90 protein-coding genes, 1 other RNA gene and 2 pseudogenes are annotated in these 93,474 nt (G+C 64.3%); 62 read left to right on the top strand and 31 right to left on the bottom strand.

The genetic code is table 11. The features are described 5' to 3' along the window. Window positions 1-101 precede the first annotated feature (101 nt). Window positions 102-686: pseudogene (locus tag ACYVD0_RS00940) on the top strand (group II intron maturase-specific domain-containing protein); the annotation flags it as partial. Window positions 687-786: 100 nt separating this feature from the next. Continuing rightward, window positions 787-1,893, top strand: a complete 1,107-nt coding sequence (locus tag ACYVD0_RS00935) for an alpha-hydroxy acid oxidase (protein ID WP_460425033.1) — start codon at window positions 787-789, stop codon at window positions 1,891-1,893. On the opposite strand, the gene ACYVD0_RS00930 is transcribed toward ACYVD0_RS00935, so the two are convergent. Together ACYVD0_RS00930 and ACYVD0_RS00925 are read right to left on the bottom strand one after the other, a co-directional pair. Continuing rightward, on the bottom strand, window positions 1,890-2,669 hold the full coding sequence (locus ACYVD0_RS00930; RefSeq protein WP_460425032.1) for a tetratricopeptide repeat protein: 780 nt from the start codon (window positions 2,667-2,669) through the stop codon (window positions 1,890-1,892). The two genes, ACYVD0_RS00935 and ACYVD0_RS00930, sit on opposite strands and share 4 nt — an antisense overlap. A gap of 10 nt (window positions 2,670-2,679) precedes the next feature. Further along, window positions 2,680-3,360: a PKHD-type hydroxylase gene (locus tag ACYVD0_RS00925; RefSeq protein WP_460425031.1), complete on the bottom strand. Its 681-nt coding sequence runs from the start codon at window positions 3,358-3,360 to the stop codon at window positions 2,680-2,682. Between the two features lie 179 nt (window positions 3,361-3,539). Here ACYVD0_RS00925 and ACYVD0_RS00920 point away from each other — a divergent pair, with 179 nt between their 5' ends. From ACYVD0_RS00920 to ACYVD0_RS00900, 5 genes are all read left to right on the top strand, one after another. Then, the gene (locus ACYVD0_RS00920) at window positions 3,540-5,828 is read left to right on the top strand and encodes a TonB-dependent receptor (RefSeq protein ID WP_460425030.1); all 2,289 of its coding nucleotides are present in this window, start codon (window positions 3,540-3,542) and stop codon (window positions 5,826-5,828) included. A 206-nt stretch (window positions 5,829-6,034) separates the two neighbouring features. Then, window positions 6,035-8,398 (top strand): PepSY domain-containing protein, encoded by a 2,364-nt coding sequence (locus tag ACYVD0_RS00915; protein WP_460425029.1) that lies wholly within the window; start codon window positions 6,035-6,037, stop codon window positions 8,396-8,398. Between the two features lie 69 nt (window positions 8,399-8,467). Continuing rightward, complete coding sequence (locus ACYVD0_RS00910; protein ID WP_460425028.1) at window positions 8,468-9,220, top strand: 5-oxoprolinase subunit PxpA; 753 nt, start codon at window positions 8,468-8,470, stop codon at window positions 9,218-9,220. Further along, the gene (gene pxpB / locus ACYVD0_RS00905) at window positions 9,217-9,894 is read left to right on the top strand and encodes a 5-oxoprolinase subunit PxpB (RefSeq protein ID WP_460425038.1); all 678 of its coding nucleotides are present in this window, start codon (window positions 9,217-9,219) and stop codon (window positions 9,892-9,894) included. Before ACYVD0_RS00910 ends, pxpB begins: the two co-directional genes overlap by 4 nt. Next, window positions 9,891-10,811 carry a 5-oxoprolinase subunit C family protein gene (locus ACYVD0_RS00900; RefSeq protein WP_460425027.1) on the top strand — a complete coding sequence of 307 codons (921 nt, stop codon included), beginning with the start codon at window positions 9,891-9,893 and terminating at the stop codon, window positions 10,809-10,811. Before pxpB ends, ACYVD0_RS00900 begins: the two co-directional genes overlap by 4 nt. Before the next feature lie 664 nt (window positions 10,812-11,475). Here the strand turns inward: ACYVD0_RS00900 and ACYVD0_RS00895 are convergent. The 6 genes from ACYVD0_RS00895 to ACYVD0_RS00870 all read right to left on the bottom strand — a co-directional run bounded on the left by ACYVD0_RS00895 (window position 11,476) and on the right by ACYVD0_RS00870 (window position 17,811). After that, the gene (locus ACYVD0_RS00895; protein ID WP_460425026.1) at window positions 11,476-12,444 is read right to left on the bottom strand and encodes a peptide ABC transporter ATP-binding protein; all 969 of its coding nucleotides are present in this window, start codon (window positions 12,442-12,444) and stop codon (window positions 11,476-11,478) included. Continuing rightward, window positions 12,441-13,412, bottom strand: coding sequence for an ABC transporter ATP-binding protein (locus tag ACYVD0_RS00890; protein ID WP_460425025.1), 972 nt, complete (start codon window positions 13,410-13,412; stop codon window positions 12,441-12,443). The genes ACYVD0_RS00895 and ACYVD0_RS00890 overlap by 4 nt, the downstream gene beginning before the upstream one ends. Before the next feature lie 10 nt (window positions 13,413-13,422). After that, window positions 13,423-14,325 carry an ABC transporter permease family protein gene (locus tag ACYVD0_RS00885; RefSeq protein WP_460425024.1) on the bottom strand — a complete coding sequence of 301 codons (903 nt, stop codon included), beginning with the start codon at window positions 14,323-14,325 and terminating at the stop codon, window positions 13,423-13,425. A gap of 98 nt (window positions 14,326-14,423) precedes the next feature. Next, the gene (locus ACYVD0_RS00880; RefSeq protein WP_460425023.1) at window positions 14,424-15,434 is read right to left on the bottom strand and encodes an ABC transporter permease; all 1,011 of its coding nucleotides are present in this window, start codon (window positions 15,432-15,434) and stop codon (window positions 14,424-14,426) included. 9 nt (window positions 15,435-15,443) lie between these two features. Next, on the bottom strand, window positions 15,444-17,054 hold the full coding sequence (locus tag ACYVD0_RS00875; RefSeq protein WP_460425022.1) for an ABC transporter substrate-binding protein: 1,611 nt from the start codon (window positions 17,052-17,054) through the stop codon (window positions 15,444-15,446). Window positions 17,055-17,109: 55 nt separating this feature from the next. Further along, a complete protein-coding gene (locus ACYVD0_RS00870; RefSeq protein ID WP_460425021.1) occupies window positions 17,110-17,811 on the bottom strand; it encodes an SIMPL domain-containing protein in 702 nt (233 codons plus the stop codon). 171 nt (window positions 17,812-17,982) lie between these two features. Between ACYVD0_RS00870 and ACYVD0_RS00865 the strand changes: the two genes are divergently transcribed. The 3 genes from ACYVD0_RS00865 (at window position 17,983) to ACYVD0_RS00855 (ending at window position 20,881) form a co-directional block, all read left to right on the top strand. Next, complete coding sequence (locus ACYVD0_RS00865; protein ID WP_460425020.1) at window positions 17,983-19,245, top strand: ActS/PrrB/RegB family redox-sensitive histidine kinase; 1,263 nt, start codon at window positions 17,983-17,985, stop codon at window positions 19,243-19,245. Next, on the top strand, window positions 19,238-19,795 hold the full coding sequence (locus ACYVD0_RS00860) for a response regulator transcription factor (RefSeq protein WP_460425019.1): 558 nt from the start codon (window positions 19,238-19,240) through the stop codon (window positions 19,793-19,795). Before ACYVD0_RS00865 ends, ACYVD0_RS00860 begins: the two co-directional genes overlap by 8 nt. 144 nt (window positions 19,796-19,939) lie before the next feature. After that, window positions 19,940-20,881, top strand: a complete 942-nt coding sequence (locus ACYVD0_RS00855; RefSeq protein WP_460425018.1) for an AEC family transporter — start codon at window positions 19,940-19,942, stop codon at window positions 20,879-20,881. Between the two features lie 16 nt (window positions 20,882-20,897). Here the strand turns inward: ACYVD0_RS00855 and ACYVD0_RS00850 are convergent, their stop codons facing one another. From ACYVD0_RS00850 to gatC, 5 genes are read right to left on the bottom strand one after another with little or no spacing between them, the layout of a single operon-like run. Further along, entirely contained in the window at window positions 20,898-21,980 is a 1,083-nt protein-coding gene (locus tag ACYVD0_RS00850) for a sodium:calcium antiporter (RefSeq protein WP_460425017.1), read from the bottom strand. A 40-nt stretch (window positions 21,981-22,020) separates the two neighbouring features. Continuing rightward, a complete protein-coding gene (locus tag ACYVD0_RS00845) occupies window positions 22,021-22,428 on the bottom strand; it encodes a septal ring lytic transglycosylase RlpA family protein (protein WP_460425016.1) in 408 nt (135 codons plus the stop codon). Window positions 22,429-22,481: 53 nt separating this feature from the next. After that, entirely contained in the window at window positions 22,482-23,930 is a 1,449-nt protein-coding gene (gatB, locus tag ACYVD0_RS00840) for an Asp-tRNA(Asn)/Glu-tRNA(Gln) amidotransferase subunit GatB (RefSeq protein ID WP_460425015.1), read from the bottom strand. Window positions 23,931-23,940: 10 nt separating this feature from the next. Continuing rightward, window positions 23,941-25,395, bottom strand: coding sequence for an Asp-tRNA(Asn)/Glu-tRNA(Gln) amidotransferase subunit GatA (gene gatA, locus ACYVD0_RS00835; protein WP_460425014.1), 1,455 nt, complete (start codon window positions 25,393-25,395; stop codon window positions 23,941-23,943). Beyond that, the gene (gene gatC, locus ACYVD0_RS00830) at window positions 25,392-25,679 is read right to left on the bottom strand and encodes an Asp-tRNA(Asn)/Glu-tRNA(Gln) amidotransferase subunit GatC (protein WP_460425013.1); all 288 of its coding nucleotides are present in this window, start codon (window positions 25,677-25,679) and stop codon (window positions 25,392-25,394) included. The genes gatA and gatC overlap by 4 nt, the downstream gene beginning before the upstream one ends. 209 nt (window positions 25,680-25,888) lie before the next feature. On the opposite strand from gatC, the gene ACYVD0_RS00825 reads away from it, so the two are divergent. The 8 genes from ACYVD0_RS00825 to tldD all read left to right on the top strand — a co-directional run bounded on the left by ACYVD0_RS00825 (window position 25,889) and on the right by tldD (window position 36,846). Further along, the gene (locus ACYVD0_RS00825) at window positions 25,889-26,926 is read left to right on the top strand and encodes a rod shape-determining protein (RefSeq protein ID WP_460425012.1); all 1,038 of its coding nucleotides are present in this window, start codon (window positions 25,889-25,891) and stop codon (window positions 26,924-26,926) included. A 150-nt stretch (window positions 26,927-27,076) separates the two neighbouring features. Continuing rightward, window positions 27,077-28,024 carry a rod shape-determining protein MreC gene (mreC, locus tag ACYVD0_RS00820; protein WP_460425037.1) on the top strand — a complete coding sequence of 316 codons (948 nt, stop codon included), beginning with the start codon at window positions 27,077-27,079 and terminating at the stop codon, window positions 28,022-28,024. Continuing rightward, window positions 28,024-28,503 (top strand): rod shape-determining protein MreD, encoded by a 480-nt coding sequence (gene mreD, locus ACYVD0_RS00815; RefSeq protein ID WP_460425011.1) that lies wholly within the window; start codon window positions 28,024-28,026, stop codon window positions 28,501-28,503. The genes mreC and mreD overlap by 1 nt, the downstream gene beginning before the upstream one ends. 51 nt (window positions 28,504-28,554) lie before the next feature. Then, window positions 28,555-29,145: a Maf family protein gene (locus ACYVD0_RS00810; protein ID WP_460425010.1), complete on the top strand. Its 591-nt coding sequence runs from the start codon at window positions 28,555-28,557 to the stop codon at window positions 29,143-29,145. A 46-nt stretch (window positions 29,146-29,191) separates the two neighbouring features. Then, window positions 29,192-30,649 carry an Rne/Rng family ribonuclease gene (gene rng / locus ACYVD0_RS00805; protein ID WP_460425009.1) on the top strand — a complete coding sequence of 486 codons (1,458 nt, stop codon included), beginning with the start codon at window positions 29,192-29,194 and terminating at the stop codon, window positions 30,647-30,649. A gap of 9 nt (window positions 30,650-30,658) precedes the next feature. Next, entirely contained in the window at window positions 30,659-34,477 is a 3,819-nt protein-coding gene (locus ACYVD0_RS00800; RefSeq protein ID WP_460425008.1) for a YhdP family phospholipid transporter, read from the top strand. Window positions 34,478-34,552: 75 nt separating this feature from the next. Next, entirely contained in the window at window positions 34,553-35,401 is an 849-nt protein-coding gene (locus ACYVD0_RS00795) for a carbon-nitrogen hydrolase family protein (RefSeq protein ID WP_460425007.1), read from the top strand. Window positions 35,402-35,403: 2 nt separating this feature from the next. Next, a complete protein-coding gene (tldD, locus tag ACYVD0_RS00790; protein ID WP_460425006.1) occupies window positions 35,404-36,846 on the top strand; it encodes a metalloprotease PmbA/TldD family protein in 1,443 nt (480 codons plus the stop codon). Between the two features lie 64 nt (window positions 36,847-36,910). Here tldD and yjgA read toward each other — a convergent pair whose 3' ends face one another. Beyond that, window positions 36,911-37,429: a DarP family protein gene (yjgA, locus tag ACYVD0_RS00785; RefSeq protein WP_460425005.1), complete on the bottom strand. Its 519-nt coding sequence runs from the start codon at window positions 37,427-37,429 to the stop codon at window positions 36,911-36,913. Window positions 37,430-37,506: 77 nt separating this feature from the next. Between yjgA and pmbA the strand changes: the two genes are divergently transcribed. Next, a complete protein-coding gene (gene pmbA, locus ACYVD0_RS00780; protein ID WP_460425004.1) occupies window positions 37,507-38,853 on the top strand; it encodes a metalloprotease PmbA/TldD family protein in 1,347 nt (448 codons plus the stop codon). Window positions 38,854-38,905: 52 nt separating this feature from the next. On the opposite strand, the gene ACYVD0_RS00775 is transcribed toward pmbA, so the two are convergent. The 10 genes from ACYVD0_RS00775 to ACYVD0_RS00730 form a co-directional block, all read right to left on the bottom strand. After that, the gene (locus ACYVD0_RS00775) at window positions 38,906-39,178 is read right to left on the bottom strand and encodes an HPr family phosphocarrier protein (protein WP_460425003.1); all 273 of its coding nucleotides are present in this window, start codon (window positions 39,176-39,178) and stop codon (window positions 38,906-38,908) included. Between the two features lie 15 nt (window positions 39,179-39,193). After that, complete coding sequence (rapZ, locus tag ACYVD0_RS00770; protein ID WP_460425002.1) at window positions 39,194-40,051, bottom strand: RapZ family nucleotide-binding protein; 858 nt, start codon at window positions 40,049-40,051, stop codon at window positions 39,194-39,196. Window positions 40,052-40,146: 95 nt separating this feature from the next. Further along, window positions 40,147-40,611 carry a PTS IIA-like nitrogen regulatory protein PtsN gene (ptsN, locus tag ACYVD0_RS00765; RefSeq protein ID WP_460425001.1) on the bottom strand — a complete coding sequence of 155 codons (465 nt, stop codon included), beginning with the start codon at window positions 40,609-40,611 and terminating at the stop codon, window positions 40,147-40,149. 12 nt (window positions 40,612-40,623) lie between these two features. Beyond that, a complete protein-coding gene (gene hpf, locus ACYVD0_RS00760) occupies window positions 40,624-40,932 on the bottom strand; it encodes a ribosome-associated translation inhibitor RaiA (RefSeq protein ID WP_460425000.1) in 309 nt (102 codons plus the stop codon). 115 nt (window positions 40,933-41,047) lie between these two features. Further along, entirely contained in the window at window positions 41,048-42,556 is a 1,509-nt protein-coding gene (locus ACYVD0_RS00755; RefSeq protein WP_460424999.1) for an RNA polymerase factor sigma-54, read from the bottom strand. Window positions 42,557-42,687: 131 nt separating this feature from the next. After that, window positions 42,688-43,413, bottom strand: a complete 726-nt coding sequence (gene lptB, locus ACYVD0_RS00750) for an LPS export ABC transporter ATP-binding protein (RefSeq protein WP_460424998.1) — start codon at window positions 43,411-43,413, stop codon at window positions 42,688-42,690. Further along, complete coding sequence (lptA, locus tag ACYVD0_RS00745) at window positions 43,413-43,970, bottom strand: lipopolysaccharide transport periplasmic protein LptA (RefSeq protein WP_460424997.1); 558 nt, start codon at window positions 43,968-43,970, stop codon at window positions 43,413-43,415. The genes lptB and lptA overlap by 1 nt, the downstream gene beginning before the upstream one ends. Then, a complete protein-coding gene (lptC, locus tag ACYVD0_RS00740; RefSeq protein ID WP_460424996.1) occupies window positions 43,957-44,526 on the bottom strand; it encodes an LPS export ABC transporter periplasmic protein LptC in 570 nt (189 codons plus the stop codon). Before lptC ends, lptA begins: the two co-directional genes overlap by 14 nt. Before the next feature lie 8 nt (window positions 44,527-44,534). Beyond that, entirely contained in the window at window positions 44,535-45,059 is a 525-nt protein-coding gene (locus tag ACYVD0_RS00735) for a KdsC family phosphatase (RefSeq protein ID WP_460424995.1), read from the bottom strand. 1 nt (window position 45,060) lies between these two features. Then, on the bottom strand, window positions 45,061-46,035 hold the full coding sequence (locus ACYVD0_RS00730; RefSeq protein WP_460424994.1) for a KpsF/GutQ family sugar-phosphate isomerase: 975 nt from the start codon (window positions 46,033-46,035) through the stop codon (window positions 45,061-45,063). Window positions 46,036-46,254: 219 nt separating this feature from the next. Here ACYVD0_RS00730 and ACYVD0_RS00725 point away from each other — a divergent pair, with 219 nt between their 5' ends. The 10 genes from ACYVD0_RS00725 to hisC all read left to right on the top strand — a co-directional run bounded on the left by ACYVD0_RS00725 (window position 46,255) and on the right by hisC (window position 54,276). Then, entirely contained in the window at window positions 46,255-47,064 is an 810-nt protein-coding gene (locus tag ACYVD0_RS00725) for an ATP-binding cassette domain-containing protein (protein ID WP_460424993.1), read from the top strand. Beyond that, the gene (gene mlaE, locus ACYVD0_RS00720; RefSeq protein ID WP_460424992.1) at window positions 47,064-47,861 is read left to right on the top strand and encodes a lipid asymmetry maintenance ABC transporter permease subunit MlaE; all 798 of its coding nucleotides are present in this window, start codon (window positions 47,064-47,066) and stop codon (window positions 47,859-47,861) included. Before ACYVD0_RS00725 ends, mlaE begins: the two co-directional genes overlap by 1 nt. Next, entirely contained in the window at window positions 47,861-48,331 is a 471-nt protein-coding gene (gene mlaD, locus ACYVD0_RS00715; protein WP_460424991.1) for an outer membrane lipid asymmetry maintenance protein MlaD, read from the top strand. The genes mlaE and mlaD overlap by 1 nt, the downstream gene beginning before the upstream one ends. A 17-nt stretch (window positions 48,332-48,348) precedes the next feature. Next, the gene (locus ACYVD0_RS00710) at window positions 48,349-48,996 is read left to right on the top strand and encodes an MlaC/ttg2D family ABC transporter substrate-binding protein (protein WP_460424990.1); all 648 of its coding nucleotides are present in this window, start codon (window positions 48,349-48,351) and stop codon (window positions 48,994-48,996) included. Next, complete coding sequence (locus ACYVD0_RS00705; protein ID WP_460424989.1) at window positions 48,993-49,301, top strand: STAS domain-containing protein; 309 nt, start codon at window positions 48,993-48,995, stop codon at window positions 49,299-49,301. The genes ACYVD0_RS00710 and ACYVD0_RS00705 overlap by 4 nt, the downstream gene beginning before the upstream one ends. Window positions 49,302-49,482: 181 nt before the next feature. Next, window positions 49,483-49,722 carry a BolA family protein gene (locus tag ACYVD0_RS00700; RefSeq protein WP_460425036.1) on the top strand — a complete coding sequence of 80 codons (240 nt, stop codon included), beginning with the start codon at window positions 49,483-49,485 and terminating at the stop codon, window positions 49,720-49,722. 20 nt (window positions 49,723-49,742) lie between these two features. Beyond that, complete coding sequence (gene murA, locus ACYVD0_RS00695) at window positions 49,743-51,008, top strand: UDP-N-acetylglucosamine 1-carboxyvinyltransferase (RefSeq protein WP_460424988.1); 1,266 nt, start codon at window positions 49,743-49,745, stop codon at window positions 51,006-51,008. A gap of 66 nt (window positions 51,009-51,074) precedes the next feature. Next, window positions 51,075-51,710, top strand: a complete 636-nt coding sequence (gene hisG, locus ACYVD0_RS00690) for an ATP phosphoribosyltransferase (RefSeq protein ID WP_460424987.1) — start codon at window positions 51,075-51,077, stop codon at window positions 51,708-51,710. Between the two features lie 106 nt (window positions 51,711-51,816). Next, the gene (hisD, locus tag ACYVD0_RS00685) at window positions 51,817-53,127 is read left to right on the top strand and encodes a histidinol dehydrogenase (protein WP_460424986.1); all 1,311 of its coding nucleotides are present in this window, start codon (window positions 51,817-51,819) and stop codon (window positions 53,125-53,127) included. A gap of 93 nt (window positions 53,128-53,220) precedes the next feature. Further along, on the top strand, window positions 53,221-54,276 hold the full coding sequence (hisC, locus tag ACYVD0_RS00680) for a pyridoxal phosphate-dependent aminotransferase (RefSeq protein ID WP_460424985.1): 1,056 nt from the start codon (window positions 53,221-53,223) through the stop codon (window positions 54,274-54,276). A 42-nt stretch (window positions 54,277-54,318) separates the two neighbouring features. On the opposite strand, the gene algW is transcribed toward hisC, so the two are convergent. Then, window positions 54,319-55,467 (bottom strand): S1C family serine protease, encoded by a 1,149-nt coding sequence (algW, locus tag ACYVD0_RS00675; protein WP_460424984.1) that lies wholly within the window; start codon window positions 55,465-55,467, stop codon window positions 54,319-54,321. 114 nt (window positions 55,468-55,581) lie between these two features. Between algW and ACYVD0_RS00670 the strand changes: the two genes are divergently transcribed. From ACYVD0_RS00670 to ACYVD0_RS00655, 4 genes and pseudogenes are all read left to right on the top strand, one after another. Beyond that, window positions 55,582-56,340 carry a Nif3-like dinuclear metal center hexameric protein gene (locus ACYVD0_RS00670; protein WP_460424983.1) on the top strand — a complete coding sequence of 253 codons (759 nt, stop codon included), beginning with the start codon at window positions 55,582-55,584 and terminating at the stop codon, window positions 56,338-56,340. Window positions 56,341-56,486: 146 nt separating this feature from the next. Next, complete coding sequence (gene cysD / locus ACYVD0_RS00665) at window positions 56,487-57,404, top strand: sulfate adenylyltransferase subunit CysD (RefSeq protein WP_460424982.1); 918 nt, start codon at window positions 56,487-56,489, stop codon at window positions 57,402-57,404. A 12-nt stretch (window positions 57,405-57,416) separates the two neighbouring features. Further along, complete coding sequence (gene cysN / locus ACYVD0_RS00660; RefSeq protein WP_460424981.1) at window positions 57,417-59,318, top strand: bifunctional sulfate adenylyltransferase subunit 1/adenylyl-sulfate kinase; 1,902 nt, start codon at window positions 57,417-57,419, stop codon at window positions 59,316-59,318. Between the two features lie 129 nt (window positions 59,319-59,447). Then, window positions 59,448-59,561: pseudogene (locus ACYVD0_RS00655) on the top strand (IS110 family transposase); the annotation flags it as partial. A gap of 358 nt (window positions 59,562-59,919) precedes the next feature. On the opposite strand, the gene ACYVD0_RS00650 reads toward ACYVD0_RS00655, so the two are convergent. Next, window positions 59,920-60,360 (bottom strand): Z-ring associated ZapG family protein, encoded by a 441-nt coding sequence (locus ACYVD0_RS00650; protein ID WP_460424980.1) that lies wholly within the window; start codon window positions 60,358-60,360, stop codon window positions 59,920-59,922. Between the two features lie 268 nt (window positions 60,361-60,628). On the opposite strand from ACYVD0_RS00650, the gene ACYVD0_RS00645 reads away from it, so the two are divergent. From ACYVD0_RS00645 to ACYVD0_RS00595, 11 genes are all read left to right on the top strand, one after another. After that, on the top strand, window positions 60,629-61,261 hold the full coding sequence (locus tag ACYVD0_RS00645; RefSeq protein ID WP_460424979.1) for an alpha/beta hydrolase: 633 nt from the start codon (window positions 60,629-60,631) through the stop codon (window positions 61,259-61,261). 19 nt (window positions 61,262-61,280) lie between these two features. After that, a complete protein-coding gene (locus ACYVD0_RS00640; RefSeq protein ID WP_460424978.1) occupies window positions 61,281-62,642 on the top strand; it encodes a tryptophan--tRNA ligase in 1,362 nt (453 codons plus the stop codon). 161 nt (window positions 62,643-62,803) lie between these two features. Then, entirely contained in the window at window positions 62,804-63,928 is a 1,125-nt protein-coding gene (gene zapE, locus ACYVD0_RS00635) for a cell division protein ZapE (protein ID WP_460424977.1), read from the top strand. 99 nt (window positions 63,929-64,027) lie between these two features. Then, window positions 64,028-64,732, top strand: coding sequence for an endonuclease V (gene nfi, locus ACYVD0_RS00630; RefSeq protein ID WP_460424976.1), 705 nt, complete (start codon window positions 64,028-64,030; stop codon window positions 64,730-64,732). A 318-nt stretch (window positions 64,733-65,050) separates the two neighbouring features. Beyond that, complete coding sequence (gene rplM / locus ACYVD0_RS00625; protein ID WP_460424975.1) at window positions 65,051-65,479, top strand: large ribosomal subunit protein uL13; 429 nt, start codon at window positions 65,051-65,053, stop codon at window positions 65,477-65,479. 14 nt (window positions 65,480-65,493) lie between these two features. After that, window positions 65,494-65,886 (top strand): 30S ribosomal protein S9, encoded by a 393-nt coding sequence (gene rpsI / locus ACYVD0_RS00620; RefSeq protein WP_460424974.1) that lies wholly within the window; start codon window positions 65,494-65,496, stop codon window positions 65,884-65,886. A 247-nt stretch (window positions 65,887-66,133) separates the two neighbouring features. Then, window positions 66,134-66,727, top strand: a complete 594-nt coding sequence (gene petA, locus ACYVD0_RS00615; RefSeq protein WP_460424973.1) for a ubiquinol-cytochrome c reductase iron-sulfur subunit — start codon at window positions 66,134-66,136, stop codon at window positions 66,725-66,727. Next, window positions 66,727-67,938 carry a cytochrome b gene (locus ACYVD0_RS00610; protein WP_460424972.1) on the top strand — a complete coding sequence of 404 codons (1,212 nt, stop codon included), beginning with the start codon at window positions 66,727-66,729 and terminating at the stop codon, window positions 67,936-67,938. The genes petA and ACYVD0_RS00610 overlap by 1 nt, the downstream gene beginning before the upstream one ends. Then, on the top strand, window positions 67,938-68,717 hold the full coding sequence (locus tag ACYVD0_RS00605) for a cytochrome c1 (protein WP_460424971.1): 780 nt from the start codon (window positions 67,938-67,940) through the stop codon (window positions 68,715-68,717). Before ACYVD0_RS00610 ends, ACYVD0_RS00605 begins: the two co-directional genes overlap by 1 nt. A 91-nt stretch (window positions 68,718-68,808) precedes the next feature. Then, window positions 68,809-69,432: a glutathione S-transferase N-terminal domain-containing protein gene (locus ACYVD0_RS00600; RefSeq protein WP_460424970.1), complete on the top strand. Its 624-nt coding sequence runs from the start codon at window positions 68,809-68,811 to the stop codon at window positions 69,430-69,432. Window positions 69,433-69,443: 11 nt separating this feature from the next. Then, on the top strand, window positions 69,444-69,851 hold the full coding sequence (locus ACYVD0_RS00595; RefSeq protein WP_460424969.1) for a stringent starvation protein B: 408 nt from the start codon (window positions 69,444-69,446) through the stop codon (window positions 69,849-69,851). 52 nt (window positions 69,852-69,903) lie between these two features. Here ACYVD0_RS00595 and ACYVD0_RS00590 read toward each other — a convergent pair whose 3' ends face one another. From ACYVD0_RS00590 to ACYVD0_RS00575, 4 genes are all read right to left on the bottom strand, one after another. Continuing rightward, complete coding sequence (locus ACYVD0_RS00590) at window positions 69,904-70,437, bottom strand: BON domain-containing protein (protein WP_460424968.1); 534 nt, start codon at window positions 70,435-70,437, stop codon at window positions 69,904-69,906. After that, window positions 70,434-71,027 carry a D-sedoheptulose 7-phosphate isomerase gene (locus tag ACYVD0_RS00585; RefSeq protein WP_460424967.1) on the bottom strand — a complete coding sequence of 198 codons (594 nt, stop codon included), beginning with the start codon at window positions 71,025-71,027 and terminating at the stop codon, window positions 70,434-70,436. Before ACYVD0_RS00585 ends, ACYVD0_RS00590 begins: the two co-directional genes overlap by 4 nt. Before the next feature lie 123 nt (window positions 71,028-71,150). Next, the gene (locus tag ACYVD0_RS00580; protein ID WP_460424966.1) at window positions 71,151-71,513 is read right to left on the bottom strand and encodes a YraN family protein; all 363 of its coding nucleotides are present in this window, start codon (window positions 71,511-71,513) and stop codon (window positions 71,151-71,153) included. A gap of 1 nt (window position 71,514) precedes the next feature. Further along, window positions 71,515-73,338, bottom strand: coding sequence for a penicillin-binding protein activator (locus tag ACYVD0_RS00575; RefSeq protein WP_460424965.1), 1,824 nt, complete (start codon window positions 73,336-73,338; stop codon window positions 71,515-71,517). A gap of 144 nt (window positions 73,339-73,482) precedes the next feature. On the opposite strand from ACYVD0_RS00575, the gene rsmI reads away from it, so the two are divergent. The 18 genes from rsmI (at window position 73,483) to lpxC (ending at window position 92,781) form a co-directional block, all read left to right on the top strand. Further along, window positions 73,483-74,319, top strand: a complete 837-nt coding sequence (gene rsmI / locus ACYVD0_RS00570) for an SAM-dependent methyltransferase (protein ID WP_460425035.1) — start codon at window positions 73,483-73,485, stop codon at window positions 74,317-74,319. Window positions 74,320-74,388: 69 nt separating this feature from the next. Continuing rightward, window positions 74,389-74,747: RNase P RNA component class A (gene rnpB, locus ACYVD0_RS00565), an RNA gene on the top strand. Window positions 74,748-75,040: 293 nt separating this feature from the next. After that, complete coding sequence (gene mraZ, locus ACYVD0_RS00560) at window positions 75,041-75,499, top strand: division/cell wall cluster transcriptional repressor MraZ (RefSeq protein WP_460424964.1); 459 nt, start codon at window positions 75,041-75,043, stop codon at window positions 75,497-75,499. A gap of 2 nt (window positions 75,500-75,501) precedes the next feature. After that, a complete protein-coding gene (gene rsmH, locus ACYVD0_RS00555) occupies window positions 75,502-76,443 on the top strand; it encodes a 16S rRNA (cytosine(1402)-N(4))-methyltransferase (RefSeq protein ID WP_460425034.1) in 942 nt (313 codons plus the stop codon). After that, complete coding sequence (ftsL, locus tag ACYVD0_RS00550; protein ID WP_460424963.1) at window positions 76,440-76,733, top strand: cell division protein FtsL; 294 nt, start codon at window positions 76,440-76,442, stop codon at window positions 76,731-76,733. The genes rsmH and ftsL overlap by 4 nt, the downstream gene beginning before the upstream one ends. After that, window positions 76,730-78,469, top strand: coding sequence for a peptidoglycan D,D-transpeptidase FtsI family protein (locus tag ACYVD0_RS00545; RefSeq protein ID WP_460424962.1), 1,740 nt, complete (start codon window positions 76,730-76,732; stop codon window positions 78,467-78,469). The genes ftsL and ACYVD0_RS00545 overlap by 4 nt, the downstream gene beginning before the upstream one ends. Further along, entirely contained in the window at window positions 78,469-79,932 is a 1,464-nt protein-coding gene (gene murE, locus ACYVD0_RS00540) for a Mur ligase family protein (RefSeq protein WP_460424961.1), read from the top strand. Before ACYVD0_RS00545 ends, murE begins: the two co-directional genes overlap by 1 nt. Continuing rightward, window positions 79,925-81,292 carry a UDP-N-acetylmuramoyl-tripeptide--D-alanyl-D-alanine ligase gene (locus tag ACYVD0_RS00535; protein WP_460424960.1) on the top strand — a complete coding sequence of 456 codons (1,368 nt, stop codon included), beginning with the start codon at window positions 79,925-79,927 and terminating at the stop codon, window positions 81,290-81,292. The genes murE and ACYVD0_RS00535 overlap by 8 nt, the downstream gene beginning before the upstream one ends. Beyond that, window positions 81,293-82,375, top strand: a complete 1,083-nt coding sequence (gene mraY / locus ACYVD0_RS00530; protein ID WP_460424959.1) for a phospho-N-acetylmuramoyl-pentapeptide-transferase — start codon at window positions 81,293-81,295, stop codon at window positions 82,373-82,375. Between the two features lie 10 nt (window positions 82,376-82,385). Further along, complete coding sequence (gene murD / locus ACYVD0_RS00525) at window positions 82,386-83,732, top strand: Mur ligase family protein (protein ID WP_460424958.1); 1,347 nt, start codon at window positions 82,386-82,388, stop codon at window positions 83,730-83,732. Beyond that, the gene (gene ftsW, locus ACYVD0_RS00520; protein ID WP_460424957.1) at window positions 83,732-84,952 is read left to right on the top strand and encodes a peptidoglycan glycosyltransferase FtsW; all 1,221 of its coding nucleotides are present in this window, start codon (window positions 83,732-83,734) and stop codon (window positions 84,950-84,952) included. Before murD ends, ftsW begins: the two co-directional genes overlap by 1 nt. After that, window positions 84,942-86,012, top strand: coding sequence for a UDP-N-acetylglucosamine--N-acetylmuramyl-(pentapeptide) pyrophosphoryl-undecaprenol N-acetylglucosamine transferase (murG, locus tag ACYVD0_RS00515; protein WP_460424956.1), 1,071 nt, complete (start codon window positions 84,942-84,944; stop codon window positions 86,010-86,012). Before ftsW ends, murG begins: the two co-directional genes overlap by 11 nt. Further along, complete coding sequence (murC, locus tag ACYVD0_RS00510) at window positions 86,005-87,471, top strand: UDP-N-acetylmuramate--L-alanine ligase (protein WP_460424955.1); 1,467 nt, start codon at window positions 86,005-86,007, stop codon at window positions 87,469-87,471. The genes murG and murC overlap by 8 nt, the downstream gene beginning before the upstream one ends. Next, on the top strand, window positions 87,468-88,415 hold the full coding sequence (locus ACYVD0_RS00505; RefSeq protein WP_460424954.1) for a D-alanine--D-alanine ligase: 948 nt from the start codon (window positions 87,468-87,470) through the stop codon (window positions 88,413-88,415). Before murC ends, ACYVD0_RS00505 begins: the two co-directional genes overlap by 4 nt. Window positions 88,416-88,418: 3 nt before the next feature. Next, the gene (locus tag ACYVD0_RS00500) at window positions 88,419-89,267 is read left to right on the top strand and encodes a cell division protein FtsQ/DivIB (protein ID WP_460424953.1); all 849 of its coding nucleotides are present in this window, start codon (window positions 88,419-88,421) and stop codon (window positions 89,265-89,267) included. A gap of 21 nt (window positions 89,268-89,288) precedes the next feature. Next, window positions 89,289-90,536: a cell division protein FtsA gene (gene ftsA, locus ACYVD0_RS00495; RefSeq protein ID WP_460424952.1), complete on the top strand. Its 1,248-nt coding sequence runs from the start codon at window positions 89,289-89,291 to the stop codon at window positions 90,534-90,536. Between the two features lie 44 nt (window positions 90,537-90,580). Continuing rightward, window positions 90,581-91,759, top strand: a complete 1,179-nt coding sequence (ftsZ, locus tag ACYVD0_RS00490; RefSeq protein WP_460424951.1) for a cell division protein FtsZ — start codon at window positions 90,581-90,583, stop codon at window positions 91,757-91,759. Between the two features lie 110 nt (window positions 91,760-91,869). After that, entirely contained in the window at window positions 91,870-92,781 is a 912-nt protein-coding gene (lpxC, locus tag ACYVD0_RS00485) for a UDP-3-O-acyl-N-acetylglucosamine deacetylase (RefSeq protein ID WP_460424950.1), read from the top strand. Window positions 92,782-92,843: 62 nt separating this feature from the next. On the opposite strand, the gene ACYVD0_RS00480 is transcribed toward lpxC, so the two are convergent. After that, entirely contained in the window at window positions 92,844-93,296 is a 453-nt protein-coding gene (locus ACYVD0_RS00480; protein WP_460424949.1) for a DciA family protein, read from the bottom strand. Window positions 93,297-93,474: the final 178 nt, after the last annotated feature.

Raw genomic sequence — 93,474 nt, 5'->3', positions numbered from 1 at the left:
CGCTGCGCAGAATCCAGAAGTTGCCGGAGCTGGTGAGATCGTTTTTCCGCCACCCGGACTGCCGATATACAGCAGCATGACATTACTTTTTAAAAGATTAGTATGTGCGCAGTCCTCGTGCAGGTGAGCGGGTGCTGATCGGTGTTGAGCACTTCCTGAACCAACGTCTGAAACTGGCGTTGAATCGGGACAAGAGCCGAGCGGCAGAGGCATGGAAGTGCGACTACCTGGGGTATGGAATGAGCTGGCATCAGCAGCCACGGCTGCGAGTGGCAACGATGAGCCTACGTCGCTTGCGCGACCGGCTCGGTGAGCTGCTGCGCGGAGTGCGGGGCCACAAGCTGGCTAGCGTCATCAAGCGGATCAACCCTGTGCTGCGTGGCTGGGCTGGCTATTTCAAGCTAAGTCAGAGCAAGCGACCGCTTGAGGATCTGGACGGGTGGGTCAGGCACAAACTTCGCTGTGCGATCTGGCGCCAATGGAAGCGGCCCTCTACGAGGGCTCGCAACCTGATGCGACTGGGCCTGAGCGAGGCGCGTGCCTGCAAGTCAGCCTTCAACGGACGAGGCCCCTGGTGGAACTCGGGGGCATCGCACATGAACCAGGCGTTACCCAAGAAGCTCTGGGATGGGCTTGGACTGGTCTCGATACTGGATACGATAAACCGGCTTAACCGCATAACCTGAACCGCCGTATACGGAACCGTACGTACGGTGGTGTGGGAGGACGGCGGGTGCGAACCCGCCTCCTACTCGATCGAATCCCGATAGCCTAGGAGCGGACGCCATGCACCGACCCCTGCCCAAGCTGCAGCAGATCCCCGCAAGCATCGCCGCGGTCGCCGACTACGAGCCCTTCGCTCGCGAGCGGATGAGCGAACTGGCCTGGGCCTACATGGCCGGCGGCGCGGCGGACGAACTGACCCTGCGCGACAACTGCACGGCGTTCCAGCGCCTGCGCTTGCGCAGCCGGGCGCTGCAGGATCTGACCGACGGCCATACCCGCCTGGAGCTGTTCGGCCAGCGCTTCGAGCAGCCGATCCTGCTGGCGCCGGTGGCCTACCAGAAGCTCGCCCATCCCGAGGGCGAGCTGGCCACGGTGCTGGCGGCCTCGGCGGTGCGCGCCGGGATGGTGGTCAGCACCCAGGCCAGCGCGGCGCTGGAGGACATTGCCCGGCAGGCGCAGGCGCCGCTGTGGTTCCAGCTCTACGTGCAGCCCGACCGCGAGTTCACCCGCGAACTGGTACAGCGCGCCGAGGCGGCCGGCTACCAAGCGCTGGTGGTGACCGTGGATGCGCCAGTCAACGGCCTGCGCAACCGCGAGCAGCGCGCCGGCTTCGTGCTGCCCGAGGGGGTGGAGGCAGTCAACCTGCACGGCATGCGCACGCTGCCGCCGGCCATCAGCCGGATCGGCGACAGCGTGCTGTTCGGCGGCCCGCTGCTGGCCGCCGCGCCGACCTGGCGGGATCTCGCCTGGCTGCGCTCGCTGACTCACCTGCCGGTGCTGGTCAAGGGCGTGATGCACCCCGAGGACGCCCGCCGCGCAGTGGCCGAGGGCATCGACGGGATCATCGTCTCCAACCACGGTGGGCGCACCCTGGACACCCAGCCGGCGACCATCGAGGTACTGGAGGAGATCGCCCGTGCCGTAGAGGGGCAGCTGCCGCTGCTGCTGGATGGCGGCATCCGCCGCGGCACCGACGTGTTCAAGGCCCTGGCCCTGGGCGCCAGCGCAGTACTGGTGGGGCGGCCCTATGTCTTCGGCCTGGCCGCGGCGGGCGCGCCGGGCGTCTGCCATGTCGTGCAGCTGCTGCGGGCCGAGTTGGAGGTGGCGATGGCCCTGACCGGCTGCCGGACACTGGCTGACATCGGCCCGTCGCTGGTCGATCGCTAGAAGGCTTGCTCAGCCGGCGAGGTGCCGGCTTCCAACTCGGCGCAGCGCCGGGCGTAGGCTGCGGCGATGTCGGCGAGTTCCACGCTGGCAGCCCGCTGCAGTTCGTCGCAGGCCTTGCGCAGGAACTTCAGATGACCGAGGGCGAGGGCTTCGCGCAGCCAGTGGCGGGCCTCGTCCCAGCGGCCAAGGCCCATCAGCACCGTGGCATAGCTGAACTGGCCGCGGAAGTCGCCGGCCTCGGCGGAGCGCCGGTAGCAGGCGAAGGCGGCCGGCGGATCGGCGCGGACCCCCCGACCTTCCTCGTAGTAGCGGCCGACCAGGTTCATCGACTTGGCGTGCCCCAGCCCGGCGGCGCGCTGGTACCAGGCGAAGGCCTGCGCTTCGTCGCATGCAACCCCGCGGCCGGTGGCGAGCAGGTTGGCGTAGTTGTACATGCCCCAGTCGAGGCCGCGCTCGGCCGCCGTGCGGTAATGCCGGGCGGCGGCTGCCTCGTCGATGGGGCCGCCCCAGCCCAGCTCGCAGCAGCGGCCCAGCATGTTGCTGGCCATGGTGTGACCGCTCTGGGCGGCGATCTCGAACCAGTCGCGGGCCAGCGCCGCGTCGCGCTGGATGCCGAGGCCATCGAGCAGCAGCTGGCCGAGCAGGGCCTGGGCCTCCAGCTCGCCGGCGCTCGCCGTGGCGAGAATCCAGCGGGCCGCCTGGCGCGGATCCTCGGCCAGACTCCGGCCCAGTTGTGCGAGATCGGGCGTTTCGGTGCGATGCAGGATGAAGCTCATGGTCGTCCGCTCACACCTCGCCCCAGCGGCGCAGCAGGTTGTGGTAGTTGCCGGTCAGTTGAACCAGCGCTGGGTGGTCTTCCATGTCGCGCGACAGGCTCTGGATGGCTTGGTCCATCTCGTACAGCAGGCTGCGCTGGGAGTCCTCGCGGACCAGGCTCTGCGTCCAGAAGAAGGAGGCGTAGCGCGCCCCGCGGGTGACCGGGGTGACCTGGTGGATGCTGGTGGCCGGGTAGAGCACCAGATCGCCGGCCGGCAGCTTGACCCGCTGCATGCCGTAGGTGTCCTGGATGACCAGTTCGCCGCCGTCGTACTCGTCCGGGTCGCTGAAGAACAGCGTGGAGGAGAGGTCGGTGCGCACCCGCTCGGCGGAGCCGCGCACCTGGCGCACGGCGTTGTCGATGTGAAAGCCGAAGGTGCCGCCGTCGGTGTAGCAGTTGAACAGCGGCGGATAGACCTTGTGCGGCAGCGCGGCGGACATGAACTGCGGGTTCTGCCACAGGCGTTCGAGCATGGCGCTGGCGACTTCCTGCGCCAGCGGATCGTCCTCGGCCAACTGCAGGTTGTGCTTGGTCCGGGCCGACTGATAGCCCGCGCTCACCTTGCCATCGATCCAGTGTGCCTGCTCCAGCGCCTGGCGGATGTGCCGGACCTCGTCACGGGAAAAGACCCCCGGTATGTGTAGCAGCATGGTGGCTGGCTCCGATCAATCGAGAATATGTCTCATATGTTATTTGTTTTTATTTGACAGGTAAATGACCAGGAAATAAGGATTGTCACGTGTAAATTATGTAAATCTGTATCGTTTGGTTATGAGAATTGTTATCTATTGTGGCGCACGACATTCGTTTCGTTAGGAGACAAACCATTATGTTGTGCATTCGCATTAATGAGCGGTCGGCTGCCACGCCGTGCATGCTGGCTTCTGCAGTGGGAGTCATGGCCGCATTTTCCGCAGTCAGCGGGGTACGTGCCGAGGAGGCGGCACAGAAGGAAACCGCACGGAAGGGCGCGGAGAGGAAGGGAGTCTTGTCGCTGGAGTCGGATACCGTCGTCGGGGAGAGAGAGGATGATTACAAGGTCGAGTCGGCCTCGAAGAAGTTCACCGCACCGCTGCGCGAGACGCCCAAGTCGGTCACCATCATTTCCCGGCAGGTCATCGAGGACACCGGCTCGCTGAGCCTGGTCGATGCCCTGCGCACCACCTCCGGCATCACCTTCGGCGCCGGCGAAGGCGGCAACCCGGCGGGCGACCGGCCGATCATCCGCGGCTTCGACGCCGAGAGCGACACCTTCATCGACGGCCTGCGCGACGTCGCCTCGCAGACCCGCGAGGTCTTCAACATCGAGCAGATCGAGGTGAGCAAAGGCCCGGGCTCGGCCTACACCGGCGCCGGCTCCACCGGCGGCAGCATCAACATGATCACCAAGACCGCCAAGCGCAACAATTTCCTCGATCTCAGCCAGACCTTCGGTTCGGACCAGACCCGCCGCTCCACCATGGACCTCAATCGGATGCTGACCGACCAGATCGGCTTCCGCCTGAACCTGATGAAGCACGACGCCAACGTCGCCGGCCGCGACGGGGTGGACGTCAGCCGCTGGGGTGTGGCGCCGACCATCACCTTCGGCTTCGACACCCCGACCCGTGCGACCTTTTCCTACTACCACCTGGAAGCCGACGACATGCCGGACTACGGCATTCCAGTGAAGCCGGCAACCGCCAGCAACCCGGTGCGCAAGCCGGTGAACGGCGACAAGGACCATTTCTACGGCCTGACCGGCCGTGACTTCCGGGAAAGCAGCACCGACTCCGGCACCTTCAAGATCGAGCACGATCTCAACGAGAACGTGACGATTTCCAATACCTTCCGCCAGGTGCGCACCACCCTCGACTACATCGCCACCAACCCGAACGACTCGGTCGCCGGCAATATCGAGAGGGGATTAGTGTGGCGCTCGCCGAAAAGCCGCAACTCCACCTCGGAAGGCTGGGTCAACCAGACCGACATCCAGGCGAAATTCACCACCGGCAGCATCGAGCACAGCCTGGTGGGCGGCATCGAGATCACCGACCAGGACGTGCACAACCGTCCCTATGCCTTTTACACCGCGGACGGCAAGCCCATCTCCACCACCAGTAGCTGCAACAGCGCCAGCCTGGCCTCGGGCAACTGCACCACCCTGAACAACCCGACCTACAAGGACGACTGGGCCGGCTACTACACCGATGGGCTGTCTTACACCGACACCGATACCCAGACCAAGTCCGCCTACCTGTTCGACACCCTCAAGTTCAACGAGAAGTGGTCGTTGAACCTCGGCCTGCGCTACGACGATTTCGAAACCAAGTCCTCGGGGTACAGCACCGGGACTCGTATCCAAGCCCCGGGCAGTTTCAAGTTCGAGAACAACAACAACTTCTGGAGCCACCAGTTGGGCGTGGTCTACAACCCGCTGCCCAACGGTAGCGTCTACGCGGCCTGGTCGACCTCGCGCAACCCGGTCGGCGAGACCGCCGGCGAAGGCAACAACAGCATCGCAGGTGCCACCCAGGACCTGGAACCGGAACGCAACCGCAACATCGAGCTGGGCACCAAGTGGGAGCTCCTCGACGGCCGCCTGGCGCTGGATTCGGCGATCTTCAAGACCAAGAAGTCCAACGCGCGGGTCACCGACCAGGACGGCAGGACGCAGAACATGGGCGAGGTCGAGATCAAGGGCTTCGAGCTGGGCATCAACGGCCGCCTCACCCGCGAGTGGCAGATCTTCGCCAACTACACCTACCTCGACAGCGAGATCGTCGATGGTGGCATAGTCAACGGCATTGACGGTGCCAACGACGGCAACGAAAACCCCAGCACCCCGGAGAACAGCTTCAGCCTCTGGAGCACCTACCAGTTGTTCCCCTTCCTCACCGTCGGTGGTGGCGCCAACTATGTGGATTCGCGCTACGGCGATGCCGCCAACACGATCCAGGTATCCAGCTACTGGCGCTACGACGCCATGGCCAACCTGAAGGTGAGCAAGAACCTCGACCTGCTGCTGAACATCCAGAACCTGACCGACAAGCGCTACTTCGATCAGGTCTTCACGACCCACATGGCCCACGTGGCGGCGGGGCGTACTGTGCTGCTAGCCACCAACTTCCATTTCTGAGGAGGTTGCAAAGCCGTCAAGGGCCGCCTGCGGGTGGCCTTTGCGTGTCTGCCGGTGACGAGGTAAAGGTTGGGTAAAGCCGATTTGTTGCAAATTGTTCCCGAATAGAATTTTTCGCACTGCCGCGCTGGTGGTGCACTGTGGCGGGCGACCGTGTTTCGATTTCAACCGTGCTGCCAAAGGCGATACCGATCAGGTGATATCAGGTGATGAAGAAGATCCTCTTCCAGCTGCACTGGCTGCTCGGCATCAGCGCCGGGCTGGTGCTGGCGGTCATGGGTGTGACCGGCGCGACCCTGTCCTACCAGGATGAGCTGCTGCGCTTTCTCAATCCCGGGGTGATGACCGTCGAGGTGCCGCCGGGAGTGCAGGCGCTGAGCCCGGACGAGCTGCTCGCCGGCCTGCGCGGACAGGTGGGGCAGCGTCAGGTACTGGGCCTGACCCTGTCGAGCACGCCGGACGATGCGGCCCAACTGATCGTCAGCGGCGGCGGCCCGCGCGGCGAGACCCTCTATGTCGATCCCTACAGCGGCGACCTGCTCGGCGCGGCGCGGGGCCTGGGGTTCTTCCGCTTCATGATGCAGGTGCACCGCTGGCTGGCCATCGGCGATACCGGCAAGGCGATCACCGGCGCCTCGACCCTGATCCTGGTGTTCCTCTGCCTGTCCGGTCTCTACCTGCGCTGGCCGCGCCGGGCCGGCGACTGGCGTGCCTGGCTGGTCCTCGACTGGTCGCGCCGGGGCCGCGGCTTTCTCTGGAACCTGCATGCGGTGGCCGGCACCTGGGCGCTGCTGCTCTACTTGCTGGCCGCGCTGACCGGCCTGAGCTGGTCCTACGACTGGTACCGCCAGGGCCTTTTCGCCCTCGCCGGCGAAACCGCCCCGCAGCACGGCGGCCCTGGCGGCGGGCGCCGTGGTCCGCCGCCGGGCGGCGAGCAGGGCAGGGCTCCAGCTCCGGCGATCGGCCTCAATCCCCTGTTCCAGGCCTTCCGCCGCGAGGTGGGGGATCCCTACCGGCAGGTCAATCTGACGCTGCCCGAGCGTCCTGGCCAGCCGCTGCAGATCATGTATGTCGCGACCGATGCCGAGCATGCCCGGGCGATCAGCCGGTTGAGCCTCGACACCGGCAGCGGTGTGCCGCTCAAGCACGAGCGCTACGCGGACAAGAGCCTGCCCCAGCGCCTGCTCGCCAGCCTCTATCCGCTGCATACCGGCGAATATTTCGGTCAGCCCGGTCGTGTGCTGATGCTGCTCGCCAGCTTGGGCATGCCGCTGTTCTTCATTACCGGCTGGCAGCTCTACCTCGACCGCCGGCGCACCCGCCGCGCCGCCCGCAAGGCGCAGCAGGCATTGGCGATATCGACCGACGGCCAGCCGTGGCTGGTTGGCTTCGCCAGCCAGAACGGTTTCGCCGAACGGCTGGCCTGGCAGGCCGCCAGTCAGTTGCAGGCGGGCGGCGCCGCGGTGCAGGTGCGCTCGCTGGCGCAGCTCGACGAGAGCGACCTGCGCGGCACCGAACGCGCGCTATTCGTGGTCAGCACCTTCGGCGACGGCGAGGCGCCGGACAGTGCGCGCGGCTTCGTGCGCCGGGTGCTCGGCGGCGAGTGCCAGCTGGGCCACCTCCGGTACGCCCTGCTCGGTCTCGGCGACAGCCAGTACCAGCGCTTCTGCGCCTTCGCCCGGCAGCTCGACCAGTGGTTGCAGAAGCAGGGCGCGCGGGCGCTGTTCGCCCCGGTGGAGGTGAATAGCGGCGATGCCGCAGCCCTGCAGGTCTGGCGCGAGCAGCTCGGCCGGCTATTCGGCAGCGAGCCGTCGGCGCCGGTCGAAAAGGGCTTCGCCGAATGGACGCTGCTGGCCCGCGAATGCCTCAACCCCGGCAGCGCGGCCGAGTCGGTCTGGCGCCTGATCTTCCAGATCCCGGACGGGCAGCGCTGGGAGGCCGGCGATCTGGCGGAGATCCGTCCGCCGCACGCCGCTGCGCTGCGCTGCTATTCGATTGCCTCGCTGAGCGAAGATGGCGTGCTGGAGCTGCTGGTGCGCCGCTATCGGCGCCCCGACGGCACGCCGGGGCTGTGCTCCGGCTGGCTGTGCGAGCTGGCGCCGGGCTCCCGCGTGCCGCTGCGCCTGCGCCCCAACAGCGGCTTCCGCCTGCCGGCGGACGACCGGCCGCTGCTGCTGATAGGCAACGGCGCCGGCCTCGCTGGTCTGCGCGGCCTGCTGCGCGAGCGCATCCGACGTGGCCAAGTCAGCAATTGGCTGATCTTCGGCGAGCGCAGCGAGGCCCACGACTTCCTCTGTCGCGAGGAGCTGCTGTCCTGGCAGGCAGCAGGCCGGCTGGCCTGTCTCGACCTGGCCTTCTCTACCGAAGGGGAACGCAAGGTCTACGTGCAGGACTGCCTGCGCGAGTCCGCCGATGCCCTGCGCGACTGGTTGGCCGAGGGTGCTGTCATCTACCTGTGCGGCAGCCAGGGCATGGCTTTCGGGGTCGAGGCGGTGCTGATCGAGCTGCTCGGCAGCGCCGAAGTCGAGCGCTTGCGCGACAAGGGGCGCTTCCGGCGCGATCTCTTCTGAGGGCGATTGCGGGGGGCCGCGTTTCCCCGCAGGCTTGCGACAGGCCGGTGGAAGCTCCAAGCTAGTTCCATGAAGACCAACACAGCCATCCTTCTCAACTGCGACATGGGCGAGAGCTTCGGCGCCTGGACAATGGGCAACGACGTGCTGGCCATGCCGCTGATCGACCAGGCTAACCTGGCCTGCGGCTTCCACGCCGCCGATCCCCTGACCATGCAGCACAGCGTGGCCCTGGCGGTGCGCCATGGGGCGAGCATCGGCGCGCACCCGGCCTACCCGGACCTGGCCGGCTTCGGTCGCCGCCATCTGGACTGCTCGCCCGAAGAGGTGCGCGCCCTGGTGCTCTACCAGCTCGGCGCGCTGGACGCCTTCTGCCGCGCCGCCGGCACCCGCATCGACTACGTCAAGCCGCATGGCGCGCTGTACAACGACCTGGTGCGCGACGACAGGCTGCTCGCCGCCGTGCTGGAGGCCTGCGCGGCATTCCGCCCGGGCCTGCCGCTGATGGTCCTGGCGCTGGCCGACAACGCCCGCGAGGCGCGCCTGGCCGAGGCCGCCGGGGTGCCGCTGTTGTTCGAGGCCTTCGCCGACCGCGCCTACCTGTCCGACGGCCAGCTGGCGCCGCGCCGCCTGAGCGGGGCGGTGCACCAGGACTCTGAGCGCATCCTCGCCCAGGCCTTGGCCATCGCCCGCGGCGAGCCCTTCCCGGACCTCGACGGCAAGCCGCTGCGCCTGTGGGCCGACAGCCTCTGCGTGCACGGCGACAACGCCGAGTCGCTGGCCGTGCTGCGCCGCCTGCGTGCGGCCCTCGACACCCTCTGATGCGCCTCGAACCGGCCGGCGCCGAAGCCCTGCTGCTGGTCCTGGCCGAGCAGCCGGACGCCGGGCTGCCGCTGCGCATCGCCACCCTGGCCGATCGAATCCATCTCGAACTGGGGCCCTTGCTCGTCGACCTGGTACCCGGCTGGACCACCCTGCTGCTGCATTACGACCTGCTGCGCACTGACCACCTGCAGCTCGGCAAGCGCCTGCTGCCCCTGCTCGAAGACTGGTACGCCCAGCCACAGTCCCCCCGAGTTGGACGCCTGCATGAAATCCCCATCTGGTATGCCGGCGAGGACCTGGCCGAGGTGGCCCGCGCCTGCGCCCTGAGCGAGGCCGAGGTGATCGCTCTGCACAGCGGTACGGAGTACCGCGTCGGCGCCATCGGCTTCGCCCCGGGCTTCGCCTATCTGGGCGAGCTGGACGCGCGCTTGGCCCTGCCGCGCCGGCGCACGCCGCGCACCCGGGTGCCGGCCGGCTCTCTGGCCATCGCTGAGCGGCAGACGGCGGTCTATCCCCAGGCCTCGCCGGGCGGCTGGCACCTGCTCGGGCGCTGTCCGCGGCGCCTGTTCGACGCCCAAGCCGAGCCGCCCTGTCCGCTGGCGGTGGGCGACCGGGTGCGCTTCTTCGCCATCGACGAAGCGGCCTTCTGCGCTGAGGGCGGCGCGCTGTGAAGGGCCTTGCGGTGATCCGCCCCGGCCCGCTCAGCCTGGTGCAGGATGCCGGCCGTCTGGGCTGGCAACACCTTGGCGTCTCCCCCGCGGGCCCGCTGGATGTCCACGCGGCGGCCTGGGCCAACCGCCTGCTGGACAATCCCTGGGGCACGCCACTGCTGGAGATCGCCCTCGGCGGCGTGGAGCTGGAAAGCACGCTCGACACCTGGGTAGCGCTCTGCGGCGCCGAGCTGGCCATCACGGTGGACGGGGCGCCGCGGCCGAACTGGTCGCGTTTCGCCCTGCGCGCCGGGCAGCGCCTGAGCCTCGGCTTCGCGCGCAGCGGCCAGCGCGCCTACCTGGCGGTGGCGGGGGGCTTTCGTGCCGGGGCAGTGCTGGGCAGCGTGGCGACTCAGGGCCGCGAAGGTCTCGGCGGGCTGCACGAAGACGGCCAGCCCCTGCGTGCCGGGGATCTCTTACCCTGCGCGCCGGCCAGCCGATCCGGCGCAGCCAGCGTGCCCTGGCGCTTCGTGCCGGACTACCGGGCCGAAGTCTGCCTGCGGGTGATGCTCGGTGGGGATGCCGGGGACTTTTCCGTGGCCGGGCGCCAGCACTTCTTCGCCCGCGTCTGGCGACTGAGCCCGCAGTCTGACCGCATGGGTGCGCGCCTCTTGGGCGAGCCTTTGCAGGCGCCAACACGACAGTGGTCGCTGGGGGTTGTCACGGGCGCCATCCAGGTGCCGCCGGACGGCCAGCCGATCGTCCTCTTGGCCGACCGGCAGACCATGGGTGGCTATCCCATCCTCGGCTGGGTGCATCCGCTGGATCTGGGGTTGCTGGCGCAGTGTCCGGCACACCGGACGGTGCGCTTCAAGCGGGTGAAGCTGAAGGTGGTGCAGGAGGAGTTACGGGGGTTTTATCGGTTCTTCGGACGTTGACCGCTTACTGGTTCTCTATGGCCTAACTTCTGCGAGCAATCACAGCGCTTTCCTCGGCCCGGCCGACAGGTTTCGCCCTGCACGGCGAGTCACTTTCTTCTTGCTTGCCCAAGAAGAAAGTGACCAAAGAAGAAGGGTACCCGACATCCGGCCCTTCACTGCGCTGCGCTTCGTTACGGGTTCCCTCGCTCCGGCGCTGCTCCGGGGGCCGTCGCGAAGGGACGTCCCTGTCCCTTCGCGACTCGCTCGGCCTCCTGCGCAGCGCCTGCACTCGGCCTTCTGTACGGGACTGGGAGGTTGACTGACAGTTGGGAGGAAAAGTTGGAAAGCTCCGCTTTGCTTTTGGCGCCAGAACCATCAGGCAGCGCCGAACGCCCCTTTCAGAAGGCCGAGCGGAGTCGTCGAGGAAGGGGTTGAGTCGCATGGATGCGGCGAAAGGCCCGTTGGCCATGGATGGCCCTTCGGGCCGGGCCCCTGGAGCGACGACGGAGGGAGGGAACCCCGCCGTAGGCGGGGCCGGATGATAGGGGCAAGCGTTTTTGCTTACTTTTTTCGCGACTGAAAAAAGTGAGTCGCCGTGCAAGGCGAAACCTGTAGGCCGCGCCGAGGAAAGCGCGTCGTTATTGCCCCTTGGGTTAGGCCCAAGCCAACAAATGCGTAAGCCTCAAACAAACCGCTCCGCATAATGACAAGCCACCTCCCGCCCATCCACCTCCCTCAGTAGCGGCACTTCCCCCCGACAGCGCTCCGTCGCATACGGACAGCGCGGATGAAACACGCAGCCGGCCGGCGGCTCGAGCGGGTTGGGCGGTTCACCGGCGAGGCGGATGCGCTGCCGGCCCGGCTCGGGATGCAGGCTCGGCGTGGCGGCGAGCAGTGCCTGGGTGTAGGGATGCAGCGGCCGGCGGTAGATGAGTTCGGCGGGGCCGAGCTCCATGGGGCGGCCGAGGTACATCACCAGCAGGCGGTCGGCGATGTGGCGCACCACCGCCAGGTTGTGAGAGATGAACAGGTAGGCGGTGCCGAACGCCTGCTGCAGCTCCAGGAACAGGTTGAGCACCTGGGCCTGCACCGACACGTCCAGTGCCGATGTCGGCTCATCGGCGACCAGCACTTTCGGACACAGGATCATCGCCCGGGCAATGGCGATGCGCTGGCGCTGGCCGCCGGAGAACATGTGCGGGTAGCGCGAATAATGCTCGGCGCGCAGGCCGACCTGCTCGAGCATCGCCAGCACCCGCTTGTGGCATTCGGCGCCGGAACTGTCGGTGTTGATGGCCAGCGGCTCGGCCAACTGGTCGCCGATCCGCCGGCGCGGGTTGAGCGAGGCGTAGGGGTTCTGGAAGACCATCTGCACATCGCGACGCAGCTGCCGGCGGGTGCTGCGGTCGGCGGCAGCGATTTCCTGCCCGGCGATCTGCAGTGAGCCGGAGGTCGGCTCCTCGATCAGGGTCAGGGCGCGGGCCAGGGTCGACTTGCCGCAGCCGGATTCGCCGACCACCGCCAGGGTCTGCCCGGCCTGCAGTTCGAAGGACAGGCCGTTCAGCGCCTGGACGGTGGCGGCGGGCCGGAACAGGCCGCGGGAGACGCGGTAGTGGCGGGTCAGTTCGCGGGCGATCAGTACCGGGCTCATGCCGGGCCCTCCTGGTTGCGCGGGTGGAAGCAGCGCGCCTGGCCCTGCCGTTTGGCCTCCAGCGGCGGGCAGCGGGTGCGGCAGTCGTCCTGCACGTAGGCGCAGCGCGGCGCCAGCAGGCACCCCGCAGGGCGATCGTAGCGGCCGGGGACGGCTCCCGGCAAGCCACGCAGGGGGCGGCGCGCCTCGCCGGCCTCGGGCAGTGCCGCCAGCAGCGCTTCGGTATAGGGATGCGCCGGGGCATCGAACAGGCCGGGCAGGAGGCCGACCTCCACCGCCTGGCCGGCGTACATCACGCAGACCCGGGTGGCGCATTCGGCGACCACCGCCAAGTCGTGGCTGATCAGCAGCAGGGCCATGCCGCGCTCGCGCTGCAGCCCCAGCAGCAGCTCGAGGATTTGCGCCTGGATGGTCACATCGAGGGCGGTGGTCGGCTCGTCGGCGATCAACAGACGCGGCTCGGCGGCGATCGCCAGGGCGATGGCCACGCGCTGGGCCATTCCGCCGGAGAGCTGGTGCGGGTAGGCGTCAAGACGGCTGGCGGCGGCCGGGATCTCCACCTGATCGAGCAGCTCCAGGGCGCGCCGGCGGGCGCTCGCGCCGCGCAGGCCGAGGTGCTGGCGCAGCACTTCCTCGATCTGGAAGCCCACCCTGTAGCTGGGATCGAGGGCGGCTAGCGGGTCCTGGAAGACCATTGCCAGTTCCTTGCCGAGGAGTTTGCGCCGCTGGCGCTCCTTGAGGGCGAGCAGGTCGTGGCCGGCGAAGTGCAGGCGATCGGCGGCGACCCGTCCGGGCGGGTCGATCAGTCCGAGCAGGGCGAGCATGGCCTGCGACTTGCCGGAGCCGGACTCGCCGACGATGGCCAGCACCTCGCCCGCCTCCAGGCGCAGGTCGAGGCCGTCCACCACTGGCGGGGTGTTGGCGGACCCATAGCGCACACTGAGGTTGTCGATTTCCAGCAGGCTCATGTGGGATTCCTCAGACCGCATTTTTCAGTTTCGGGTCCAGCGCGTCGCGCAGGCCGTCACCCAGCAGGTTGATCGCCAGCACGCTGCAGAGGATGGCCAGGCCGGGCAGGGTCACCACCCACCAGGCACGCTCGATGTAGTCCCGCGCCGAGGCTAGCATGGTGCCCCATTCCGGGGTCGGCGGCTGCACGCCGAGGCCGAGAAAGCCCAGCGCGGCGGCATCCAGGATGGCCGCGGAAAAGCCCAGGGTGGCCTGGACGATCAGGGGCGCCAGGCAGTTCGGCAGCACCGCGACGAACATCAGGCGCAGCCGCCCGGCGCCGGCCAGCCTCGCGGCGGTGACATAGTCGCGGTGGATCTCGCCGAGCACCGCGGCGCGGGTCAGGCGCACGTAGGCGGGCAGCGAGACGATGGCGATGGCCAGCACGGTGTTGAGCAGGCCGGGGCCGAGTACGGCGACCACGGCCACCGCCAGCAGCAGCGCCGGCAGCGCCAGCATGACGTCCATCAGGCGCATGATCGCGGGGCCCAACAGGCGCGGGAAGAAGCCGGCGCAGAGGCCGAGCAGCACGCCGGGCAGCAGCGACAGCGCCACCGAGGCCAGGCCGATCAGGAGCGACAGGCGTGCGCCATGGATCAGCCGCGAAAGCAGGTCGCGGCCCAACTCGTCGGTGCCGAGCAGAAACCGGGCTTGTCCGCCCTCCAGCCAGGCCGGCGGGGTGAGCAGGAAGTCGCGATGCTGGGCAGCGGGATCGAAGGGCGCGAGCCACGGGGCCAGCAGCGCGCAGGCGGCGAGCAGTGCGAGAAAAAGTAGGGCGCCGAGGGCGCCGCGGTTGCGCGCGAAGGCCTGGCAGAGCTCGCGGAAGGGCGAGGGCCAGGCTGGTTCGGCGGCAAGGGGGGCGGGTGCGCTCATCGGTCAGCCTTGAGGATATTCATGAATAGGTGGGGGCAGCGGGGGTGCCGTGTCCTTGGCCGCGATGCTCCCTTCAGTGTCATAGCCATCATGTGCGCTCACGGCTGGTGCCGGATGCGCGGATTGGCCAGGCCATAGAGGATGTCCACGATGAAGTTGACCAGAATGACCAGCATGGCGATCAGCAGGATGCCATTCTGCACCACCGGATAGTCGCGGGCGCCGATTGCCTCGATCAGCCACTTGCCGATGCCCGGCCAGGAGAACAGGGTCTCGGTGAGCACCGCGCCGGAGAGCAGGGAGCCGACCTGCAGGCCGAACACCGTGAGCACCGGGACCAGGGCGTTGCGCAGAGCATGCACGAACACCAGCCGCACCGGCGACAGGCCGCGGGCGCGAGCGGCACGCAGGTAGTCTTCGCGCAGCACCTCGAGCATCGCCGAGCGGGTCATGCGGGCGATCACCGCCAGCGGGATGGTGCCGAGCACGATGGCCGGCAGGATCAGGTGGCGCAGGGCATCGAGGAAGGCGCCTTGTTCGTCGCTCAGAAGCGTATCGATGAGCATGAAACCGGTCACCGACGGCACATCATAAAGCAGGTCGAGGCGCCCGGAGACCGGTGTCCAGCCGAGCTGCACGGAGAAGAACATGATCAGGATCAGTCCCCACCAGAAGATCGGCATGGAATAGCCGGTTAGCGCCAGGCCCATGGTGCCGTGGTCGAGCACCGAGCCGTGCTTCAGGGCCGCGAGGGTGCCAGCGAGCAGGCCGAGGACGCCGGCGAACAGGAGGGCGGCACAGGCCAGCTCGACGGTCGCCGGAAACAGGCTGGCGAACTCCGACCAGACGCTCTCGCGGGTGCGCAGCGACTGGCCAAGATCGCCCCGGGCCAGTTGGCCGAGGTAGGCCAGGTACTGCTCGGGCAGCGGCCGGTCGAGGCCGAGGCGCTGCATGGCCTCGGCATGCATCTGCGGGTCGAGGCGGCGCTCTCCCATCATCACCTCCACCGGGTCGCCGGGAATCAGGCGGATCAGCGCGAAGGTCAGCAGGGTCACGCCAAGGAAGGTGGGGATCAAGAGCCCGAGGCGGCGGGCGAGAAAGGACAGCATATGGGAGGCTCACTCCGGGGCGCTGGCCGAAGTGCGGCGCACCCCGGCGAAGTTGTTGGTGCTCAGCGGGCTGATCACGAAGCCCTGGACGTCGCGGCGCACGGCGGCGAACTCGCGGGGATGGGCCAGGGGAATCCAAGGCGCCTGTTCGTGGAAGATCGCCAAGGCCTGGCGGTAGAGCGCGGCGCGCTGCTCCCGGTCGGGGTTGCGGCGCGCCTCGCGCAAGAGGGCGTCGAAGGCTTCGTTGCACCAGCCGGCCTGGTTCTCCCCGGACGTGGCGGCGGCGCAGGACAGGTTGGGGGTGAGGAAGTTGTCCGGATCGCCGTTGTCGCCGCCCCAGCCCATGAACACCAGGTCGTGCTCGCCGTTCTTCGCCCGCCTGATCAGCTCGCCCCATTCCAGCACGCGGATCTCGGCCTTGATGCCGACGGCGGCCAGGTCGGCCTGCAGCAGCTGGGCGCCGATGCCGGGGTTGGGGTTGGTCGGTCCGCCGCCGGGGCGGGTCCAGATGTTCAGCCTGAGCCCTTCGGCATGCCCGGCCTCGGCCAGCAGCGCCCGCGCCCGCGCCGGATCGTGGGGCCAGCCGGCGAGTGCCGGGTCGGAGCCCCACAGGCTCGGCGGATAGGGCGCCACCGCCGGGCTGGCGCCGCCCTCGCCGTACTGGGCGCGCAGGTAGGCCGCCTTGTCGAAGGCGAGGTTGAGCGCCTGGCGCACCCGTACGTCGTCCAGCGGCGGGTGGCGGGTGTTGATGCCGATGTAGGCGGTCAGCAGCGGCTCGTCTTCCAGTACCCGCAGGCGCGTGTCCTTGCGCAGTACGGGGATGTCGATGGGGCGCGGGTAGAGGGCGATCTGGCAGTCGCCGGCCTTGAGCTTCTGCACCCGCACGTTGGGTTCGGGGGTGATGGCGAAGACCAGCCGTTCGATGGCCGGAGCGCCGTCCCAGTAGTCCGGGTTGTGCCGGAAGCGCACCTGGGCGTCCTTCTCGTAGCGCTCGAAGATGAAGGGGCCGCTGCCTACCGGCTGGCTGTTGAGGCGCTCCGGGGTGCCGGCCGCCAGCAGCCGCTCGGCGTATTCGGCCGGATAGATGGAGGCGAAGCCCATCGCCAGGTTGGCCAGGAAGGGCGCCTCAGGGTGGTGCAGGACAAAGCGCACGCGGTAGTCGTCGAGCCTGTCGATGCGCGCGATCAGCTCGCCCACGGCCATCGCCTCGGCATAGGGAAAGCCGCGCGGCGAGAGGCTGTGCCAGGGGTGCCTGGGGTCGATCTGGCGCTGGAAGCTCCACAGCACGTCATCGGCGTTGAACGGCCGGCTCGGGGTGAACCAGGGGGTGCGCTGGAACTGCACGCCGCGGCGCAGGTGGAAGGTGTATTCGAGGCCATCGGCGGACACCTCCCAGCGCTCGGCGAGGGCGGGGCGCAGCTCGGTGCCGCCTGGGGCGAAGCGCAGCAGGCGGTCGAACAGCGTTTCCGCCGAGGCGTCGGCGCTGGTCGCGGCGGTGTACTGGACGATGTCGAAGCCTTCCGGGCTGCCCTCGGTACAGACCACCAGGCTGTTCGGCGCAGCCTGGACGCTACCGGCGAGGAGGAGGGCGAGGAGGAGGGCGGTCGGGCGTCGGGGCATGGGGCGTTCCGGTCGGCGGGCTCTGGCGCCACTCTAGCACCGGGAGCCCGTACATTCAGGGCATCTGCACCTCGATCACACCATCGGCGCTGATGCTCACCTGGCTGCTGCCGGCCTCGATCTCCTGCGCCGGTACGCCCTCGCTCTTCATCATTGCGGCGCCACGCAGGACGATCGGGGCGATCGGTCCGGCGCTGTTCAGGTTCAGGCTGACCAGCTTGTAGCTGCTGCCGCCGAGCGCCTGGGTGGCGAGCCGGGCGCGTTCGCCGAAGGCCTTCACGGCGTCCTGCAGCAGTGCGTCCTCGCCTTTCTTGCGCGTCGCGTCGGCGATGGCAAAACGCATGCCGCCAGTCTTCAGTTCGCCGAGCAGATCGGCGCTCAGCTGGGAGAGGGCGGCGAAATCGGTGCTCTCCAGGCGCAGCTCGGCGCGCTCGCGCCAGGCGACGATCCTGCGCTGTTGGTCGTCGTAGACCGGATAGCTGTTGCGGCTGCCGAGGCTGACCTTCACCCCTGCGACCTGGCGCGCCCGTTCCACTGCGGCATTGAGGCTGCGGGTAATGTCACTGGCCAACTGGCTCGGGTCCTTGTGCTGGGCTTCGCTGTAGAGGGTGACCAGCATCAGGTCGTGGGGAATCTCCCGGCTCGCTTCGGCGTGCAGGGCGATCTGGTTGTAGCGGGGCCCCTCCTCGGCCAGTGCCGGCAGACTGGCCAGGGCGGCGAAGACGAAGGGCGTGGCGAGATGAAAAAGGCGGGGCATGGGGAATCCTTGTGGGAGCATGGTCATGTCCGTTGGACGGTCGGAGCCGAACTCTAACGGTGTAGTCCGGTTTTTGCAGCCCTACTCTGCGTCCCGTTGCCGCATTCGGGCCGGTCGCCGGCAGGGTTTTGGGTATACTGGCGCCGAGCCCCAGAGCCAGAATGATTAGCCATGCTCGCACCCGTTCAAATGCTGTCGGCCAGCCGCCAGAATCTCCGCCGGCTCATCCTGATCCGTGTCCTCGTGCTGGCCGCCCAGGCCGGCTCGGTCGGGCTCGCCTATCTTACCGATCTGATGCCTCTGCCCTGGCTGGCGCTCTCCTTCACCCTCAGCCTGTCCGCCATGCTCTGCCTGGGCACCGCCCTGCGTCTGCAGATGCAGTGGCCGGTGACCGATCTGGAATACGCCGGGCATCTGTCCTGCGACCTGATCATCCACAGTCTGCTGCTGTATTTCACCGGTGGCCCGACCAACCCCTTCGTTTCCTATTACCTGGTGCCGCTGACCATTGCCGCAGCGACCCTGCCCAGGTTGCATACGGTGATGCTCGCCGGCCTGGCGCTGGCCGCCTACACCCTGCTGGTCGGCTGGTACGATCCGACCGATCTGCCGCCGGAGCACCGCGCCACCCTGCTGATCTACGGCATGTGGCTGAGTTTCGCCCTGGCGGCGGCGCTGATCACCTTTTTTGTCGGCCGCATGGCCGGCGAGCTGCGCCGCCAGGAGCTCTTCCAGGCCACGCGCCGCGAGGAGAGCCTGCGCGACCAGCAGCTGCTGGCGGTGGCCACCCAGGCGGCCGGCGCGGCCCACGAGCTGGGCACGCCGCTGGCGACCATGAGCGTGCTGATCACCGAGCTGCGCCAGGAGCACGACGATCCGCTGCTGCAGGAGGATCTGGCGGTGCTGCAGGAGCAGGTGAGGCTGTGCAAGGACACCCTGCAGCAACTGGTGCGAGCTGCCGAGGCCGACCGCCTGCAGGCGGTCAAGGAGCAGAGCGCGGCGGCCTGGCTGGAGGCCGCGCTCAATCGCTGGCACCTGATGCGTCCCGAGGCGAGCTACCGCTACGAGCGCCTAGGTAGCGGTTCCATGCCGCAGCTGGCGCCGCCTCCTGATCTGACCCAGTCGCTGCTCAATCTGCTCAACAACGCCGCCGACGCCTGTCCGGACGATCTGGACATCTGCCTCGACTGGGACGCCGAGGCGCTGTGCATCAGCATCCGCAACCATGGCGAAGGCGTGCCGCTGGCGATCGCCGAGCAGTTGGGCAAGCCTTTCTTTACCACCAAGGGCAAGGGCTTTGGCCTTGGCCTGTTCCTGAGCCAGGCCAGCGTGACTCGCGCCGGCGGCTCGGTGAAACTCTACAACCACGAGGAGGGCGGCACGCTGACCGAGTTGCGTCTGCCGCGCCTGGCTTCAGGAGACTACTATGAGTGAGCATCCGATCGAGGGAGAAGAGCAGCCGCATCTGCTGCTGGTGGACGACGACACGACTTTCACCCGGGTGATGGCGCGGGCCATGACCCGCCGCGGCTTTAACGTGAGCTGCGCCAGTTCGGCGGAAGAGGGGCTGGAGCTAGCGGTCCAGTCCGTCCCGGACTATGCCGTACTGGACCTCAAGATGGAGGGCGACTCGGGGCTGGTGCTGCTACCCAGGCTGCTCGAGCTGGACGCGGAGATGCGCGTGCTGATCCTCACCGGCTATTCGAGCATCGCCACTGCGGTGGAGGCGATCAAGCGCGGCGCTTGCAACTATATGTGCAAGCCTGCCGACGCTGACGACGTGCTCACCGCGCTGCTCTCCGAACATGTCGACCTGAACAGCCTGGTGCCGGACAATCCCATGTCGGTGGACCGTCTGCAGTGGGAGCATATCCAGCGCGTGCTCTCCGAGAACGACGGCAACATCTCCGCCACCGCCCGCGCCCTGGGCATGCACCGGCGCACCCTGCAGCGCAAGCTGCAAAAGCGCCCAGTCCGTCGCTAAGGCAACGGATACCCCCCAGCCTGCCCACGGCACCCCGGCAGGCTGCATCGCGGCGGCATCCCGGAGCGTGGGATGCCGGCCCCTTGTCTGCAGGCGGGAGACATGCCGTTATGATAGGCGCCTATCGTTTTCCGGACTCTCCCCATGCTCGTGCTGTTCTCGCAAACCCTGGGCATCACCGCACCGGTGTTCGCCATGCTGTTTCTCGGCGTTCTGCTGCGGCGCCTCGGTTGGATCGACGTCGCCTTCATCAACACGGCCTCGGAGCTGGTGTTCAAGGGCACCATGCCGACCATGCTGTTCCTCTCGATTCTCCAGGCGGATCTGGAGACGGCACTGCAGCCGGCGGTGCTCGGCTATTTCGCCCTCGCTTCCCTGGGCGGTTTTCTGCTCGCCTGGGCCTGGTCGCTGTGGCGCTGCCCACGGGCCGATCGCGGTGTCTATGTCCAGGGAGCGTTTCGCGGCAACAACGGCATCGTTGGTCTGGCCCTGGCCACCAGCATGTACGGCGACTATGGCCTGTCCCTCGGCGGGGTGCTGGCCGGCGCGGTGATCCTGGTCTACAACACACTCGCCTCGGTGGTGCTGGCGTTCTACAGCCCACATGCCAAGACCGACCCCTGGAGCCTTGCCAAGAGCGTTCTCGGCAATCCGCTGATCATCGGCGTGCTGGCGGCGCTCCCGTTCGCCTATTGGCATGTCGGCCTGCCGGCCTGGCTGCTCACCTCCGGCGACTATTTCGCGCAGATGACCCTGCCGCTGGCGCTGATCTGCATCGGCGGCACCATTTCCCTCGCGGCCCTGCGCGAGAGTGGCAATGTGGCATTCAGCGCTAGTCTGCTGAAGATGGTCTGGCTGCCGCTGCTGTTGACCCTTGGCGCCTGGCTGTGCGGCTTTCGTGGCGCCGAGCTGGGCATCCTCTACCTGTATTTCGCCAGCCCGACCGCCGCAGCCAGCTTTGTCATGGCCAAGGCAGTGGGCGGCAATCACCAGCTGGCAGGGGGGATCGTGGTGATCACCACGCTGCTGGCGGCGATTACCATCAATATCGGCATCTTTCTTCTGCAATGGCTCGGTTGGATCTGAGCGCACCGGGATGCCTTCAGGAATTCCGATGCCAGGAGCGGGCAGCCACCACCAGCAGGGTCACCGCGGTCAGTGGCAGGGCATACCAGACCAGCGCATTGTGCAGCAGGGCGACAGCGGAGGCGCCGGTGGCGAACAGCACCTGGTAGGCGCCGTAGGCCAGGTAATAGCAGAAGAAAAGCAGCCCCTCCCAGCGGTTGATGCGGTAGCCGGTGAAGAAGATCGGCAGGCAGGCCACGGCCACCGCGACCATCACCGGGTAGTCGAAGGCCAGGGCGTTGGGCGACACACCGACCGGGCTGGGCGAGACCAGCGCGGCCAGGCCGAGGACAGCGAACACGTTAAAAATGTTACTGCCGACAATGTTGCCCACGGCAATGTCGCGCTCGCCCTTGAAGGCGGCCATCACCGAGGTGGCCAGCTCCGGCAGTGAGGTGCCGACGGCGACGATGGTCAGGCCGATCACCAGTTCCGACAGGCCGAGGGCGCGGGCCAGGGTCACCGCGGCGTCGACCAGCAGGTTGGAGCCCCAGACCAGCAGGGCCAGGCCCAGAAGGACGAACGCCAGGTGGATGAAGATAGCTGACCGGCCTTCCATCTTCTCGCCGTACTCCAGGTCGAATTCGTTGCTCTCGTCGGTGGCTTGGGAACGTAGGGCGCTGCGCACCTGGAAGGCGATATAGCTCAGGATGCCGCCGAACAGCAGCACGCCGTCCAGGCGGCCGTAGCTCTGGTCGATGGCCAGCAGCCATGCCAGCAGGCTGGCGCCGATCATGATCGGTACGTCGAGGCGGATCAGCTGGCGCGAAACCCGCAGAGGAATGACCAGCGCTGACAGGCCGAGGATCATCAGCACGTTGAAGATATTGCTGCCGAGGGCGTTGCCCACCGCGATATCGCCCTGCCCGCCACTGGCCGACTGCACGCTGACCGCCATTTCCGGGGCGCTGGTGCCGAAGGCGACCACGGTCAGGCCGATGACCAGTGGCGGGATGCCGAAGCGCGCGGCCAGGCGGGCGGCGCCGCGCACCAGCGCCTCGGCACCGGCGACCAGCAGAGCCAGGCCGGCGATCAGGTAGGCGAATGTCATCAGGGTCATCCAAAGCTCCTTGGGCGCCGTTCCCCGGCACCGATCCTCTTCAATTGTCGAGACGTTCCAGGCGCACGGGAACCACGCCGTCGGGCAGTATGCCCAGCCGCTGGGCGGCTTCGTGGGACAGATCGATGATCCGCCCGCGGACCGCGGGGCCGCGATCGTTGATGCGCACCACCACGCTGCGCTGGTTTTCCAGATTGGTCACCCGTACCCGAGTGCCGAACGGCAGGCTGCGGTGGGCGGCGGTGAGGGCGTTGCGGTTGAAGCGTTCGCCGCTGGCGGTGAGTTCGCCGTGTTCCTGGTAGTAGGAGGCTTTGCCCTCGGCCATGTAGCTAGCGGGCTTGACGACCCCTAGGCTGGGCGGAGGTTTTGAGCCGTTGCGTTCGGGCGGCTGCTCGGGGCAGCCGGCGAGCAGGGCAAGAAGGGGGGCGAGCAGCAGTATGCGTCGCATGGTCGAGGCTCCAGAAAGCGTAACGCCGGGCGGACCCGGCGTCGTCGTGTGGCTTACTGTTCGAGCTTCTTCTTCAGCAGGTCGTTCACCTGGCCGGGGTTGGCTTTGCCCTTGGAGGCCTTCATCGCCTGGCCGACGAAAAAGCCGAACATCTTGGCGCGCTTGGCTTCGTCGGAGGCGCGGTACTGCTCGACCTGGGCGGCGTTGGCAGCCAGCACTTCATCCAGCATAGCCTCGATGGCGCCGGAGTCAGTGACCTGCTTCAGGCCCTTCTGCTCGATGATCGCGTCGGCGCTGGCGCCTTCGCCGGTGGCCAGGGCCTCGAACACCATCTTGGCGATCTTGCCGGAGATGGTGTTGTCCTGGAGGCGCTGGATCAGGCCGCCGAGCTGCGCGGCGGACACCGGCGACTGCTCGATCTCCAGGCCCTCCTTGTTGAGCAGGCTGGACAGCTCACCCATCACCCAGTTGGCCGCCAGCTTGGCATCGCCGCAGACCTTCTGCACTTCCTCGAAGTAGTCGGCCAACTCGCGGCTGGCGGACAGCACGCTGGCGTCGTAGGTGGACAGGCCGAATTCACGCTCGAAGCGTTCGCGCTTCTGCACTGGCAGTTCCGGCAGGCCGGCACGCACTTCATCGAGGAAGCTTTGCTCGATCACCACCGGCAGCAGGTCGGGACAGGGGAAGTAGCGGTAATCGTTGGCTTCTTCCTTGCTGCGCATGGCGCGGGTCTCGTCCTTGTTCGGGTCGTACAGGCGGGTTTCCTGGACCACCTTGCCACCGTCCTCGATCAACTCGATCTGCCGCTGGACCTCGTGGTTGATCGCCTTCTCGATGAAGCGGAAGGAGTTGACGTTCTTGATCTCGGCGCGGGTGCCAAAGGCTTCCTGACCCTTGGGGCGCACCGAGACGTTGCAGTCGCAGCGCAGCGAGCCCTCGGCCATGTTGCCGTCACAGATCCCGAGATAACGGACCAGTGCGTGGATGGCTTTGACGTAGGCCACCGCTTCCTTGGCGCTGCGGATGTCCGGCTCGGAGACGATCTCCAGGAGCGGCGTGCCGGCCCGGTTTAGGTCGATGCCCGTCATGCCGTGGAAGTCTTCGTGCAGGCTCTTGCCGGCGTCCTCCTCCAGGTGCGCGCGGGTGATGCCGATGCGCTTGACCGTGCCGTCCTCCAGGGTGATGTCCAGGTGGCCCTTACCGACGATGGGCTTGTCCATCTGGCTGGTCTGGTAGCCCTTGGGCAGGTCCGGATAGAAGTAGTTCTTGCGGGCGAAGACGTTGGTGTGGCCGATCTGCGCCTCGATGGCCAGACCGAACCTGACCGCCATGCGCACGGCCTCCTCGTTGAGCACCGGCAGAGTGCCGGGCATGCCGAGGTCGACCAGGCTGGCCTGGGTGTTGGGCTCGGCGCCGAAGGTGGTGGCGCTGCCGGAGAAGATCTTCGAGCGGGTGGCGAGCTGTGCGTGGATTTCCAGCCCGATCACGGTTTCCCATTGCATGTGCGTATCCTCAGAAGCCTTCCGGAGCCTTTTGGTGCCAGTCGGTCGCCTGCTGGTACTGGTGGGCGACGTTGAGCAGGCGGCCTTCCTGGAAGTAGGGCGCGAGCAGTTGCACGCCCACCGGCAGGCCGTCGACGAAGCCGGCCGGCATGGAGAGGCCGGGAATGCCGGCGAGGTTGGCGGTGATGGTGTAGATATCCTCCAGGTAGGCGGCGACCGGGTCGTTGCTTTTCTCGCCGAGCTTCCAGGCCGGGTTCGGGGTGGTCGGGCCGAGGATCACGTCCACCTCCTGGAAGGCGCCGATGAAGTCGCTGCGGATCAGCCGGCGGATCTTCTGCGCCTTGAGGTAGTAGGCGTCGTAATAGCCGGCGGAGAGGGCATAGGTACCGACCATGATGCGTCGCTTGACCTCTGCGCCGAAGCCTTCGCCGCGCGAACGCTTGTACAGGTCCTCGAGGTTCTGCGGGTTTTCGCAGCGGTAGCCGAAGCGCACGCCGTCGAAGCGCGACAGATTGGAAGAAGCCTCGGCCGGGGCGATCACGTAATAGGCGGGAATCGCATGCTGCATGTTGGGCAGGCCGATTTCCCTGACCGTGGCGCCGAGCTTCTTCAGTTCCTCGACGCAAGCCATGACCGCATCGGACAGGCGCGGGTCGAGGCCGGCGCCGAAGTATTCCCGCGGTAGGCCGATGCGCAGGCCGGTCAGCGGCTGGTTCAGCGCGGCCAGGTAGTCATCGACCGGCGCATCGACGCAGGTGGAGTCCTTCGGGTCGAAGCCGGCCATGGCGCCGAGCAGCAGGGCGCAGTCCTCGGCGGTGCGCGCCAGCGGGCCGCCCTGGTCGAGGCTGGAGGCGTAGGCGATCATGCCCCAGCGCGAGACGCGGCCGTAGGTGGGCTTGATCCCGGTGAGGTTGGTCAGCGCGGCCGGCTGACGGATCGAGCCACCGGTGTCGGTGCCGGTGGCGGCCGGCAGCAAGCGCGCGGCCACGGCGGCGGCGGAGCCGCCGGAGGAACCGCCGGGCACGCATTCCGGGTTCCAGGGGTTCTTCACTGCTCCGTAATGGCTGGATTCGCTGGACGAGCCCATGGCGAACTCGTCCATGTTCAGCTTGCCGAGGCTCACGCAACCCGCCGCGGCGAGCCTCTCCACCACGGTGGCGTCATAGGGCGCGACGAAGTTGTCGAGGATCTTCGAGGCGCAGCTGGTGCGCACACCGCGGGTGCAGAACAGGTCCTTGTGGGCGATCGGCGCGCCGAGCAGGGCGCCGCTCTCACCGGCGGAGCGGCGGGCGTCGGCGGCCTGGGCCTGGGCGCGGGCCTGGTCGGCGGTGACTGTGATGAAGCTGTTGAGCTGCGGGTCGAGCTCGCTGATGCGGGTCAGCAGGGCCTCGGTCAGCTCGACGGAGGAGAAGTCCTTGGCGGCCAGGCCGCGGGCGATTTGTGCCAGAGTCAGTCGATGCATCACTCGATCACCTTGGGAACCAGATACAGGCCGTTCTCCACGGCCGGGGCGATGGCCTGGTAGGCGTCGCGGTGGTTGCTTTCGGTGACCTCGTCCAGTCGCAGGCGCTGGGTGGCCTCCAGGGGGTGGGCCAGGGGCTCGATACCATGGGTGTCGACCGCTTGCATCCGGTCGATCAGGCCGAGGATGTCATTCAGGGTCTCGGTGGTACGTGGGATCTCGGTCTCATCCAGCCCCAGGCGGGCCAGATGGGCGATTTTTTCCACGTCGGAGCGTTCAAGCGCCATCGGGGTTCTCCAGGAAAAACAGGCAGCCGGCCGCTGATGGAGGGCCCGGGAACCGGGTCCCCGGGCGGGTGGTCAATAGACCGTGTTTGTTGGCCTTGCGAGCTGCTGAAAACGGGGAATTTAGCACAGTAGGCGCCTTGCCCAAAATCCCTGCCATTGTTAGAGTTTGCGCTCTTTTTTACCCATGCTTCGCCTCAGGGTTCCTGTCAATGTTCAAGAAACTCCGTGGCATGTTTTCCAGCGATCTGTCGATCGATCTGGGGACTGCCAACACCCTCATCTATGTGCGTGAGCGAGGCATCGTCCTGAACGAGCCGTCCGTGGTCGCCATCCGCACGCACGGCAACCAGAAGAGCGTCGTGGCGGTTGGGACCGAAGCCAAGCGCATGTTGGGACGAACCCCGGGTAACATTACCGCGATCCGCCCGATGAAGGACGGCGTGATCGCCGACTTCAGCGTTTGCGAGAAGATGCTGCAGTATTTCATCAACAAGGTGCATGAAAGCAGCTTCCTGCAACCCAGCCCGCGCGTGCTGATCTGCGTGCCCTGCAAGTCGACCCAGGTCGAGCGTCGCGCCATCCGCGAATCGGCACTGGGCGCCGGTGCCCGTGAAGTATTCCTTATCGAGGAGCCGATGGCGGCGGCCATCGGCGCCGGCCTGCCGGTGGATGAGGCGCATGGCTCGATGGTGGTGGACATTGGCGGCGGCACCACCGAGATCGCCCTGATCTCTCTGAACGGCGTGGTCTATGCCGAGTCGGTACGGGTCGGCGGCGACCGCTTTGACGAATCCATCGTCACCTATGTACGGCGCAACTACGGCAGCCTGATCGGCGAAGCCACCGCCGAGCGCATCAAGCAGGAAATCGGCAGCGCCTGGCCGGGCAGCGAGGTGCGCGAGATCGACGTGCGTGGTCGCAACCTGGCCGAAGGCGTGCCGCGCAGCTTCACCCTCAACTCCAATGAGGTGCTGGATGCGATCCAGGAGTCCCTGACGGCCATCGTCCAGTCGGTGAGGAGTGCCTTGGAGCAGTCCCCGCCGGAGCTGGCTGCGGACATTGCCGAACGCGGCTTGGTGCTGACCGGCGGTGGCGCCCTGTTGCGCGACCTGGACAAGCTGCTGGCCCAGGAAACCGGACTGCCGGTGATCGTCGCCGAGGATCCGCTGACCTGTGTGGCGCGCGGCTGCGGCCGGGCGCTGGAAATGATCGACAGCCACCGTATGGATCTGCTCTCCACCGAGTGAGCCACAGGGGCGCAGGCTTCGGGCTGCACGCCGAACGCGACGCCTGGCGCCGTTTTGGGCGCGTGGCTGACGATTGAGGCTTGTAGTCGCGAGGAACCCGCTATCAAACTGCTCTTCAGCAAAGGGCCTTCGCTCGTGGCGCGCCTGCTGGTGCTGGCGGTGCTTGCCGCCACGCTGATGGTGGTGGATGCCCGTTTCGACACCCTCAGGCCGGTACGCAGCCAACTGGGGCTGGTGCTGACCCCCTTCTACTGGCTAGCCGATCTGCCGGTGCGCATCTGGGGTGGCATCAACCAGCAGTTCAGCAGCCGCAGCGAACTGCTGGCGGAAAACGAGAAGCTCAAGGCAGAGGCCCTGCTGATGCAGCGCCGTCTGCAGAAGCTGGCGGCGCTGACCGAGCAGAACGTGCGCCTGCGCGAACTGCTCAACTCCGCGGCGCTGGTGGACGAGAAGGTGCTGGTCGGCGAGCTGATCGGCATCGACCCCAATCCTTTTACCCATCGCATCCTGATCGACAAGGGCGAGCGGGACGGTGTATTTCTCGGCCAGCCGGTGCTTGATGCCCGCGGCCTGATGGGGCAGGTGGTGGAGGTCATGCCCTACACTGCGCGGGTGCTGCTGCTCACCGATACTACCCACAGCATCCCGGTGCAGGTCAACCGTAACGGCCTGCGCGCCATTGCCGTCGGTACTGGCAATCCGGAGCGTCTGGAGCTGCGCCATGTCGCCGATACCGCCGATATCAAGGAGGGTGACCTGCTGGTCAGCTCCGGCATGGGGCAGCGCTTTCCCGCCGGCTACCCGGTGGCCGTGGTGAACGAGGTGATCCACGACTCCGGGCAGCCGTTCGCCATTGTCCGCGCCGTGCCCACGGCGGCCCTCAACCGTACCCGCTACATGCTGATGGTGTTCAGCGATCTGCGCTCGCCGGAGCAGCGTGCCAGCGAGGCGGCCCAGGCTCAGGAGGCGCACGACCGTCAGCTTGCCGAGCAGGCGAAGAGTCAGGCGCCGCAACCCGCTGCGGAAGCCACGCCGTCTCCCGCCCCCCCGGCGGCACAATCGCGGCCGGCTCCGGCGGGCGCAGGCGGGACGCGCTGATGGGCGAGCACAATGGTTGGCTGATCTGGGCCAGCTACCTGGCGGGCTTGCTGCTTAGCGTGGCGCCCATGCCGGGCTTCATGGAGATCGGCCGGCCGCTGTGGCTGGCGATGTTCATCACCTACTGGATTCTGGCCTTGCCGCAGCGGGTCAGCATGACCCTGACCTGGCTGCTGGGGCTGGCGATGGACGTACTCTACGGCGTTCTGCTCGGGCAGCATGCGCTGACCCTGACGCTGATTGCCTTTCTGATGATGACGTTGCAACAGCGTGTCCGCATGTTTCCGCTGTGGCAACAGAGTCTGGTCCTGCTGGTAGTCTTCGGTCTGGCCCAACTGGTGCAGCTCTGGCTCAATGCGCTGGCCGGCAACCGCCCGCCGACTCTGGCCTTCCTGCTGCCGGCACTGGTCAGTGCCTTGCTCTGGCCCTGGGTATTCACTGCCCTGCGCAGCCTCCGATTGCGCTTCAATGTCAATTAACCCCTGTCCCCGGCGAGACGGTGGGCAGGTCTTCAGACAGAGGGAAATCGCATGGTCGCCACGCTCTACCTGGCTTCAGGCTCGCCCCGCCGGCGCGAGCTGCTGACGCAGATCGGCGTGCCTTTCGTTCCGCTCGCCATGGTCATCGACGAGACTCCCGCGCCGGACGAGACGCCGGCAGCCTATGTCGAGCGCTTGGCGCGCGACAAGGCGGCGGCCGGCCTGGCCAGCCTCGCCGCCGATCGGCAGGCGGTGGTGCTCGGCGCGGATACCACGGTGGTGCTGGACGGGCGCATCCTCGGCAAGCCAGGGGATCGCGCCGAGGCGCTGGCCATGCTGCAGGCCCTCGGCGGACGCGAGCACGAGGTGCTGACCGCGGTGGCCCTGGCCGCTGCCGGGCGCTGCGCGGCGCGGGTGGTCCGCAGCCGGGTGGCCTTCCGGCCGCTCGACGCCGCGGAGGCCGAGGCCTACTGGGCAACCGGGGAGCCGCTGGACAAGGCCGGCGGCTACGCCATCCAGGGCTTTGCCGCGGTGCTCGTCAGCCATCTCGAGGGCAGCTATTCGGCGGTGGTCGGCCTGCCGCTCTGTGAAACTGCGCAACTGCTGGCCGAGTTCGGCATTCCGTGCTGGCAACCACAATGACAAGGCGCTTGAGCAGGCAAGCTGCGCCCAGCTTCGGGAATATGCAATGAGCGAAGAAATTCTGATCAATATCACGCCGATGGAGTCACGCGTGGCGGTGGTGGAGAACGGCGTGCTGCAGGAGGTGCACGTCGAGCGCACCCAGCGCCGCGGCATCGTCGGCAACATCTACAAGGGCAGGGTGGTGCGGGTGCTGCCGGGCATGCAGGCGGCCTTCGTCGACATCGGCCTGGAGCGTGCCGCGTTCATCCATGCCGCGGAGATTTCGACCCGCGAGGGCAGCGCGGTGGAGAACATCGCGGCCCTGGTGCAGGAGGGGCAGAGCCTGGTAGTGCAGGTCACCAAGGATCCGATCGGCAGCAAGGGGGCCCGACTGACCACGCATCTGTCGATTCCCTCCCGCTACCTGGTCTACATGCCGCGCACCCGCCACGTCGGCATCTCCCTGAAGATCGAGGAGGAGGCCGAGCGCGAGCGCCTCAAGCAGGTGGTCGCCGACTGTGTGGCCAGCGAGGGGATCGAGCACGAGGGCGGCTTCATCCTGCGCACTGCCGCCGAAGGTGCCGGCGCCGACGAGATCCTCGCGGACATCCGCTATCTGCGCCGCCTGTGGGACCAGATCGCCGGGCAGATGCAGACCGTCGGCGCGCCGACGGTGATCTACGAGGATCTCAGCCTGGCCCTGCGCACCCTGCGTGACCTGGTCAGCCCGCGCATCGAGAAGATCCGCATCGATTCGCGGGAAACTTTCCAGAAGGTCTCGCAGTTCGTCGCCGAACTGATGCCGGAGATCGCTGATCACCTCGAGCACTATCCCGGCGAGCGCCCCATCTTCGACCTGTACGGGGTTGAGGACGAGATCCAGAGGGCCCTGGAGCGCAAGGTGATGCTCAAGTCCGGCGGCTATCTGATCATCGACCCTGCCGAGGCGATGACCACCATCGACGTCAATACCGGTGCCTTCGTCGGCCACCGCACCCTGGAAGAGACCATCTTCAAGACCAACCTCGAGGCGGCCACCGCAATCGCCCGCCAACTGCGCCTGCGCAACCTGGGCGGGATCATCATCATCGATTTCATCGACATGGAAGATGAGGAGCACCAGCGTCAGGTACTGCGCACCCTGGAGAAGCAGCTGGAGCGCGACCACGCCAAGACCAACATCATCGGCATCACCGTGCTGGGGCTGGTGCAGATGACCCGCAAACGTACCCGTGAAAGCCTCGAGCAGGTGCTCTGCGAGCCCTGCAGCTGCTGTCAGGGGCGCGGCAAGCTGAAGACCGCGGAAACCATCTGCTACGAGATCTTCCGCGAGATCCTCCGAGAGGCCCGCGCCTACCAGGCCGAGGGTTACCTGGTACTGGCCAACCAGAAGGTGGTCGATCGGCTGCTCGACGAGGAGTCGGGCAACGTCGCCGATCTCGAGGCCTTCATCGGCCGCCCCATCAAGTTCCAGGTGGAGGGCACCTATTCCCAGGAGCAGTACGATGTTGTCCTGCTGTAAGCCCTGACCATGCCGCAACTCTCCCGCCTGCTTGCGGTCGGCCTGCGCCTCCTGTTCTGGCTCGGCTTCCTGGGCCTGATGCTGCTGGCACTGGGCATCAGCCTCGGCCGCCAGCTGGCGCCGCTGGTCGCCGATACGCGTCTCGAGGTTCAGGCGCGGGTTCGCGACGTACTGGACATGCCGGTGGCCATCCGTGCTCTGGAGGGACAGTGGACCGCCTTGGCGCCGCGGTTGTTGGCGCGCGATGTGACGATCGGCGAGGGCGCCGACGCGCTGCATCTGGCGCGGGTTCAGGTGCGTCTTGATCTGCTGCGCACTCTGCTGGCCCGCGAGTTGCGCGTCGCTGCGCTGGAGGTGGAGGGCGTGAGCTTCGCCCTGGCGCAGGATGCCGAGGGACGCTGGACCCTGGAGGGCGCGCCGGCACGCGATCGGCAGCGGCCGTTCAATCCGGACCTGACGCTGCGCACCTTGGAACGGATCGATCACCTGTCGCTGCTGGACAGCCAGATCACCTTCGCCCCCCACGGACAGGCGCCCTTCGCGCTCCAGAACGTTGACCTCACGCTGCGCAGCGACGGCTGGCAGCAGCGCCTCGACGGTCGCCTGAGCCTGCCCGACGGTCAGCCGCTGCAGTGGAGCCTGCAGGGCCAACTGGCCGACGAGGGCTGGCGGCAGAGTCCCGCCGAGCTCTACGTCAGCCTGCCGCAGAGCGACTGGGCGGGCTGGGTGCCGCGCAGTCTGGTCGGCGACTGGCACATCGAGCGGCTGCAGGCCGGTGGCGAGTTCTGGCTGTCCTGGGCCGAGGGCCGCCTGCAGCGTGCGGCGACCCGCCTGCAGGCGCCCGAGCTGCGTGTCCATCGTGCCGGGCAGGCGCCGGCTGGGGTGCGGGACCTGGCGCTGAGCGGCCATTTCCTGCGCGACGGCGAGGATTTCCGCGCGTTGCTCGACTCCCTGGCGGTCGACTTCGGTGCGGCTCGCTGGGAGGGCGTGCAGATCGCGCTCGAAAACCAGGCTGCGACCGATGCGCCCAGCACCTGGACACTGACCGCCAACCACCTCGATCTGACCCCGCTGATGCCGCTGGTGCAGTCCCTGGCGCCGCTGCCGGAGGTCGCCGAAACCGCCCTGACGGCGTTGCGGCCGCGCGGCACCCTGCGCAACCTGCGGCTGGACTACCGGCCGCAGGCCGAGGGCGGCCAGCGCCTCGCCTATGCGACCAATCTCGAGGGCGTGGCCTTCGATGCCTGGCATGGCGCGCCGGCGGCGGACAACGTTAGCGGCAGCGTCAGCGGCGATCTGGCCGGCGGCGAGCTGCGCCTCAACGGCAAAGATGTCGCACTGCATCTCGCGCGATTGTTCCCCCGCCCCTGGCGCTACCGGCATGCCGCCGGGCGGCTGTTCTGGCAGATCGACGAGCAGGGCGTGACCCTGCGCAGTCCCTATGTGCAGACGGACGGGGAGGAGGGCCACGCCGTCGGCGACTTCCTGATCCGCCTGCGCCGCGATCCTGTGGAAGAGGACTACATGGACCTGCGCGTCGGCCTGCGCGACGGCGATGCCCGTTACGCCGAGAAATACCTGCCGACCCTCTCATCCGGATTGTCGCCGCAGTTGGCCGAGTGGCTGAAGACCTCGATCCGTGCCGGCCGCGTGGACGAAGGCTATTTCCTCTATCAGGGTTCGCTGAGCAAGGGAGCAGAGGACGCGGCGCGCAGCCTCGGCCTGTTCTTCAAGGTGCGCGATGGTGAACTGGCCTATCAGCCGGGTTGGCCGGAGCTGCGCGAGGCGCAGGGCGAGGTCTTCGTTGAGGACAGTGGCGTGCGCGTGGCCCTGACTGGGGGGCGGGTGCTGGACAGCCGGCTGAAGTCGGCCAGGGCCGAGATTCCCCCGGCCAAGGACGGGGTGCCGCGGCTGCAGCTGGAAGGCGAGCTCGAGGGCAGTGTCGGCGATGGTCTGCGCATTCTTCAGGAGGCGCCGCTGGAGACCGCCGAAATCTTCGCCGGTTGGACGGGCGAGGGGCCGCTGCAGGGGCGACTCAAGCTGGACATCCCGCTGCGCCGGGAGGCGGAGCGGCCATCGCGCGTGCTGGTGGAGCTGCGTACCGAGGGCGCTCGGCTGCGAATGGCCCAGCCGAACCTGCAGCTGAGCCGCCTGCAGGGGGCTTTTACCTACGACACGGCGCAGGGGCTCAGCGCGCCGGAGATCCGCGCCGAGGTGTTCGGCCGGCCGGTGCGCGGCCGGGCCCTTGCCGAGGGAGGCAACGGCAAGGCGCGGACCCGCATCCAGGCAGATGGGCAGGTGTCCTCGGCGTCCCTCGCCGAGTGGCTGCAGGTGCGTCAGCGCCTGCCGCTTTCCGGCCAGTTGCCCTATCGCCTCGAACTGGTGCTGGATGGCGCGAACAGCTGGCTGCAGGTCGACTCCACGTTGCGCGGTCTGCGCATCGATCTGCCAGAGCCGTTCGGCAAGTCGGCCCGGGAATCCCGCCAAACGCGATGGCACATGACCCTGGACGGTGCAGAGCGCCGCTACCGACTGGACTACGCCGGTCTGGCCAGCCTGGCCCTGGCGGCGCCGGAGGGAAGGCTCGACGCCGGTCGTGGCGAGTTGCTGCTGGGCGGTGGGCGGGCACGGCTGCCGGCGACGCAAGGCCTGTGGCTGCGCGGCCGGGTCGCTACCCTGGACTGGGATGCCTGGCAGGCGGCCTTGGCGCCCCTGGCCGGCCAGGGGACTTCGCAGGTCGGCCTGCTGCGGGGCGCCGAGCTGGATATCGGCAGTTTTCAGGGCTTCGGCACCACTCTAAGTCCGCTCGGGGCACGGCTGACGTCTACCCGGGCCGGCTGGGGCCTGCAGCTGGATGGCCCGCAGATCAGGGGGCGCATCGCCATCCCGACGGCGGCCAAGGCACCGATCGGTATCGAGCTGGCCTATCTGCAGTTGCCGGCCGCCACGAGCGGCGCGACCACCGCCGCCACGGATCCTCTGCTGGCGGTCGACCCGCGGAAGATTCCGGCGCTGGATGTGCGCATCGCCCGTCTGCAGCAGGGCGTCGAGCTGCTCGGAGCTTGGTCGCTGAAGGCGCGGCCGCGTCCCGATGGGGTGCACTTCAGCGACCTGGATCTGGACCTCAAGGGCCTGCGGGTGCTCGGCAGCGCCGGCTGGCGGGGACTGCCCGGCGCCACCCGCAGCTGGTTCCGGGGGCGCCTGCAGGGCGGCGATCTCGCCGATGTGCTGCTCGCCTGGGGCTTCGCGCCGAGCGCGACCAGCGAAGAGTTCCGCGTGGATATCGATGGCAGCTGGCCGGGATCGCCGGCGGCCCTGGCCATGCAGCGCTATACGGGCAGCTTCGACATCAGCCTGAGCAAGGGGCAGTTCCGCGAGGTGGAGGGGGCGGCCTCGGCGCTGCGGGTGTTCGGCCTGCTCAACTTCAACGCTATTGGCCGCCGGCTGCGTCTGGACTTCTCCGACCTGTTCGGCAAGGGGCTGAGCTACGACCAGGTCAAGGGGCTGGTCGAGGGGCGCAACGGGGTCTACAGGACGGAAATCCCGCTGACCCTCACCGGTCCGTCGAGCAATCTCGAGTTGGACGGACGCCTCAACCTGCCCGGCGACAGCATCGATGCCAAACTGCTGGTCACCCTGCCGATCACCAACAACCTGCCGCTCGCCGCCCTGCTGGTCGGCGCGCCGGCGGTCGGCGGGGCGCTGTTCGTCGTCGACAAGCTGCTTGGCAATCGCGTAGCGCGTTTCGCCAGCGTGCAGTACCGCGTCCAGGGTGATTGGCGAGAGCCTAGAATTACCTTCGATAAGCCCTTCGAGAAGCCGCGCTAGCTGGAAAGAGGGTTGCAGTAGGCGGCGAAGTGCGAGAGCTTGGGGGGCGAAGCCGGGAAAAAGCGGAGAGAGTCAATGAGCGTGGCGGTACTGCAGATGGTCAGTCAGGACGATGTGTCGGCCAACCTCGCGACCGCGCGCCGCCTGCTCGAACAGGCGGCCACTGACGGGGCTCGCCTTGCCGTCCTGCCGGAGAACTTCGCCGCTATGGGTCGGCGCGACAGCGCCACCCTGGGCCGCGCCGAGGCGGAGGGGCGCGGCCCGGTGCTGCCCTGCCTGTGCCAGGCGGCCCGCGACTTCGGCCTGTGGATAGTCGCAGGTACCCTGCCGTTGCCGCCGGCTGGCCGGCCGCAGGCCAAGGCCCATGCCTGTTCCTTGCTGTTCGACGCCCACGGCGAGCAGGTGGCGCGTTACGACAAGCTGCACCTGTTCGATGTGGACGTGGCGGACCAGCGCGGGCGCTACCGCGAGTCGGACGACTATGCCCACGGTGAACGGGTCGTGGTGGTGGATACTCCGGTCGGCCGCCTCGGTCTGACGGTCTGCTACGATCTGCGCTTTCCCGAACTCTATGGCGCCCTGCGCGACGCCGGAGCTGAGCTGATCAGCGTCCCCTCGGCCTTCACCGCGGTGACCGGCGCCGCCCACTGGCATGTGCTGGTGCGCGCGCGGGCGCTGGAAACCCAGTGCTATCTGCTGGCGGCCGCCCAGGGCGGTCGGCATCCCGGCCCTCGGGAGACCTATGGCCATTCGGCCATCGTCGATCCCTGGGGGCGGCTGCTGGCCGAACAGGCCAACGGTGAGTGCGTGCTGCTGGCCAGCCGCGATGCCGGCGAGCAGGCGGCGATCCGTCAGCGTATGCCGGTGCACCGCCATCGGCGATTTTCAGTGTCGACCGTGCCGCGGCCGGTCGAAATGGAGTGAATATGAGCAAGTTGTTGTTACCTGTCAGCCAGCAGCTGCTGAGCCCCGGTGGTCTGGATCTCGATGCTTTGCCGGCGCTGCTCGGCGAACTGGCCGGCCCCGGCATCGACGCGGCCGACCTGTACTTCCAGAGCCAGATGTCCGAGTCCTGGGTGCTGGAGGACAGCATCGTCAAGGAGGGCAGCTTCCATCTCGACCAGGGCGTCGGCGTGCGCGCCCAGTCCGGCGAGAAGACCGGGTTCGCCTACAGCAATGCGATCACCGCCGAGGCGCTGCGCCAGGCTGCCCAGGCGGCCCGCTCGATCGCTCGTGCCGGACAGCTGGGCCACGTGCAGGCCTTCGCCGCTGCCGAGATGACGCGTCTCTATGCGCCGGGCAATCCGCTGGAGGTGATCGACCGGGCAGAGAAGGTCGAGCTGCTCAAGCGCATCGATGCCGCCACCCGGGCGCTGGATCCACGCATCAAGCAGGTCACGGTGAGCCTGGCCGGGGTCTGGGAGCACATCCTGATCGCCGCCAGCGATGGCAGCCTGGGGGCCGACGTACGCCCGCTGGTGCGTTTCAACGTCAGTGTCATCGTCGAGCAGAACGGCCGCCGCGAGCGCGGTGGACAGGGCGGTGGCGGACGTACCGACTACCGCTTCTTCCTCGACGAGGATCGCGCTATGGGCTATGCCCGCGAGGCGGTGCGCCAGGCGCTGGTCAATCTCGAGACGATTCCGGCGCCGGCCGGCACGCTGCCGGTGGTGCTCGGTCCGGGCTGGTCCGGCGTGCTGCTGCATGAAGCGGTCGGTCACGGTCTGGAGGGCGACTTCAACCGCAAGGGCAGCTCGGCCTATAGCGGGCGGGTCGGCGAGCGGGTAGCTTCCAGCCTGTGCACCATCGTCGACGACGGCACTCTGGCCGAGCGCCGCGGTTCGCTCAGCCTGGACGACGAGGGCACGCCGACCCAGTGCACCACCCTGATCGAGAACGGCGTGCTGCGGGGCTACATGCAGGACAAGCTGAACGCCCGCCTGATGGGCGTGGCGCCGACCGGCAACGGCCGCCGCGAGTCCTATTCGCACCTGCCGATGCCCCGCATGACCAACACCTACATGCTGGCTGGGCAGAGCGAGCCTGAGGAGATCATCGCTTCGGTGAAGAAGGGGCTCTATTGTGCCAGCCTGGGCGGCGGTCAGGTGGACATCACCAGCGGCAAGTTCGTCTTCTCCACCAGTGAGGCCTATCTGATCGAGGATGGTCGGATCACCACACCGGTCAAGGGCGCGACCCTGATCGGCAACGGTCCGGATGTGATGACCCGGGTCTCCATGGTCGGCAACGACCTGGCGTTGGATAGCGGCGTCGGCACCTGCGGCAAGGACGGCCAGTCGGTTCCGGTGGGCGTCGGCCAGCCGACCCTGAAGATCGATGCGATCACCGTGGGTGGTACCGGCGCCTGAGGCGGGGGCAGGGCGGTCAGCGCTGGCAGGTGGCGCGGCGTGGCGGCCGAGCCGCCCTGTGCAGTCAGCGCAGTCCGCGTTTGCTTTCGTCGAGGTCGCGGATGTACTTGAAGATCTTGCGGCTGGCGGCCGGCGGCTTGTTCTGCTCTGTTTCGTGACGGGCCTGGCGGATCAGGCCGCGCAGGTGCTGGCGGTCGGTGTCCGGGTAGCCGCCGACGAAGGCCTCGAGGGCTTCGTCGCCGCCTTCGAGCAACCGGTCGCGCCAGCGCTCGAGGGCGTGGAAGCGTTCGTTGTACTGGCGGCTGGAGGCGTCCAACTGCTCGAAGAGGGCGAGAATGGCGTCGACGTCTTGGTCGCGCATCAGCTTGCCGATGTACTGGATGTGCCGCTTGCGGGCGATGTGCGCGCTGTGTTTCGGGGCTTCCAGCAGGGCACGGCGCAGGGCGTCGGTCAGCGGCAGGCGGTCGAGCTGCTCGGGCTTGAGCGTGGTCAGTCGCTCGCCGAGCTCCTGCAGGGCATGCAGTTCGCGCTTGACCTGGGATTTGCTCTTCTCTTCAGAGAAGTCTTGGTGAAATTCAGACATGGTGGCGGTCCAGAGATATATGCCGCCATGATAACAGCAGCTCCGGAGCGACTGGCCCGGACCTGACAGGAGTAGTTATGAATCCAGCAGAAATGGTAGGTCCGCAGGCGCTGCCGGAGTTACGGGCCAAGGTCGAGCGGATACTCGCCGAGAGCGAGCGGCAGGGTGCCTCGGCCTGCGAGGTGTCCGTCTCCATCGAGCAGGGCCTGTCCACCACGGTGCGCCAGGGCGAGGTGGAAACCGTCGAGTTCAATCGCGACCAGGGCTTCGGCATCACTCTCTATCTCGGACAGCGCAAGGGCTCGGCGAGCACCTCGGCGACCGGCGAGGAGGCGATCCGGGAAACTGTGGCGGCAGCATTGGCGATCGCCCGGCATGCTTCCGAGGACGACTGCGCCGGCCTGCCAGACGCCGCACTCATGTCTGGCGAACTCCCGGAGCTGGATCTCTTCCACCCCTGGGCGATCAGCCCCGAGCAGGCCATCGAGCGGGCGCTGGAGTGCGAGGCTGCGGCCTTCTCCGCAGATCCGCAGATCCACAACGCCGACGGCACCTCGCTAAACTCGCATCAGGGGTGCCGCGTCTACGGCAACAGCCACGGTTTCATCGGCGGCTATGCCAGCACCCGACACAGCCTCAGCTGCGTGATGATCGCCGAGGGCGAGGGGCAGATGCAGCGCGACTACTGGTATGACGTCAACCGGCGCGGCGAGGCGCTGGCCGATCCGCAGGCGATCGGTCGGCGGGCGGCGGAGCGGGCGGTACGACGTCTTGGCGCGCGGCCGGTGCCGACCTGCGAGGTGCCGGTATTGTTCTCCGCCGAGCTGGCCACCGGACTATTCGGCCATTTCATCGGTGCCATTACCGGCGGCAATCTCTATCGGCACGCATCCTTCCTCGAGGGCGCATTGGGCGAGCAGCTGTTCCCCGAATGGCTGAACCTCGACGAGCGTCCGCACATTCCCCGAGCACTGGGCAGCGCCGCCTTCGATGCTGACGGGCTGCCAACCCGGGCCAAGCATTTCGTCGAGCAGGGCCGGTTGGCCAGCTACGCCTTGGGCACCTATTCGGGACGCAAGCTGGGAATGCCGAGTACGGCCAATGCTGGCGGGGTGCACAACCTGTTCGTCAGCCACGGCGAGGAGGATCAGGCCGCACTGATCCGCCGCATGGGGCGCGGGCTGCTGCTGACCGAGCTGATGGGGCAGGGGCTCAATCTGGTGACCGGCGATTATTCCCGTGGTGCCGGCGGCTTCTGGGTGGAGAATGGTGAGATCCAGTATCCGGTACAGGAGGTAACCATCGCCGGTAACCTGCGCGACATGTTCCGGCAGATCGTCGCGGTGGGCAACGATCTGGAGCATCGCAGCAACATTTGCACCGGTTCGGTGCTTGTCGAACGGATGACTCTGGCGGGAAGCTGAGCGAAGTGACGCAGGGTGGACACCTGCCGCCGGGCAGGCCGAGCGGCAGTATTTATTCGTTTTCGTCGAAGCGATTATTGATCAGCTCGACCAGGGCTTCCAGTGCCTCGCAGTCCTGCTCGCCTTCGGTATGCAGGTGAACGGGCGTTCCCTTGCCGGCGGCCAGCATCATGACCGCCATAATGCTTTTGCCGTCGACCAGGTTCTCCGGGGCTCGACCGATGCGCACCGCACAGGCGTAGCGCCCGGCGACCCCGACGAACTTGGCCGCTGCCCGGGCATGCAGCCCAAGCTTATTGATGATGGTGACTTCGCAGGCGGGCATCGCGTTATCCATCCTTCAGCAGAGGTCGCGGTGGCGAACCTGAACGTTCTTGAGTGACTGCTTCAATGCCCGGCCAAGCCGGTTGGCCAGGTAGACCGAGCGGTGATGGCCGCCGGTGCAGCCGATCGCGATGGTGACATAGGCGCGGTTGCTGGCGGCGAAGCGGGGCAGCCATTTCTGCAGATAGGCCTGGATGTCTTGGTACATCTCCTCGACGTCCGGCTGAGCGGCAAGGTAGTCGGCGACCGGTTGATCCAATCCGGAAAAATTGCGTAGATCCGGCTTCCAGTACGGATTGGGCAGGCAGCGCACATCGAACACCAGATCTGCATCCACCGGCATCCCCCGCTTGAAGCCAAAGGATTCGAACAGAAAGGCCGTTCCCGGTTCAGGCTTGTTCAGCAGGCGCAGCTTGAGCGTGTCGCGCAGCTGGTAGAGGTTGAGGTGGGTGGTGTCGATCTTGAGGTCGGCCAGATCCTTGATCGGAGCGAGTAGCCGGCTTTCGTAGCAGATCGCTTCGGCCAGCGAACGGTTCTCGTTGGTCAGCGGATGGCGTCGGCGGGTTTCCGAGAAGCGCTTGAGTAGGGTTTCGTCATCGGCGTCCAGATAGAGCAGGTCGCAGAGGATATAGCGGGTGCGCACCTCTGTCAGCAGTTCGGGGAAGCGTTTCAGCTGGCTGGGCAGGTTGCGTGCGTCAATAGATACCGCGACCTGGGGCTGGATCAGTTCGGTATGCAGCAGCGCCCGTTCGGCCAGTTCGGGGAGCAGGATGGCCGGCAAGTTGTCGATGCAGAAGAAGCCGTTGTCTTCCAGGATATCGAGGGCGGTGCTTTTGCCCGAACCGGAGCGGCCGCTGACGATAATCACGCGCATGATAAGAGTTTTCCGTCGCCAGGAGTGATTACCGAAAGCCGGGCTGCCAATTGCTCGTTCACAGTCGACGAACCTCCGTACTCCTGGACGGAATCCTACTGGCCCTTCTGGGCGTCCGCCACGACCTGGTAAAGGGCTTCGTTGCTCTCGACCTGGCGCAGACGCTCGCGTACCTCGCTGCGATCGAGCATGCTAGCGATCTGGCGAAGCAATTGCAGATGTTCGTCGGTGGCGGCTTCCGGAACCAGCAGGACGAATAGCAGGTCGACCGGAATGCCGTCGATCGCATCGAAATCGATCGGAGCGTCCAGCCGCAGCAGGGCGCTGATCGGGGCGGGGCAACCGGGAAGACGGCAATGGGGGATGGCGATGCCATTGCCAAAGCCAGTCGAACCCAGCTTTTCACGGGCAATCAGGCTCTCGAAAATGGTCTGCTGATCCAGGTCGGGCATCTCGCGAGCGACCAGATTGGCGATGTATTCGAGAGCGCGCTTCTTGCTGCCCCCCGGCACGTTCACCAGGGAGCGGCCGGGAGTCAGGATGTCTTCGAGTCTGATCATAGGGCGGAGGAGTCAGCGGGCCGTAGCGCCCTGCTGGCGTTCAATCTGCTTTTCCTTGTGCTTGATCAGTTGACGGTCAAGCTTGTCGACGAGCAGGTCGATGGCGGCGTACATGTCTTCATGCTCGGCATTAGCGACTACTTCGGCACCGGAGACATGCAGGGTTGCTTCGATCTTCTGCTTGAGCTTTTCGACTGTCATGATCACCTGAACATTGGTGATGCGATCGAAGTGGCGTTCGAGCCGGCTGATCTTCTCCTCGACATAGTTACGTAGGGCGTCGGTCACATCCAGCTGATGTCCACTGATGTTGACTTGCATACCGCTTTCTCCTTATTTCTGTTTTAACGCAGGCTGACGGGCCTGCTACCGGTATACGCTGCTTCGACTAGCCGCTGAAGGGCTGCTGCTGTATCGATGGCTCGGCTCGATCCCGTTACATGAGTCGCTTGCGTTCGCTGGAAGGCGCAATACTGAGCGATTCCCGGTATTTGGCGACTGTGCGGCGAGCCACCTGTATGCCCTGTTCTTCCAGTAAACCAGCGATCTTGCTGTCGCTCAATGGCTTTTTCGGATTTTCCGCGGCAACTAGTTTTTTGATGATGGCGCGGATGGCGGTGGACGAGCACTCACCGCCCTCAGCGGTGCTGACGTGGCTTGAGAAGAAATACTTCAGCTCGTAGATGCCGCGCGGAGTATGCATGTACTTCTGGGTAGTGACCCGGGAGATAGTCGATTCGTGCATGCCAACGGCTTCGGCGATGTCATGCAGCACCAGCGGTTTCATGGCTTCTTCACCATAGTCGAGGAAGCCCCGCTGGTGTTCGACGATCTGCGTGGATACCTTCATCAAGGTCTCGTTGCGGCTCTGCAGGCTCTTGATGAACCAGCGCGCTTCCTGCAGCTGGTTGCGCATGAAGGTGTTGTCGGCGCTGGCATCTGCACGTCTGATGAAGCCGGCGTAATGGGGGTTGATGCGCAGGCGCGGCACTGCTTCCTGGTTGAGCTCCACCAGCCATCGATCATTGTGCTTGCGTACGATGACGTCGGGCACCACGTATTCGGGCTCGCCCGCCTCGATCTGTGCGCCGGGGCGTGGGTTGAGGCTCTGAATCAGTTCGATCACCGGGCGCAGCTCCTCCTCCTTGAGCTTCATGCGCCGCATCAGTTGGGTGAAGTCGCGGTTGCCGAGCAGGTCGAGATAGCTCCCGGCCAGCCGTTGCGCCTCTTCCAGCCAGGGAGTGTCGGCCGGCAGCTGGCGCAGCTGCAGTAGCAGCGATTCTCTGAGATCGCGTGCGGCGACGCCTGCCGGCTCGAACTGCTGGATGCGGCGTAGCACCATTTCCATTTCGTCGAGTTCGATGCCCATCTCCGGGTCCAGGGAGGCGAGGATTTCCTCCAGCGAGGCTTCCAGATAGCCGTCGCTGTTGATGCTGTCGATCAGGGTGACAGCGATCAGGCGGTCGGTGTCCGACATCGGGGCCAGGTTGAGCTGCCAGAATAGGTGGCTCTGCAGGCTTTCGCCCGTAGAGGTACGGGTGGTGAAATCCCACTCGTCATCGTCGTCGCTGCTCGGCAGGCTGCTGGCGCTGGTCTGGTAGATGTCTTCCCAGGCGGTATCCACCGGCAGCTCGCTGGGGATGCGCTCGTGCCAGTCGCCATCCTCCAGGTTGCCGCCGTCCTCGCTGGCGGATGAGCTCTCGTAGCTCTCCTGATAGGAGCCTTGTGCGGCATCCGCTGACTGGTCGCCATGTTCGGCCAGCGTATCCGGGCTGTCGTAGTCCTCAGCTTCTTCCTGACGTTCCAGCATGGGGTTGGAGTCGAGGGCCTCCTGGATTTCCTGCTGAAGATCCAGGGTCGATAGTTGGAGCAGACGGATGGCCTGTTGCAGCTGTGGGGTCATCGTCAGCTGCTGACCCATCTTAAGGACTAGCGATGGTTTCATATTATAGGAAGCACCATATTTGCCGAAGCATTCGCGTCAATCACTACGAGGCGACGATGCGCCTTCTTAAAGCAAATTTTATGCCTGATTATAACGGAATTTGACTGGTCTATCCCATTCAATAGGGCGCCTCATAGCCGGAATTCGTGGCCGAGATAGACTTCCTGCACCAGTTTGTTGGTGAGGATGGCCTCGGCATCGCCTTCGGCTATCAGCTGCCCATCGTTGACAATGTAGGCGGTTTCGCAGATGTCCAGCGTCTCACGCACGTTATGGTCGGTGATCAGGATGCCGATGCCCTTGTTTTTCAGGTGATGGATAATCTGCTTGATATCATTCACCGAGATCGGGTCGACGCCGGCAAAGGGCTCGTCGAGCAGGATGAACTTCGGCGTGCTGGCCAGAGCGCGGGCAATTTCGACCCGGCGCCGTTCGCCGCCCGAGAGGCTCATGCCGAGGCTGTCGCGGATATGGCTGATGTGGAATTCCTGCAGTAGGGCCTCCGCCGCCTGGCGGCGGCCTTCTCCGTCTAGATCCTTACGGGTTTCGAGGATCGCCATGATGTTATCGGCCACCGTAAGCTTGCGGAAGATCGAGGCTTCCTGGGGCAAGTAGCCGATACCGGCCCGGGCGCGGCCGTGCATGGGTCGGTGGGTGACATCATCCTGATCGATCAGGATGCGCCCCTGGTCGGCACGGACCAAGCCGACGATCATGTAGAAGCAGGTGGTCTTGCCGGCCCCGTTGGGGCCGAGCAGGCCGACGATCTGGCCGCTCTCGATGGAGAGGCTGACGTCGCGGACGACCTGGCGGCCCTTGTAGCTCTTGGCCAGATGCTGAGCCTTGAGGGTGGCCATTACTGTGTCTGTCCTGATTGCTGTTTCTTTTTCGGTTGGATGACCATGTCTATCCGTGGTTTCGGGCTGGATATCTTGATTCCGGTGGCACGGCCGGCGTTGACGATCTGTCGCTGAGTGTCGTAGACGATCTTCTCGCCCTCGAAGGTGTTGCCGTCCTGAATTACCCGGGCTTTATCGATCAATACGATGCGTTCGTTTTCCGCGAAGTACTGAATGGTCTGGCCATAAGCTTTGACGATGTTTTTGTCGGGGGCCGGCTTCTGCTCGTAGTAGGCAGGATTGCCGACCGAGGTGAAGACCTTGATCTCGCCGTTGTCATCCTGGGTGATAGTGACCTTGTTGCCGGTGATCTTCAGTGTGCCCTGGGTGATGACCACATCGCCGTGGTAGACCGCAACACCTTGTTTGTCGTCGAGTTCGGCGCTGTCGGCCTGGACGCGGATCGGCTGCTCGCGATCAGAGGGGAGGGCCCAGGCACTCGCGGCGCCCAGACAGGAGCACAGGCTGAGCAGAAGAGGGAGAGCCCGGTGGGAGAAACGGTTAGCGAACCTCATGCTGGCCTCTTACTCTGGACAGCAGGTGCATCCTGCTGTCATCCAAATACGCTTTCATCCCGACAGCCGTGGTCACCCCATTGGCCGCTTCGATCTTAACGGGTTGCTGAGTCTCGGCATATTCCCTCTCCGGGAACACGCTCAGGCGGCTGGTGGTGAGGATGAGCGGGCGACCCTGGGTGTCGGTGCGCTCGACCCTTACCGCGTCAATCAATTCAACTTGATCGCCTTGGGGGCTGACCTCGCCGCGTTCGCTGCGTACATGCCAGGGGGTGGGGGTGCCGCGGAATGCCAGCAAGTCGGGCTGGGTGAGCAGGGTGATCTCGCTGGCCTTGAGGTGTTCCACCTTGTCGGCGGTCAGCTCGTAGTGCAGCTTGCCTTCGGTTTGGTATTGCAGCGTATGGGCATTGGTCGCGTAGAAGTCGATGGCACTGTCATCAGGGGTGATGGCTAGTCTGTCCATGAAGCTTGCCGGGCGGATGTTCCAGTAGCCCACCGCCGCCAGCAGGGCGGCCAGGGCGGCCAGGATCAGGGGGAAGCGGAGTTTGCGCAGCATGATAGCCTCTACAGATAAGCGTTCTGGGCGGCTTCGAGGTTGCCCTGGGCCTGCAGGATCAATTCGCAGAATTCGCGGGCCGCACCTTCACCGCCTCGTGCCTGGGTGATGCCATGGGCGTGCCGACGAACAAAACCGTCTGCGCTGGCCACGGCCATGCCCAGGCCGACGCGGCGGATGACCGGCAGGTCGGGCAGATCGTCACCGAGGTAGGCGACCTGCTCGTAGCCGAGGCCCAGCTCGGTGAGGAGTTCGTCCAGTACGACTAGCTTGTCCTCGCGACCCTGGTAGAGGTGCTGGATGCCCAGATTCCGGGCGCGGCGCTCGATCACCGGTGTGGTGCGGCCGCTGATGATGGCGGTGCATACGCCGGAGTTGATCAGCATCTTGATGCCGTGGCCGTCAAGGGTATTGAAGGTCTTGAATTCGCTGCCATCGGTCAGAAAGTACAGGCGGCCGTCGGTGAGAACGCCATCGACATCGAAGATCGCCAGGCGGATGGCCCTTGCTCGCTGCAGCAGCTCTTGGTTCATTCTATAGCACCCCCGCCCGCAGTAGATCATGCATGTTCAGTGCACCGACCGGCCGGTCGGCATCGTCGATTACCACCAGGGCGTTGATCTTATGATCCTCCATGATCTTCAGGGCTTGGGCGGCGAGCATCTCGGCGCGGGCGGTTTTGCCGTGAGGGGTCATCACCTCGTCAATAGTGGTTTGGCGTACGTCGACGTTGCGGTCGAGGGTGCGGCGCAAGTCGCCGTCGGTGAAGACGCCGGCCAGGCGTCCGTCGGCCTCGAGCACCACGGTCATGCCTAGGCCCTTGCGGGTCATCTCCAGCAATGCATCGCGCAGCGTGGTGCCGCGGTGCACGCAGGGCAGGCTATCGCCGACGTGCATGATATTTTCCACCTTCAGCAGCAGGCGGCGGCCGAGAGCGCCACCAGGGTGGGAGAAGGCGAAGTCCTCGGCGGTAAAGCCGCGTGCCTCGAGCAGGGCGATAGCCAGTGCGTCGCCGAGCACCAGGGTGGTGGTGGTGGATGAAGTGGGTGCCAGGTTGAGTGGGCAGGCTTCTTGGCTGACGCTCGTGTCGAGATTGACAGTGGCTGCCTCCGCCAGTGGCGAGTCGGGGTTGCCGGTCATGCTGATCAGGGTGATGCCGAGGCGCTGGATCAGTGGTAGCAGGGTGATAATTTCCGCAGTGGAGCCAGAGTTGGACAGGGCCAGAACCAGGTCGTCACGAGTGATCATGCCCATGTCGCCGTGGCTGGCCTCGCCGGGGTGGACGAAAAATGCCGGTGTGCCGGTGCTCGCCAGAGTGGCGGCGATTTTGCGCCCGATGTGGCCGGACTTGCCCATGCCGACGACCACGACCCGTCCTTTGCAATCGAAGATCAGCTTGCAGGCTATGGCAAAATCATCGTCGATGCGTGCAAGAAGTGCCTCGATGGCCTCGATTTCCAGGCGGATGGTCCGTTGGGCAGACTGGATCGGGTTGCTCGAGTGGGGCATGGCGGGCGGCTCGTCGCTTAAAAAGGCGCCGATTATAGCGGTAAAGGCCATATTGCTCACGCTTCCGCGATTGCGGCCAACGCCATCTACGGTGCCCGTGTGCTTGGGAGGTCGGTGCTCGCAGTGTTATAGTGCCTCCCAGTTCGGTCAAGCGGTACGGCGTCCTCCTGTCCTGGGGGAAGCGGCGTTTAACCGAGGGGGTATTCACGAGGAGTCTAGATGAGCGACTCAAACGACTACGCAGTCATGCTGAAGGGGGTCTCCTTCAAGCGAGGTTCGCGCAGCATCTTCAATAATATAGATATCCGCATACCACGCGGCAAAGTCACCGGCATCATGGGGCCCTCGGGGTGTGGCAAGACCACTCTGTTACGTCTGGTAGCCGCCCAGCTCAAGCCGGAAAGCGGCGAAGTGTGGGTCAATGGACACAACCTTCCGCATCTCTCGCGCAGCGAGCTGTTCGAGATGCGCAAGGAAATGGGGGTGCTGTTCCAGAGTGGCGCACTGTTCACCGATCTGGATGTGTTCGAGAACGTTGCCTTTCCGCTGCGGGTCCATACCAAGTTGCCGGATGAAATGATCCGCGACATCGTACTGATGAAGCTGCAAGCGGTCGGGTTGCGTGGCGCCATCGACCTGATGCCCGACGAGCTTTCCGGCGGCATGAAGCGCCGTGTGGCGCTGGCCCGGGCTATTGCTCTCGATCCGCAGATTCTCATGTATGACGAGCCTTTCGTCGGTCAGGATCCAATCGCCATGGGCGTGCTCGTGCGGCTGATCCGCCTGCTCAATGATGCCCTTGGCATTACCAGTATAGTGGTCTCTCACGATTTGGCCGAAACGGCCAGCATCGCCGATTACCTCTATGTAGTGGGCGATGGTCAGGTACTGGGGGAGGGATCCCCCCAAGACTTGATGAACTCCAAGAATCCGCGCGTCACCCAGTTTATGAAGGGGCTGCCGGATGGCCCGGTGCCTTTTCATTTTCCGGCACCGGATTATCACAACGACCTTCTGGGGAGGCGCTGATGCACAAAAGATCCCTCCTCGAGCAGGTCGGTCTGCTCGGTCGCTCCGCCATCGATGTGGTCGAGGCAATGGGGCGTTCCGCGCTGTTCCTGTTGCATACCATGTTCGGCCGTGGCGGTGCTGGCAGCAGCTTTCAGCTGCTGATCAAGCAAGTCTACTCAATTGGCGTGCTGTCTCTGCCGATCATCGTCGTTTCCGGCCTCTTTATTGGTATGGTGCTGGCGCTGCAAGGCTATAACATCCTGGTCAGCTATGGCTCGGAGCAGGCGGTTGGGCAGTTGGTCGCCCTGACTCTGTTGCGCGAGTTGGGGCCGGTCGTCACCGGCCTGCTGTTCGCCGGGCGTGCCGGTTCGGCGCTCACCGCGGAAATCGGTAACATGAAGTCCACCGAGCAGCTTTCCAGTCTGGAGACGATTGGTGTCGATCCGCTCAAGTACATCATCGCGCCGCGCCTGTGGGCTGGTTTCATTTCCATGCCGCTGCTGGCTGGGATCTTCAACGTGGTCGGCATTTGGGGTAGTGCCATGGTTGCGGTGGACTGGCTGGGGGTCTATGAGGGTTCGTTCTGGGCCAGCATGCAGAGCAGCGTGGATCTGTATGATGACGTGATCAATGGTGCGATCAAGAGCGTTGTCTTTGCCTTTGTGGTGACCTGGGTCGCCGTGTTCCAAGGTTATGACTGCGAGCCGACTTCGGAAGGAATTGGTCGCGCTACTACAAGAACAGTTGTCTATGCCTCGCTGGCCGTGCTGGGACTGGACTTTATTCTGACAGCCTTGATGTTTGGAGATAACTGATGCAAACCCGCACCCTGGAAACCGGCGTCGGCCTGTTCATCCTGGCAGGTATGCTGGCCCTCCTGCTGCTGGCACTGCGTGTCAGCGGCCTGACGGTCAGCACCAATGGCGATACTTACAAGCTCTATGCGTATTTCGATAACATCGCCGGCCTGACGGTCAGGGCAAAAGTGACTATGGCCGGTGTCGCCATCGGCAAGGTCACGGCCATCGACCTGGATCGCAACAGCTATACCGGTCGAGTGACCCTGGAACTGGAGAAGCGCGTCGACAACCTGCCGAGCGACTCCACGGCCTCCATCCTGACTGCTGGCCTGCTGGGTGAGAAGTATGTCGGTATCAGTGTCGGGGGCGAGGAAGAGCTTCTGAAGGATGGCGACTCCATCCAGGATACTCAGTCGGCATTAGTGCTCGAGGATCTGATCGGCAAGTTCCTGATGAACTCCGTCAACAAGGACAAAGAAGAATAGATTGCAGAGGATTTCCCATGCTTACTGTTTTGCGTCGTGGTTTTCTGGTGCTGCTGGCACTCCTGCCGCTGTTTGCAGCCGCGTCGAGCACTCCTCATCAAGTGGTGCAGCAGACCACCGATTCTCTACTTGGCGACTTGAAGAAGAACAAGGCTGCCTATAAAAGCAATCCGCAAGCTTTTTACGATACCCTGGACCGAATTCTCGGGCCGGTGGTGGATGCTGAGGGGATTTCTCGCAGCATCATGACCGTCAAATACTCGCGCAAGGCGACTCCCGAGCAGATGAGCCGCTTTCAGGAGAACTTCAAGCGCAGTCTGATGCAGTTCTACGGCAATGCTCTCCTGGAGTACAACAATCAGGATATCCGCGTATTATCCTCGGCCGTACCGGTCGAAGGTGATCGTGCCAGTGTTGGGATGGAGGTTCGCGATACCCAGGGTACTGTCTATCCGGTTTCCTACACCATGGTGAAGAAGCAGGGTCAGTGGATGCTGCGCAATGTCATCATTAATGGCATCAACATCGGCAAGCTGTTCCGTGATCAATTCGCCGAGAGTATGCAGCGCAATGGTCAGGATCTGGACAAGACCATTGATGGTTGGGCCAATGTGGTAGCCAAGGCCAAGGAAAGCGAAGAAGGCAAGAAGGCTGCGGGGCAATGAGCGAGGCCTCGATTCGCCAGGTCGAGCCTGGTGTGCTCGCCCTTGCCGGCGTGCTGGACTACAGCACCGGTCCGGCCTTGCGTCAGCAGGGGCGGGCACTGATCGGCATTGCCGAGGCCGCGGAGCTGGTGCTTGACTGCGCGGGCGTGGAAAAGTCCAGCAGTGTCGGGCCGTCCCTGCTGCTGGCCTACCTGCGTGATGCCAAGATTGCCGGCAAGCGCCTGCGGATGCGCGCACTGCCCCAGGACATGCGCGAGATCGCGCAGGTCTGCGGTCTGCTCGAGCTGCTGCCGTTGGACGCTTGATGGCGCCCGCACAGGGCTCCCCCGTCGGGGCCGATGCTGGCAGGGATTCGCAGTCGGTGGGCTTTTTTGTAAGATGGGCGGCTTCCCGGGGCGTGCAGGAAGCCGATCATCTTACGACCCCCCTTTAGCTTTGCGCCGATATCCACCGCAGGAGTAATTCATGACAGCTTCCGAGGTATGCATGCAGCCCACTGAAGTCAAAAGCTTTCTGGAGAGCAAGTTGGCTGGAACCCAAGTTGAGGTGCAGGGACAGGGTTGCGACTTTCAGCTCAATCTGATCAGCGACGAATTGGCCGGCATGAGCCCGGTGAAGCGTCAGCAACTGGTCTATGCCCAGCTGAATGACTGGATCGTCGATGGCCGTATCCACGCCATCACCATGAAATTCTACAGTCGCGCCGCCTGGGCCGAGCGTTCCTGAGCCTGCCAGCGCGAGAGAACATGGACAAACTGATCATTACCGGCGGCCAGCGCCTCGATGGCGAAATCCGCATTTCCGGGGCGAAGAACGCGGCGTTGCCGATCCTTGCCGCAACCCTGCTGGCCGATACGCCGGTCACCGTTTGCAATCTGCCGCACCTGCACGATATCACCACGATGATCGAGCTGTTCGGGCGCATGGGTGTGCAGCCAGTGATCGACGAAAAGCTTAGCGTGGAGGTGGATGCCAGCACCATCAAGACACTGGTGGCACCCTACGAGCTGGTCAAGACCATGCGCGCCTCGATTCTGGTGCTCGGCCCGATGGTCGCCCGTTTCGGCGAGGCCGAGGTGGCCCTGCCAGGCGGTTGTGCCATCGGCTCGCGGCCGGTCGACCTGCACATCCGCGGCCTCGAGGCGCTGGGCGCGCAGATCGAGATGGAAGGCGGCTATATCAAGGCCAAGGCTCCGGCCAGTGGTCTGCGTGGTGGGCATTTCTTCTTCGACATCGTCAGCGTGACCGGCACTGAGAATATTATGATGGCCGCGGCGTTGGCCAATGGGCGTACAGTGCTGGAGAATACCGCCCGTGAACCGGAGGTGGTCGATCTGGCCAACTTCCTGAACGGCATGGGCGCTCAGATCAAGGGTGCTGGCACCGACACCATTGTCATCGAAGGAGTCAAGCGTCTGGGCGGCGGTCGTTACAGCGTGATGCCCGACCGCATCGAGACCGGCACTTATCTGGTGGCTGCGGCCGCCACCCGGGGACGGATCAAGCTCAAGGATACCGATCCGACCATTCTCGAGGCGGTGCTGCTCAAGCTGGAAGAGGCGGGTGCGCAGATCGATACCGGCAACAACTGGATCTCGCTGGACATGAAGGGCAACCGGCCCAAGGCTGTGAACGTGCGCACCGCGCCGTACCCGGCATTCCCCACCGACATGCAGGCCCAGTTCATTTCTCTGAATGCCGTCGCCGAGGGCACGGGAACGGTCATCGAAACCGTGTTCGAAAATCGCTTCATGCACGTCTATGAAATGAACCGCATGGGAGCGCAGATTCTGGTGGAGGGCAATACCGCCATCGTCACCGGTACGCCGCACCTGAAGGGGGCTCCAGTAATGGCTACCGATCTGCGCGCCTCCGCCAGCCTGGTGATCGCCGGTCTGGTGGCCGAGGGGGATACCCTGATTGATCGCATCTACCACATCGACCGTGGCTACGAATGCATCGAGGAAAAGCTGCAATTGCTCGGCGCCAAGATCCGCCGCATCCCGAGGTAGTCCGGCGCCTGGCATGGCATCGATCTCAGCCCCCGATAGGGTCAATATCCAAGGACATTCGTTTTCATGCTCACCATTGCCCTGTCCAAAGGCCGGATTCTCGACGATACCCTGCCGTTGCTCGCCGAAGCCGGCATCGTGCCGACCGAGAGTCCGGACAAGAGTCGCAAGCTCATCATTCCAACCACTCAGGAAGACGTACGCCTGCTGATCGTCCGCGCCACCGACGTGCCGACCTATGTCGAGAACGGTGCTGCCGACCTGGGTGTGGCCGGCAAGGATGTGCTAATGGAGTACGGCGGCCAGGGACTGTACGAGCCGCTTGATCTGAAGATCGCCAAATGCAAACTGATGACTGCCGGCAAGGTAGGCGCGCCCGTGCCCAGGGGACGCTTGCGGGTGGCCACCAAGTTCGTCAATGTAGCCAAACGCTACTATGCCGAGCAGGGCCGCCAGGTGGACATCATCAAGCTCTATGGCTCCATGGAGCTGGCGCCGTTGGTGGGGCTGGCCGACAAGATCATCGATGTGGTCGATACCGGCAACACCTTGCGCGCTAATGGCCTGGAGCCTCAGGAGCTGATCGCCACTGTCAGTTCGCGGCTGATTGTCAACAAGGCCTCGATGAAGATGCAGCATGCACGCATCCAGGCGTTGATCGACACCCTACGCGAGGCCGTTGACTCGCGACATCGGAGCTGACGGACCTGCCTACGCCCATCCGTGTCATAGCGAAATTCTCGGGTGCCCGCGCGGAGGGCTTGCTAGTCTAGCGGCGCCCGAGTTTCAGCCAACCACGAGGCCCATTATGACCGCACCCATCGCCATCCGCCGACTCGATGCCGCCGATCCGCAGTTCGCCCGCCACCTGGATCATCTGTTGAGCTGGGAAGGCGTTTCCGGCGATGCGGTCAATCAGCGCGTGCTGGACATCATTCAGGCTGTGCGCAGTAGAGGCGACGCCGCGGTGCTGGAGTTCACCCAGCGCTTCGACAGCGTCGCAGCCACCTCCATGGCTGAGCTGATCCTGCCCCGCGAGCGCCTCGAGCTGGCTCTGACCCGCATCAGCGGCGAGCAGCGCACAGCGCTGGAAAAGGCCGCCGAGCGCGTGCGCCTTTACCACGAGCGGCAGAAGCAGGATTCCTGGGCCTACACCGAGGCCGACGGTACCGTGCTTGGCCAGCAGGTGACCGCGCTGGATCGCGCTGGCCTCTACGTGCCGGGCGGCAAGGCGGCCTATCCTTCCTCGGTGCTGATGAATGCGATTCCGGCCAAGGTTGCCGGCGTCTCCGAGGTGGTGATGGTGGTGCCGACTCCGCGCGGCGAGATCAACGAACTGGTGCTGGCCGCCGCCTGCGTGGCCAGCGTCGACTGCGTGTTCACCATCGGCGGTGCCCAGGCCGTGGCCGCGCTGGCCTACGGCACCGAGAGCGTGCCGCAGGTGGACAAGATCGTCGGCCCGGGCAACATCTATGTGGCTACCGCCAAACGTCATGTATTCGGTCAGGTCGGAATCGACATGATTGCCGGCCCCTCGGAGATCCTCGTAATCTGCGATGGCCAGACCAATTCGGACTGGATCGCCATGGACCTGTTTTCCCAGGCCGAGCACGACGAGGATGCCCAATCGATCCTGGTCAGCCCGGACGCTGCCTTCCTTGACCGGGTGACCGAGAGCATCGCCAGGCTGCTACCGACTATGGAGCGTGCCGAGATCATCCGCACTTCGCTGGAGGAGCGCGGCGCGCTGATCCAGGTCGCCGATATGGAGCAGGCCATGGTCGTGGCCAACCGTATCGCTCCCGAGCACCTCGAGCTGTCGGTGGCCGAGCCGCAACAGTGGCTGCCGAAGATTCGCCATGCCGGTGCCATCTTCATGGGCAGGTACACCGCCGAGGCGCTGGGCGACTACTGCGCCGGCCCCAATCACGTACTGCCGACTTCCGGCACCGCGCGCTTCTCCTCGCCGCTAGGCGTGTACGACTTCCAGAAGCGCTCGTCGATCATCTTCTGTTCGGCGGACGGTGCCTCCGAGCTGGGCAAGACCGCGTCGGTGCTGGCCCGTGGCGAGTCGCTGACCGCCCACGCGCGCAGTGCCGAGTACCGCATCAAGGGCTAAGGCCAACACAAACCTGCAGGGGCCAGCTTGCTCGCAATGCAGCAAGTTGGTTCCTGCGAAAGCCAATGGCAATGAATTCTAGGAGAGAAGGGCGTGAGCAAATTCTGGAGTCCCTTCGTCAAGAGCCTGGTGCCCTACGTGCCGGGCGAGCAGCCGAAGCTGAGCAAGCTGGTCAAGCTCAACACTAACGAAAACCCTTACGGGCCGTCGCCCAAGGCGATCGCCGCCATACAGGCCGAGCTGAACGACAGCCTGCGCCTCTATCCGGATCCCAACGGCGAGCGCCTGAAGCAGGCGATTGCCGGCTACTATGGGGTGCAGAGCAATCAGGTGTTTGTCGGCAATGGCTCTGACGAAGTGCTGGCGCACATCTTCCATGGGCTGTTTCAGCATGGCCGGCCGTTGCTGTTCCCCGACGTGACCTACAGCTTTTACCCAGTGTACTGTGGCCTGTACGGGATTCCCTTCGAGACCGTGGCGCTGGACAAGCAGTTCCGCATTCGCGTCGAGGATTATCAACGACCGAATGGTGGCATCATTTTCCCCAACCCCAATGCACCAACCGGCTGCTTGTTGCCGCTCGAAGCCATCGAACGGCTGCTTGGGGCCAATCAGGACTCGGTGGTGGTGGTGGACGAGGCCTACGTGGACTTTGGCGGCGAGACGGCGATCGTCCTTGTCGATCGCCATCCTAACCTGCTGGTCACCCAGACTTTGTCCAAGTCGCGCTCCCTGGCGGGACTGCGGGTCGGTCTGGCAGTCGGCCATCCGGAGCTGATCGAGGCGCTGGAGCGGATCAAGAACAGCTTCAACTCCTATCCCCTGGACCGCATGGCCATCGCCGGGGCGGCGGCGGCTTTCGAGGATTGCGCCTACTTCGAGCAGACCTGCCGCCAGGTGATCGCCAGCCGCGAGCAACTGGTCGGCGAGCTGCAGCGGCTGGGCTTTGAGGTGTTGCCGTCGGCAGCCAACTTCGTCTTCGCCCGCCATTCCGGGCACGATGCCGAGGGGTTGGCGGCGGAGCTGCGCGAGCAGGGGGTGATCGTCCGTCATTTCAAGCAGGAGCGGATTCGCCAATTCTTGCGTATCACCATCGGTACACCGGAGCAGAACCAGGCGCTGATCGACGTGCTGGCGACTCTCTGCTGAGCCGCTGGCGGGAGTGCCCCGTCCATTCCTTGACCGGGGCGCTTACGGCTGCGCGGCTGTGGGCGGCGGGCGTAGGCCGATCTCGGCGGTCAGGGTCAGTGCCTGGCCGTTGCGCAGGACCGCGATGTCGATGGTTTCTCCCGGCCGGGTCTGGGCAACCTGGTTCATGGCGTGGCGCCCGTCGGTGGCCGGCTGGCCATCGATGGTGACGATCAGATCCCCCGGCTGCAAGCCGGCCCGCTGGGCGGGGCCGTCCCGGTAGATGCCGGCGACGACGATGCCCGGACGGCCTTCCAGGCCGAAGGACTCGGCCAGCTCCGTGGTCAGCGGTTGCACTTCAAGACCGAGCCAACCGCGGGTCACCTGACCATGCTTGATGATTTCCTCCATTACCTCCATGGCCAACTTCGCTGGAATCGCGAAGCCGATGCCCTGGGAGCCGCCCGACTTGGAGAAGATGGCGGTATTGATGCCGATCAGATTGCCGTTGGCATCGATCAGTGCGCCGCCCGAGTTGCCTGGATTGATCGCCGCGTCGGTCTGGATGAAGTCCTCGTAGGTGTTCAGTCCCAGCTGGTTGCGCCCGGTGGCGCTGATGATTCCCATGGTCACGGTCTGGCCGACCCCGAAGGGGTTGCCGATGGCTAGGGCCACATCGCCGATGCGTATGCTGTCGGAGCGCCCCAGGTGCATGATCGGCAGATCGGCGAGATCGATCTTGAGCACGGCCAGGTCGGTTTCCGAATCGTTGCCGATCACCCGGGCGAGGACTTCCCGGCCATCCCTCAGGGCAACGACGATCTGGTCGGCACCGGCGGTGACATGATTGTTGGTTAGCAGGTAGCCATCCCTGCTCATGATCACCGCGGAACCCAGGCTGGATTCCAGGCGCCGCTGGCTAGGCAGGGAGTTGCCGAAGTACTGCTGCAGCAGTGGGTCGTCGAACAGTGGCTGGCTCTGCTTCTTGACGACCTTGGTGGTGTACAGGTTGGCCACTGCCGGGGCAGCGCTGCTGACGGCGTTGGCATAGGAGGCAGGGCTTTGCGGTGAAAGGATGGACCGGGGGAGCTGCTGTTGATTGCCGACACCTTGTGGCAGACCGACCCACTCCGGATGGCGCTGGATGATCAGCAGGGCCAGCAGCACTCCAACCACCAGGGGCCATCCGAGAAAACGCAGGGCCTTGAGCATGGATCGAAAATCCTTAGGGTTGCGAGGGGGCAAGAGGGGTCGTAAGGTGCGCCATTATACGAAGGCGCCGCGGACTGGCCAGCGGCGCGCAACCGCTTTATTGGGGAGGCAGCGATGCCCGTCGCTCTGTCCGTACTGGTAGAGGAAGCCGATCGCTATCTGGCTGCTGCCGGGATGTCTGATTATTGCCCGAATGGCTTGCAAGTCGAGGGGCGCGTGCAGGTCGCCAAGGTTGTCACTGGAGTGACTGCCAGCCAGGCGCTGCTGGATGCCGCGGTCGAGTTCCAGGCCGATCTGGTGCTCGTGCATCACGGTTATTTCTGGAAAAGCGAGAACCCCTGCATCACCGGCATGAAGCAGCGCCGGCTGAAGACCCTGCTGGTCAACGGCATCAGCCTGCTCGCCTATCACCTGCCTCTGGATGTGCATCCCGAGGTGGGCAACAACGTGCAGTTGGCGCGGCGTCTCGGTCTTGAGGTAAGAGGCCCGTTGGAGCCGGGCAATCCGCGCTCGGTGGGTTTGCTTGGCAGTCTGCCGCAGGCCATGGCTCCGATCGAGTTCGCCGCCCATGTGGCGCAGGCGCTCGGTCGCGAGCCCTTGTTGATCGGGGCTGATCGGCCGATCCGGCGCATCGCCTGGTGCACCGGGGCAGCGCAAGGCTACATCGAGCAGGCGATTGCCGCCAGCGTAGATGCCTACCTCACCGGCGAGGTGTCCGAGTCTACCGTGCACTGTGCGCGGGAGAATGGTATCAGTTTCCTCGCCGCTGGCCATCACGCTACTGAGCGCTACGGGGTGCAGGCGCTGGGTGAGTGGCTGGCGCAGCGCTTCGATCTCCAGCACCGTTTCGTCGATTGCGATAATCCGGTGTAAGTGCCGGGCATGCTCGATGCGGTAGCGCTTGGGCATATTTATAGAAGCATTGGATCTATGCGGCAGCCTTATTATAAGAAGGTACGCATGGTATCGTGCGCCAACGTCCGCGGCCCGCAGGCCGCTTCTGTTTTTTGTGAGTAGCCATGGTCGACAAACTGACGCATCTGAAACAGCTGGAGGCGGAAAGCATCCACATCATCCGTGAGGTGGCCGCCGAGTTCGACAACCCGGTGATGCTGTACTCCATCGGCAAAGACTCTGCCGTCATGCTGCATCTGGCACGCAAGGCATTCTTTCCTGGCAAGCTGCCGTTCCCGGTGATGCACGTCGACACCCAATGGAAATTCCAGGAAATGTACAAGTTTCGCGACAGGATGGTCGCGGAGATGGGGCTGGAGTTAATCACCCACATCAACCCCGAAGGGGTGGCGCAGGGCATCAACCCCTTCACCCACGGCAGTGCCAAGCACACCGACATCATGAAGACTGAAGGTCTCAAGCAGGCCCTCGACAAGTACGGCTTCGACGCTGCCTTCGGTGGTGCCCGGCGCGACGAGGAAAAATCCCGCGCCAAGGAGCGCGTCTACTCGTTCCGCGACAGCAAGCACCGTTGGGACCCAAAGAACCAGCGTCCCGAGCTGTGGAGCATTTACAACGGCAAGGTGAAGAAAGGCGAGTCGATCCGCGTGTTCCCGCTGTCCAACTGGACCGAGCTGGACATCTGGCAGTACATCTACCTGGAGCAGATCCCAATCGTGCCGCTGTACTTCGCCGCCGAGCGCGAGGTGATCGAGAAGAACGGCACCCTGATCATGATCGACGACGAGCGCATCCTCGAGCATCTTTCCGATGAGGAGAAGGCGCATATCCAGAAGAGGATGGTGCGTTTCCGCACCCTTGGCTGCTACCCGCTGACCGGCGCTGTGGAGTCCACCGCCGCAACCCTGCCGGACATCATCCAGGAAATGCTCCTGACCCGCACGTCCGAACGTCAGGGCCGTGTCATCGACCATGATGGCGCCGGTTCGATGGAAGAAAAGAAACGTCAGGGCTACTTCTAAGGTCTTTGCCTCATGTCGCATCAATCCGAACTGATCAGCGAGGACATCCTCGCCTACCTGGCCCAGCACGAACGCAAGGAACTGTTGCGCTTCCTCACCTGTGGCAACGTCGACGACGGCAAGAGCACCCTGATCGGCCGCCTGCTGCACGACTCCAAGATGATCTATGAGGATCATCTGGAAGCTATTACCCGTGATTCCAAGAAGGTCGGCACGACTGGTGACGAAGTGGACTTGGCGCTGCTGGTTGACGGCCTGCAGGCCGAGCGCGAGCAGGGCATCACCATCGATGTGGCCTATCGTTACTTCTCGACCGCCAAGCGTAAGTTCATCATCGCCGATACCCCCGGCCATGAGCAGTACACCCGCAATATGGCCACCGGGGCGTCCACCTGCGACCTGGCGATCATTCTGATCGACGCCCGCTACGGCGTGCAGACCCAGACCCGCCGGCACAGCTTTATCGCCTCGTTGCTGGGTATCAGGCATATCGTCGTCGCAGTCAATAAGATGGACCTGATGAACTTCGACCAAGGCGTGTTCGACAGTATCCAGGCCGACTACCTGCAGTTCGCCGAGCGCATTGGCCTCAAGCCCGCCTCGCTGCACTTCGTGCCGATGTCGGCGCTCAAGGGCGACAATGTGGTCAACAAGAGCGAGCGTGCGCCTTGGTATCAGGGCCCGTCGCTGATGGAGATCCTCGAGACTGTCGAGATCGCCGCCGACCGCAACCTCAGCGACATGCGCTTCCCGGTGCAGTACGTCAACCGGCCGAACCTCAACTTCCGCGGCTTCGCCGGTACCCTGGCCAGCGGCATCGTGCGCAAGGGCGACGACGTGCTGGCCTTGCCGTCGGGCAAGGCCAGCAAGGTGCGCTCCATCATCACCTACGACGGCGAGCTGGAGCAGGCGATCCCCGGCCAGGCGGTCACCCTGACCCTGGAGGACGAGATCGACGTGTCGCGTGGCGACATGCTGGTGCATGCCGACAATCGTCCGCAGGTCACCGATAGCTTCGATGCCATGCTGGTGTGGATGGCCGAGGAGCCGATGCTGCCAGGCAAGAAGTACGACATCAAGCGCGCTACCAGTTACGTGCCGGGCAACATCGTCAGCATCGCGCACCGCGTCGACGTCAACAGCCTCGAGCAGCTGGCGGCCAGCGAGCTCAAGCTTAACGAGATCGGCAAGGTGCGCGTCAGCCTGGATGCGCTCATCGCCCTCGACGGTTACGTGCATAATCGCACCACCGGCGCTTTCATCGTCATCGACCGCCTGACCAACGGCACCGTCGGTGCCGGCATGATCATTGCCGACCCGCTGGCCGGGCAGAACACCATTGGCCAGCACGGCCAGCAGGCCCACGTCAGCGCCGAGGAGCGCGCCGCGCGCTTCGGCCAGCAACCGGCCACAGTGTTGTTCAGCGGCCTGTCCGGTGCAGGCAAGAGCACCCTGGCCTATGCCGTGGAGCGCAAGCTGTTCGACAGCGGCCGTGCGGTCTATGTGCTGGACGGGCAGAACCTGCGCCACGACCTGAACAAGGGCCTGCCGCTGGATCGCGCCGGTCGCGCGGAGAATTGGCGCTGCGCCGCCCAGGTGGCCAGGCAGTTCAACGGGGCGGGCCTCTTGACCCTGGCCGCCTTCGTCGCCCCGGATGCCGAGGGTCGCGAGCAGGCCAGGGCGATCGTCGGCGCTGAGCGGCTGATTACCGTTTATGTGCAGGCATCGCCGCAGGCTTGCCGCGCGCGCGACCCGCAGGGCCTGTATGCCGCAGGCGAGGACAACATCCCCGGCGAGTCCTTCCCCTACGATGTGCCGCTGGATGCTGATCTGGTGATCGACACCCAGCATTACTCGGTAGAGGAGGGGGTGAAGCAGGTACTCGAACTGCTACGCAGCCGCGGCGCCCTTTAAGGCCAGCCAGCTCGACCAAGCCCTCGCAGCCCAGGCTGCGTAACCGCTGTCCAAGATGGCCAGCCTGAGCGAGAAGCCCTGCAGGTTCACACTTGCTGGGCTTCTCTCTTTTCGGACGGAGGATCACTCATGGCGAACGTGACGCTGCTTGGCATCGATATTGGCAAACACGGACTCCACTTGCATGGCCAGGATGCCAGGGGGCATCAAGTCCTGCGCAAGAAAGTCAGTCGAAGCCAACTACAGCACAACTCAATGACCGGGATCCGGCGGCTTGGCTGATGCCCTTCCATCCCTCGACCGAGCGGGACGACGACTACGATGATCGTCGATCATTACGGCATTCCTGGCGGTGCTCAAACGCAGCGTCGAGCAGGCCCATCGCGAACGGGTCCCCGCCGGCTGGGAGGCGTCCACCTACCACCTGGCCGTGCAGGTCGGGAGCGGTTACGAGGGCCTGCTCATCGCTCTGTCGAGCCGGGATGAGGATTCGGCCGGCGGGCTCGCCCGGCGCCTGCTGGAGCTGGCGCAACGCATTGCGCCCAAACAGGTTACCACCAGCCAACGCGGTCCAAAGGTGGGCAAGCCCAAGGGGTGGGCCTTAGTGCTTGCCCTTCAGGCCAAACTGCTCGTCCAGCATGCCGGGAGCGTTGGCGATTTTAGGGGCGTAATCCTTGGGAACCTCAGGAGCCGTCGAACTGGCCAGATGCTCATGATTGCCGAGGGTCTCTTCGTTCTGCAGCGTGGCGAGCAGGCGCTGGCGGGTCAATTCGTCGAGTGCGAGACGGCTGGCACCTTCGGACAGGTGTTCCTGGATCTCCGCGTAGCTCTGGGTGAGCTTCTTCACCAGGTTCGCGGTGGTATTGAAGTGGGAGATCACCTCGCTCTGGTAGGTGTCGAAGCGCTCCTGCAGCTCGTCCAGTTGGCGTTGCGTCCGGCTGGGTACCGTATTGGGCAATAGACGAGCGGCAACGAAGCCGATGATGATGCCGACAAGCAGGGTGAGGGCCGGTAGCAACCAAGCCATGAGCGTATGTTCCACGATCCTTCCTCTATAGGCTTCTTTGTTTTACGTTAGCGGCTCCAGTCTGCCCTGTATAGCTGGCCTAGACGCATGCGGCGATCCGTGTCAGCGGGCGGGCTCGGGCTTGACAGTGCCCTCGGCAGTGTGCCGCCATTCCGTGCCCCTTGTCATGTTCCGGCATGGGCCTGCCACAGCGAGCCTCTGCGCCGGAACGGCCTCTTCCACGCGTTGCTGCGGTCCAACCACCAAGACGAGTCGGCTCCAGGCGGGCTCACGGAGATACAGTTTGTCGAATCGTGAAAATTCTCTGCTCATCGATGGGCCCTGCGGCCCGCTCGAAGCGCTCTACCTCGAATTGCCAGAGGCCCGAGGTCTGGCTCTGCTCTGTCATCCCAATCCGGTGAAGGGCGGGACCATGCTGAACAAGGTCGTCTCCACCCTGCAGCGCACCGCCCGGGATGCCGGTTACAGCACTCTGCGCTTCAACTACCGTGGCGTCGGCGCCAGTGCCGGCAGTCATGATATGGGCAGCGGCGAGGTGGATGATGCCGAAGCCGTCGTCCAGTGGGGGCGTGAGCAGCTGCCGCAGCTACCCCTGAGCCTGTTCGGCTTTTCCTTCGGTGGATACGTTGTACTAAATCTGGCGGACCGTCTGGCTGTACAGGGCTTGGTGCCGGAGCGGATGTTCTTGGTCGCGCCGGCGGTGATGCGTCTGGAGAGCGAGAAGATAGCGCCGCCACAAGGCAGCAGCCTGACGGTCATCCAGCCGGAGCAGGACGAGGTGGTCAGTCCGCAACTGGTCTACGACTGGTCGGCAGCCCTGCAGCGTCCCCATGAGTTGCTGAAAGTGGCAGAATGCGGGCATTTCTTCCATGGCAAGCTGGGCGAGTTGAAGGACTTGGTCAGTTCACGCCTCTGATCATAGACAAGCGCACAACATGACCACTCGAATCCTTACCGGCATCACTACCACCGGCACTCCGCACTTGGGCAACTATGCTGGCGCCATCCGCCCGGCGATTATCGCCGGGCGCGATCTGAATGCCGACTCGTTCTATTTCCTCGCCGACTATCACGCGCTGATCAAGTGCGACGACCCGGAGCGCATCCAGCGCTCGCGCCTGGAAATCGCCGCCACCTGGCTGGCCTGTGGGCTGGATGCGGAGAGGACGACCTTCTACCGGCAGTCGGACATTCCCGAGGTCACCGAGCTGACCTGGCTGCTCACCTGCGTGACGGCCAAGGGCCTGCTCAACCGTGCGCATGCCTACAAGGCCTCGGTGGATAAAAATCTGGAGGTCGGCGAGGATCCCGATGCCGGAGTGACCATGGGGCTGTTCAGCTATCCGGTGCTGATGGCTGCGGACATCCTGATGTTCAACGCGAACAAGGTGCCGGTCGGTCGCGACCAGATCCAGCACGTGGAAATGGCCCGCGATATCGGGCAGCGCTTCAATCACTTGTTTGGCCGGGGCCGGGAGCTCTTCACTCTGCCAGAGGCAGTGGTCGAGGCGGAGGTGGCCACCCTGCCAGGGCTCGATGGTCGCAAGATGTCGAAGAGCTATGACAATACCATTCCACTGTTCGGCTCGACCCGGCAGCTGAAGGATGCCATCGCGCGCATTGTCACCGATTCGCGGGAGCCGGGTGAGCCGAAGAATCCAGACCACTCGCATCTGTTTACGCTCTACCAGGCGTTCGCCGCGCCCGAGCAGCTCGCCGAGTTCCGTGCCGATCTGCTCGCCGGTCTGGCTTGGGGGGAGGCCAAGCAGCGGCTGTTCCAATTGCTTGACAACGAATTGGGCGAAGCCCGCGAGCGCTACCAAACGCTGATTGCGAGACCGATTGATTTGGAGGACATTCTCCTCGCTGGTGCGGTAAAAGCGCGCAGGGTCGCCACACCTTTCCTCGGCGAGTTGCGTGAAGCGGTTGGCCTGCGCTCGTTCCGCAGCGGCGTGCGAAGCCAAGCTGCCAGCGGTAAGAAGAAAGCGCCTAAAACTGCGCGTTTCGTCAGCTTTCGTGAGCTCGACGGGCGATTCCGTTTCCGTTTTCTGTCCGCCGATGGCGAAGAGTTGCTGCTGTCGCGGCCGTTTGACGACCCCAAGGCTGTGGGGCGGATCAGCCAGCGGTTGATTGCCCTAGGTCAGGATGCGCTCGAGTTGCGTGCTGATGAAGGCGCCCAGTTCACTCTCTGGCTGGATGGCGAATGCATGGCCGACAGCCCGGTGTACGCCGATCCGGATGCCTTGGAGGCAGCCATGCTGCGCCTGCGGGAAGCGATTGCAGGGCTTGCCGACTGATCGCCGTGCGACCGGGTGCCGGATCTGTAGCCTTCGGCTCAGACGGTCGCGAACCTTTGAACTCTTGATGAGGGTGGCTCATTTTGAACGATTTGACGACTTTCCCAACAGCCGAGGACGCTGCCAAGGCGGCCTCCCCACGACCCTATTCCGATTCCGCTATGACTCCCCTAGAGCGCTATCAAGCCGACCTGAAGCGCCCCGATTTCTTCCATGATGCCGCCCAGGAAAACGCTGTGCGTCATCTGCAGCGGCTCTACGACGACCTGATCATCGCCGGCCCGCAGGGACCGGCTACGGGCAGCAAGCTTGGGCTGTTCGACAGGCTGCTCGGCAAGAAGCCGCAGAGTCTGCAGAGGGGCCCGATCAAGGGCATCTACTTCTGGGGGGGCGTGGGGCGTGGCAAGACCTATCTGGTCGACACCTTCTATGATGCTCTGCCCTTCGAGCAGAAGATGCGCACCCACTTCCACCGCTTCATGAAGCGGGTGCATGAGGAAATGAAGACGCTCAAGGGTGAGAAGAACCCGTTGACCATCATTGCCAAGCGCTTTGCCAGCGAGGCTCGGGTAATCTGCTTCGACGAGTTCTTCGTTTCCGACATCACCGACGCGATGATCCTCGCTACCCTGCTGGAAGAGCTGTTCAAGAATGGCGTGAGCCTGGTGGCCACCTCCAATATTGTGCCGGACGGCCTCTACAAGGATGGCCTGCAGCGTGCTCGTTTCCTGCCGGCGATCGCCCTGCTCAAGGAGCACACAGAGATCGTCAACGTCGACAGTGGCATCGATTACCGCCTGCGTGCCCTGGAGCAGGCCGAGTTGTACCACTGGCCGCTGGATGCCGAGGCGGAGAAGAGCCTGGAGCGCAGTTTCAATAGCCTTCTCACTGAGCACTGTACGGTAAAGGAGAATGATGTCCTGCTGATCGAGAGTCGGGAGATCCACGCGCGCAAGACCGCCAACGACGTGGCTTGGTTCGAGTTTCGCGAGTTGTGCGACGGCCCGCGCAGCCAGAACGACTACATCGAGCTGGGCAAGATCTTCGAGGCGGTGCTGCTGTCCAATGTCGAACAGATGAGTGTTTCCAAAGACGACATGGCACGGCGTTTCATCAACTTGGTCGACGAGTTCTACGACCGCAACGTCAAGTTGATCATTTCTGCAGAGGTGGAACTCAAGGATCTCTATGCCGGTGGCCGTTTGGAGTTCGAATTCCAGCGCACCCTGAGTCGTCTGCTGGAGATGCAGTCCCACGAGTTCCTTGCTCGGCCGCACAAGCCGTGACTGATGGGGGCGCCTGTGGGCGGCCCAGGTTGTTTCTGGGGGCGGAGATCTGGGGTCTTTTCGCTTGTCGACGAAACTGCGCCGGAGGGTATTGAAGGCATGTTTGCACCCTTTGTTGCGCCCGACTCGCCTTTCGGTGACTGGGATGGTACGCCTGCCGGCGCCCGCCTTCTGCAGCGGGGGCTGGCCGAGCGGGTATCGCTGCAGGACGATTTTCCTGACCTGCGGCTGATCGCCGGCGTAGATGTTGGCTTCGAGGAGGGTGGGTGCATCACCCGGGCAGCGGCGGTATTGCTCGATGCCGATACCTTGGAGCTGCTCGCCGAGCGCTTGGTGCGTGTTCCGACCTCCATGCCTTACATATCGGGCCTGCTGTCCTTTCGCGAGCTGCCAGCTGTCTTGCGTGCCCTGGCGGAGTTGCCCCAGGTTCCGGATCTGGTCTTCTGCGATGGACAGGGGATCGCTCATCCGCGAAGGTTGGGCATCGCGGCTCATTTGGGCGTGGTCAGCGGTCTGCCAACTATAGGCGTGGCCAAAAAGATTCTCGTCGGCACCCATGCCGAGCTGGGGCTCCGGCGAGGCGACCAGGTCGCTCTTGTGTATCGGGGCGATGTGCTGGGTACGGTGCTGCGTAGCAAGGACGGGGTGCGCCCGCTGATCGTTTCGCCGGGCCATCGGGTTAGTCTGGCCAGTGCGCCGCGGCTGGTCATGGCTTGTGTCACCCGCTACCGCTTGCCCGAGCCGACGCGCCTGGCCGACCGGCTCGCCTCGCATGGGGCGGGGCATAATCCACGGCCTGATTGAAGGAGGGCCTGGTTGGCTGCTAGGGCAGCTTCAGGGCGAACTGTTTGTTGTGCATACGGAGTCTGTTTAATGTGAGCCTCGGGCAGGCGGTTGCTATTTTTTCTGCAGTTGATATGATTCCAAAGATTTTCCGGTGGGGATGCCTAGCTCGCTGGAAGTCAGGTAGGGGATGCCTAGCCTACCGACCCCGCCGTTGCGGACGCGCTGACCCGAGCCCCCGATAGCGTCTGTTTCCGGCCGCCTTGGCCTTGTCAAGGCAAGCACCATTCAGTAAGATTTGCCGCCTTATTTTCAGGGTGGCCCCTGAGGCTATAACGAATGAAAACTTTTACTGCGAAACCGGAAACCGTTAAGCGCGACTGGTACGTCGTCGACGCTGCCGGCCAGACCCTGGGTCGTCTGGCTACTGAAATCGCCAGCCGCCTGCGTGGCAAGCACAAGCCTGAATATACCCCGCACGTGGATACTGGCGACTACATCGTTGTGATCAATGCCGAGCAGGTGCGCGTCACCGGTGCCAAGAGCAGCGACAAGATGTACTACTCCCATTCCGGTTTCCCGGGCGGTATCAAGTCCATCAGTTTCGAAAAGCTGATCGCCAAGGCTCCCGAGCGTGTGATCGAGACTGCGGTCAAGGGTATGCTGCCGAAAAACCCGCTGGGTCGTGACATGTACCGCAAGCTGAAGGTGTATAAGGGTGCTGTTCATCCGCACACCGCACAGCAGCCTCAAGAACTGAAGATTTAAGGGGATAGCTCATCATGTCGGCGACTCAAAATTACGGCACTGGCCGTCGTAAGACTGCTACCGCTCGCGTCTTCCTGCGTCCGGGCACTGGCAAGATTTCCATCAACAATCGCTCCTTGGAGCAGTTCTTCGGTCGCGAAACCGCTCGTATGGTTGTGCGTCAGCCGCTCGAACTGACCGAGACCGTAGAAAAATTTGACGTATATGTCACCGTTATCGGTGGTGGTGTCAGTGGTCAGGCCGGCGCTATTCGTCATGGCATCACCCGTGCACTGATCGAATACGACGAGACCTTCCGCAGTCCGCTGCGTCGCGCTGGTTATGTGACTCGCGATGCCCGCGAAGTCGAGCGTAAGAAGGTTGGTCTGCGCAAGGCGCGTAAGCGTCCGCAGTACTCCAAGCGCTAATTTCTGCGCTTTCAAGGAACGCCCGGCATTCCCGAGAATGCCGGGCGTTTTTTTGTGTCCGGAAAACTTGCGACAGTTGGTCGCAAGTTTGGTGTCGGGCTTTTCAAGGGCGTTAGTATTATTGTATCCGGCTATTACCTTGTCAGACTTGAGGGTTTTATTTACCATTTTGCCGATTTTTTCGCGCGCCTCGTTTTTTTATTACAGGTCCGGATAACGGGCCGCAAAGTTGATGGGAGACAACTGAATGAGCAATGACGGCGTGAATGTTGGCCGGCGTCGCTTTCTAGTTGCAGCCACCTCCGTGGTGGGTGCGGCAGGAGCGGTGGGGGCTGCGGTCCCGTTCGTGGGATCCTGGTTCCCGAGTGCCAAGGCCAAGGCCGCAGGTGCACCGGTAAAGGTGAATGTCAGCAAAATCGGGCCGGGGCAACAAATAGTGGCTGAATGGCGTGGCCAGCCGGTATTTATCGTCCGCCGTACCGAGGAGACCCTCGCCAATCTGAAAAAGGTCGAATCTGCAATGGCGGACCCCGACTCGGCTGCCTCGGTTCAACCGGCGTATGTTGATCGGAAACTGCGTTCGATCAAACCGGAAATTCTGATTCTGGTCGGCCTCTGCACTCATCTGGGCTGTGCTCCTTCCTTCAGACCGGAGCTCGCCCCAGCGGATCTGGGGGGCGACTGGGTGGGAGGCTACTTCTGCCCCTGCCATGGTTCCAAGTATGATTTAGCCGGCCGTGTCTACAAGGCTCAACCTGCTCCCTTGAACCTGCCAGTACCGCCGCATTCTTACGAGTCGGATGATGTGATCATTGTCGGTGTGGATCAGGAGAAGGCTTGATGAGCAAGTTCATGGAATGGGTCGATGCCCGCTTCCCGGCCACCTCGATGTGGGAAGAGCATCTCTCCAAATATTACGCACCGAAGAACTTCAACTTCTTCTATTTCTTCGGCTCTCTGGCATTGCTGGTGCTCGTCAACCAGTTGCTGACCGGTATCTGGCTGACCATGAGTTTCACGCCGTCTGCCGAGGAGGCCTTCGCCTCCGTCGAATACATCATGCGTGACGTGGAGTATGGCTGGATCATCCGCTACCTGCACTCCACCGGTGCTTCGGCGTTCTTCGTCGTGGTCTATCTGCATATGTTCCGCGGGCTGCTCTACGGTTCCTATCAGAAACCGCGTGAGCTGGTGTGGATCTTCGGCATGCTGATCTACCTGTGTCTGATGGCCGAGGCCTTCATGGGCTACCTGCTGCCCTGGGGCCAGATGTCCTACTGGGGCGCCCAGGTGATCATCTCCCTGTTCGGCGCCATCCCGGTGATCGGCGAGGATTTGACCCAGTGGATTCGTGGTGACTACCTGATCTCCGGCATCACCCTGAACCGCTTTTTCGCCTTGCACGTAATCGCGCTGCCTATCGTCCTGCTCGGCTTGGTCGTGTTGCACATCCTGGCGCTGCACGAGGTCGGCTCGAACAACCCGGACGGCATCGAGATCAAAAAGAACAAGGACGCCAACGGCAAGCCGCTGGATGGCATTCCTTTCCATCCTTATTACACCGTAAAAGACATCGTTGGTGTGGTGGTATTCCTCTTTGTCTTCTGCGCCGTGGTGTTCTTCTTCCCGGAGATGGGAGGCTACTTCCTCGAGAAGCCCAACTTCGAACAGGCCAATGCCTTCAAGACGCCTGAGCACATCGCGCCGGTGTGGTACTTCACGCCATTCTACGCGATCCTGCGCGCGGTCCCTGACAAGCTGCTCGGGGTCATCGCCATGGGTGCGGCCATCGCTGTGCTGTTCGTCCTGCCTTGGCTGGATCGCAGCCCGGTCAAGTCGATGCGCTACAAGGGTTGGCTGAGCAAGTTGTGGCTGCTGGTATTCTGCATTTCCTTCCTGATCCTCGGTGTACTTGGTGTGCTTTCTCCCACCCCGGGCCGCACGCTGCTGTCACAGGTGTGCACGGTCCTGTACTTCGCGTTCTTTATCCTGATGCCGTTCTACACCAGGATGGAAAAGACCAAACCGGTTCCGGAAAGGGTGACTGGCTGATGAAAAAGCAATTTGCTGCATTGATTTTCGCAATTCTGCCGGCCTTCTCCTTAGCTGCTGGAGCTGGTGTCGAACTGGATAAGGTTGAGATTGACTTGACCGACAAGGCGGCCATGCAGGATGGCCTGCGGACCTTCGCCAACTACTGCATGGGTTGCCACAGTGCCCAGTTCCAGCGTTACGAGCGGGTGGCCAAGGACCTCGGCATTCCGGAAGGGATGATGATGGAGAATATCGTCTTTACCGGTGCCAAGATCGGCGACCACATGAAGATCGGCATGCGTCCCGAGGATGCCAAGGTCTGGTTTGGTGCGGCGCCGCCGGATCTGACGCTGGTTGCCCGGGTGCGTGGCAACGACTGGCTGTACAGCTATCTGCGCAGTTTCTATGAAGATCCGTCACGTCCGCTGGGGGTGAACAACACCGTGTTCCCCAACGTGGGCATGCCCAATGTGCTGGCTGGTTTGCAGGGGCGTCAGGTCTTCGGCTGCAAGCAAGTACAGGTGGTTGAGGATGGCAAGAAGCAGTACGATCCGCTCACGGGGGCGGAGATCACCCGCGAGGCTTGTGATCAACTGACCATTTTGCCGAAAACCGGTACGCTGACTGCAGATGAGTTCGACGATAAAGTCAAGAATCTGGTGACCTTCCTGGCTTACTCGGCCAATCCGGTTAAGCTGGAAAGCCAGCGTATCGGTAGCTACGTGCTCCTGTTCCTGGCGGTCTTCTTCGTGTTCGCCTATCTGCTCAAGCGCGAATACTGGAAAGACGTGCATTAAACCATTGCACTTGCACTTGAAAACACACGCGCCCGTATGGGCGCGTGTGTTTTTTATTCTGGAAATGTGACCTGCGAGCGAGGAGTTCGCCATGGGCATGACCAACTGGTTAACCTGTTATTCCGATCCGGCTGACCATTACTCTCACCGTGTGCGGATGGTGCTTGCCGAAAAGGGGGTTGCCGTCCAGATCCTCGATGTCGAGCCAGAGCAGGGGGCGGGCAAGCTCGCCGAGATCAGTCCCTACGGTACGCTACCTACACTAATCGATCGTAATCTGCTCCTGTACGAGCCAGGGGTGATTATGGAGTACCTTGAGGAGCGTTATCCGCATCCGCCGCTACTACCGGTGTATCCTGTGGCTCGTGCCAACAGTCGACTACTGATGCATCGCATCCAGAGGGACTGGTGTGCTCTGGCTGATCGCATCCTGGATCGGCGTAGCGAGAAAGGAGCTTGCAACCAGCTGCGCAAGGATCTGCGGGAGAGTTTGCTCGACGTATCGCCATTATTCGCTGAAAAGCCCTATTTCCTCAGTGAAGAGCCGAGCCTGGTGGATTGTTGCCTCTCGCCACTTCTCTGGCGGCTACCGCTGCTGGATATAGTGTTGCCACGAAGTGCGAAACCGCTGCTCGAATACATGGAGCGCCAGTTCGCTCGTCAGGCCTTCCAGGCTAGCCTGTCCGCTGTCGAACGCGATATGCGGCAATTATGAAGGAGGTTGCTATGAACTCCAGTCGTCCCTATTTACTCCGCGCACTCTATGAGTGGATTGTCGACAACGATTGCACACCCCATCTGCTGGTCAACGCCGAGATATCGAGTGTGCAGGTCCCGGCAGGCTACGTGAGCGACGGGCAAATTGTGCTCAATGTTTCTCCCGGCGCCGTGCGGCATCTGCACATGGACAATCAGGGCGTGAGTTTTGAGGGCCGCTTTGGTGGTGTCGCCCACAGCCTGTACGTGCCTTCCGAAGCCATTATGGCCATCTATGCGCGGGAAAACGGTCAGGGCATGGTCTTCGAAATCGAACCGCCTGCTGCAGAGGAAAATTCCGATCCGGATGACGATGATCCTTCCAGTGGCGAGCCGCCGCGGCCGGCCGGGCGACCCAGTCTGAAGGTGGTTAAATAGCAGGCAATAAAAAAGCGATCCTGTGATCGCCTTTTTATTGGTGTTGGTGTCTTCAGTCCATGTACTGAAACAGCTTGACGACCTTCTGCACGCCTGAAACGCTCTGGACCAGATTGGTGGCTCGATTTGCTTCCTGGCGAGTGATCAGACCCAGCAGGTAGACGATGCCGTTCTCGGTGACCACCTTGATTTTCGAGCCAGGCACCGTGTTGTCGGCAAGCATCTGGGTCTTGATCTTGGTGGTCAGCAGGGAATCGTTGCTGCGGGCCAGAAGGGAGGTGGGGAGAAGGATCTGTATTTCATTGTGCACCCTCGTCACTCCGGGGACCGAGCGCGCGGCCTGTTCGGCGAGTTGTTTAAGTTCGGCGCGAGGGGTCTGACCGGCGAGCAGGGTGACGCCGTTGTAAGTAGTGACCACGATATGCGAGCTGTCGCTGCCCAGGTCGGCATGGGCTTGGCGGATCTTTTCAGCAACTTTGGGTTCGATGAATTGATCGTCGATCGAGTTGCCAATGCTGCGATTGCTGCAACCGCCCAGGATGAGGCTTGCCGCCAGGGCCGCGGTGATCAGGAGTGAGCGCTTCATTCTTCGCTTCCGAACAGTTGGTTGTCGATCAAATCGCACAGACAGTGGATGACCAGCAGATGTACTTCCTGGATGCGTGCCGTGACCTTGGCGGGCACCCGGATCTCGACATCCTCGGGAAGCAGCAGCGAGGCCATGCCGCCGCCGTCACGGCCGGTCAGGGCAACCACCAGCATTTCCCTGTCATGGGCAGCCTGGATGGCCTGGATCACGTTGGCGGAATTGCCGCTGGTGGAGATGGCCAGTAGAACGTCGCCGGGCTGGCCCAGGGCGCGGATCTGTTTGGAGAATACTTCGTTGTAGCTGTAGTCGTTGGCAATCGAGGTGAGGGTCGAGCTGTCGGTGGTCAGCGCCATGGCCGGCAAGCTGGGGCGTTCGCGCTCGAAGCGATTGAGCAGCTCCGAGGAAAAATGCTGCGCATCTCCGGCCGAGCCGCCATTGCCGCAGGAGAGGATCTTGCCCTCGTTGAGCAGGGTCTGAACCATGAGCTCGCTGGCCTGGGCGATGTGGGGGAGGATGACCTCCATGGCCTGCTGCTTGGTTTCGATGCTGGCCTGGAAGAGCTGGCGGATGCGGGATTGCATGTCCATCGGCGATAACCTTCAAAGTCGGGTGTCCGCTACAGCCAGAGCGATGTTCTGGCTTATGGTGCGGTGTGGCTGTTGCAGGGTGTCCGAAGCTCTTGCCGGGACACGGCAGGCGCGGTTGCAGGGTCAGGCATCAAAGGCGTTTCGGATCCAATTCAGGTCTCTGGATGCGCTCTTGTCGGCATTGATGGCGACGACGTCGAAGCGGCAGGGATGCTTGGCCCAGCGTGGCTCACTTTGCAGGAAGTACTGGGCAGCGCGGACGAGTTTCATGCGCTTGCGCGCATCGACGCTTTCCAGCGCGCCTCCCCAGGCAATATGCTGCCGATAGCGTACCTCGACGAATACTACTGTATCGCCGTCGAGCATGACCAGATCGAGCTCACCGCATCGACAGCGCCAGTTCTGCGCCAAGAGGCGCAGCCCTTGCGCTGCGAGATGGCTGTGGGCGAGGGCTTCGGCGTCGCGTCCGCTGCGCTGCCTGTTCATGTCAGTAGCTGCTGGCCGGCAGGCGTTGAACCTGGCCGTCGTGAAAGGCGGCCCAGGGCAGTTGGCGCTGGATGCGTTGATCGGAACTCAGGCTCAGGGTGCCGGAGAAGCCGTCGATGCGAGTTTCCGGCATGGTTTTGAGTTGTGTCAGGCGTGGGGTGAGTCGATAGGCATCGACCCCCATGGCGTAGAGGCGTCCCAGGCTGCCATTGGCCTGGGGCCATTGGCTACCAACCAGTTGCGGCAGGTTGTCGGTCGAGCTGGCATTCAGCAGCCAGGGGGTCTCGCAGAACTGGATGCCTTCCAGATCTAGGAAATAATTCTGCTCTTCCTTTGGGCTGTAGAGATGCGAGGTAGCATAAACTGGCACATCGGCGGCATATTGGAAAGCGAGAGTTGGCTTGATTTGCTGGGCTTGCTGCGGGGTAGCGGCGAGGAAGATGAAGTCGATGTCGCGACGCCGCGAAGGTTGTGTGGCCACCTCGACGCCAAGCACGCTCTGCAGGCGTTTGCCGCGCGCCTCGCTCTGGCGCAGCTGAAACAGCTCGGCGATCTGCTGAGTCAGGCGGGCGGGCTGGTCGATGCGCAAGACGGCAATCAGGTTGCCGCCAGCGGCCTGCCAATTCTGCTGGAAGGCTTGGAGAATGCGATCACCCCATTCGCCGGAGGGCACCATGACGACGCCCCGGCGCATGCCGTCGACCCAAGCACGGCGGGCGGCTTCGCGGGCCTCGTCTTCAGCCGCCAAGCCGAACTGAAAGAGTTGCGGCGGGCTTTCCTGGCCGACAGTGCCATAGTTCAGTGCGAGGGTGGTGATCGGCAACTGCTCACGATCGCCGAGCTGTTTGACTAGAGGCTTTTCCAGGGGGCCAACGACCAGTTGTACTCCGGCGGCCTGGGCCTGGCGATAGAAGTCGTCAAGGGAGGTCAATCGGCTGCTGTCGTAGACTTCGATGCTGGGTGGCTGCTGGCCGCTTTGCTGCGCCTGGTAATGGGCTGCCATGAAGCCGTTGCGCAGGGCGCGGGACACCGAGGCGAGCTGGCCTTCCTCAGGGAGCAGGAGAGCGATCTTGTTCAGGGGCTGGCTGGCCAGTTCCCGCAGCTTGCGCAGCGGTGCCGGCAATTGCAGGGCGGCCGGGTGTTGCGGATTCGTCGCGCGCCATTGGTCGATGGCGGCCTGCTGTAGCTCCAGGGTGCCAGCGCTTTTCGTCGTACGTGCCAGGGACAGCCAGCCACCCAGTTCGCTGTTCTCCTCTCCGGGCACGCTCAGGGCATCCAGCGGCAGACTCTGGATCAGGCGCCAGATGCTTTCATGGTTCACGCTGGCGGCCGACTCGTTCAGCAGGGGAGCAATGAGCACCCGCTCGCGGGCGGCATTCAGGCGCTGGCTATCCGCTTCCAGGGCGCGGGCGCGAGTTAGCTGGGTGCGGGTCTGCTGCTGGACGGGCAGTTCGCCCAAGTGCTGCATGCTGGGATGGTTCAAGGCCTTGAGCGCCGCCTTGGCGTTGTTGCGGGCCAAGGCAATCTCTGCGCTGAGAGTGCTGGCAAAGATCTGCTGGGCGGGTTTGAGGCTGTCCAGCGGGGTCTGTTCGAGAATGCGCACGGCCTGGCCGAGATCCTTCTGCCTGTAGGCCTGGTCGGCGGCCGCCAAGCGCAGGAGTGCGGCCTTTTCCGGCTTGCTTTTGTCGGCCTGCTGCAGCAGTTGCTCGACGCTGGCTTGAGTGGGGGTTGGCAGTTCGCCCAGTCTGGATGATGGCGAGCTGGCGCAGGCGACCAGAAGGCAGGCAAGGAAAAGGGCGGGAAGGGGACGCAGGCAGGCGATCATTGAGGCGTTCCTGATGCTCAAGACAAGTGAAGAATTGTACCCAAGCCTTGCCCTGGGTGCGATGTCATGCTCGGGAAACCGGCTATAATGCGCGTTTCGACTGCGCTAGGGGTCGCCGTGACTGCGTCTGCTGCTCTGAATCCAATGCTGGGCATGCTTTATGTCGTCGCTACCCCAATTGGCAATCTTGACGACATTACTGCGCGGGCCCTTCGGGTGCTGCGCGACGTCGCTTTGATTGCCGCCGAGGATACTCGCCATTCGGCGCGTCTGTTGCGGCATTTTGGTATCACGACGCCCTTGGTGGCCTGCCATGAGCACAATGAGCGCGATCAAGGCGGGCGCTTTCTGGCGCGTCTGCAGGCAGGCGAGGATGTTGCGCTGATTTCTGATGCCGGTACACCGCTGATTTCCGATCCGGGCTTTCATCTGGTGCGCCAGGCGCGAGCCGCAGGCATAAAAGTGGTTCCGGTACCCGGGCCCTGTGCGCTGATTGCCGCCCTGTCCGCCGCGGGGCTGCCTTCCGATCGATTCGTCTTTGAGGGCTTTCTGCCGGCCAAGGCGGTTGGGCGTCTGGCGCGTCTGGAACAGTTGAAAGAGGAGTCTCGAACGCTGATTTTCTATGAGGCGCCGCATCGATTGTTGGAGTGCCTGGGGGACCTCGAGCGGATCATGGGGGCTGATCGTTTGGCAGTTCTGGCGCGGGAGTTGACCAAGACGTTCGAGACTCTCAAGGGGTTGCCGCTCGGCGAGTTGCGCCCCTGGGTCGCTGCCGATGGCAATCAGCAGCGTGGTGAATGCGTGCTGCTGGTGGCCGGATGGCAGGCCCCCTCTGAAGGGTCGGTGCCGGTGGCGGCGCTCCGTGTCCTTGATCTTCTGCTCAAGGAGATGCCGTTAAAGCGGGCGGCGGCGCTGGCGGCCGAAATTACCGGGGTGCGCAAGAATTTGCTCTATCAGGCTGCCTTGGGGCGCCAAGGCTGAGTCCGACTTGGACTCTGTACCAGAGGAATGCTTGCGGATGGGCTCCATGACCATTACCCTTGCCGGCGGAGAGTCGATCGGGCAGTCGCTGTTCCATATTGTTCCCCAATATGGGAGGGAGGAAAGTCCGGGCTCCATAGGGCAGAGTGCCAGGTAACGCCTGGGGGGCGTGAGCCTACGGAAAGTGCCACAGAAAACAACCGCCTAAGTGCGCAAGCGCCGGTAAGGGTGAAAAGGTGCGGTAAGAGCGCACCGCACGGCTGGCAACAGTCCGTGGCTAGGTAAACCCCACTCGGAGCAAGACCAAATAGGGATCCATCGGCGTGGCCCGCGCTGGATCCGGGTAGGTTGCTAGAGGCGGCCAGCGATGGTCGTCGTAGAGGAATGACTGTCCTCGACAGAACCCGGCTTACAGATCGACTCTCCTCCTTTTTCCCTTCTCCCGCCCTTCGCAGAGCCGCTTCAAAAACGGCTACGGCTCCTTCACGCCATAATGCGCTTTAAGTGTGAAATTCAGCTTATTGATTTTGTTGGACTTGTTTCTCACTAGTTGCGGTTTCTTCTCTCATATTCACCTAAATCTCCGTTCTATAAGGATTTTTTCATTTTGACCTGCCTTGACGGAGGGGGAGGGCGTTCCTATAGTGTGCGCAGGTGGTACGAAGTGGAATAAAGTGGGTTTCAGTGGGCAGGGAAGCTTGAAGTCAGGGGAAGCGCGACCATGTTTCGCGGAGCTAACGCCGTTAGTCTCGACGCCAAGGGGCGGATCTCGATGCCTGCCCGGTATCGTGACGAGCTCGGCTCTCGTTCGGCGGGTCAGCTCATCGTCACCATCGATGCAATGGATCCCTGCCTATGCATATATCCCCTGCCGGAATGGGAGCTCATCGAGGCCAAATTGCGCGAGCTTCCCTCGTTGCGTGAGGAAATTCGCCGTTTGCAGCGTCTCTTGATTGGTAATGCCGTGGATCTCGAACTGGATGGCAGTGGACGTTTTCTGATTCCGCCACGCCTGCGGGAGCATGCGAACCTGGACAAGCACGCAATGTTGGTCGGCCAGCTGAACAAGTTTCAGCTGTGGAGCGAGGATGCCTGGACTGCGATTGCGGAAGCAGACCTGGCGGCTATCAAACAACAACCCGGCGATCTGCCGGGTGAACTGCGTGACTTGATCCTGTGACTATGAACAGCGGCTTCAGCCATATCACCGTGCTACTCGAGGAAGCAGTCGATGCTCTGTCCGTACGGTCGGACGGCTGCTATCTGGATGGCACTTTCGGGCGGGGCGGGCATAGCCGGCTGATCCTGGAGCGCCTTGGGCCGGCGGGGGGCTTGCTTGGGTTCGACAAGGATCCCCAGGCGATCGCCACCGGGCAAGCGCTGACTGCCGAGGATGGCCGCTTTGTCGTCGTGCAGCGTAGTTTCGCCGAGCTGGCGGACGAGCTGGCGATGCGCGGGCTGATCGGCAAGGTCAGTGGCGTGCTGTTCGATCTGGGCGTGTCCTCGCCGCAGTTGGACGATCCCGAGCGCGGCTTCAGCTTTCTCAACGACGGCCCGTTGGATATGCGCATGGATCCGAGCCATGGCGTGAGCGCGGCCGAATGGCTGGCCAATGCCACTGCCGAGGAAATTGCCCGCGTATTCAAGGATTATGGCGAAGAGCGCTTTGCCAGGCGTATGGCGCAAGCCGTAGTGCAGCGCCGGCAGGAAAGGCCGTTCGAGCGCACCGCCGACTTGGCACAGGTGCTGGCCGCCGCCAATCCGGCCTGGGAGAAGGGTAAGAATCCGGCGACTCGCGCCTTCCAAGGGTTGCGCATCTATATCAATAATGAGCTTGGCGATCTCGAGCAGGGACTCGACGCAGCGCTGGAGGCGCTTGAGCTCGGCGGCCGCCTGGTGGTGATCAGCTTCCATTCACTGGAGGACCGCATCGTCAAGCAGTTCATGCGTCGGCAGGCCAGGGGCGAGGCGGACAAGCTGCCGCGTGATCTGCCGATCCGTCCGGCTGCCTTCGAGCCGCGCCTCAGACTGATCGGCAAGCCGCAGTACGCTTCAGAGTCCGAACTTAAGGTCAATCCGCGTGCCCGCAGTGCGGTCATGCGCGTGGCGGAGAAGCTTCGATGAGCCGCGTACCGGGCAAGGCCATGCCAGCCGGCAGTCTGCTGATGCTGGTGCTCTTCATTGCCGCCCTGTTCTCCGCCATCGCGGTGTCTTACAGCGCCTACTGGAATCGCCAGCTGCTCAATGCCCTGTACGGCGAGTTGAGCGAGCGCGACAAGCTGCAGGCCGAGTGGGGGCGGCTGATTCTCGAGCAAAGCACCTGGACCGCGCACAGCCGGGTCGAGAGCCTGGCCAGCGAAACCTTAAAGATGCGTATTCCCGATGCGACAGAAGTACGACTGGTGGCGCCATGATGAGACTTGAGGGTGCGCTCTATCCTTGGCGTTTCCGTCTTGCGCTGATTCTTTTGGCGCTGATGGTCGCCGCCATTACCTGGCGCATCGTCGACCTGCATGTCTTCGATCATGATTTCCTTAAGGGACAGGGCGATGCGCGCAGCATGCGGCACATCCCCATACCAGCGCATCGCGGGCTGATCACCGATCGCAACGGCGAGCCGCTGGCGGTCAGTACCCCGGTCACTACCCTGTGGGGCAATCCGAAGGAATTGGCCGGCGCGCGCGACCAGTGGGCGGCTCTGGCCAAGGCCTTGGGGCAGGATACGAAGGCTCTGGCCGAGCGTCTGGAGCAGTTGGCCGGGCGCGAGTTCACCTACCTGACGCGGGGCCTCACCCCCGAGCAGGGGCAGGCCGTGCTCGACCTGAAGATCCCCGGCGTCTACGCCCTGGAGGAGTTCCGGCGGTTCTACCCGGCGGGCGAGGTCACCGCTCATGTGCTCGGCTTCACCGATATCGACGATCACGGTCGCGAGGGCATGGAGCTGGCTTTCGACGAGTGGCTGGCCGGCGTGCCCGGCAAGCGCCAGGTGCTCAAGGACCGCCGCGGCCGGCTGATCCGGGATGTGCAGGTGGTGCAGAACGCCAAGGCGGGCAAGACGCTGGAGCTGTCCATCGATCTACGCCTGCAATATCTGGCGCATCGCGAGTTGCGCAATGCCATCACCGAGGTCGGCGCCAAGGCCGGCACTCTGGTGATGCTCGATGTGAAGACTGGCGAAGTGCTGGCAATGGTCAACCAGCCGACCTACAACCCGAACAACAAGCGCAACCTCAACCCGGCGGCCATGCGCAATCGTGCGCTGGTTGACGTTTTCGAGCCGGGCTCGACGATGAAACCGCTATCCATGAGCGCCGCGCTGGAGACTGGACGCTGGAGGCCGGAAGACAAGGTGGGGGTGGCTCCGGGTAGGCTGCAGATCGGGCGCTACACCATCCGCGACGTCTCCCGCGCCGAAGGCGGCATACTCGACCTGACCGGCATCCTGATCAAGTCGAGCAACGTCGGCATGAGCAAGGTTGCCTTTGATATCGGCGGCGAGTCTATCTACTTGCTGATGCAGCGCGTCGGCTTCGGTCAGGACACTGGCCTGGGCTTTCCCGGCGAGCGGGTGGGCAACCTGCCCAACCACCGAGAGTGGCGCAAGGCGGAGACCGCTACCCTGTCCTACGGCTACGGCCTCTCCGTGACGGCCGTGCAGTTGGCCCATGCCTATGCCACCCTGGCCAACGATGGACGCTCGGTACCGCTGGCGTTGGCCCGGCAGGATCATCCGCAGGAGGGCATTCAGGTCATTTCCCCGAATGTCGCCAAGACCATGCAGGGCATGCTGCAGCAGGTCGTCGAGGCGCCGGGCGGCGTATTCCGCGCCAAGGTGCCGGGCTACCACGTTGCAGGCAAGAGTGGCACCGCGCGCAAGACCAGCGTGGGCGCCAAGGGTTACAAGGAAAAGTCGTATCGCTCGCTGTTCGCCGGCTTCGCTCCGACCAGCAACCCACGCATCGCCATGGCTGTGGTGATCGACGAGCCGAGCAACGGCACCTATTTCGGTGGCCTGGTTTCGGCGCCGGTGTTCGGCAGGGTCATGGCCGGTGCGCTACGTCTGATGAACGTGGCGCCGGACAACCTGCCGCCGTCCGTCGAAACGAAAACTGCCGACAGGGAAGCGCCTGGCAAAGGAGACCGTATCTGATGCCCATGCCCCTCAATCAACTGTTGCCCCAGGCCGAGAGCGCGGTACTAATCCGCGAGCTGACCCTGGACAGCCGCCAGGTACGTCCGGGCGATCTATTCCTCGCGGTCCCCGGTGGGCGGCAGGATGGCCGCAGCCATATCGACGATGCCCTCGCTCGTGGCGCCGCCGCCGTGGCCTATGAGGCTGCGGGGGCACCGGTGCTTGCCGGCAATGGCGTGCCGCTGGTGCCGATCAAGGGGCTGGCCGGACAGCTGTCGGCGATTGCCGGGCGCTTCTATGGCGAGCCGAGTCGGGCCCTGCGTTTGATCGGCGTGACCGGCACCAACGGCAAGACCAGTGTCAGCCAGCTGCTTGCCCAGGCCCTGGACCTGCTCGGCGAGCGTTGCGGCATCATCGGTACTCTGGGCAATGGTTTCCACCGCGCGCTGCAGAGTGGTCGGTGCACCACCCCCGACCCGCTCGGCGTGCAGGCGGCTCTGGCTGGACTGAAGCAGGCCGGCGCCCGTGCCGTATCCATGGAGGTGTCCTCCCACGGCCTTGAGCAGGGCCGGGTGGCGGCGCTGGATTTCGATGTGGCAGTCTTCACCAACCTGTCGCGCGACCATCTGGACTACCACGGCACCATGGACGCCTATGCCGCGGTAAAGGCCCGGCTGTTCGCCTGGCCCGGCCTGCGTTGCCGAGTGATTAACCTGGACGACGCTCTCGGTCGCCAACTGGCGGAAGAGACGCAGACTTCCCGCGTGATCGGCTATAGCCTGGAGGATCGCTCCGCCCAGCTGCACTGTCGCCGGGTGCATTTCGACGAGCAGGGCGTGCGTGCCGAGGTGGTGACCTCGCAGGGCGAAGGGTTGCTGCACAGTCCGCTGCTGGGCCGCTTCAACCTGAGCAATCTGCTGGCTGTGGTCGCTGTGCTGCTGGGGCTGGATTACGCACTGGACGAGATCCTTCGCGTCATGCCGCAGCTGCAGGCCCCGGCCGGACGCATGCAGCGCCTGGGTGGTGGTGACAGGCCGTTGATCGTGGTGGATTACGCGCATACTCCGGATGCCCTGGAAAAGGTGCTGGAAGCGCTGCGTCCGCATGTCCGCGGACGCCTGCTGTGCATGTTCGGCTGTGGCGGTGACCGTGATCGCGGCAAGCGTCCGCTGATGGCGGCGGTTGCCGAGCGGCTGGCCGACGAGGTGCTGGTCACCGACGACAATCCACGCAGCGAGTCTCCGGAGCAGATCTTTGCCGATATCCGCAGCGGCGTTGCCGCACCGGAAAAGATTGCCTGCCTGCATGGGCGCGGCCAGGCGATTGCCCGGGTGATTGCCGATGCCAAAGCGAGCGATGTGCTGCTACTGGCCGGCAAGGGACACGAGGACTACCAGGAGATCGAGGGCGTGCGCCACCCTTTTTCCGACATCGAGGAGGCCGCCAAGGCCCTGCGCGCTTGGGAGGCGGCACATGCTTGAGGCTCTGCATCTGAACGAAATCGCCGGCCTGCTGCAGGGGCGTCTGGCTGGGGCCGATGAGGCCTTCGATTCGGTCGGTACAGACAGCCGGGCGATCTGTCCCGGGCAGTTGTTCGTCGCACTGGTCGGACCACGTTTCGATGGCCACGCTTTCCTCGCCGAGGCTGCCGCCAAGGGGGCGGTGGCCGCCTTGGTTCAGCGCGTGATGCCGGAAGTGGGGCTGCCGCAGCTGCAGGTGGCCGATACCCGCCTTGCCCTCGGCTTGCTGGGTGGTTTTAACCGCCAGGCCTACAGCGGCCCGTTGGCCGCGGTGACCGGCTCCAGCGGCAAAACCACGGTCAAGGAAATGCTCGCCAGCATCCTGCGCACCCGAGGCCCGGTACTGGCCACCCGTGGCAACCTGAACAACGAGCTGGGCGTGCCGCTGACCCTACTTGAGCTGGCGCCCGAGCATGTCGGCGCAGTAGTCGAACTGGGTGCCTCGCGGATCGGTGAGATCGCCTATACCGTTGGCTTGACCCGGCCGCAGGTGGCAATCATCACCAATGCCGGCACGGCCCATGTCGGCGAGTTCGGCGGTCCAGAAAGGATCATCGAGGCCAAGGGCGAGATCCTTGAGGGGCTGTCTGCCGACGGCGTTGCCGTGCTCAATCGCGACGATCGGGCCTTCGCCACCTGGCAGCAGCGTGCTGCAGGGCGGCGCGTGCTGAGTTTCGCTCTGGATGATATTGCTGCCGACTTCCGGGCTTGGGATATCCAGCCCGACACCCGCGGCTGCTCGGCCTTCACCCTGCAAGGGCCAGCCGGCGAGGCGCGCATCCAGCTCAACCTGCTCGGCCGGCACAATGTGGCCAATGCTCTGGCCGCGGCGGCGGCAGCTCACGCCCTGGGTATGCCGCTGGTCGGAATCCAGGCCGGCCTGGAGAGTCTGCAACCGGTCAAGGGCCGTGCCGTGGCGCAGCTTGCACCGAACGGCGTGCGAGTAATCGACGACAGCTACAACGCAAACCCCGCGTCAATGTGCGTGGCTATCGATATACTCGCCGGCTTTTCCGGACGCACCGTCCTTGCCCTTGGCGACATGGGTGAACTGGGCGCCTGGGCGGAGGAGGGCCACCGCCAGGTTGGCGCCCACGCCGCCGGCAAGGTCGATGCCCTGTATGCCGTGGGGCCGCTGATGGCTCATGCGGTCGCTGCGTTCGGAGACAACGGCCGGCATTTCGCCGACCAGGCAAGCCTGCTCGAGGCCCTGCGCGGCGAGCAGCATCCCGACACCACCATTCTAATCAAGGGTTCGCGAAGTGCGGCGATGGACAAAATCGTCTCGGCTCTCTGCGGTTCCAGCGAGGAGATTCACTAAATGCTGCTGCTGCTGGCAGAGTACCTGCAACAGTTCCACACCGGTTTCGCGGTTGTCCAGTACCTGACCCTGCGCGGGATTCTCGGGGTGCTGACCGCCCTGATCCTGGCTCTGTGCCTGGGGCCCTGGATGATTCGGACCCTGCAGATCCGCCAGATCGGTCAGGCGGTGCGCGACGATGGTCCGCAATCGCACCTGTCGAAGAAGGGCACGCCGACCATGGGCGGCGCGCTGATCCTGTCCGCCATCGCCATCAGCACCCTGCTTTGGGCCGACCTGTCCAACCGCTACGTCTGGGTCGTGCTGGCCGTGACCCTGCTGTTCGGCGCCATCGGCTGGGTCGACGACTACCGCAAGGTGATCGAGAAGAACTCCCGCGGCCTGCCGAGCCGCTGGAAGTACTTCTGGCAATCAGTGTTCGGTCTCGGCACCGCGCTCTTCCTTTATATGACTGCGCAGACGCCGGCCGAGACTACCCTGATCCTACCGCTGATCAAGACCATCGAGATTCCCCTCGGCGCTGGTTTTATCATGCTGACCTATTTCGTCATCGTCGGCTCGAGCAACGCGGTGAACCTGACCGACGGACTCGACGGCCTGGCGATCATGCCAACGGTGATGGTTGGCGGTGCTCTGGGCATCTTCTGCTACCTGTCCGGCAACGTGAAGTTTGCCGAATACCTGCTGATTCCCAACGTGGCTGGGGCCGGCGAGCTGATCGTGTTCTGCGGCGCGCTGATTGGCTCCGGTCTCGGCTTTCTCTGGTTCAACACCTATCCGGCGCAGGTCTTCATGGGCGACGTCGGGGCCCTGGCGCTAGGTGCCTCGCTTGGCACCATCGCGGTGATCGTCCGTCAGGAAGTGGTGCTGTTCATCATGGGCGGGGTGTTCGTCATGGAAACCCTGTCGGTAATGATCCAGGTCGCGTCCTTCAAGCTCACCGGCAAGCGGGTGTTCCGCATGGCGCCAATCCACCACCATTTCGAATTGAAAGGCTGGCCGGAGCCGCGGGTAATCGTGCGTTTCTGGATCATCACCGTGATACTGGTGCTGATCGGCCTGGCGACCCTGAAACTGCGCTGAGGACAGGGAAATGAGCCTGATCGCTTCCGACCACTTCCGCATCGTTGTCGGCCTCGGCAAGAGCGGCATGTCTCTAGTCCGCTTTCTGGCCGGCCAGGGCGCGCACTTCGCTGTGGTTGACACCCGCGCGAATCCGCCGGAACTGGCCACGCTGCAGCGCGACCACCCGCAGGTCGAGGTGCATTGCGGCGCTCTGGACGTGGACTTCCTCTGCCGTGCCAGCGAACTCTACGTCAGTCCTGGACTGGCGCTGACCGCCCCGGCGCTGCAGGCTGCGGCGGCGCGCGGGGTGAAGCTGTCCGGCGACATCGAACTGTTTGCCCGCCATGCCAAGGCACCGATCGTCGCCATCACCGGCTCCAACGCGAAGAGCACCGTGACCACTCTGGTCGGCGAGATGGCCCGCGCAGCTGGCAAGCGCGTAGTGGTGGGCGGCAACCTTGGTATCCCGGCGCTGGATCTGCTGGACGACAGCGTCGAGCTCTATGTTCTGGAGCTTTCCAGCTTCCAGTTGGAAACCACTGAGCGGCTGAGTGCCGAGGTGGCCACCTGCCTCAACATCAGCGAAGACCACATGGATCGCTATGCCGATCTGCAAGCCTATCACCTGGCCAAGCACCGCATCTTCCGCGGCGCGCGACAGGTGGTGGTGAATCGTGATGATCCGCTGTCCCGTCCGCTGGTCGCCGACCAGCTGCCGTGCTGGACCTTCGGTCTTGACAAGCCGGACTTCAAGGGCTTCGGACTGATCGAGGAAAATGGCGAGAAGTACCTGGCCTTCCAGTTCGAGGCGCTGCTGCCGGTCTGCGAGCTGAAGATCCGCGGTGCCCACAACCAGGCCAACGCCCTGGCGGCACTGGCACTGGGCCATGCGGTCGGCCTGCCGATCGCCCCGATGCTGGATACCCTGAGGGCCTTCACCGGGCTGCCGCACCGCTGCCAGTGGCTGCGGGAACTGCACGGGGTCGGTTATTACGATGACTCCAAGGCCACCAACGTGGGCGCCGCGCTGGCGGCGATCGGTGGGCTGGGTGCGGATATCGCCGGCAAATTGGTGCTGATCGCCGGCGGCGACGGCAAGGGTGCGGATTTCTCCACCCTGCGCCAGCTGGTCGCCGAGCACTGCCGCGCCGTGCTCCTGCTCGGCCGCGATGCCGAGCGCATCGCTGCGGTGCTGGAGGGCGCCGTGCCGCTGGTCCGGGTGAAGACGCTGGAGGAGGCTGTCGAGCGCGCGGCTGCGCTGGCCGAGGAGGGCGACGCTGTGCTGCTGTCACCGGCCTGCGCCAGCCTGGACATGTTCCGGAACTTCGAGGAGCGCGGGCAATTCTTTGCCCGGGCGGTGGAGGCGCTCTCCTGATGCTGGCCCTGCTGCGTCCCTATCCGTCCCCGCTGTTCAACCGGCGCGGCTTCGATGTCGATTTCCCGATGCTGGCCTGCTGTCTGGCGCTGCTCGGCCTAGGGCTGGTGATGATCACCTCTGCGTCCTCCGAGGTGGCGGCGGTGCAGACCGGCAACACCTTTTACTACATGGTCCGTCATCTGGTGTATCTGGTGATCGGTATCGTCGCCGGTGGCATAGTGATGCTGGTACCGCTGGAAACCTGGCAAAGCATGGGCGGCAAGCTGCTGCTGGCCGCCTTCGGCGTGCTGATCCTGGTGCTGATCCCAGGTATCGGCCGCGAGGTGAACGGCTCGATGCGCTGGATCGACTTCGGCGCCTTTAACATCCAGCCATCGGAGGTCGCCAAGCTGTTCGTGGTGATCTACCTCGCCGGCTATCTGGTGCGCCGCGAGGAGGAGGTGCGCCGGCGCTGGATCGGCTTCATCAAGCCGATCATCGTGCTGATCCCGCTGGCCGGATTGCTGCTGCTGGAGCCGGACTTCGGCGCCACCGTGGTGATGCTGGGCTCCGCCGCGGCCATGCTGTTCCTCGGCGGGGTCGGCCTGTTCCGTTTCACCCTGCTGGCCGCCGCCGCTGTCGGCGCGGTGTTCATCCTGGTACAAACCCAGGAATACCGCCTGCAGCGGCTAATTACCTTCACCGATCCCTGGGCCGACCAGTTCGGTGCCGGCTACCAACTGACCCAGGCGCTGATTGCCTTCGGGCGCGGCGAGTGGCTGGGGGTCGGACTCGGCAACAGCGTGCAGAAACAGTTCTACCTGCCGGAGGCGCACACCGACTTCGTCTTCTCCGTGCTGGCCGAAGAGCTGGGCATGTTTGGCGCGCTGTCCACCCTCGGCCTGTTCACCTTTGTCTGCGTGCGGGCCCTCTATCTCGGCCTATGGGCGGAGAAGGCCCGGCACTATTTCTCGGCCTATGTGGCCTATGGACTGGCCTTCCTGTGGATCGGCCAGTTCCTCATCAATATCGGGGTGAACGTCGGTCTGCTGCCGACCAAGGGACTGACCTTGCCCTTCCTCAGCTATGGCGGCAGCTCGCTGGTGATCTGCTGTGTCAGCCTGGGCCTGCTGCTGCGCCTGGACTGGGAGCGTCGCACCCAACTGGGCAATGAGAATGCGCGGTTTAGCGAGGAGGATTTCGCCGAGGATCGCGAGGAGCAAGCCGATGGGCGCTAACGTACTGATCATGGCTGGCGGTACCGGGGGGCATGTGTTCCCGGCGCTCGCCTGTGCCCGCGAATTCCAGGCCCGTGGCTATGCCGTGCACTGGCTGGGCACTCCGCGCGGAATCGAGAACGAGTTGGTGCCCCCTGCCGGACTGCCGCTGCACCGGATCCAGATCTGCGGGCTGCGCGGCAAGGGGCTGGCGACTCTGCTCAAGGCACCCTTCCAACTGCTCAGGTCGCTATTCCAGGCCCGCCGCGTCATGCGCGAGCTGCGCCCGTTGTGCGTGCTGGGCATGGGCGGCTTCGTCACCGGCCCCGGCGGTGTGGCGGCGAAGCTGGCCGGTGTGCCCCTGATCATCCACGAACAGAACGCCGTGGCCGGCACCACCAACCGAGCGCTGGCGCCAATCGCCAGTCGGGTCTGCGAGGCCTTTCCGGATACCTTCGGGGTCACCAACAAGCGGCGTACCACTGGCAACCCTGTGCGGCCCGAGCTGTTCCTGGAGGCGCCGCGCCTGGCCCTGGAAGGGCGCCGGCTGCGGCTGCTGGTCCTGGGCGGCAGCCTGGGTGCCGAGCCCCTGAACAAGCTGCTGCCCGCGGCGCTGGCGTTAATCCCCGCCGAGCAGCGGCCGGATATCTTCCATCAGGCCGGCAGGCAGCACCACGAGATCACCGCCGTGCGCTATCACGAGGCCGGAGTCAGGGCTGAGGTCGTACCCTTCATCGAGGACATGGCCCGCGCCTATACCTGGGCCGATCTGGTGGTCTGCCGTGCCGGCGCCTTGACCGTGAGCGAGCTGGCCGCCGCCGGGCTGCCGGCGCTGCTGGTGCCGCTGCCCCATGCCATCGACGATCACCAGACCCGTAATGCCGATTATCTGGCACGGGAGGGCGCGGCCTTCCTACTGCCGCAGGCGAGCACGGCTGCTGTCGATCTGGTTGCCCGTCTGACCGAAGTATCGATGCAACCCGAGCGACTCGAAAGCATGGCCGCCAGTGCCCGCCGTCTGGCCAAACCCGATGCGACCCGCACGGTCGTGGATATCTGCCTGGAGGTGGCGCGTGGTTAAGTCCCAGGATGTGATCCAGTCCGAAATCCGCCGCATGCGCCGCATCGGACGCATCCATTTCGTTGGTATCGGCGGAGTTGGCATGTGCGGCATTGCCGAGGTATTGCTGAACCTCGGTTATGAAGTCTCCGGTTCCGACCTCAAGGCTTCACCGGTGACCGCGCGCCTGGAAAGCTTCGGCGCGAAGATTTACGTCGGACATCACGCCGAGAATGCCGCCAGCGCCGACGTGCTGGTGATTTCCAGTGCGGTGAGCAACTCCAATCCGGAGGTGGCGACCGCCCTGGAACGGCGCATTCCGGTAGTGCCGCGGGCGGAAATGCTCGCCGAGCTGATGCGCTACCGGCATGGCATCGCCGTGGCCGGCACCCACGGCAAGACCACCACCACCAGCCTGATCGCCTCGGTGTTCGCCGCTGGTGGACTGGATCCGACCTTCGTCATCGGCGGTCGGTTGAATGCCGCCGGCACCAACGCCCAACTCGGCAGCAGCCGCTATCTGATCGCCGAGGCCGACGAGAGCGATGCCAGTTTCCTGCACCTGCAGCCCCTGGTGGCAGTGGTCACCAACATCGACGCCGACCACATGGACACCTATGAAGGCGACTTCAGCCGGCTGAAGAAGACTTTCGTGGATTTTCTACACAACCTGCCATTCTACGGCCTGGCGGTGCTCTGTGTGGACGACCCGGTGGTGCGCGAAATCCTGCCCCAGGTCGCCCGCCCGACGATCACCTACGGCATCAGCGAGGATGCCGACGTGCGCGCCATCGACATCCGTCAGGCGGGGATGCGCACCCACTTCACCGTGTTGCGCCTGGGGCGCGCACCGCTCGAGGTGTCGGTCAACATGCCGGGGGTGCATAACGTGCTGAATGCTCTGGCCACCATTGCCATCGCCTCCGACGAAGGCATCGACGACGCGGCCATCGCCCAGGGGCTGTCGGGCTTCCAGGGTGTCGGTCGACGTTTCCAGGTGTATGGCGAACTGCAAGTCGAAGGCGGCAGCGTGATGTTGGTCGACGACTATGGTCACCACCCGCGTGAGGTCGCCGCGGTGATCAGGGCGGTCCGCGGCGGCTGGCCGGAGCGCCGGCTGGTGATGGTCTACCAGCCGCATCGCTTCACCCGTACCCGTGACCTGTATGAGGATTTCGTCCAAGTGCTGGCCGATGCCAATGTGCTGCTGCTGATGGAGGTCTACCCGGCCGGCGAAGAGCCGATTCCCGGCGCCGACAGCCGTAGCCTGTGCCGCAGCATCCGTCAGCGCGGTCAACTGGATCCGATCCATGTCGAGCGTGGTGCGGATATCGCGCCGCTGCTCAAGCCGCTGCTGCGCCCCGGTGACATTCTGCTCTGCCAAGGTGCCGGCGACATCGGCGGCCTGGCTCCGCAACTGCTTCAGAATCTGTTGTTCGGCGGGCGGCCCGAGGCGGCTGTCCAGAGGGAAATGTCATGACTCATGCCCTGCAATCCACGCTTGCCCCGCAAGCCTTCGGCCGTGTCGCTGTGCTGTTCGGCGGCAAGAGCGCCGAGCGCGCGGTTTCCCTGAAGTCCGGCCAGGCCGTGCTGGAAGCGCTGCAGAGCGCCGGCGTGGATGCCTTCGGCATCGACGTCGGCGATGATCTGCTCGAGCGAGTGAGCCGCGAGCAGATCGACCGCGCGTTCATCGTTCTGCATGGCCGCGGTGGCGAGGATGGCAGTATGCAGGGCCTGCTCGAATGCGCCGGCATTCCCTACACCGGCAGTGGCGTCTTGGCTTCCGCCCTGGCGATGGACAAGCTGCGCACCAAGCAGGTCTGGCAGAGCCTGGGTCTGCCGACGCCGCGCCACTCGGTGCTGGCCAGCGAGCCCGATTGTCATGCCGCCGCACAAGCCCTCGGCTTTCCGCTGATCGTTAAGCCGGCCCACGAAGGCTCCAGCATCGGCATGGCCAAGGTAAACGGCGTCGACGAACTGATCGCCGCCTGGCAGGCCGCCCGTTCCTACGATCCCCAAGTGCTGGTCGAGCAGTGGATCCAGGGGCCGGAGTTTACCGTCGCCCTGCTGCGTGGTCAGGTGCTGCCGCCGATCGGTCTGGGTACCCCCCACAGCTTTTACGACTACGATGCCAAGTACCTGGCTTCGGACACCCTGTATCAGATTCCCTGTGGGCTCGATTCCGCTAGGGAAGAGGAGCTGAAGGGCCTGTGTGCACGTGCCTGCGAGGCAGTGGGCGTACAGGGTTGGGGGCGCGTTGACGTGATGCAGGACGCCGAAGGTCGCTTCTGGCTGCTGGAGGTCAACACGGTACCGGGCATGACCGACCATAGTCTGGTGCCGATGGCCGCACGCGCCGCCGGACTGGATTTTCAGCAGCTGGTGCTGGCGATCCTGGCCGACAGCGTCGAGGCAAGGGGGTAAGGCATGTACGCCGCCATGCTTCGTCATCGACAACCGGGGTTGGGGCGTGCTCCGGCGCGCCGGGGTGCCAGCCGCATGGTGGTCAAGCAGCCCGTGCCGGCACGTCTGTCGAAGCTGGGCATGAGCCTGTTGAGGAAGCTGGGCGGCTTGCTGCTGCTGGCGACCCTCGGGCTGGGCAGCTACTTCCTGGCGCAGCGCCTGCTGCCCTATGCAGACCAGCCGATCGCCGATGTCAAGCTCGAGGGGCATCTGAGCTATGTCAGCGGCCAGGCGGTCTTGGATCGCATCGCGCCCTTCCGCCAGACCAGCTTCTTCAGTGTTGATCTGACCGGCATCCGCAACGAGCTTGAGAACATGTCCTGGATCGCCAAGGCTGAGGTGCGGCGCGTATGGCCGGATCAGTTGGTGGTCCATCTGGAGGAGCAACTGCCGGTGGCGCGCTGGGGCGACGAGGCGCTGCTGAACAACCAGGGCGAGGCCTTCGCACCGAGCGAGGTGTCCCACTATGAGCACCTGCCGCAGCTGGCCGGTCCCCAGCGGGCGCAGGAAAAGGTGATGCAGCAGTACCATGTGCTCAACCAGATGCTAAGGCCCCTGGGGTTTTCCATCGCCCGCTTGGAGCTGCGCGAGCGTGGCAGCTGGTACGTCACCACAGCCCAGGGCACTGAGCTGTTGCTCGGGCGTGATCATCTTCTCGCCAAGATGCGCCGCTTCAGCACCATCTACGAGAAGGCCCTGAAAGAGCAGAACGCGAATATTGCGCGCATCGATCTGCGTTATGCCAACGGCCTCGCCGTGGCATGGCGCGAGCCGGTCGCGCCCACGGCGGTCGAACCCGCCGCTGTGCAGTGAGTTGAGGAGCAGGCAGAAAACATGGCAAGCGCGCAGAGCGGCAAGATGATCGTCGGTCTCGACATCGGTACCTCCAAGGTCGTGGCTCTGGTAGGCGAGGTGGCGGCCGATGGCCAACTGGAAATCGTCGGGATCGGCTCCCATCCCTCGCGAGGGCTGAAGAAGGGCGTGGTGGTGAATATCGAGTCCACCGTGCAGTCCATCCAGCGGGCGGTGGAGGAGGCCCAGCTAATGGCTGGCTGCCAGATCCACTCGGCTTTTGTCGGCTTGGCCGGGAACCATATCCGTAGCCTGAACTCCCACGGCATTGTCGCCATCCGCGATCGCGAGGTCAGCCAGGCCGACCTGGAGCGCGTGCTGGATGCGGCCCAGGCTGTGGCGATTCCCGCGGACCAGCGGGTGCTGCACACCTTGCCGCAGGACTACGTGATCGACAATCAGGAAGGCGTGCGCGAGCCACTGGGCATGTCCGGCGTACGTCTGGAGGCCAAGGTGCATGTGGTGACCTGCGCGGTGAACTCGGCGCAGAACGTCGAGAAGTGCGTGCGTCGCTGCGACCTGGAGGTGGACGACATCATCCTCGAGCAGCTGGCTTCAGCCCAAGCGGTGCTCACCGAGGACGAGAAAGAGTTGGGCGTATGCCTGGTGGACATCGGCGGTGGCACCACCGACATCGCCATCTTTACCGAAGGGGCGATCCGCCATACGGCGGTGATTCCAATCGCCGGCGATCAGGTCACCAACGACATCGCCATGGCGTTGCGCACGCCGACTCAGTACGCCGAGGAAATCAAGATCCGCTATGCCTGTGCCCTGGCCAAGCTGGCCGGCGCCGGTGAAACCATCAATGTCCCCAGCGTCGGCGAGCGCCCCTCGCGGGAGCTTTCCCGCCAGGCCTTGGCCGAGGTGGTCGAGCCCCGCTACGACGAGCTGTTCAGCCTGATTCATGCCGAACTGCAGCGCAGCGGCTACGAGGACTTGATCCCCGCTGGAGTCGTCCTCACCGGAGGCTCGGCGAGGATGGAGGGGGCCGTAGAGCTGGCCGAGGAGATCTTCCACATGCCGGTGCGCCTGGGCGTGCCGCACAGCATCAGGGGAATGGGCGATGTGATCAGCAATCCGATCTATTCCACCGGGGTGGGGCTGCTGCTCTACGGGCTGCAGAAGCAGACCGACGGTATGTCCCCGTCCGGTTCCGGTGGTTACAGCGAAGAAACCAAGACACCTGTCCTGGAGCGACTCAAGCGCTGGTTCCAGGGTAACTTCTGACAACGGCGGTAGGCAGTAAAAAAGAGAAGGAAAGGAGAGGGAATATGTTCGAGCTCGTAGACAACGTTCCGCAAAGTGCAGTTATCAAGGTCATTGGCGTCGGTGGTGGCGGTGGTAACGCCGTGAACCACATGGCAGTTACCAACATTGAGGGCGTCGAGTTCATCTGCGCCAATACCGATGCGCAGGCACTGAAGAACATTACCGCACGGACTGTGCTGCAGCTGGGCTCGGGGGTGACCAAGGGCCTGGGCGCCGGCGCCAACCCCGAAGTCGGCCGTGAAGCTGCCATGGAGGACCGCGAGCGTATCGCCGAGGTGCTGCAGGGCACCGACATGGTGTTCATTACCACCGGCATGGGGGGCGGTACCGGTACCGGTGCGGCGCCGGTCATCGCCGAGGTAGCGAAGGGGATGGGCATTCTTACCGTGGCCGTGGTGACCCGTCCGTTCCCGTTCGAAGGGCGCAAGCGCATGCAGGTTGCCGAGGAGGGCATCCGCCTGTTGGGCGAGCATGTAGATTCGCTGATCACCATTCCCAACGAGAAGCTGCTGACCATCCTTGGCAAGGATGCCAGCCTGCTGTCCGCCTTCGCCAAGGCCGACGACGTGCTGGCCGGCGCAGTCCGTGGCATCTCAGACATCATCAAGCGTCCCGGCATGATCAACGTCGACTTCGCCGACGTGAAGACCGTGATGAGTGAGATGGGTATGGCCATGATGGGTACCGGCTGCGCCAGCGGCCCGAACCGTGCCCGCGAGGCCACCGAGGCGGCGATCCGCAACCCGCTGCTGGAAGATGTCTACCTGCAGGGCGCCCGTGGCATTCTGGTAAATATCACCGCAGGTCCTGATCTGTCCCTGGGCGAGTACTCCGATGTAGGCAACATCATTGAGCAGTTCGCTTCAGAGCAGGCCATGGTGAAGGTAGGTACCGTGATCGATCCGGAGATGCGTGACGAGCTGCATGTGACCGTGGTCGCCACCGGCCTGGGGGCGCGCACCGACAAGCCGATGAAGGTGGTGGACAACACCCTGCAGTCGGCCAGCGCCACTGCTCCTGTCGTACCGCGTGGCGATCAGGCGGTGAACTACAAGGATTATGAACGTCCCACCGTGCAGCGCCAAAGCCATGCCGCCAGCGCCACGGCCGCCAAGCTCAATCCACAGGACGACTTGGACTATTTGGATATCCCGGCCTTCCTGCGCCGCCAGGCTGATTGAGTATATTTATCAGGGGTATTGTGGTGATTGGTGTTCAGCAAAGATCGCTTCTGCTATGATTTATTTTTGCTGTTTGTTGAAAAAGATTCGCAACTGCTAGCGGCCAAACCATGATCAAACAACGTACCCTGAAGAACATTATCCGTGCCACGGGAGTAGGTTTGCATTCGGGGGAAAAGGTTTACCTGACCCTGAAGCCCGCTCCCGTCGACACAGGGATCGTGTTCCGGCGTATCGATCTCGATCCAATGGTGGAGATTCCCGCAAGGGCCGAAAATGTCGGTGAAACCACTATGTCCACCACACTGGTCAAGGGTGAGGTCAAGGTGGATACAGTGGAGCATCTGCTATCGGCCATGGCCGGTCTGGGAATCGATAATGCCTATGTCGAGCTCTCCGCGTCCGAAGTGCCGATCATGGATGGCAGTGCCGGCCCCTTCGTCTTCCTGATCCAGTCGGCGGGTCTGCAGGAGCAGGATGCTCGCAAAAAGTTTATTCGCATCAAGCACGAGGTGGCGGTGCAGGAGAACGACAAGCGTGCCGTCTTCCTGCCGTTCGACGGTTTCAAGGTGAGCTTCGAAATCGACTTCGATCACCCCGTGTTTCGCGGCCGTACCCAGACGGCGAGTGTCGACTTCTCCAGCACCTCGTTTGTCAAGGAAGTCAGTCGTGCGCGGACCTTCGGCTTCATGCGGGATATTGAGTTCCTGCGCTCGCACAATCTGGCACTCGGCGGCAGCGTGGATAACGCCATCGTGGTCGATGAGAATCGTGTGCTGAACGAAGATGGCTTGCGCTACGAGGACGAGTTCGTCAAGCACAAGATCCTTGATGCTATTGGCGACCTCTACCTGTTGGGCAACAGCCTGATCGGCGAATTCCATGGCTACAAGTCAGGGCATGCCCTGAACAACCGCTTGCTGCGCACCCTGCTTGAACAGACGGATGCCTGGGAGGTGGTTACCTTCGAGGATCCTTCGACTGCCCCCATCTCCTACATGCGCCCTGTGGCTGCTGTCTGAGTAAGGCTTTTCCTTTTTCCTTTTCCTTCTAGGCCACCTGCGGGTGGCCTTTCTCTTTCCGGCTACTCGGGCTGGGCATGTCGGGCCAGCCGCTCTAGGGCAGCACGGAGCCTGGGGTCGTCGATGCCCTCGGCGGCAGTCTGGATGCTTTCGGCAGCTGCCGGGGACAGCTTGATCGTGCGGCTGGATGAGCATCCTGCCTGCATGGGGGGCTGTACCTTGAAGAGAATCCTGGTCAGTCCCCTGAAGGCCTCCAGGGTCTGCAGCTGACGTTGCAGGCGGCGTTGCTGGTAGCGCAGCCGGGTGGCCCACTGGGCGTCGGTGACGATCAGCAGCAGGCAGCCCTCGTGCCACGAGGCCACATGGCAATGCCCGCGTGCGGCGGGTTGCAGTTGGCTTTCCAGCAAGCGCTGCAGCTGGGCCAGCTGTTGTGCCTGATTGAACAGTGACTTGAGTGGCTTGGCCTCGCGCAGCAGCGTGGCAGGGGCTCTGGCCGGCAAGGGACGAAAGGTCATGGCGGTTGGCCTGAGGGTGCGGGCGTCCATGGTAGCAGAACCCAACCTCTCCAGAGTTCAGTCCCGGGGCGCTAACCAGGGCAATCGCATGAACGGATGCGCCCGTAGCTTCAAGCGGCTTCAGCCCGAGCAGGTTTGGTGTAGCGTGTCTTCTCTTTGTCGAGAAGGGATACACGAT

It is taken from the genome of Azotobacter armeniacus, from assembly GCF_054779355.1.
This window is presented reverse-complemented; position numbering and strand designations above follow the sequence as displayed.

What these genes read in the sequence shown, in the direction of transcription:
- ACYVD0_RS00535 (WP_460424960.1), top strand. Translation starts at nt 79,925, where the DNA reads ATGCTTGAGGCTCTGCATCTGAACGAAATCGCCGGCCTGCTGCAGGGG.
- murD (WP_460424958.1), top strand. Translation starts at nt 82,386, where the DNA reads ATGAGCCTGATCGCTTCCGACCACTTCCGCATCGTTGTCGGCCTCGGC.
- ACYVD0_RS00875 (WP_460425022.1), bottom strand. Translation starts at nt 17,054, where the DNA reads ATGCCCCGACGCCCGACCGCCCTCCTCCTCGCCCTCCTCCTCGCCGGT.
- ACYVD0_RS00480 (WP_460424949.1), bottom strand. Translation starts at nt 93,296, where the DNA reads ATGACCTTTCGTCCCTTGCCGGCCAGAGCCCCTGCCACGCTGCTGCGC.
- ACYVD0_RS00670 (WP_460424983.1), top strand. Translation starts at nt 55,582, where the DNA reads ATGCCCGTCGCTCTGTCCGTACTGGTAGAGGAAGCCGATCGCTATCTG.
- hpf (WP_460425000.1), bottom strand. Translation starts at nt 40,932, where the DNA reads ATGCAAGTCAACATCAGTGGACATCAGCTGGATGTGACCGACGCCCTA.
- ACYVD0_RS00920 (WP_460425030.1), top strand. Translation starts at nt 3,540, where the DNA reads ATGTTGTGCATTCGCATTAATGAGCGGTCGGCTGCCACGCCGTGCATG.
- rplM (WP_460424975.1), top strand. Translation starts at nt 65,051, where the DNA reads ATGAAAACTTTTACTGCGAAACCGGAAACCGTTAAGCGCGACTGGTAC.
- cysN (WP_460424981.1), top strand. Translation starts at nt 57,417, where the DNA reads ATGTCGCATCAATCCGAACTGATCAGCGAGGACATCCTCGCCTACCTG.
- ACYVD0_RS00895 (WP_460425026.1), bottom strand. Translation starts at nt 12,444, where the DNA reads ATGAGCCCGGTACTGATCGCCCGCGAACTGACCCGCCACTACCGCGTC.
- ACYVD0_RS00870 (WP_460425021.1), bottom strand. Translation starts at nt 17,811, where the DNA reads ATGCCCCGCCTTTTTCATCTCGCCACGCCCTTCGTCTTCGCCGCCCTG.
- ftsA (WP_460424952.1), top strand. Translation starts at nt 89,289, where the DNA reads ATGGCAAGCGCGCAGAGCGGCAAGATGATCGTCGGTCTCGACATCGGT.
- ACYVD0_RS00825 (WP_460425012.1), top strand. Translation starts at nt 25,889, where the DNA reads ATGTTCAAGAAACTCCGTGGCATGTTTTCCAGCGATCTGTCGATCGAT.
- mreD (WP_460425011.1), top strand. Translation starts at nt 28,024, where the DNA reads ATGGGCGAGCACAATGGTTGGCTGATCTGGGCCAGCTACCTGGCGGGC.
- ACYVD0_RS00575 (WP_460424965.1), bottom strand. Translation starts at nt 73,338, where the DNA reads ATGATCGCCTGCCTGCGTCCCCTTCCCGCCCTTTTCCTTGCCTGCCTT.
- ACYVD0_RS00605 (WP_460424971.1), top strand. Translation starts at nt 67,938, where the DNA reads ATGAAAAAGCAATTTGCTGCATTGATTTTCGCAATTCTGCCGGCCTTC.
- rapZ (WP_460425002.1), bottom strand. Translation starts at nt 40,051, where the DNA reads ATGCGCGTGATTATCGTCAGCGGCCGCTCCGGTTCGGGCAAAAGCACC.
- ACYVD0_RS00710 (WP_460424990.1), top strand. Translation starts at nt 48,349, where the DNA reads ATGCTTACTGTTTTGCGTCGTGGTTTTCTGGTGCTGCTGGCACTCCTG.
- ACYVD0_RS00930 (WP_460425032.1), bottom strand. Translation starts at nt 2,669, where the DNA reads ATGAGCTTCATCCTGCATCGCACCGAAACGCCCGATCTCGCACAACTG.
- lptB (WP_460424998.1), bottom strand. Translation starts at nt 43,413, where the DNA reads ATGGCCACCCTCAAGGCTCAGCATCTGGCCAAGAGCTACAAGGGCCGC.
- ACYVD0_RS00700 (WP_460425036.1), top strand. Translation starts at nt 49,483, where the DNA reads ATGCAGCCCACTGAAGTCAAAAGCTTTCTGGAGAGCAAGTTGGCTGGA.
- ACYVD0_RS00795 (WP_460425007.1), top strand. Translation starts at nt 34,553, where the DNA reads ATGAGCGTGGCGGTACTGCAGATGGTCAGTCAGGACGATGTGTCGGCC.
- mraZ (WP_460424964.1), top strand. Translation starts at nt 75,041, where the DNA reads ATGTTTCGCGGAGCTAACGCCGTTAGTCTCGACGCCAAGGGGCGGATC.
- ACYVD0_RS00640 (WP_460424978.1), top strand. Translation starts at nt 61,281, where the DNA reads ATGACCACTCGAATCCTTACCGGCATCACTACCACCGGCACTCCGCAC.
- ACYVD0_RS00860 (WP_460425019.1), top strand. Translation starts at nt 19,238, where the DNA reads ATGAGTGAGCATCCGATCGAGGGAGAAGAGCAGCCGCATCTGCTGCTG.
- ftsZ (WP_460424951.1), top strand. Translation starts at nt 90,581, where the DNA reads ATGTTCGAGCTCGTAGACAACGTTCCGCAAAGTGCAGTTATCAAGGTC.
- hisG (WP_460424987.1), top strand. Translation starts at nt 51,075, where the DNA reads ATGCTCACCATTGCCCTGTCCAAAGGCCGGATTCTCGACGATACCCTG.
- cysD (WP_460424982.1), top strand. Translation starts at nt 56,487, where the DNA reads ATGGTCGACAAACTGACGCATCTGAAACAGCTGGAGGCGGAAAGCATC.
- gatC (WP_460425013.1), bottom strand. Translation starts at nt 25,679, where the DNA reads ATGGCGCTTGAACGCTCCGACGTGGAAAAAATCGCCCATCTGGCCCGC.
- pmbA (WP_460425004.1), top strand. Translation starts at nt 37,507, where the DNA reads ATGAATCCAGCAGAAATGGTAGGTCCGCAGGCGCTGCCGGAGTTACGG.
- ACYVD0_RS00610 (WP_460424972.1), top strand. Translation starts at nt 66,727, where the DNA reads ATGAGCAAGTTCATGGAATGGGTCGATGCCCGCTTCCCGGCCACCTCG.
- hisD (WP_460424986.1), top strand. Translation starts at nt 51,817, where the DNA reads ATGACCGCACCCATCGCCATCCGCCGACTCGATGCCGCCGATCCGCAG.
- ACYVD0_RS00810 (WP_460425010.1), top strand. Translation starts at nt 28,555, where the DNA reads ATGGTCGCCACGCTCTACCTGGCTTCAGGCTCGCCCCGCCGGCGCGAG.
- lptA (WP_460424997.1), bottom strand. Translation starts at nt 43,970, where the DNA reads ATGAGGTTCGCTAACCGTTTCTCCCACCGGGCTCTCCCTCTTCTGCTC.
- ACYVD0_RS00865 (WP_460425020.1), top strand. Translation starts at nt 17,983, where the DNA reads ATGCTCGCACCCGTTCAAATGCTGTCGGCCAGCCGCCAGAATCTCCGC.
- ACYVD0_RS00845 (WP_460425016.1), bottom strand. Translation starts at nt 22,428, where the DNA reads ATGCGACGCATACTGCTGCTCGCCCCCCTTCTTGCCCTGCTCGCCGGC.
- zapE (WP_460424977.1), top strand. Translation starts at nt 62,804, where the DNA reads ATGACTCCCCTAGAGCGCTATCAAGCCGACCTGAAGCGCCCCGATTTC.
- yjgA (WP_460425005.1), bottom strand. Translation starts at nt 37,429, where the DNA reads ATGTCTGAATTTCACCAAGACTTCTCTGAAGAGAAGAGCAAATCCCAG.
- ACYVD0_RS00855 (WP_460425018.1), top strand. Translation starts at nt 19,940, where the DNA reads ATGCTCGTGCTGTTCTCGCAAACCCTGGGCATCACCGCACCGGTGTTC.
- petA (WP_460424973.1), top strand. Translation starts at nt 66,134, where the DNA reads ATGAGCAATGACGGCGTGAATGTTGGCCGGCGTCGCTTTCTAGTTGCA.
- ACYVD0_RS00890 (WP_460425025.1), bottom strand. Translation starts at nt 13,412, where the DNA reads ATGAGCCTGCTGGAAATCGACAACCTCAGTGTGCGCTATGGGTCCGCC.
- ACYVD0_RS00735 (WP_460424995.1), bottom strand. Translation starts at nt 45,059, where the DNA reads ATGAACCAAGAGCTGCTGCAGCGAGCAAGGGCCATCCGCCTGGCGATC.
- lpxC (WP_460424950.1), top strand. Translation starts at nt 91,870, where the DNA reads ATGATCAAACAACGTACCCTGAAGAACATTATCCGTGCCACGGGAGTA.
- ACYVD0_RS00775 (WP_460425003.1), bottom strand. Translation starts at nt 39,178, where the DNA reads ATGCCCGCCTGCGAAGTCACCATCATCAATAAGCTTGGGCTGCATGCC.
- ACYVD0_RS00910 (WP_460425028.1), top strand. Translation starts at nt 8,468, where the DNA reads ATGAAGACCAACACAGCCATCCTTCTCAACTGCGACATGGGCGAGAGC.
- ACYVD0_RS00505 (WP_460424954.1), top strand. Translation starts at nt 87,468, where the DNA reads ATGACTCATGCCCTGCAATCCACGCTTGCCCCGCAAGCCTTCGGCCGT.
- ACYVD0_RS00500 (WP_460424953.1), top strand. Translation starts at nt 88,419, where the DNA reads ATGTACGCCGCCATGCTTCGTCATCGACAACCGGGGTTGGGGCGTGCT.
- ACYVD0_RS00600 (WP_460424970.1), top strand. Translation starts at nt 68,809, where the DNA reads ATGGGCATGACCAACTGGTTAACCTGTTATTCCGATCCGGCTGACCAT.
- ACYVD0_RS00755 (WP_460424999.1), bottom strand. Translation starts at nt 42,556, where the DNA reads ATGAAACCATCGCTAGTCCTTAAGATGGGTCAGCAGCTGACGATGACC.
- tldD (WP_460425006.1), top strand. Translation starts at nt 35,404, where the DNA reads ATGAGCAAGTTGTTGTTACCTGTCAGCCAGCAGCTGCTGAGCCCCGGT.
- murA (WP_460424988.1), top strand. Translation starts at nt 49,743, where the DNA reads ATGGACAAACTGATCATTACCGGCGGCCAGCGCCTCGATGGCGAAATC.
- ftsL (WP_460424963.1), top strand. Translation starts at nt 76,440, where the DNA reads ATGAGCCGCGTACCGGGCAAGGCCATGCCAGCCGGCAGTCTGCTGATG.
- ACYVD0_RS00590 (WP_460424968.1), bottom strand. Translation starts at nt 70,437, where the DNA reads ATGAAGCGCTCACTCCTGATCACCGCGGCCCTGGCGGCAAGCCTCATC.
- ACYVD0_RS00880 (WP_460425023.1), bottom strand. Translation starts at nt 15,434, where the DNA reads ATGCTGTCCTTTCTCGCCCGCCGCCTCGGGCTCTTGATCCCCACCTTC.
- ACYVD0_RS00545 (WP_460424962.1), top strand. Translation starts at nt 76,730, where the DNA reads ATGATGAGACTTGAGGGTGCGCTCTATCCTTGGCGTTTCCGTCTTGCG.
- ACYVD0_RS00595 (WP_460424969.1), top strand. Translation starts at nt 69,444, where the DNA reads ATGAACTCCAGTCGTCCCTATTTACTCCGCGCACTCTATGAGTGGATT.
- ACYVD0_RS00580 (WP_460424966.1), bottom strand. Translation starts at nt 71,513, where the DNA reads ATGAACAGGCAGCGCAGCGGACGCGACGCCGAAGCCCTCGCCCACAGC.
- ptsN (WP_460425001.1), bottom strand. Translation starts at nt 40,611, where the DNA reads ATGATCAGACTCGAAGACATCCTGACTCCCGGCCGCTCCCTGGTGAAC.
- rsmH (WP_460425034.1), top strand. Translation starts at nt 75,502, where the DNA reads ATGAACAGCGGCTTCAGCCATATCACCGTGCTACTCGAGGAAGCAGTC.
- ACYVD0_RS00850 (WP_460425017.1), bottom strand. Translation starts at nt 21,980, where the DNA reads ATGACCCTGATGACATTCGCCTACCTGATCGCCGGCCTGGCTCTGCTG.
- gatB (WP_460425015.1), bottom strand. Translation starts at nt 23,930, where the DNA reads ATGCAATGGGAAACCGTGATCGGGCTGGAAATCCACGCACAGCTCGCC.
- ftsW (WP_460424957.1), top strand. Translation starts at nt 83,732, where the DNA reads ATGCTGGCCCTGCTGCGTCCCTATCCGTCCCCGCTGTTCAACCGGCGC.
- murE (WP_460424961.1), top strand. Translation starts at nt 78,469, where the DNA reads ATGCCCATGCCCCTCAATCAACTGTTGCCCCAGGCCGAGAGCGCGGTA.
- lptC (WP_460424996.1), bottom strand. Translation starts at nt 44,526, where the DNA reads ATGCTGCGCAAACTCCGCTTCCCCCTGATCCTGGCCGCCCTGGCCGCC.
- ACYVD0_RS00730 (WP_460424994.1), bottom strand. Translation starts at nt 46,035, where the DNA reads ATGCCCCACTCGAGCAACCCGATCCAGTCTGCCCAACGGACCATCCGC.
- ACYVD0_RS00705 (WP_460424989.1), top strand. Translation starts at nt 48,993, where the DNA reads ATGAGCGAGGCCTCGATTCGCCAGGTCGAGCCTGGTGTGCTCGCCCTT.
- ACYVD0_RS00585 (WP_460424967.1), bottom strand. Translation starts at nt 71,027, where the DNA reads ATGGACATGCAATCCCGCATCCGCCAGCTCTTCCAGGCCAGCATCGAA.
- nfi (WP_460424976.1), top strand. Translation starts at nt 64,028, where the DNA reads ATGTTTGCACCCTTTGTTGCGCCCGACTCGCCTTTCGGTGACTGGGAT.
- ACYVD0_RS00725 (WP_460424993.1), top strand. Translation starts at nt 46,255, where the DNA reads ATGAGCGACTCAAACGACTACGCAGTCATGCTGAAGGGGGTCTCCTTC.
- ACYVD0_RS00800 (WP_460425008.1), top strand. Translation starts at nt 30,659, where the DNA reads ATGCCGCAACTCTCCCGCCTGCTTGCGGTCGGCCTGCGCCTCCTGTTC.
- ACYVD0_RS00935 (WP_460425033.1), top strand. Translation starts at nt 787, where the DNA reads ATGCACCGACCCCTGCCCAAGCTGCAGCAGATCCCCGCAAGCATCGCC.
- algW (WP_460424984.1), bottom strand. Translation starts at nt 55,467, where the DNA reads ATGCTCAAGGCCCTGCGTTTTCTCGGATGGCCCCTGGTGGTTGGAGTG.
- ACYVD0_RS00925 (WP_460425031.1), bottom strand. Translation starts at nt 3,360, where the DNA reads ATGCTGCTACACATACCGGGGGTCTTTTCCCGTGACGAGGTCCGGCAC.
- mlaD (WP_460424991.1), top strand. Translation starts at nt 47,861, where the DNA reads ATGCAAACCCGCACCCTGGAAACCGGCGTCGGCCTGTTCATCCTGGCA.
- rpsI (WP_460424974.1), top strand. Translation starts at nt 65,494, where the DNA reads ATGTCGGCGACTCAAAATTACGGCACTGGCCGTCGTAAGACTGCTACC.
- ACYVD0_RS00885 (WP_460425024.1), bottom strand. Translation starts at nt 14,325, where the DNA reads ATGAGCGCACCCGCCCCCCTTGCCGCCGAACCAGCCTGGCCCTCGCCC.
- rsmI (WP_460425035.1), top strand. Translation starts at nt 73,483, where the DNA reads ATGCTGGGCATGCTTTATGTCGTCGCTACCCCAATTGGCAATCTTGAC.
- mlaE (WP_460424992.1), top strand. Translation starts at nt 47,064, where the DNA reads ATGCACAAAAGATCCCTCCTCGAGCAGGTCGGTCTGCTCGGTCGCTCC.
- murG (WP_460424956.1), top strand. Translation starts at nt 84,942, where the DNA reads ATGGGCGCTAACGTACTGATCATGGCTGGCGGTACCGGGGGGCATGTG.
- mraY (WP_460424959.1), top strand. Translation starts at nt 81,293, where the DNA reads ATGCTGCTGCTGCTGGCAGAGTACCTGCAACAGTTCCACACCGGTTTC.
- rng (WP_460425009.1), top strand. Translation starts at nt 29,192, where the DNA reads ATGAGCGAAGAAATTCTGATCAATATCACGCCGATGGAGTCACGCGTG.